This is a genomic window from Streptomyces sp. NPDC041205, from assembly GCF_055591765.1.
Genome location: NZ_JBVIZH010000002.1, coordinates 1,141,281 through 1,255,958, shown reverse-complemented (window position 1 = coordinate 1,255,958; position 114,678 = coordinate 1,141,281). Strand labels below are relative to the sequence as shown.

Genomic DNA, 114,678 nt, shown 5'->3' with positions numbered 1-114,678 from the left:
CCTCGGACGCCTCGGCGAGCGCCGCCCAGTCGGGGGTCTGCGAGCCCCCCGGGCCCCACTGGGGTCCCCCTTGCCCAAAGCTCATGGGCCGCATCTTAGACGGGGCCGTGGGGATGTTGAGCCGGGGTCGCGGGGCGATCTCGCCCTAGCCTGACCCGCATGGATTCGGGCAAATCGGATAGTGACCGCTTTTCTGGTCTTGCCGGGTGGCTGGCGCGGCCTGCGGGGTGGCAGGTGCGGGCCGTGCTCGGGGTCGTCCTCGGAGCGGCGGCGCTGCGGATCGCCTACCGGGTGCCGGACGGTGGGATGGACAACGCGATCGTCGTGCGGGCCGCCGGGGCCTGGCTGGACGGGCGGTCTCCGTACGCCGACCGGCACTTCCTCTATCTGCCGGGGGCGGTCCTCGCTGCGGTGCCGCAGGCGGTGTTCCCGGGGGTGGCGCGGGTGCTCGTTCCCGTGGGGGTGGTGGGGGCGCTGGCCTCCGGGTGGTTCTGCGCGCTGCGGATCCACGGCGTGGCTTGGGGGAGCCGGTTCGCGGTGCTCGGGCTGCTCGGGCTCGTCCTGGGCTTCGCGCCCTTCGTGCACCTCGTGGAGCTCGGCAACTGGACGGTGGCTTCGGCGGTGGCGCTGCCGGTGGCGTTGCTGTGCGTGTGCCGGGGGCGGTGGGTGATCGCCGGGGCGGTGATCGGGGCGGCCGTCGCCGTGAAGCCGCTGCTCGTGCCGGTGCTGCTGCTCTTCGTGTTCGCGCGGAAGTGGCGGGCCCTGGGGGTGGCGGTGCTCGTGCCGGTGGTCGTCTCGGTGCTCGCCGCGCTCGTCCTGCCGGATCCCGGGGCCTTCTTCACCCGGACCCTGCCGTTCCTGCTGCGGGGCGAGGATCGGTTCGTGCGGCTGTACGAGGCGTCGCCTGCGGCTGTGCTGCCTCGGGTGGGGGTGCCTGCGGTGGTGGCTTCGCTGCTTTCGGGTGTGGGCGCCTTGGTGGGGGTGTGGTGTGCGTGGCGGAGGTGGCTGGCCCCCGGGCCTTGGGTGGGGGCGGAGGCTCGCTTGGGCGCTGGGGGGGTCGAGGCGGGGCGGGTTGTCGAGACGGCGGTGGCGTTGATGCTGGCCGCGTTTCTCGTGTCCCGGCCCTCGTACGACCACTACCTGCTGGTCGTGCTGCCGCTGCTGCTCGCGGGGGCGTTGCGGGTGTCGTCCCTGGTGCGGGGGGCTTGGTTCTGGGTGGCTCTGGTGCCACAGGTGCCGGGGTTCGTGTGGGTGGGGGTGGAGGTGCTGCCGCGGCGGGCCTTCAAGGACGCGTTCACGTTGTGCGTGCTCGCGGGGGCGGTGTTCTGGTGGTGTGCCTCCGTCGGGCGCCGGCGTGGGGCTGTCGTGCCGCCGTCCGTGCCGGGGCCGTCGGTCGGGGGTGCCGGTGTTTCCGTGGGGGGTGGGCGGGCCCTGCCGGGGGCTCCCCAGTCCCGCCCCTTCCCGTAACCAGGGGGCTGCCGCCCCCTGGGCCCCCGCTGATCGCCGCTCCGCGGCTCGTCCTCAAGCGCCGGACGGGCTGAAAGGGGTGGGTGGGGTTTGTTCTCGGGCGTCGGGTCGGCTGGGGATTGCCGAGCCGGGGGGGGGGTTCGGCAGGTGGGGAGGGTTGGTGGGTGGGGGGGAGGTGCTGTGGAGCGGTGGGGTGGGGTGGCCGGGTGGTCCCGTGTGCGTGGGGGGCGGGTGAGGTGGGGGATGGGGCCCGCTCGGTGGGGGTGGCGGCATCGTTTTGACCCGTACGGGGCACGGCGGGTATTCTGCCTGTTCGTTATGTGTATTGGCTTTCTCATTCTCACGTGAGGGGCTCTTACACCGGCCCACCGGGCCGATGACCAGCGGCAGGACTCGGTTGCGTCACCGAGGTCCGCCAAGGCTGTCGTCCATCGTCCGAGGTGGCCTTGTCAGGACCCTTTTCCTAGGTCCGAGCTGGACCCTGGGAAACCCCACCTCTGAAGAAGCGAAGGCTACGAACCGTGCGTACGTACAGCCCCAAGCCCGGCGATGTGACCCGCCAGTGGCACGTCATCGACGCCCAGGACGTCGTCCTGGGACGCCTGGCGACCACTGCCGCCACCCTCCTGCGGGGCAAGCACAAGCCGATCTACGCGCCGCATGTCGACGCTGGTGACTTCGTCATCATCATCAACGCCGACAAGGTGCACCTGTCCGGCAACAAGCGGACCCAGAAGATGGCCTACCGCCACTCCGGCTACCCGGGCGGCCTCCGCTCGGTCCGCTACGACGAGCTGCTTGAGAAGAACCCCGAGAAGGCCGTCGAGAAGGCCGTCAAGGGCATGCTCCCCAAGAACACCCTGGGCCGTCAGATGCTCTCGAAGCTGAAGGTCTACGCGGGCGACCAGCACCCGCACGGCGCTCAGCAGCCGGTCCCGTTCGAGATCACCCAGGTCGCGCAGTAGTTCCGGCCACCCCCTAAGACGAAAAAGAATCTGAGGAGCATCGTGGCCGAGACCACCGCTGAGCAGCCGCTCGACGAGAACGCCGAGAACATCGACATCGAGTCGTACACCACCGAGTCGGACGCGCCCGTGGAGGGCGAGTACACCTCGGAGTCCAATGCCGCGCGCTTCGGCGACCCGCAGCCGGCCGCCGGCCTGGGCCGTCGCAAGAACGCCATCGCCCGCGTCCGGATCGTCCCGGGCTCCGGCAAGTGGAAGATCAACGGGCGCACGCTCGAGGACTACTTCCCGAACAAGGTCCACCAGCAGGAAGTCAACGAGCCCTTCAAGGTGCTCGAGCTGGACGACCGCTACGACGTCATCGCCCGCATCGCGGGTGGCGGCGTCTCCGGCCAGGCCGGCGCCCTGCGCCTCGGCGTGGCCCGCGCCCTCAACGAGGCCGACGTGGACAACAACCGCGGCGCCCTCAAGAAGGCCGGCTTCCTCAAGCGCGACGACCGTGCGGTCGAGCGCAAGAAGGCCGGTCTGAAGAAGGCCCGCAAGGCCCCGCAGTACAGCAAGCGCTAATCACCGCTGCCTGCTAGTACTTCTCGAACGCCCCGGCGGCACCCTGTGTGCTGTCGGGGCGTTCGTCTATCAGCACCCCATGATCTGGGGTAGAAGTTCGACAGGCTGAGCGTCCGGGACCGTGCGGTGGAGCCGCTGACGTCACCGCGTCCGCAGGACCAGCCGACACTCAATGTTCGGAGGACAGCAGTGGGACGACTCTTCGGCACGGACGGTGTGCGCGGTGTCGCCAACGCGGATCTGACGGCCGAGCTCGCGCTCGGGCTCTCGGTCGCCGCGGCGCATGTGCTCGCCGAAGCGGGCACCTTCGAGGGACATCGCCCGACGGCGGTGGTCGGGCGTGACCCGCGCGCTTCCGGGGAGTTCCTTGAGGCCGCGGTGGTCGCGGGCCTCGCAAGCGCCGGCGTGGACGTCCTGCGCGTCGGTGTGCTGCCCACCCCCGCGGTGGCGCATCTCACCGGTGCGCTGGGCGCCGACCTCGGCGTGATGCTCTCCGCGAGCCACAACGCGATGCCCGACAACGGCATCAAGTTCTTCGCCCGCGGCGGCCACAAGCTCGCCGACGACCTCGAGGACCGCATCGAGGCCGTGTACGACGAGCACCGCACCGGCGCCCCCTGGGAGCGCCCCACGGGCGCGGGCGTCGGCCGCGTGAAGACCTACGACGAGGGCTTCGACCAGTACGTGGCCCACCTCATCGCCGTCCTCCCGAACCGCCTCGACGGCCTCAAGGTCGTCCTGGACGAGGCGCACGGCGCGGCCGCTCGGGTCTCACCCGAGGCGTTCGCCCGGGCCGGCGCCGAGATCATCACGATCGGCGCCAAGCCGGACGGCCTCAACATCAACGACGGTTGCGGCTCCACCCACCTCGACCTGCTCAAGGCCGCCGTCGTCGAGCACGGCGCCGACCTCGGCATCGCCCACGACGGCGACGCCGACCGCTGCCTGGCCGTGGACCACACCGGCGCGGAGGTCGACGGCGACCAGATCCTCGCCGTCCTCGCCCTCGCCATGCGCGAGCACGGCGCGCTGCGCCAGGACACCGTCGTCGCGACCGTCATGTCGAACCTGGGCTTCAAGCTGGCCATGGAGCGCGAGGGCCTGTCCCTGGTGCAGACGGCCGTCGGCGACCGGTACGTCCTGGAGTCGATGAAGGAGCACGGCTACGCCCTCGGCGGCGAGCAGTCCGGCCACGTCATCGTCCTGGACCACGCCACCACCGGCGACGGCACCCTCACCGGCCTGCTCCTCGCGGCCCGCGTCGCCGAGACCGGCCGGGGCCTCGCCGAACTCGCCGCCGTCATGGAGCGCCTGCCGCAGGTCCTCATCAACGTCCCCGACGTCGACAAGTCCCGGGTGAAGACCTCCGCGGAGCTGTCCTCGGCCGTCGCCGACGCCGAGCGCGAGCTGGGCCAGACCGGCCGGGTGCTGCTTCGCCCCTCCGGCACCGAGCCGCTGGTGCGCGTGATGGTCGAGGCCGCCGACATCGAGCAGGCCCGCTCCGTCGCCGGGCGCCTCGCCGACGTGGTGAAGTCCGCGCTGGGCTAGGGCCGACGCGCCGGACAGGCCCTAGGCCAGTTCGTTCTTGCGCGCGGTGCGTTCGCGCTGCCACGCCCAGAGCAGCTTCTGGGCGAGCAGCGTGAGCGTACCGGCGACGACGATGCCGAGCAGGTTGAGCAGCAACTGTTCGGTGGAGCCCCAGGCCTGCTTGTACTCGTTGTAGCTGAAGGCGACCGCGGCGTTCGCCGCCGCGGGGACCGTCGTCACCGAGATCGCGACGCCCACCAGGGCGCCCGATTTCGCCGAGGTCAGCGAGAGCATGCCGGCGGCGCCCGCGAGGACGGCCACGACGAAGGAGAACCAGTCGGGCCGGTAGATGAAGTTGGTGTTGGGGCGCTCCGCCTCCAGCTGGGCCAGGTGGAAGAGGTCCACGCCGTCCATGAAGCGGCTGAAGCCGGCCGTCACCACCATCGCCACGGCGAAGCCCACGAGCAGCGCGATCATCGAGCGCAGGGCGAGCCGGGGCGTGCGCTGCACCAGCGCCGTGCAGAAGCCCGCGAGCGGCCCGAACTCCGGGCCGACCGCCATCGCGCCGACGATCAGGATGGCGTTGTCGAGGACCACGCCGCACGCGGCGATCATCGTGGCGAGCGTGATGAAGGCGACGTAGGTGACGGAGAGCGTGGACTCCTCGTGGGTGGCGTCCTCCAGGTGCTCCCACAGGACCGCGTCCGCGCCCTCGCCCGGCGCCTCGTCCTCCGCTTTGTCGGCGCGCAGCGACAGTGACAGGTCGATGTTCTCCAGGGCGATCGACCCGAGCTTGTCGATCTCCAGGTCGCGCAGGCTGTCGATCAGCTCGTCGCCCGCCTCCCGGGCGACGTCGCACATGACGATGTCGCCCGAGGGGTTGCGCGCGGCGCCCGCCACGACGGCCAGATGCGTGGTGCCCGGGGTCTTCTCGATCAGGCGCACCACGTCGTCGGTCTTGTCCGGCGGGGTGATCAGGCGCAGATGCAGCATGCCCGCACCTTAACGCGGCCCTGACACGCCCCTCAGAGCTTGCGCAGGCTCAGCCGCTGCACCTTGTGGTCGGGTCCCTTGCGGACGACGAGGGTGGCGCGGCCGCGGGTGGGGGCCACGTTCTCCAGGAGGTTGACCTTGTTGATGGTGCGCCAGGTGGTGCGGGCGTAGTCCAGGGCCTCCTCCTCGGAGACCTGGGTGTACTTGCGGAAGTACGAGGACGGGTTCTGGAAGGCCGTGGCGCGCAGCTTGCGGAAGCGGTTCAGGTACCAGCGCTCGATGTCCTCGGGGCGCGCGTCCACGTACACGCTGAAGTCGAAGTAGTCGGCGAGGCCCACGCGGGTGCGGCCGTCCTTGCCGGGCAGGGCGGGCTGCAGGACGTTCAGGCCCTCGACGATGAGGATGTCCGGGCGGCGGACCGTGAGGCGCTCCCCGGGCACGATGTCGTAGATCAGGTGCGAGTAGACGGGGGCCGTCACCTCGTCCTTGCCCGCCTTGATGTCGGCGACGAAGCGGGTCAGGGCCCGTCGGTCGTACGACTCGGGGAAGCCCTTGCGCGACATCAGGCCGCGGGCCTGCAGCTCCTTGGTGGGCAGCAGGAAGCCGTCGGTGGTGACCAGCTCCACGCGCGGGTGCTCCGGCCAGCGCGAGAGCAGGGCCTGCAGAAGGCGGGCGACCGTCGACTTGCCGACGGCCACCGAGCCCGCGACGCCTATGACGAAGGGCGTGCCCGACTGCGCCGCCTTCTCGCCCGTCTCGCCGAGGAACGTGTTCAGGGCGCCGCGCAGGCCGTCCGTCGCGCCCACGTACAGATTCAGCAGGCGCGACAGCGGCAGATAGATGTCACGGACCTCGTCGAGGTCGATGACGTCGCCGAGGCCGCGCAGCTTCTCGACTTCGTCGGCTGTGAGGGGGAGCGGCGTCTTGTTGCGCAGCGCGCTCCACTCGGATCGGGTGAGGTCGACATAAGGGGTCGCCTCCGGCTTGTGCCGGTGGGCGCCCCGTGGCGCCTTCGTGGGCGCTGAGACCGAAGAGATCACATTCCATTGTTACGGCTGTTTGAACAGCTGGGCGGGTGGGGTGCGTCACCTTGGTCGATACGCGTCGTACTCTTCCCGACATGTGCGGAATCGTCGGATACGTCGGCTCGCAGTCGGCGCTCGAAGTGGTGCTCGCCGGGCTGAGACGCCTGGAGTACCGGGGATACGACTCGGCCGGAGTGGCCGTACTCGCCGACGGCGGCATCGCCTCGGCCCGCAAGTCCGGCAAGCTCGTCAACCTGGAGAAGGCCCTGGTGGACCGGCCCCTCCCGACGGGCGCCACCGGCATCGGACACACCCGCTGGGCCACCCACGGCGGACCCACCGACGCCAACGCCCACCCCCACCTCGACAACGCCGGACGCGTCGCCGTCGTCCACAACGGCATCATCGAGAACTTCGCCGCCCTGCGGGCCGAGCTGGCCGGGCGCGGGCACCTCCTCGGCTCCGAGACCGACACCGAGGTCGTCGCCCACCTCCTCGCCGAGGAGTTCTCCGGCTGCGCCGACCTCGCCGAGGCCATGCGGCTGGTGTGCCGACGGCTCCAGGGCGCGTTCACACTGGTCGCCGTGCACGCCGACGCCCCGGACGTGGTGGTGGGCGCACGCCGGAACTCGCCCCTCGTGGTCGGCGTGGGCGAGGGCGAGGCCTTCCTCGCCTCCGACGTCGCCGCGTTCATCGCGCACACCCGGTCCGCCATCGAGCTGGGGCAGGACCAGGTCGTCGAGGTGCGGCGGGACGGCGGCGTCGGGGTCACCGTCACCGACTTCGACGGGAGCCCGGCCGAGGTGCGGCACTTCCGCGTCGACTGGGACGCGGCCGCCGCCGAGAAGGGCGGGTACGCCTCCTTCATGCACAAGGAGATCGCCGAGCAGCCGCGCGCCGTCGCCGACACCCTGCTCGGCCGCATCGGCGCGGACGGCGCGCTCACCCTCGACGAGCTGCGCATCCCCGCCGCCGAGCTGTGCGAGGTCGACAAGGTCGTGGTCGTCGCCTGCGGGACCGCCTTCCACGCCGGGCTCATCGCCAAGTACGCCATCGAGCACTGGGCGCGGCTGCCCTGCGAGGTGGAGCTGGCCAGCGAGTTCCGCTACCGCGATCCGATCCTCGACGCCCGCTCCCTCGTCATCGCCGTGTCCCAGTCCGGCGAGACCATGGACACCCTCATGGCGCTCCGGCACGCCCGCGAGCAGGGCTCCCGCGTCCTCGCCGTCTGCAACACCAACGGCTCCACGATCCCGCGCGAGTCCGACGCCGTGCTCTACACCCACGCCGGGCCCGAGGTCGCCGTCGCCTCCACCAAGGCGTTCCTCACCCAGCTCGTCGCCTGCTATCTGGTCGCCCTCTACCTCGGGCAGGTGCGCGGCACCAAATGGGGCGACGAGGTACTCGGCGTCGTCCGGGACCTGGCCGACATCGGCGACGCGGTCGAGCGGGTGCTGGCCGGGATGGAGCCCGTCCGCGCGCTCGCCCGGTCCCTCGCCGGCGCCGGGACCGTGCTCTTCCTCGGGCGGCACGTGGGGTATCCCGTCGCCCTCGAGGGCGCCCTCAAGCTCAAGGAACTCGCCTACATGCACGCCGAGGGCTTCGCCGCCGGGGAGCTGAAGCACGGGCCCATCGCCCTCGTGGAGGAAGGCCTGCCCGTCGTCGTGGTCGTGCCCTCGCCCCGGGGGCGCTGCGTCCTCCACGACAAGATCGTCTCCAACATCCAGGAGATCCGGGCCCGGGGCGCCCGCACCATCGTGATCGCCGAGGACGGCGACGACGCGGTGCTCCCGTACGCCGACCACGTCATCCGCGTGCCCGTTACGCCTACGCTGCTTCAGCCCCTCGTGACCACGGTGCCGTTGCAGGTCTTCGCCTGCGAGCTGGCCGTGGCCCGGGGCAATGAGGTGGATCAGCCTCGGAATCTGGCCAAGTCGGTGACTGTGGAGTGAGTTCGTGATCATTGGGGTCGGGATCGACGTGGCCGAGATCGAGCGGTTCGCCGCCTCGTTGGAGCGGACGCCCGGGATGCGTGAACGGCTCTTCGTCGAGCGGGAGTTGTACCTGCCCGGCGGGGAGCCTCGCGGTGTCGCCTCCCTCGCCGCCCGCTTCGCCGCGAAGGAGGCTCTCGCCAAGGCCCTTGGCGCGCCTGCCGGGCTGCGGTGGACCGATGCCGAGGTGTACGTCGAGGACAGTGGGCAGCCTCGGCTGCGCGTCTCGGGGACCGTTGCCGCTCGGGCCGAGGCCCTGGGGGTGCGGGGGTGGCATGTTTCTTTGAGCCATGACGCGGGGGTGGCTTCTGCTGTGGTGATTGCTGAGGGGTAGGGGAGAGGGGGGACGGGGGGTAGGGGGCGGGGGAGGCGGTTGGTGGTTGGGGGGGGGAGGGGGCTGGATCTCTCTTCGAGGCGTGGGGTTCGCCCGTGCGGGAGACTTGGGGGATGCGTACTGCGTACTGCGTGGAGAGCGTCCGAGCCGCCGAGCATGCGTTGATGGCCCGCGTGCCGGACGGCGCCCTGATGCAGCGGGCCGCCGCCGGGCTCGCCGTCGCCTGCGGGCAGTTGCTCGGCAAGGTGTACGGGGCGCGCGTCGTCCTTCTCGTCGGCAGCGGGGACAACGGGGGTGACGCCCTGTACGCCGGGGCTCGGCTTGCTCGGCGTGGGGCCGGGGTCACCGCGGTGCTGCTTGCTCCGGGGCGGGTTCATGGGGGTGGGCTTGCTGCGTTTCGGGGGGCTGGGGGGCGGGTTGTTGATGCTTTGGGGGGTGGTGGGGGCGGAGGTGCAGGGGGTGGCGGAGCTGCCGGTGGTGCCGGGGGCGACGGGGACTCTGTCCCCGGGGAAGTCGCGCTCGCCGCTGTCGGGCGGGCCCAGCTCGTCGTCGACGGGATCGTCGGCATCGGTGGCAAGGGCGGGCTGCGGCCCCTCGCCGCCCGGCTCGTGCGCGCCGCCGAGGACTCCGGCGCCCCGATCGTCGCCGTCGACCTGCCCAGCGGCGTCGACGCCGACACCGGGCAGGTGTCCGGGGACGCCGTGCGCGCCGACGCGACCGTGACCTTCGGGACGTACAAGCCTGGCCTGCTCGTCGACCCCGGGCGCGAGCGCGCCGGGGCCGTGCGGCTCGTCGACATCGGGCTCGACGGTGAACTCGCCCCGTACGAAGCCGCGCTCGAAGCCCTTCAGTACGCCGACGTCGACCGGCTGCTGCCCGTGCCCGGCCCCGCGAGCGACAAGTACCGGCGCGGGGTCGTCGGCATCGTCGCCGGGTCCGCCCGCTACCCGGGCGCCGCCGTCCTCTCCGTCGCCGGTGCCCTGCGCGGTGGGGCCGGAGCCGTTCGGTACGTCGGGCCCGCCGCCGACGCCGTCATCGCCCGCTTCCCCGAAGCCCTCGTGTCCGACGGGCCGCCCGGCAAGGCCGGGCGGGTGCAGGCCTGGGTGGCCGGGCCCGGGCTCGGGGACGACGCGGGGCGGCTGCGGGACGTCGTGGCCGCCGATGTGCCCGTCCTCATCGACGCCGACGGGCTGCGGCTCGTCGACCCCGACGCCGTGCGGGGGCGTGCCGCGCCCACCCTGCTCACGCCGCACGCAGGGGAGGCGGCCGCGTTGCTCGGGGTGTCGCGGGGGGAGGTCGAGGAGGCTCGGCTCGACGCGGTGCGGGAGCTGTCGGCCCGGTACGCGGCCGCGGTGCTGTTGAAGGGGTCGACCACGTTGGTCGCATCGCCGGGTGGGGGTGGGGCGGTGCGGGTCAATCCGACGGGGACGTCGTGGCTGGCCACGGCCGGGAGCGGGGATGTGCTCTCGGGGCTTGCCGGGTCGTTGCTGGCCGCTGGGCTGGAGGCTCGGGACGCGGGGGCCGTGGGGGCGTTCCTGCACGGGCTCGCTGCGCGGCTCGCGGCTGAGGGGGCGCCGGTGGGGGCCCAGGATGTCGCCGACGCGGTGCCGCTCGCTTGGCGGGACGTGCGGGGGTAGGTCGGGCGGCGGGTGCGTGTGGTTGCGGTCCTTCGCCCTTGCTCCGGTTGGGGGGCGGGGCCGTGCCGGTATGTCCGTGCTCGCGTGTGTCTCGTCGTCGACAGTTTCTGTGCGCCCGTCGTGGTGGGCCGAGCTGCGCGCGGACATACCGGCACGTCCCCTCCGGTTCGTTGGCGGGGATCGGTCCGGTGGGGGTTCCTCATTTGGCCAACGGTTCGGGGGGTTCCCGTTCGGCCAACGGTTCGGGGGGCGGCCGCTGTCCGTCCCGCTCTGTGGGCGGCTGGGCTGCGCAGAGGGTGATGGGGGTCCCCTCTGCTCGAGCGAAGCCGAGAGCTTGGGGGAGGGTGGGCGCAGCCCAGGCCGACGGTGCCCGGATGTGTGGGGAGGGGAGGGGGACGGCCCCAGGGCGAGGGAGGGTGTGAGGCCTACGGGGCGGGGGTGGGATGGGTGCGGGCCCCCGGCCAGGTTTGGCTCTGAGAGACTTGGGGGCGATGACTGAGACTGGACTGCCGCGCGTGCGCGCCGAGATCGACCTCGCCGCCCTGAGGGCCAACGTGCGTACGCTCCGTGCCCACGCCCCCACGGCCGCCTTCATGGCCGTGGTGAAGGCGGACGGCTACGGCCACGGAATGATCCCGTGTGCCCGCGCGGCCCTGGAGGCGGGCGCCACCTGGGTGGGCACCGCCACCCCGGAGGAGGCCCTGGCCCTGCGCGCGGCCGGCATCGGCGGCCGCGTGATGTGCTGGCTCTGGACCCCGGGCGCCCCCTGGCGCGAGGCCGTCGAGGCCGACGTGGACGTGTCGGTGAGCGGCATGTGGGCCCTGCGCGAGGTCACCGCGGCCGCCCGCGCGGCGCAGCGTACGGCCCGCGTCCAGCTGAAGGCGGACACCGGCCTCGGCCGCAACGGCTGCATGCCGGAGGACTGGCCCGAGCTGATCGCGGCGGCCCTGCGCGCCGAGGCGGACGGCCTGGTCAAGGTCACCGGACTGTGGTCCCACTTCGCCTGCGCCGACGAGCCAGGGCACCCGTCCATCAAGAGCCAGCTCGATGTCTTCCGGGAGATGGTCGCGTACGCGGAGGGGGAGGGGATACGGGCCGAGGTCCGGCATATCGCCAACTCCCCGGCCATGCTCTCCCTTCCCGAGACCCACTTCGATCTCGTCCGGCCCGGCATCGCCATGTACGGCGTCTCGCCGAGCCCCGAGATCGGCACCCCGCAGGACTTCGGGCTGCGGCCCGTCATGACGGTCGCCGCGGCCCTGGCCTCGGTCAAGCACGCCCCGGCCGACCACGGCGTGAGCTACGGCCATCACTACACCACCCCCGTCGCCACCACCCTCGGCCTGGTCCCGGCCGGGTACGGCGACGGCATCCCCCGGCACGCCTCCGGCTCCGGACCCGTCCTGGTGGCAGGCAAGTGGCGTACCGCCGCGGGCCGCATCGCCATGGACCAGTTCGTGGTCGACCTGGGTGGCGACGAGCCCGAGGTCGGAGCGGAGGCCGTGCTCTTCGGGGCCGGGGACCGGGGTGAGCCGACCGCCGAGGACTGGGCGCGCGCCGCGGGCACCATCGCGTACGAGATCGTGACTCGCATCGGTTCCCGCGTCCCGCGCGTCTATGTCGACGAGCGGCACAGCGGCAGCGACGACTGAAGAGGAGCGGCACGTGGGCGAGGGCAGCACGGGGGCGGCCGCAGCGGACTTGGCGGCCGAAGTGGCCGAGGCCGCCGGTTCGGCGGGCAGCAACTGGCGGCGGGCCGGTCTCGCGGGTGCCGCCATAGGAGTCATCGCCGCGGGCGCCGCGGCCGGCGTCGCCATCGAGCGCATGACGGTCGGGCGCGGCATGCGCAAGAAGGCCCGCCTCGCCCTCGACGCCTCCGGGCCCTACGGCTCGCTCCGCGGCATGCCCGGCAAGGCCTACGCCGACGACGGCACGGAGCTCGCGTACGAGGTCGACGAGGTGGGGGACGGAAGCGGTGAGGGGGGTGGCGACGCGGCGCAGGTGCCCCGGCGGCTGCGGCTCTTCGGACGCAAGGCACCCGATCCCGTCACCGTCGTCTTCAGCCACGGCTACTGCCTCAGCCAGGACTCCTGGCACTTCCAGCGCGCCGCGCTGCGCGGTGTGGTGCGCTGCGTCTACTGGGACCAGCGCAGCCACGGCCGCTCCGGCCGCGGCATGGCCCAGATCCACGACGGCAAGCCCGTCTCCATCGACCAGCTCGGCCGGGACCTGAAGGCCGTGATCGACGCGGCCGCGCCCGCCGGACCGCTGGTGCTCGTCGGCCACTCCATGGGCGGCATGACGACGATGGCCCTCGCCGACCAGTTCCCGGAGCTGATCCGTGACCGCGTCGTCGGCGTCGTCCTCATCGGCACCTCCTCCGGCAAGCTCGGCGAGGTCAGCTTCGGGCTGCCCGTCGCGGGCATGAACGCCATCCGGCGCGTCCTGCCCGGCGTCCTGAAGGCCCTCGGTTCGCAGGCCGACCTGGTGGAGAAGGGGCGCCGCGCCACCGCCGACCTGTTCGCGGGCATCATCAAGCGCTACTCCTTCGCCTCCAGGGACGTCGACCCCGCCATCGCCCGGTTCGCGGAGCGGCTCATCGAGTCCACACCGATCGACGTGGTCGCGGAGTTCTACCCGGCGTTCGCCGAGCACGACAAGGCCGAGGCCCTCACCCACTTCGCGGGGCTGCCCGTGCTCGTCCTCGCGGGTGACAAGGACCTGGTCACCCCGAGCGAGCACAGCGAGGCCATCGCGGACCTGCTGCCGGAAGCCGAACTCGTGCTCGTCCCCGACGCCGGGCACCTGGTGATGCTCGAACACCCCGATGCGGTCACCGACCGCATCGCCGATCTGCTGGTCAGGGCCAAGGAACAGGCGCGCAGCGCGGCCATGTGAGGCGCCGGGCGCGGTGTCGGCGGGACCGGAGCGGGCGCGCCGAGCGGCTAACGTTTCCGTCATGGAAGCACCGCACAGCCCGGCCCCCGCCACCGCTCTCGAGCTCACCGTGAACTCGCCCGGGCAGATGGGCGAGTTGGGCCGCCGCCTGGCCAAGATCCTGCGCCCCGGAGACCTCGTCATGCTCACCGGTGAGCTGGGCGCGGGCAAGACGACGCTGACCCGCGGGCTCGGGGAGGGCCTGGGCGTGCGCGGCGCCGTCACCTCCCCGACGTTCGTCATCGCCCGCGTCCACCCGTCCCTCGGCGAAGGGCCGCCGCTGGTCCACGTGGACGCGTACCGCCTGGGCGGCGGGCTCGACGAGATGGAGGACCTGGACCTCGACGTGTCCCTGCCGGACTCCGTGATCGTCGTCGAGTGGGGCGACGGCAAGGTCGAGGACCTCTCGGAGGACCGGCTGCACGTCCTCATCCACCGGGCCGTCGGGGACACCACCGACGAGGTGCGCGAGGTGACGCTGCGCGGGATCGGCGACCGGTGGGCCGGGGCCGATCTGACGGTTCTCTCGGCCTGAGGGCTGTTCGCCCACGGCTGTTTGCGGAGTCGCGGGCGCGTGGGCGTCCGCGGCTGCGGGTCTCGGGGGTGTCGGCGCGGTGACGCGTTCTCGTCGGTTCGCCCGAACTTTCCGACAAGCCGTCGGCAAGATGTTGCGCGCCGAGCGTCGTACGTGGTCACATGGATACCAGGTACGGGTTAGGTCTACCTAACCACGTCTGCCCCCGAAGCCCCAGGAGGCGTCCATGCCGGCTTCAGAACGTGATGCGCGGCCCCGGCCGCACGGGCCCTCGGCGCGGCCGGTGCCCTCCCACGCGTACTCGATGAGCGACCTGCTGGCGTCCTGCGCCGCCGCGAGCGCCGTCTCCACGCCGCCCGCGCCCCCGGAAGCCCCGGCGCGCCCGGCGCCCGTGCACACGGACGAGCGACGCCGCGACGCCGCGTGAGCGGGCGCCGCGGCGCGGGGAGTGCGGGGAGCGGGGGAAGCCGTCCGGTGGGTCGGCGCTAGCGGACCACGACGACCTTCGTCTCGTACAGGGCGAAGTCCCACATCACATTGCCGTCCTCGCGCGAGGAGCGGATGCCGCCGGTCTTCTTCGCCGGGTCCGGCTTCTGGGTCGAGCCGCTGAGCGCCGCGCTGAACCCGATCGCTATGCCGTCGACGCTCGTGAACCGCACCACGTGCTCGATCTGCACGCCGTCGGACCCTATGACCTGCCCCGTCCGCGAGCCGACGGTGTACGACCCCGGCGCGGGGTCCACGGTGCTCGGCGTGACCTTGTACGTGCGCTTCACCTTGCCGGACTCACCGACCAGCCACACCCGGTCCCCTTCGAGGGAGTACACGACGCGCCTGCCCGCGCCGGATCCGGCGGGCAGCTTCAGCGGGTCGGCCTTGTCCTTGGGGGAGCGCGAGGGGGCCGTGGGGGACTTGTCCGGGCGGGCGTTGAGGTCGTCCGGGGCGTTCGCGGAGGCCTGGTAGGCGAGGAAGCCGACCACGGCGAGCGCCGCCGCGGTGAGCCCGGCCACGAATCCCGAGCTGCTCCTTGACACCTGGCCCACCTCTCCTACGTACGGCTATGGGGTGACGGTAGCAGCAGGCGCGGCCCGTGCCGGGGCGGCCGTGCGCCGGGCGTCGGAGCCGTAGGCTGTTCGCGTGCTCTTGCTCGCTCTGGATACCGCCACCCCCGCCGTCACCGTCGCCCTGCACGACGGCACGGCCTCCTTCGGAACAGTCGCCGAATCGAGCCAGGTCGACGCCCGCCGCCACGGCGAGCTGCTGCTGCCCGCCGTGGACCGGGTCCTCGCCGAGGCGGGCCTGGGGCTCGACGCGGTCACGGACGTCGTCGTCGGCGTCGGCCCCGGCCCCTACACGGGCCTGCGCGTCGGCCTGATGACCGCCGACACCTTCGGCCTCGCGCTCGGCGTCCCGGTGCACGGGGTGTGCACCCTCGACGGGCTCGCGTACGCGGCGGGCGTCGAGGACGGGCCGTTCGTCGTCGCGACGGACGCCCGCCGGAAAGAGGTCTACTGGGCGCGCTACGAGGACGCCCGTACGAGGGTCGGCGGCCCCGCCGTGGACCGGCCCGCGGACATCGCGGAGCAGGTCGCCGGGCTCCCGGCGGTCGGCGCGGGCGCCGCCCTCTACCCGGACACGTTCGCGGACGTGCGCGCCCCCGAGCACGTGTCGGCCGCGGCGCTCGCCGCCCTCGCGGCGGAGCGGCTCGCCGCGGGCGAGGAACTCCTCGAACCCCGTCCGCTGTACCTGCGCCGCCCCGACGCGCAGGTCCCCAAGAACTACAAGGTGGTCACCCCCAAGTGACCACCGTGCCGCCGAAGACGCCGCCCCCCGCCGTCGTGCCGCGCGAGATGCGCTGGTGGGACATCGACGCCGTGCTCGCCCTCGAGAAGGAACTCTTCCCGGACGACGCCTGGTCGCGCGGCATGTTCTGGTCCGAGCTCGCGCACGCCCGCGGGCCCGGCTCGACCCGCCGCTACCTGGTGGCGTACGAGGGCGAACGCCTCGTCGGCTACGGCGGCCTCGCCGTCGCCGGCACCGACTCCGACGGCGGCGCCGCGGTGGCCGCCGACGTGCAGACCATCGCGGTCGCCCGCGACCACTGGGGCTCCGGCCTCGGGGCGCGGCTGCTCAGCGAACTGCTGCGGCACGCCACGGCCTTCGAGGCGACCGAGGTGATGCTGGAAGTGCGGGTGGACAACACCCGGGCGCAGAAGCTGTACCAGCGCTTCGGCTTCGAGCCGATCGGCTTCCGCCGCGGCTACTACCAGCCGGGCAACGTGGACGCGCTGGTGATGCGCCTGTCCGACCCGTCCGCCGTGCCGGACTGCTCCGCGCACGGCGCCCCCGACTCCGCGGCCGACGGCTCGACCGACGGCCCCACCGACGGCCAGGCCCCTGGCCCGCTGAACGGCGTACAAGGAACCGAGATCCATGGCTGACTCCCGTGACGAGCCCCTCGTCCTCGGCATCGAGACCTCCTGCGACGAGACGGGCGTCGGCGTCGTCCGCGGCACGACGCTGCTCGCGGACGCGGTCGCGTCCAGCGTCGACGAGCACGCCCGCTTCGGCGGTGTCGTGCCCGAGGTGGCGTCCCGCGCCCACCTGGAGGCGATGGTCCCCACCATCCAGCGCGCCCTGAAGGACGCGGGGGTGAGCGCGAAGGACCTGGACGGCATCGCCGTCACGGCGGGGCCCGGCCTCGCGGGCGCGCTGCTCGTCGGGGTCTCGGCGGCGAAGGCGTACGCGTACGCCCTCGGCAAGCCGCTGTACGGCGTGAACCACCTGGCGTCGCACATCTGCGTGGACCAACTGGAGCACGGGGCGCTGCCGGAGCCGACGATGGCGCTGCTCGTGTCCGGCGGCCACTCCTCGCTGCTCCTGTCGACCGACATCACCTCCGACGTGCGGCCGCTCGGCGCGACGATCGACGACGCGGCGGGCGAGGCCTTCGACAAGATCGCCCGCGTCCTGAACCTCGGCTTCCCCGGCGGTCCTGTCATCGACCGCTACGCCCGTGAGGGCGACCCGGACGCCATCGCGTTCCCGCGCGGTCTGACGGGGCCGCGCGACCCCGCGTACGACTTCTCCTTCTCCGGCCTGAAGACCTCGGTGGCGCGCTGGATCGAGGCCAAGCGGGCCGCGGGTGAGGAGGTTCCGGTACGGGACGTGGCGGCGTCGTTCCAGGAGGCCGTGGTCGACGTGCTGACCCGCAAGGCGGTGCGGGCCTGCAAGGACGAGGGCGTGGACCACCTCATGATCGGTGGCGGCGTGGCCGCGAACACCCGGCTGCGGGCGATGGCCCAGGAGCGGTGCGAGCGGGCGGGGATCCGGCTGCGGGTGCCGCGGCCGAAGCTGTGCACGGACAACGGCGCGATGGTCGCGGCCCTCGGCGCGGAGATGGTCGCCCGCAACCGTGCCGCCTCCGACCTCGGGCTCTCGGCGGACTCCTCGCTGCCGGTGACGGAGCCGCACGTGCCGGGCGCGCACGCGCACTCCCACGACCACGTGCACGAGGTCAGCAAGGACAACCTCTACTCATGAGCGTCGCGTTGATGTGGGAGGCGCGGGCGGGCGAGGGCCGGGGCCCGGAGCTCCTCGCGTGGGCGCGGGCCCAGACCCTGGCGCCCGCGCCGCTGCGCCGGGAGACCTTCCAGGCGCCGCAGGACCGCGTCCTCGTGATCACGTGGTGGGACGCGGCGTACGACGCGGACCTGCCCGAACTCGCCCAGCCCCCCGAGGAGCTGGTCTCCCGGCCGCCTCACAGGTGGCGGTTCGAGTCCCTCGGCCAGGGCTGACCTCCGTAGGCCCCCGAGCCGTCCTCCCGCGCCGCGAGCAGCGCGATCACCACCACGGCCTGGAGCGGCAGGGTCACGAACGGCGTCAGGATGGTGAGCGTGCCGACCGTCGAGTCCCAGTACAGGTCGAAGCCGTCGTCGAAGGGCGGGACCAGGGTGCGGACGTCGAAGTAGGTCGAGGCGAGCGCGAGGGCGAGCGCGGCGCCGCGGGCCGCCGGGCGCCCGGCGAGCAGCAGGGCGCCGATGAGCAGGGGCGCGACCACCAGGGCCAGGGTGTAGAAGGCCTGGGCGAGCGGGATGCCGCGGGACGCGTCGACCGCCGCCCGGAAGAAGTCGCCCGCGTCGGAGCCCGGTTCGCTGCCGATGAAGTAGACGTTGTCCCGGTTGAGCGCGTAGATCAGCCAGCTCGCCTCGATCGCGCCGCTCAGCAGTAGCGCGATGCCGGACGCCACGAAGGCCGGTCGGCGGAGGTTCGTGCCGGGCCGCGGGGAGTGGATGTCGCCGTAGGGGGCGTACGCGGGCGGGGGCGGGGCGTCCGCGTACGGGGGCTGCGGTGGGGCCGCCGGGTAGGCCGGGGGCGGCGGAGTGCCGTCCACCGAGCCGCGGGTGCGGGCGACGGCCGCCCAGATCGCGCACCCCAGGGCGATGCCCGTGAACCGGAAGGCGAGCAGGGCCTTGCCGTAGCCGATCTCGGTGATGAGGTCGCCGTACTCCTCCGAGGCCATGAGGCCGACCACTTCTCGCAGGCCCAGGCAGATCAGGAGCGCGGCGACCAGCGCGAGGCCCCCGCGCGCCACCCGGCGCCGCCCGAGCGCGAGCGCCCCGACGACGACGGCGGCCACGAGGAACGCCCAGTCGTAGTGGGTCTGCGCGATCGGCGTGAGGAACTGCCGCGGGTCGTAGAGGGCCTTGAAGGAGAAGCTGGCGTACGGGTGGTCGGCGGCCTCCTTGGCCTCGTGGCCGATCCAGATCGCCGCTGTGAGCGCGTATACGAGGACGGCCGCGCCGGTCCACTGGAGCGTCGGTGCGTCGCGCGGAGCGACACGGCCCCTTGCGCCCTGCCCGGGTATGCCCTGCCCGGGTATTCCTTGCCCTGGTATGCCCTGCCCTGCCCCACCTTGGCCCCATGCGGCCATGCGTGCCCCCCCCCGTGTGGCGTGCGTGCTGCGCAGAGCCCTGTGTAGCCGGTGGGTAACGCGGTTGTCTATGGCGTGTCCGCTCGCGGGTGCGACGGCGTCGGGCGGGTGGCCCGGCCGAGCAACCCGTCCACCACCGCGCCGAGTTGACGGGCGAAGTCGTAGGTCTCGCGCAGCTCCGCCCAGCGGGGGGCCAGGGGGGCGACGTGGGGCAGCTCGGCGGTGTCGGCGTCCGTGAGCGTGTCGGGGAAGTAGCGCTTGCGGTCGGGCTCCTCGGCGCGGCGCGCCATCGCGTTCCGGAAGGCGAGGTCGCCGTACACGCAGTGCCAGACGGTGCGATAGGCGTGCGCGGCCTCGACGGGGGAGAGCCCACAGGCCACGCCCGCGCCGATGATCTCGTCGACCATCCACATCGCGCCCTTGTCGCTGAGGTCGCCGAGGCTCAGGACCTCCACCACCCAGGGCAGCTTCAGCAGGACGCCGTGCATGTGCAGGGCGACGGCGAGCAGCCGGTCGCGGGGGTCGGCGGGCAGGTCGGGGCGGGGCAGGGTCGCGGCGGTCCCGGCCAGGGCGAGCATCAACAGCTCGTCCTTGTCGCGCACATGGTGGTACAGCGCCATGGGGGTGGCGCCGACCTCCTTGGCGACGCGCCGCATGCTGAGCGCCGCCACGCCCTCCTCCTGGAGGATGCGCCGCGCCACGTCGACGATCGCCTCCGGCTCGATCCGCCGGGGCCGCCCGACGCGCCGCTTCGGCCCGGCCGGGTTCTGTCCGGCGGTGTCGTTCTCGGCCGTGTCCTTCCGGGGCGTGTTCTTCCCGGCCGTGTTCTTCCCGTCCGGGCCGGGTTCCTCGCCATTCGCTCGCGCTGCCACGTGCTCATTGTCGCGTCCGGCCGTGCGGGGGCCGACCCCCGGGGGCCTCGGTCCGGCCAATTTCTGTACGCGTATAGCTAGTTTCTGTACGCGTATAATAATGTGCGGCGCATGACGACCTCTCCGACCGGACCGACCGGCCCGCCGCCCTCGCGCGGCCCGCTGCTGCTCCCCGTCCTCCTCGCCGTCCAGTTCCTCGTCTCCCTCGACATGTCCGTCGTGAACATCGCCCTGCCCGACATGGGCGACGACCTCGGCTTCGCGCCCGAGTCGCTGACCTGGGTCGTCAACGCGTACGCGCTCGCGTTCGGCGGGCTGCTCATGCTCGGCGGCAGACTGGCCGACCTCGTGGGGCGCAGGCGCACGCTGGTCGCCGGGTTCCTGGTGTTCGGGGCCGCGAGCCTCGTCGGCGGGCTCGCGCGGAGCCCGGGGCAGCTGATCGCGGCGCGGGCGGTGCAGGGGGCGGGCGCCGCCGCCCTCGCGCCGGTGGCGCTCGCGCTGATCACCGTCCACTTCACGGCGGGCCGGGAGCGGGCACGGGCCCTCGGGCTGTGGGGCGCGTCGGGCGCGCTCGGCGGCGCCGTCGGGATCATGGCGGGCGGACTGCTCACCGACTGGGTGGGCTGGCGATCGGTGATGCTCATCAACGTGCCGGTGGTGCTCGTGGCGCTCGCGGCGAGCCGCTCCGGCATCCCCGCCGACCGGCGCACGGGGACCGCGCCGCGCCTGGACGTGGCGGGCGCGCTCCTGGTCACGGCGGGTACGAGCCTGCTCGTCCTGGGCCTGGTCCGCACCGAGACGTACGGCTGGGGCTCGGCGGCGACCGTGGGCACGCTGGCCGCGGCGGCCGTCCTGCTGGTGGCGTTCTGCGTGGTCGAGCGCCGCGGCGAACGGCACGCGCGGGGCCCGCTGCTCCGCCTCGGCCTGCTCACGCACCGCCCCGTGCTGTCCGCGAACGTCTTCGCGCTCCTGATGTCCTCGGGCCAGTTCGCCGCGTTCTACTTCACCTCGCTCTACCTCCAGGAGGTCATGGCGTACGGCCCCACGCGCGCCGGGGCCGCCTTCCTGCCGTTCTGCGCGGGCGTCGTCGCGGGCACGGTGATCGCGACCCGCACGGTGGGCCGGGTCGGGGAGCGGGCGCTCCTCGTGGCGGGCGGGCTGCTCGGCGCGGCCGGGTTCGCGTGGTTCGCGCTCGCGGTCGGGGCGGGCGGCACGTTCATGGGGTCGATCCTCGGTCCCTCGCTCGTGGCCAGCGTCGGCATCGGCATGTGCTTCGTACCGCTCGGCGCGGCGGCGACGGCGGGCGTCGCGGCGGGGGAGACCGGCATGGCGTCCGGGCTGCTCAACACCTCGCGCCAGCTCGGCGGTTCGATCGGGCTCGCGGTGTTGGTGACGGTGGCGTCGAGTGCGACGGGGGCGGGGCCGGGGGCAGGTGCGGGTGCGGGGCCGGGGGCGCTCGCGGACGGGTACGCGGCGGCGTTCGGGGTGGCGGCGGGGCTGCTGGTGGCGGCGGCGCTGGCGACGGCGGTGCTGCACGGTCGGCGTGCGCGAGTGCCCTCGTCCGGGTCGCCGACACCCACGCGACCTGCGGAAACGTACACGCCCGAGAGAACTTCGAAGAATCTCGGCGAGGGTGTCGATCCGGGCGTCTCCCGTTCGACGCATCAGTGAGGGCGGGGAGATCTCCGAGCCCGACATCCCGGGGGTCGGCCCGCAGGCCTGACCGGCCCTCGTCCCGTCGTCCTGTCGCCCGGCTGCCGGGTGGTTCCTTCGCACGCTCCTTCGGGCGGTTCCTTTGCGGAGGTCTCGCGGGGGTGCTCTGACGTGTGGCCGTGGACCATGCGCCCGAGTGCCCCCGCCGCGCCGTCGAGGAAGACGTGGAGACCGTCTTCCGCACGGAGGCCCCGCGCGTCATCGCCGGTGTCGCGCGGATCGTACGAGACGTCGGCATCGCCGAGGTGCCGGCGCAGGACGCCCTCGTCGCCGCCCTGGGGCAGTGGCCGGAGTCCGGCGTGCCCGACAACCCGGGCGCCTGGCTCATGGCCGCCGCCAAGCACCGCGCCATCGACCTGGTACGCCGCCGGGAGCGCTACGCGCGCAAGCTCGCGGAGGTCGGCCGGGACCCGGAGGCCGCTCCGCCGCACCCCGACGAGATCCCGGAGCTCGTCAAGGACCCGGACGCCATCGACGACGACCTGCTGCGCCCCGTCTTCACCGCCTGCCACCCGGTGCTCTCCGCCGAGGCCCGTGTCGCCCTGACGCTCCGTCTGCTCGGCGGCCTCAGCACCGCCGAGATCGCCCGCGCGGTGCTCGCCCCCGAGGCGACCGTCGTCCAGCGCGTCGTCCGCGCGAAGCGCACCCTCGCCACCAGGAACGTGAACGTCCCCTTCGAAGTCCCCTACGGGCGCCCCCGCGAGGCCTACCCCGCCGGACGCCCCACCAGCATCGTGGGCGCGCCCCCGACCCGGGTGAGGAACACCGTGGCTGACCCAGGCCCCTGGGGCTTCACCTTGCGGCGGAGTTCCTCGGGCTCGACGGCCGACCCCCGCTTCTTGACGGTGAGGACGCCGACCCCCCGCTCCCGCAGCAATGCCTTCAACTTCTTGACGTTGAAGGGAAGTTGGTCGGTGATCTCGTAGGCGGTGGCGTAGGGCGTGGCGACGGCGGCGTCGGAGGTGACGTAGGCGATGGTCTCGTCGATGAGCCCACCGCCGACGCGGGAGGCGACCTCGGCGACGAGGTGGGCGCGGATGACGGCCCCGTCGGGTTCGTACAGGTAGCGCCCGACGGGCCGGACGTCCGGGTCGGGGAGCATCGTGGCGAGGGGGGAGGCGAGGGTGTCCCCGGCGGGCAGCAAGGTGGCCCGGTGCGAGCCGGGCACCCCGGCGCCGAACCACAGCACGGCCTCCTTCACGTCGCCCCCGTCCGAGATCCACTCGGCCTCGGCCTCGCCGGGCACGGCGTCGTGCGGGATGCCGGGGGCGATCTTGAGGGCGGCGCGGGGCGCCTTGCGGGCGGCCTCGACGGCCCAGGAGAGGGGCGGTGAGTAGGCCTCGGGGTCGAAGATCCGGCCACGCCCACCGCGCCGCGCGGGGTCGACGAACACGGCGTCGTAGGGGGAGGTGTCGATGTCGGTCACGTCCGCCTCGCGGACCTCGATGAGGTCGGCCAGGCCCAGTGCCTCCGCGTTGGCGCGGGCGACCGCACAGGTCAGCGGATCGCGGTCGACGGCGAGGACGGCGATCCCGGCGCGCGCGAGGGCGATGGCGTCGCCGCCGATGCCGCAGCAGAGGTCGGCGACGGAGCGTACGCCGAGATCCTGGAAGCGCCGCGCGCGGTACGCCGCCACGGACGTGCGCGTGGACTGCTCGACGCCGTTCGGCGTGTAGTACATGCGGGCGGCGTCCGCCGCGCCGAACTTCGCGACCGCCCGCTGCCGCAGCCGCGCCTGCGCGAGCGCGGCGGAGACCAGGTCGGCGGGGTGCTCGCGGCGCAGCCGGGTGGCCACCGCGAGCTCCTGGCTCGGTTCGACGTCGCGTACGGCGTCGAGGAGGGAGCGGCCCTCGTCGGTGCGGAGCGCGGCGAAGGAGGCAAGCGGATCGTTCACGTCGCCCATTGTGGGCCAGTCGGTGGAAGGTGCGCGTACGGCGGCGGTGTCGGCCCCGTGCAGGGCGCCTGAGCTGCGAGGATGCGGCGCCATGCGACTAGTACGACAAAACGAACAATTTGCTCAAGGGGGCAGTTGGGGCGGTGCGCGCGGTCGGCGCGGGCGCGCCCGCCTCGCCGCCCTGGCCGTCAGCGCCGCCGTCGTGACCACCGCGATCGCCTCCGGCTGTGCCGCCGACGGCGACGAGCGGGGCGGCTCCGGCGCGCACGGCCAGCAGCCGCGCCTCGGCCCGCCCGCCCAGGCGCTGCGGGACTACGCCGACGCGCTGCGCGCGAAGCAGGCCGCGCGGGCCGCGGCGGCGAAGCGCTGGGGGCTCGCGCAGGCCCCGCTGGCCGCGCCCCCCGCGCCCGCCGTCAAGCCCCGCATCACCACCCGCAAGGGCTTCGAGGTCGAGGGGCAGGCGCAGTTGCCGCCGGTGTTCACCACCGTCCCGACCAAGGACAAGGTCGTCTTCCTGACGATCGACGACGGCGCCGAGAAGGACCCGGCGTTCCTGCGGATGATGCGCGACCTGAAGATCCCGTACACCGCCTTCCTCAGCGACTACCTGGTCAAGGAGGACTACGGCTACTTCAAGCGGATGCAGCGGAACGGCGTCGTACTGAACAACCACACGCTCAACCACCGCTATCTGCCGGGTCTTTCCTACGAGGGGCAGCGGCGGGAGATCTGCGGGATGCAGGACACCATCCAGAAGCGGTACGGGAAGCGGCCCGAGTTGTTCCGGCCGCCGTACGGGAACTACAACCGCGACACCCTGCGCGCCGCCAAGTCCTGCGGCGTCAAGGCGGTGCCGCTGTGGGCCTCCGAGGGCTTCGCCCGGCACATGGAGTGGCGCGAGTGGGACAAGGATCTGCACCCGGGCGACATCATCCTCACGCACTTCCGCGGCCGTGAGGACTGGAAGGGCACGATGCCCGACATGGTCCGCACGGTGCTCAAGACGGTCACGGCCAAGGGGTACGCCGTGGCGCGGCTGGAGGACTACCTGTGAACCGGCCCGCGCGGGGCCGACCCGCGCGGGTCCGGGTGGCTCGGATCCGGGTGTCTCGGGTCCGGACGGCACGGGTCCGGATGGCGCGGGTCCGGATGGCGCGGGCCCGGATGGCTCGGGTCCGGGTGGCGGCGGTCGCGGCGGGGGTGCTCGCCCCCGTCCTGCTGCTGACCGGCTGCGCGCAGTCGGTCGACCCGATCGAGCGCCTCGGCCGGAAGGCGGCCGAGAAGATCCCGCGGAAGGTCCCGCGCAAGCTGCCGCAGGCGGAGCACCGGTGCGGGCCCGGGCCGCTCGGAACCCTGCGTCCGGGCGGGACGTTGTCCGAAGGCGTGAGCCCGGGTTTCGGCCCGGGCGCTCCGCCCCGACCACCCGTAACACCGCCTGCATTGGCACTCCGCTTGACCGAGTGCTAATCGTCGTCCTAGTCTCGGGCCTGGCACTCCCCACTGGAGAGTGCCAACAGCGACGGGCAGGTCCGGCACCCGCGACGACGGATCCACCTGGTCGCCACCTCAGATCAGTTAACCCCGCGAGATCTCCGAAGGGGGAGGTCGGATCGTGACGACCGCCAGCTCCAAGGTTGCCATCAAGCCGCTTGAGGACCGCATCGTGGTCCAGCCGCTCGACGCCGAGCAGACCACGGCCTCTGGCCTGGTCATCCCGGACACCGCGAAGGAGAAGCCCCAGGAGGGGGCTGTCCTCGCCGTGGGCCCGGGCCGCTTCGAGAACGGCGAGCGCCTGCCGCTCGACGTGAAGGTCGGCGACGTCGTGCTCTACAGCAAGTACGGCGGCACCGAGGTGAAGTACAACGGCGACGAGTACCTCGTCCTCTCGGCCCGCGACGTGCTCGCGATCATCGAGAAGTAGTCGAGAGCCAATCGTCTCTGCTGCACCTGCTTCACCTGCAGATTTGCTTGCGCTGCGCCCCTGGTCACCCCGCTGATTGCCGGGCGGCGAGGGGCGCGGCTCGTTCACCCGAGTTTTCGAGAGGGCTGAAACGCTCCCATGGCGAAGATCCTGAAGTTCGACGAGGACGCCCGTCGCGCCCTCGAGCGCGGCGTCAACAAGCTTGCCGACACGGTCAAGGTGACGATCGGCCCCAAGGGCCGCAACGTCGTCATCGACAAGAAGTTCGGCGCTCCCACCATCACCAACGACGGCGTCACCATCGCCCGTGAGGTCGAGGTCGAGGACCCGTACGAGAACCTCGGCGCCCAGCTCGTGAAGGAGGTGGCGACCAAGACCAACGACATCGCTGGTGACGGCACCACCACCGCCACCGTGCTGGCCCAGGCCCTGGTCAAGGAGGGCCTGCGCAACGTCGCCGCCGGTGCTTCCCCGGCCGCCCTGAAGAAGGGCATCGACGCCGCGGTCAAGGCCGTCTCCGACGACCTGCTCGCCACCGCCCGTCCGATCGACGACAAGTCCGACATCGCCGCCGTGGCCGGGCTCTCCGCCCAGGACACGCAGGTCGGCGAGCTCATCGCCGAGGCGATGGACAAGGTCGGCAAGGACGGTGTCATCACCGTCGAGGAGTCCAACACCTTCGGTCTGGAGCTGGACTTCACCGAGGGCATGGCCTTCGACAAGGGCTACCTGTCGCCGTACATGGTGTCCGACCAGGAGCGTATGGAGGCCGTCCTCGACGACCCGTACATCCTGATCCACCAGGGCAAGATCTCCTCCATCCAGGACCTGCTCCCGCTCCTGGAGAAGGTCATCCAGGCCGGTTCCTCCAAGCCGCTCCTGATCATCGCCGAGGACGTCGAGGGCGAGGCCCTTTCGACCCTGGTCGTGAACAAGATCCGCGGCACCTTCAACGCCGTCGCGGTGAAGGCCCCCGGCTTCGGCGACCGCCGCAAGGCGATGCTCGGCGACATGGCCACCCTCACGGGCGGCACCGTCATCGCCGAGGAGGTCGGCCTCAAGCTCGACCAGGTCGGTCTCGACGTGCTCGGCTCCGCCCGCCGCGTCACCATCACCAAGGACGACACGACCATCGTCGACGGCGGCGGCAACTCCGCTGACGTCGAGGGCCGCGTCGCCCAGATCAAGGCCGAGATCGAGGCCACGGACTCCGACTGGGACCGCGAGAAGCTCCAGGAGCGCCTCGCGAAGCTGGCCGGCGGCGTGTGCGTCATCAAGGTCGGCGCCGCCACCGAGGTGGAGCTGAAGGAGAAGAAGCACCGTCTGGAGGACGCCATCTCCGCGACCCGCGCCGCGGTCGAGGAGGGCATCGTCTCCGGTGGTGGCTCCGCGCTCGTCCACGCCGCCAAGGTCCTCGAGGGCAACCTCGACCTGACCGGCGACGAGGCCACCGGTGTCGCGGTCGTGCGCCGCGCCGTCGTCGAGCCGCTGCGCTGGATCGCCGAGAACGCCGGCCTCGAGGGCTACGTCATCACCACCAAGGTGGCGGAGCTGGACAAGGGCTTCGGCTTCAACGCCGCGACCGGCGAGTACGTCGACCTGGTCAAGGCCGGCGTCATCGACCCGGTCAAGGTGACGCGCTCCGCCCTGGAGAACGCCGCCTCCATCGCCTCCCTGCTGCTCACGACCGAGACCCTGGTCGTCGAGAAGCCGGCCGAGGAAGAGGCTGAGGCCGGTCACGGCCACGGTCACGGTCACTCGCACTGAGCGATGCGCTCTTCGCGGTAGCCGACTTTGGCGCCGTCCGAGGTCCGGCACCCCGTCGCGGGGTGCCGGACCTCGGTGTTTTCGGCTCCGCGTCTGCCGAGGTCGCTATTGGTTCCGCGTCCGCCGGGGGCGCTTTTTCGGCTTCGCGTCTGCCGGGTTTTGTGGTGTGCCGAGTGCGGGTCGTGGTCCGTCCTCGCGCAGTTCCCCGCGCCCCTTCGGGGGCTCTTCCTCGGGGTGTTGCTACTTCGGGCCGTACTTTCTGCCCGTCCTCGATGTCACTCCGCCAAGCAGTGCCCTCGGTGTCACCTTCACCACGCCCATCAGGGTCTTGTAGCGCGGGTCCGGGATGGACAGGGACTTGCCTCGGGCCAGGTCGGCGAGGGCCGCGGCCACCAGCTTGTCGGCGTCGAGCCACATCCACTTGGGGATGTTGTCCGTGCCCATGCCCGCCCGCTCGTGGAACTCCGTGCGGACGAACCCGGGGCACAGCGCCATCAGCCGCACCCCCGTGCCCGCCAGGTCCCGCGCCGCGCCCTGCGTGAACTGCACGACCCACGCCTTGGACGCGCCGTACGTCCCGCGCGGCACGAACGCCGCCACCGACGCGACGTTGACGACCCCGCCCCGGCCCCGCTCCCGCATCGCGCCCGTCGCCGCCGACGTCAGCCGGAGCACGGCCTCGCAGTGCACCTTCAGCATCGCCAGCTCGTCGGCGAGCGACACCTCCAAGTAGCGGCCCTTGTTGCCGAATCCGGCGTTGTTGACCAGCAGGTCGACTCCGTCTCGGCGACGGGCGAGCCGCTCCTCGACGGCCGTGATGCCGTCCTCCGTGGCGAGGTCGGCGGTCAGGACCTCCGCCTCGATGCCGTGCCGGTCGTGCAGCTCGGTCGCCTGCTCGCGCAGCCGCTTCGTGTCGCGCGCCACCAGGACCAGGTTGTGCCCGTCACCGGCGAGCCGCCGCGCGAAGGCGGCGCCGATACCGGCGGTCGATCCCGTAATCAGAGCCGTAGTCATGGACCAAGGCTAGTGAGCCTCAGTGCCCGCTGTGTCGTCCGGACGGCTTGCCCGCCTTCTGGCCCTTCTCGACCACCACGAACTGCCCCATCATTCCTCCGTCCTCGTGGCTCAGCAGATGGCAGTGGTACATGTACGGCGTCCTGGGGTCGGCCGGGCCCTCGAAGCGCAGGGCCAGCTTCATGGTCGTGCCGTTCGGGATGAACACCGTGTCCTTGGGGCCGCGCAGCTCGGGCGGCGGCGTGTCGCCGTTCACCTCCAGGACCCGGAACTGCACGTCGTGCACGTGGAAGTTGTGCGGCATGCCGTTGTTGTTGCGCACGGTCCAGGTCTCGGTCGCGCCGCGCGTGACCACCTCGTCGATCCGGTCCATCCGCATCGCCCGGCCGTTGATCCCGGACCTCTTCAGGTCGAAGAACCGCGCCCGGCTCGCCCCCGCGCCGTCCGGCACCTCCAACTCGCCCAGCTCCGAGGGCAGCGCGGGCGAGGGACGCAGCCGCTTCGCCGCCCGCAGCTGGAGCACGTCGAAGGAGTCGTCGCCCCCGCTGAACCGCTGCTGCCAGGCACCCCCGTAGTTGTCCTGCGGGAAGCTCCGCAGCACGGTCCTCTCGCCGGGCCGCATCCGCACCACGATCTCGGCGCGCTCACCCGGCGACAGCTGTATCCGCTCCATCCGCGCCGGCCGCTCCAGGGCGCCGCCGTCCGTGCCGACCAGGGAGAAGGCGCGGTCGTCCGGGAAGCCGAAGTCGTACGTACGCGCCGTCGAGGCGTTCAGGAGCCGCAGGCGTATGAGTTCGTCGCCCACCTCCTGGTACGGCTGGAGGGTGCCGTTGACCATGGTCCGGTCGCCGAGGAAGCCGACATCGCGCATCATCCTGTGGCCGTGGTCGAGCTTCGCGCCGTCGAACTTCACGTCCTGGACGATCACCGGCAGGTCGTCGACGCCGTACTTCTTCGGCAGCGCGAGGCGTTCACCGCGCTTGTCGTCGAGGAGGAACAGGCCCGCGAGGCCGCGCTGCACGTGCTTCTCCGTCGCGCCGTGCGGATGCGGGTGGTACCAGAGCGTGGCCGCGGGCTGGTCCACCTTCCAGTGCGGGCTCCAGCTGCCGCCGGGCCGGATCATCTGGTGCGGGCCGCCGTCCATCTTCGCGGGCAGGTGCATGCCGTGCCAGTGGACGGTCGATGCTTCGTCAAGGCCGTTGCGTATCCGCACGCGGACCTTCTCGCCGCGCTTCGCACGCAGGGTCGGGCCCAGATAGTCGCCGTTGAAGCCCCAGGTCGGCGTGGTGCGCCCGGCCTTGAACTCCTTCTCACCCCGCTGCATCCGCAGGTCGAAGACGCGGGTGCCGTCCTTGTCCAGGCGGGACTCGGCCAGCGGCGGTATCACCAGGGCGTTGTCGAAGGATTCCTTGCCGACGGTGCTGATCTCGGCGTCCTGCCACAGCCACAGCAGGCCGCCGCCGAGCGCCAGCGCGACGACGGTGACGACGCTGCCGAGGATGATGAGGACACGCTTGAGGCGTGGCCTGCTCGTGAGTCGGGACATGATTCGAGATTCGCGCCTCGGCCCGCCCTGGAGTATCGGGGACGGCCCCCACCCGACCCTGAATCAACTCCCGTGCACCCCTAGGGACTTCCCTCATATCGCCGGTGCTCGACGGCGCCCCGGCGCTCCGTCCGTGCCCCGGCGGTCCCGCTCCCGCCCCTGCGGTCCGCCCGCACTGCCCGTGCCGCTCGCCCCGCCCGTGCCGCCCGCGCCGCTCGCCCCACCCGTGCCGCCCGCGCCGCTCAGGCTCCTTGCGCGCCGAGCTTCTCCACGTACTTGCGTGCCTTCTTCGCCGTCTCCGGGTGCAGCGCGTCACCGGCCGCGAGCAGCGACGGCAGCAGTGCGCGCTCCGTGGTCATGGCCCGGAACTGCACGGCGACGGTGACCTCGTGGTCCGGGCGGTGCACGATCTCCACCGCGTCGCCCGCCCGGATCTCGCCCGGCTCGATGACCCGCAGATAGGCGCCCGGCAGCACGGTCTGCGTGAACCGCCGCACCCAGCCCGTCTCACCCACGTGGCCCTGGAACGTGCGGCACGGGATGCGCGACGAGGTCACCTCCAGAAGCAGGTCCGGGCCGACGCGCCAACGCTCGCCGATCAGCGCGCCGTTCACGTCCACGCCGGACGTCGTGAGGTTCTCGCCGAAGCCGCCGTTGGGCAGCGTCCGGCCGAGCAGCCGCTCCCACGCGTCCAGGTCCTCGCGGGCGAAGGCGTAGACCGCCTGGTCGTTGCCGCCGTGGTGGCGCAGGTCGCAGACGGTGTCTCCGGTGAGGCCGCTGCCGCCGGTGCCCTTGGGGCCCGGTGCGGTCACCCGGACGGCCCCGTCGACTGGCTGCTTGTCGATCCCGGTGCGGCCGCCGGGAGCGTCGGTGTAGTCGACGGACTTGGGCCGGCCCACATTCACGGAGAGAAGCTTCATACGGCCAGGCTAGGCGAGCGCTCCTCAAAGCGGCCACGCAATATTGGGTGACGGACCCAAGAGTCACTTATGCTCGGATCATGATCGAGGCCCGTCATCTCCGTGTCCTGCGCGCCGTGGCCGCCACCGGCTCCTTCTCGGCGGCGGCCCGCGAGCTCGGCTGTACCCAGCCCGCCGTCAGCCAGCAGATGAAGGCGCTGGAGGCGTCGGTGGGCACGCCGCTGCTGATCCGCACCGGCCGCGAGATGCGCCTCACGCAGGCCGGGGAGGCCCTGGTCCGGCACGCCGCGGGCATCCTCGCCGGGCTGACCGCGGCCGAGGAGGAGGTCGCCGCCATCGCCGGACTGCGTGCGGGCCGCGTCCGCCTCGTCTCCTTCCCGAGTGGTTCCTCCACCCTCGTGCCGGGCGCGCTCGCCGCGCTGCGCGCCGCGCACCCCGGCACCCGCGTCTCCCTGGAGGAGGCCGAGCCCCCGCGCTCGGTGGAGATGCTGCGCGAGGGCGACTGCGACGTGGCGCTCGCCTTCCGGTACGCGGGGGCCGCCGCCGCGGACGAGTGGGACGACCTCGTCGTACGGCCGCTGCTCGACGACCGGCTCGTCGGCCTCGTACCGGAGGAGCACCGCCTGGCGAAGGCCGAGAGCGTCACCATCGGCGAACTCGCCGACGAGTCGTGGATCGCGGGCTGCCCGCGCTGCCGCCGCCAGTTGGTGGAGGTCTGCGAGAGCGCGGGCTTCGCACCCCGCATCGACTTCGCCACGGACGACTATCCGGCGGTGATCGGCCTGGTCGGGGCGGGTCTTGGGGTCGCGGTGCTGCCCGAGCTCGCGATCGAGTCGGTACGCCCCAAGGGCGCCCGCGCGGTGACGGTGGAGCCCGCCGTGCGCCGGGAGATCGTGGCGCTCACGCTGCCCGACCTGGCGCAGGTGCCGGCCGTCGCCGCCACGCTGGACCACCTTGCGCGAGCCGCCGCGCGCTGAGGCGCATGCGCAGAAACGTTCCTTCAGGGGGTCGCGCCGCTCCCTGCCGCCGTGACCAGGCGGTTGCGGGCCCGGCCCATCAGTTCCTCGCGCTCGTCCTCGGTCAGCCCGCCCCACACGCCGTACGGCTCGCGGACCGCGAGCGCGTGCGCCGCGCACTCCGCGCGCACCGGGCAGCGCATGCAGACCTCCTTGGCCGAGTTCTCACGTGCGCTCCGTGCCGCGCCGCGCTCGCCCTCCGGGTGGAAGAAGAGCGAGCTGTCCACCCCGCGGCAGGCCGCGAGGAGCTGCCAGTCCCACAGATCTGCGTTCGGTCCGGGAAGGCGGGAGAAATCTGCCATTGCGTGTCTCCTGGTAGCCGTTCTGACGCCGATACGGTGCCCATGACCGTACATCTACTGTCTAAGGAGATGAAAATATGACTCATTGCGAATCTAGCCACAGACACCAGGAAAAGGGAAGAAAAGCCGCTAAATGGGGCATAGCTCTTGATGGCGCTCGTCGGAGCCCGTTGGGAGGGCGCATCCGCCCGCGCCGCCTGTGCCGTGTCCGCGCCCTCACGTAGAGTGCCGAAGACGGCTGACTGCCCCGTAACTCTTTCGAGTGACCGTCGTTGAGAGTGCGGAGGCGGTTGAAAGAACAAGTGCTCGGGCAGGTGTCCGAGTGCGTCAACCGCACAGGTGACGACTTGTACCAGCCTGGAGGCTCAAGGTGACGCGCATCAGCTGCGGAGGACGGCCATGACATCCGTCCTCGTCTGCGACGACTCCCCGCTCGCCCGAGAGGCGCTGCGCCGCGCGGTCGCGACCGTGCCCGGCGTCGAGCGCGTGACGACAGCGGCCAACGGCGAGGAAGTCCTCCGCCGCTGGGGCGCCGACCGCTCGGATCTGATTCTGATGGACGTACGCATGCCCGGACTGGGCGGCGTGGAGACCGTGCGGCGGCTGCTCTCGGCCGACCCGGGAGCGCGCATCATCATGCTCACGGTCGCCGAGGACCTGGACGGGGTCGCGCTCGCGGTCGCCGCCGGGGCCCGCGGCTATCTGCACAAGGACGCCTCGCGCGCCGAACTGCGCGCGACCGTCACGCAGGCGCTCGCCGACCCGACCTGGCGGCTGGCCCCGCGCCGTCTTCGCTCGGCCGAGATGGGCGCGGCGCCCACGCTCACCGCGCGTGAGATCCAGGTTCTCGAAGGGATGAGCCACGGCCGGTCGAACGCCGAGATCGGCCGCGAGCTCTTCCTCTCCGAGGACACGGTGAAGACGCACGCCAGGCGGCTGTTCAAGAAGCTCGGCGCCTCGGACCGCGCGCACGCGGTGGCGCTCGGCTTCCGCTGGGGCCTGGTTCGCTGAGTGTGCTGTGGCGGGGGCATGGTGATTCCCGTCCGCCGTGCGGCGGACGGGGCCATGGAGGCCCGCAAGCACCCGCCTCGGGAGCGGCTTGTGGCGCTTCGCCGCCGATGCCGCATCCTTGAGGTGTGGAGTTCCTTGGGGACGAGTCGGCCGAGCGGGAGGGGAGGGTGCGGGAGATGAGTTCCGGCGCACCCGCTCATAACGCTTCGATGCACAACTATGGACGCGGTGCCACAGATCAGTCAGCACCAAGGCACCATGGACCGATGCGCGATGACAAGACGACGGTGATCGGTGCCCTCGTCCTACGCGCCGTCGAGGGGGACGAGCAGGCCACGCACGACCTGTTGGCCCACGTCCACCCGCTCGCGCTGCGGTACTGCCGCACCCGGCTCTCCCGACTTCCCGGTGACGCGCGGCACTTCGTCGAGGACCTCGCGCAGGAGGTCTGCGTCGCGGTGCTGCTCGCGCTGCCGCGCTACCGGGACACCGGACGGCCCTTCGAGGCCTTCGTCTTCGCCATCGCCGCGCACAAGGTCGCCGACCTGCAGCGGGCCGCGATGCGCCACCCCGGTTCCACCGCTGTGCCCTCGGACGAGATGCCCGAGCGGCCCGACGACTCCCTCGGGCCCGAGGAGCGGGCGCTGCTCAGCAGTGACGCCGAGTGGGCCAAGAAGCTGCTCGCCAACCTGCCGGACAACCAGCGCGAGCTGTTGCTCCTGCGCGTCGCCGTCGGCCTAACGGCCGAGGAGACCGGGCAGATGCTGGGGATGTCGCCGGGGGCGGTCCGGGTGGCCCAGCACCGCGCGCTGAGCCGCCTGCGGGCGCTGGCCGAGCAGTAGGTCCTCCCCCCCCCATCCGCCCGCCCTCTCTGTCTCTGTCGCGCTTGCGCGTTCGTCCTCAAGCGCCGGACGGGCCGAATGGCCGAGGCCGGGCTTCCCTCGGGTGGAGACTTTCGCCACCCCCAGGGGGCGGGAGCCCGCCCTCCCGGCGGCGCCGAACTCGCCTCGTCCCAGGAAGGGCCTCGTCCATCCGGCCCACAGTGCGGCTGTAGGAATCTACGAACCCCCGCCCCCGCCGGCACTGTGGAATGAGAGAGCCACGCTTCCCGTTAGCATGGACATCCGCACCGATCAAGGCCATTGGGGAAGGTGTCATGACTGCAAACGTCGACGGAGTGCCCGAGAAGTTCGCGACACTCGGGCTGACCTACGACGACGTGCTGCTGCTGCCGGGCGCGTCCGACATGGCACCCGGCGACATCGACACCGCCTCGTCCATCTCGAAGAACGTCCGGGTGAACGTCCCGCTGCTGTCCGCGGCGATGGACAAGGTCACCGAGTCCCGGATGGCCATCGCCATGGCCCGCCAGGGCGGCGTCGGCGTGCTGCACCGCAACCTCTCCATCGCCGACCAGGCCAACCAGGTCGACCTGGTCAAGCGGTCCGAGTCCGGCATGGTCACCGACCCGATCACGGTGCACCCGGACGCGACCCTCGCCGAGGCCGACGCGATCTGCGCCAAGTTCCGCATCAGCGGCGTCCCCGTGACCGACGGCGGCGGCAAGCTGCTCGGCATCGTCACCAACCGCGACATGGCCTTCGAGGCCGACCGCACGCGCCAGGTGCGCGAGGTCATGACCCCGATGCCGCTCGTCACCGGCAAGGTCGGCATCTCCGGCGTGGACGCCATGGAGCTGCTGCGCCGCCACAAGATCGAGAAGCTGCCGCTGGTCGACGACGCCGGTGTGCTCAAGGGCCTCATCACGGTCAAGGACTTCGTGAAGGCCGAGAAGTACCCGAACGCCGCCAAGGACTCCGAGGGCCGCCTCCTCGTCGGTGCCGCCGTCGGCGTCGCCGGGGACGCCTTCGACCGCGCCCAGGCGCTGATCGAGGCGGGCGTCGACTTCATCGTCGTCGACACCGCTCACGGTCACTCCCGGCTCGTCGGCGACATGGTCGCCAAGATCAAGTCGAACGCGGGCGGCGTGGACGTCATCGGCGGCAACATCGCCACCCGCGACGGCGCCAAGGCGCTCATCGACGCCGGTGTCGACGGCATCAAGGTCGGCGTGGGCCCCGGCTCCATCTGCACGACCCGCGTCGTCGCCGGCATCGGCGTACCGCAGGTAACGGCCATCTACGAAGCGTCGCTCGCCGCCAAGGAAGCCGGTGTCCCGGTGATCGGCGACGGCGGCCTGCAGTACTCCGGAGACATCGCCAAGGCGCTCGTGGCCGGTGCGGACACGGTCATGCTGGGCTCGCTGCTCGCGGGCTGCGAGGAGTCCCCGGGCGAACTGCTCTTCATCAACGGCAAGCAGTTCAAGTCCTACCGGGGCATGGGTTCGCTGGGCGCCATGCAGTCGCGCGGTGAGCAGCGGTCGTTCTCCAAGGACCGGTACTTCCAGGAGGGCGTCGCCTCCGACGAGAAGCTGGTCCCCGAGGGCATCGAGGGCCAGGTGCCCTACCGGGGCCCGCTGTCGGCGGTCGTGCACCAGCTGGTGGGCGGTCTGCGCCAGTCGATGTTCTACGTGGGCGGGCGCACGGTGCCCCAGCTCCAGGCCAACGGCCGGTTCGTACGGATCACGTCCGCGGGCCTCAAGGAGAGCCACCCGCACGACATCCAGATGACGGTCGAGGCGCCGAACTACAGCCGTAACAAGTAGCCGATTCACCGGCGCGACGTTGAGTCGCCGTAACCGGTGGCCACGCGCGTGTCGGGGATACTGGAACGGAATACGGAGCGCCATAGGAAAGCTGAAGGGCCACACACGTGACTGAGATCGAGATCGGCCGCGGCAAGCGCGGCCGCCGGGCGTACGCCTTCGACGACATCGCCGTCGTGCCGAGCCGGCGCACCCGGGACCCCAAGGAGGTCTCGATCGCCTGGCAGATCGACGCCTACCGCTTCGAGCTGCCCTTCCTCGCGGCCCCCATGGACTCCGTCGTCTCGCCGCAGACCGCCATCCGCATCGGTGAGCTCGGCGGCCTCGGCGTGCTGAACCTCGAAGGCCTGTGGACGCGGTACGAGGACCCGCAGCCGCTGCTCGACGAGATCGCGGAGCTGCCCGCGGAGGCGGCCACCCGCCGCCTCCAGGAGATCTACGCCGCTCCCATCAAGGAGGAGCTGATCGGGCAGCGCATCAAGGAGGTGCGCGACTCCGGAGTCGTCACCGCCGCCGCCCTGTCGCCGCAGCGCACCGCGCAGTTCTCCAAGGCCGTCGTGGACGCGGGCGTGGACATCTTCGTGATCCGTGGCACGACGGTGTCGGCCGAGCACGTCTCCGGTGCCGCCGAGCCGCTGAACCTGAAGCAGTTCATCTACGAACTCGACGTCCCGGTGATCGTCGGCGGCTGCGCCACGTACACCGCCGCCCTGCACCTGATGCGCACCGGCGCGGCCGGTGTCCTCGTCGGCTTCGGCGGCGGCGCCGCGCACACCACGCGCAACGTCCTCGGCATCCAGGTGCCGATGGCCACGGCCGTGGCAGACGTCGCGGCGGCCCGCCGTGACTACATGGACGAGTCCGGCGGCCGGTACGTCCACGTCATCGCCGACGGCGGCGTCGGCTGGTCCGGCGACCTGCCCAAGGCCGTCGCCTGCGGCGCGGACGCCGTGATGATGGGCTCCCCGCTGGCGCGCGCCACGGACGCGCCGGGCAAGGGCCACCACTGGGGCATGGAGGCCGTCCACGAGGACGTGCCGCGCGGCAAGAAGGTCGACCTCGGCACCGTCGGCACCACCGAGGAGATCCTCGCCGGTCCCTCGCACATCCCGGACGGCTCGATGAACTTCTTCGGGGCGCTGCGCCGGGCCATGGCCACGACGGGCTACAGCGAGCTGAAGGAGTTCCAGCGCGTCGAGGTCACGGTGGCGGACTCGCAGCACCGCCGCTGACGTCCGTACGGAGCTTCGACGGCCTGGGGCCGGCCACCCGAAGGTGGCCGGCCCCAGGCCGTCGCGCGTGCCGCGTGCCGCTACTGGGCGGCGCGCTTGGCGCTGCCGAAGGCCGCGACGGCGGCTATCGCGAAGAACACGTACGTCATCGCGTCGGCGTCGTGCTTCCACGCCTCCTGCACGAAGTCGAAGTGGTCGAAGAACACTTCGGTGAAGTCGAGGTTCAGCTTGTCGGCGATGACGATGGAGGCGCCGACCAGCTGGCCCAGGTACACCGCGCCGAGCGAGAAGACCGCGGCGAGGGCGCCCAGCGCCGGGTTGGGGCCGCCCACCTTGCCCGCGGCCAGACCCACGACGAAGCCGACACCGACCGCCGCCCAGCCGATCTCGTGCTCGGTGGCGCCGATGATGCCGCCGTAGACGCCCGCGGCGACCAGGGCGGCGACGAGGGCGACCACCACGCCGAGGCCGACGTTGCCCCGCGCGGCCGGGGGCGGCGGCGGGAAGCCACCGGGCTGCGGCTGCTGCGGGAAGGGGTTGTACGGCTGCTGCGGCTGCTGGCCGTAGGGCTGTTGCGGCTGCTGCGGGTAGCCGTAGCCGGGCTGCTGGCCGTGCGGCTGCTGGCCGTAGGGCTGCTGCGGCTGGCCGTACGGCTGTCCGCCCTGACCTGGAGGTGGCGGCTGCGTCATCTGGTTTCCCCCTGGGATACGAGTGCACTGGTGTGCGGTAAGTGACTGGATCCGCACGGTAGCAGCAGCGCGCGAAGGGCCCCAGGGGGTTGTGTGTGGGATCAGAGGCGGTGGGCGGCGCCCGCCGGGGTCGCGCCCCTGGTGTCGAGCAGGAGCTGGGCCTTCACGGCGAGGCCTTGGAGGTCGTAGGTGCGGTGGTGCTGGAGCAGGATGGTCAGGTCGGCGTCGGCGGCCGCTTCGTAGAGGGTGTCCGCGCGGGGCACGGGATGGCCGAGAACGTTCCAGTGCCCCACGTAGGGGTCGTGGTAGCTCACGGCGGCGCCGAGCTCCATCAGGCGGACCGCGATCTCCTGGGCGGGGGAGCCCTGCTGGTCGGCGACGTCCGGCTTGTAGGTGACGCCGAGGAGCAGCACGCGGGCGCCGCGCGCGGACTTGCCGTGCTCGTTGAGCAGGGTCGCGGCGCGCTGGATCACATAGCCCGGCATCCGGTCGTTGACCTGCTGGGCCAGCTCGACCAGGCGCAGCGGGCGCAGGCCGCGCGCGGGCCCGGGGACGTCCAGGGGGACGCCGTGGCCGCCGACGCCGGGGCCGGGACGGAAGGCCTGGAAGCCGAAGGGCTTGGTCTCGGCGCAGCGGATGACGTCCCACAGGTCGATGCCCAGGTCGTGGCAGAGCACCGCCATCTCGTTGACCAGCGCCATGTTCACGTGCCGGTAGTTGGTCTCCAGGAGGTGCACGGTTTCGGCCTCCCGGGGGCCGCGCGCGCGGACGACCTTGTCGGTGAGGCGGCCGTAGAAGGCGGCGGCGGACTCGGTGCAGGCGGGGGTGAGGCCGCCGATGACCTTGGGGGTGCCCGCGTAGCCGTGGGTGCGGTTGCCGGGGTCGAGGCGGGCGGGGGAGTAGGCGAGGTGGAAGTCCCGTCCGGCGCGCAGGCCCGAGCCCTGTTCGAGCAGGGGGCGCAGGAACTCCTCGGTGGTTCCCGGGTACGCGGGTGACTCCAGGATGACCGTCGTGTGCGGGCGAAGGCGGGCGGCGAGGGCGCGGGCGGCCTCGGCCACCTGGCCGAGGTCGAGCGAGCCGTCCGCGGCGGGGGGCGTGGGGGCGCAGATGACGGCCGTGCGGACGCGGCCGAGCTCGGCGGGGTCGGTGGTCGGCCTGAAGCCCCCCGAGAGCATCCGGCGGACGTCGGCGGCGGTGAGGGTCCCTTCGGTGCCGTCACCCGGAAGGCGGCCCCCGGCCAGGTCGGGTGCGCGGCCGGGGTCGTAGCCGATGGTGGCGATGCCGCCTGCGGCGGCGGCCTGGGCGAGGGGCAGGCCGAGGTGGCCGAGACCGATGACGGCGAGGTCAGCTGGCATGGCGGTGAGCCGTCCTTCCCAATAGCCGGGGCGGATATAGCCAAAGCGGGACGATCGCGCAAGCCCTGTGGACAAGATGGGCGAGCGCAATGTCAGACTAGGAGTAAATATGACCGATTTGCGGGATTGGGCTCCTTCCGGCATCGGAGTGTTGGCGGCGGTTTCCATGCCCGCGGAAGTTCTCGGTGGCCCCTCTGATCTCGACAGTCGCAGCTGTCACGGTGGCCGCAGCGGTATCAACGTTTTCCACAGGCCGTGGCCGAACCCGGCGGGCGCGACCAGAATCTGGGCATGATGTGAGCGCGACCACACCCGAACAGCACGGGAGGCAGCGGTGAGGACAGCGACTCTTGGCCCGGCGGAGCGCGCCGAGGCACTCGCGGGCATGGCCGAGCGCGAGCTGGACATTCTCGTCGTGGGCGCCGGCGTGGTCGGTGCGGGCACGGCGCTCGACGCCGTCACCCGCGGCCTGAGCACCGGCCTGGTCGAGGCCAGGGACTGGGCGTCGGGCACGTCGAGCCGGTCGAGCAAGCTGATCCACGGTGGCCTGCGCTATCTGGAGATGCTGGACTTCGCGCTGGTGCGCGAGGCGCTGAAGGAGCGCGGCCTGCTCCTCGAACGGCTCGCGCCGCACCTCGTGAAGCCCGTTCCGTTCCTGTATCCCCTCCAGCACCAGGGCTGGGAGCGGCTGTACGCGGGCTCGGGCGTCGCGCTGTACGACGCCATGTCGATGGCGCGCGGCCACGGCCGCGGCCTGCCCACCCACCGCCACCTGACCCGCCGTCACGCCCACCGCGTCGCCCCGTGCCTGAAGAAGGACGCCATGGTCGGCGCCCTGCAGTACTACGACGCGCAGATGGACGACGCCCGCTATGTGGCCACCCTCGTGCGCACCGCCGCGGCGTACGGCGCGAAGGCCGCCAACCGCGCCCGGGTCACGGGCTTCCTGCGCGAGGGCGAGCGCGTCGTCGGCGCCCGGGTCCAGGACGTCGAGGCCGGCGGGGAGTACGAGATCCGGGCCAAGCAGGTCGTGAACGCCACGGGCGTGTGGACCGACGACACCCAGGCCATGGTCGGCGAGCGCGGCCAGTTCCACGTCCGGGCGTCCAAGGGCATCCACCTGGTCGTGCCGAAGGACCGGATCAACTCCTCGACCGGGCTCATCCTGCGCACGGAGAAGAGCGTGCTCTTCGTGATCCCCTGGGGCCGGCACTGGATCATCGGGACCACGGACACCGACTGGGACCTGGACAAGGCCCACCCGGCCGCCTCCAGCGCGGACATCGACTATCTCCTGGAGCATGTGAACTCGGTGCTCGCGGTGCCCCTCTCGCGCGACGACGTGCAGGGGGTGTACGCGGGCCTGCGGCCGCTCCTCGCCGGGGAGTCGGACGCCACCAGCAAGCTGTCCCGCGAGCACACGGTCGCCCATCCCGCGCCGGGTCTGGTCGTCGTCGCGGGCGGCAAGTACACGACGTACCGCGTCATGGCCAAGGACGCCGTCGACGAGGCGGTGCACGGTCTGGACCAGCGGGTCGCGGACTGCGTCACGGAGGACATCCCGCTGGTCGGCGCCGAGGGCTATCGCGCGCTGTGGAACGCCCGCGCGGGCATCGCGGCCCGCACCGGCCTCCATGTGGTGCGCGTGGAGCACCTGTTGAACAGGTACGGCTCACTGGCGGAGGAAGTGCTCGAACTGGTCACCGCCGACCCGTCCCTGGGCGAACCGCTGGCGGCGGCCGAGGACTATCTGCGCGCCGAAGTCGTCTACGCCGCGTCGCACGAGGGCGCCCGCCACCTGGACGACGTGCTCACGCGACGCACCCGCATCTCCATCGAGACCTTCGACCGCGGCACCCGCAGCGCCCGCGAGTGCGCGGAGCTGATGGCGCCGGTGCTCGGCTGGGACAAGGACCAGATCGAGCGCGAGGTCCAGCACTACGAGAAGCGGGTGGAGGCCGAGCGCGAGTCGCAGCGGCAGCCGGACGACCTGACAGCTGACGCGGCACGCCTCGGGGCGCCCGACATCGTGCCGCTGTAGCAGGGCGCGGTGCCGTCGGAGTTCGGCCTCCCCCTCGGGAGACAGCGGGGAGGCTGACCTTCCGCTTGTCAGCAAGTAGTCAAGGAGTGGTCAGGGGTTCTGGGTGGTTTGACCCGAGGAGGGTGGCCAAGGGGGGTATGGACAGCGAGGTTTGGGGTAGTGCGCCGGGGTTCACTCGGTGGGAATGTCCATGATGTGGGACGACGGACCCGCGGCGTCGGCCGGTCCCCGGGTGAGGGACAATGAAGGCTCTGTCGGGGCTGGTTGTGCGGGTAGTTGAGGGGACGCATGTCGGAGGCTGAGCGGACGGGCGAGGCTCGTCAGGATCAGAGCGCACGTCTCCTCGCGGGCCGGTACCGGCTCGGTGACGTGCTCGGCCGCGGCGGCATGGGCACCGTCTGGCGGGCCAAGGACGAGACGCTGGGCCGCACGGTCGCGGTCAAGGAACTGCGCTTCCCGTCGAGCATCGACGAGGACGAGAAGCGGCGGCTCATCACGCGCACGCTGCGCGAGGCCAAGGCGATCGCCCGGATCCGCAACACCAGTGCCGTGACCGTCTTCGACGTGGTCGACGAGGACGACCGGCCCTGGATCGTGATGGAGCTGGTCGAGGGCAAGTCCCTGGCCGAGGCCGTCCGTGAGGACGGGCTGCTCACGCCGAGGCGCGCCGCGGAGGTCGGGCTCGCCGTGCTCGACGTGCTGCGCTCGGCTCACCGCGAGGGCATCCTGCACCGCGACGTGAAGCCGTCCAACGTGCTGATCGCCGAGGACGGCCGCGTCGTCCTCACCGACTTCGGCATCGCCCAGGTCGAGGGCGACCCGTCCATCACGTCGACGGGCATGCTCGTCGGCGCCCCTTCGTACATCTCGCCGGAGCGGGCGCGCGGCCACAAGCCGGGCCCCGCGGCCGACCTGTGGTCGCTCGGCGGGCTCATCTACGCGGCCGTGGAGGGCGTACCCCCGTACGACAAGGGCTCGGCCATCGCGACCCTCACCGCCGTGATGACCGAGGCCGTCGAACCGCCGCAGAACGCCGGTCCGTTGCTGGAGAAGGTCATCTACGGCCTGCTCGCCAAGGACCCCGAGCAGAGGCTCGACGACGCGAGCGCGCGGGCGATGCTCCGCGAGGTCGTCAACGCCCCGGACATCCCCGAGGACAAGGCCCCTGTCGAGCCGGTGGACGCGACGAAGGTCGTGCCGCTGCCCCCGGTCCCGCCGCAGGCGCCGCCGTCCGGCTCCTCCGGCGGCCGCAAGGGCGAGGAGGCCGCCGAGCGGCTGAAGGGCGCGTTCCGCTCGGTGCGCAAGAAGGCGGCGGCCGCGGCCACGTCGGCCCGCGGCGCGGGTGCGGCGGGCGGTGCCGCGGCTGGTGGGGCCGGTGGTGCCGCGTCGGCCGGCGGTCCGGCCGCCGGTGGCGGCGCGGGCAACGCCGGTTCGGCGTCGGGTGCTTCGGCCGGGTCCGGCGTGACCGGGCACGGCGGTGGTGGCGCCGCGGGTGCCGCCTCCGGGACGGCGAGCGGGACTGCCGCTTCGGGGACGGCTGCTTCCGGTGCGGTCGGTGCGGTCGGTGCGGGGGAACGTATCGGCGGTACGGCTGGGAGCGGTGGCGCCGAGCGTGGTGCTGGTGCTGGTGCTGGTGCTGGTGTCGCGGGGCGGGGCGGAGGCGCCGGTTCGGGTGGCGCGGGCCCGGCCTCGGGTGCGGGCTCGGCCTCCGGGAGCGTGGGTGCCGGGGCGGGCGTGGGGCTGAACTCCGCCGGTGCGGGCGCCGGTTCGCAGGGCGCGGCGCGGATCCCGGCGCAGCCCAGCGGGCCGCCGAAGCCGCCCGCCCGGGCGCCGCTCACGGACGTGGTGCCGCGGCGCACGCTGGTGATCATCGCGGTGGTCGTCGCGCTCGCCGTGCTCGGCACGGTGCTCGCGTTCGCGCTCAACGGCGACGGCGACGGCAAGGACGACAGGAGCGGCGGCGACAAGTCCTCGTCCAGCGGGGCGACCGCGGGCGGCGAGGGCAAGGAGAAGGACTCCGGGAAGGACTCGGGGAAGAACGACGACTCCGGTTCCGGCAAGGGCAAGGACGGCCAGGGCGACCAGGGCAAGGAGAAGGACGACAGCTCCGGCTCGGGCAAGGACGACGACGCGGGGCAGGGCTCGTCCATCGGCGGCGGCAAGGGCAAGGGGCACGGCGCCGAGGAGACGTACAAGCACCCGCAGGGTTTCTCGGTAGGCCTGCCGAAGGGCTGGAAGTTCCGCTCGACCGACCGCGCGGGCGCACGCTTCACCGGGCCGAACGGGCAGAAGCTGCTCATCGGCTGGACCCCGACGCCCAAGGACAACCCGGTGGCCGACTGGAAGAACCAGGAACTGGGCATGCGCCGGGCCCAGTACGACCGGATCCGTATAGAGAAGGTCGACTTCCGCGGCTGGAACACGGCGGACTGGGAATTCACCTACGTGGACGGCGGTACGAAGTACCGCTCCGTGGACCGAGGCTTCGTCGTCAACGGCGGCCTGGGCTACGGGCTGATGTACACCGCGAAAGCGGACGACTGGGGCAGCGATCAGCGACGCGACGCCTGGCAGACGTTCACACGGACCTTCGAGCCGAAGAAGTGACGGTGGGGCGGGACCGGTGAGATGGCCGGGCGATGACCGGTGAGATCTCGCATCCCCTCAATACGGTTCGGTTGTGGCACGTATCGTGAGTGCTTGCGGAGGGTAAGCAGCCGCAACGAGCCGTAAGTCGAACGGAATTGACCACCGGGCGGATGGGGGAGGCATCGTGGACGACTATGCGGGACGGGTACTCGCCGACCGTTACCGCCTGCCGCTGCCTCCGGCCGACGAGTACGAACTCGCGGAGACCCGCGCCTTCGACACCTACAGCGGCCAGGAAGTCCTGGTCCGGCAGGTGCCGCTGCCCGAGATCGTCGAGGCGGAGGTGCTCGGCGACGAGGCGTACGGCGACGGCGACCTGAGCGACGTCCTGCCCGGCGGGCTGCCCGAGGGGTTCCGGAGCGCGCGCGGGAGCGCGGCCCGGGGCGGCGCCCGGCGCGCGGGCTCGCGCGCCACGCGCAGGCCGAGCGACCCCGCGGTCCTGCGGGCCATCGAGGCCGCGCAGGCCGCCGCGCGCATCCCCGACCACCCGCGGCTCGACCAGGTCTTCGACGTGTTCGCGGAAGACGGCTCGCTGTGGATAGTGAGCGAACTGGTGGCGGCCCGGCCGCTCGCGGCGTTACTGGCCGACCGGCCGCTGAACCCCTTCCGCGCGGCGGAGGTCGCGGCGGACGTCGTCACGGCCCTGCGCGTCCTGCACGCGCACGGCTGGGTGCACCGGAACATCACCGCGCGCACGGTGCTCGTCTGCGACGACGGCCGCGTGATGCTGACGGGGCTCGCCGCGGGCGCCGCGGAGGAGGCCCTGTGCGGGTACGACCCGCGGCCCGAGGAGGACGACTTCGCGGGCTTCACCGAGCCCGAGGGCGAGGTGCCCGACCCGCCGGGCGGCGCGGGGTACGCGGCGCTGGAGGCTGCGGGGGCGGACGGGGACGCCGAGTACGGCGAGTACGGCGAGGAGACCGCGTACGCAGAGGAGTCCGCGTACGACGGGGGCGAGGAGTACGACAGGGGCGCCGAGTACGGCGGGGAGCCCGCGTACGGCGAGAGCCCCGGGTACGGCGAGGGCTCTGCGTATGGCGAGGGGGCGGCCTACGGCGAGGGCTCCGCGTACGGCGACAGCGGCACGTACGGCGACAACGGCTCCTACCGCGAGCACGGCGGCAACGGATCGCGTGGGCACGCCGCGATCGAGGCCGTGCGGCACGCGGACGACGGCGGCACCGAGCCGGCGTACGGCACGGCCGAGCGGGACCTCAGGGCGGCGCGAGCCGGGGCCATCGCCGCGTACCGGGCGGGGGCGGCGCGTGCCGCAGCCCGGGTGAGCGAGCGCGGCGCGGCGGGTCCGGTCGAGGCGGGCGGCGGCGCCGAGCGCGGGGACGGCAGGTACGAGACGTACGGCACCGAGGGCGCGGACGGCGACGGCGGTTCCGTCGGCGCGGCCGGCTCCGTCGGGCACATCTCGGATCCGTACGGGGTCCGGGAGCGGCAGAAGAAGCCGTGGCACGGGGCTGTGCCGCGAGCCGGGGCCGTGCCCGCGCAGGGCGGCGCGCCGGGTTCCCCCAGCGCACAGGGTTCCCCCAGCACGCCGGGCTCCCACGGCGCAACGGACCCCCACCACGCACCGGGCCCGCACAGCGCACCGGACCCGCACGGCGCCCCCAGCGGGCACCGCACGCCCGGCGCCCCAGGACCGCAGAGCGCCCCTGGCGCACAGGGCGGCGCACAGAGCCCCCCGCCCCACCCCTTCACCAAGCAACTCCCGTCCCCCCGGACGCAGCCCGCCCCGGACCGGCCGACCTCCGCGCGCCCGGCTCCGTACCCCTCGGCACCGCACCCGTCGGCACCGCGCGAGTCGACCCCGTACGCCTCCGCGCCCCACGAGTCCGCCCCGTACGCCCCGACCCCGTACCAGCCGAAGCCGAACCGCCCGGCCCCCGGAGCCCACCCCACGCACGACCTCGCCAAGTCGCCCGCCCCCAGGGGCACAGCCGGTGCCTCCGAGGGCAACGCCCGTCCCCGTGAGGGTGAGTGGGACGACCCCGCGGGCGAGCTGCGCGCGCGCCGCGGCCCCACCACCGCGCTCGCCGCCGAGCGGGCCCGGCACGCCCGGATGACCGTCGTCGGCGCCGTCACGGAGCGGTGGGCGCCGGAGCAGGCCGGGCCGGTGCACGACAACTGGCAGTTGGCCGCGCCCATCGGGCCCGCCACCGACCTGTGGGCGCTCGGCGCGCTGCTGTTCCGCGCCGTCCAGGGCCACGCCCCGTATCCGGAGGACAGCACCGCGGAGCTGGTGCAGCTGGTGTGCGCGGAGCCGCCCGCGTTCGCGGAGGAGTGCGGCCCGCTGCGGCCCGTCGTCGAGTCGCTGCTGCGTCAGGACCCGACCGAGCGCATCGACTTCGAGGAGCTGAGCGGCTGGCTGCGCTCCCTGGTGCGGTCGGCGCCGGAGCCGGAAGCGGGCGCGCACGTGGTGCCCGCGCCGCCGTACGACGGCGGCAAGCTGCCCGTCGTACGCCGTCGCGGCGAGGTCGTCCGCAAGCGCCGCTCGCCCGCGCCGGTCCCGGCCGGGGAAGACGGCGGCCAGGGGCACGGGCGCCACAAGCGCGGCCGGGAGCGCGTCAAGGAGCGGGGCAGGGACACCAGGCCGGTGCGGGCGCCGCGCCCCGAGCGGGAACCGAGCGCCCGGGGGCCGCGGTCGCTGGGCCGCGTGCTGCTCATCGTGATCCTCGCCGGTCTGGTGGCGGCCGTCGCGTACGCGATGCTGTTCATGCCCGAGTCCGGCGAGGGGGAGGGCGCCGGCCGCACCGGCAACGCGGGCGAGGTCAGCCCGGCGCCGGACGGCGACGGCGACCGCCCGGGCGGGGGCGACGCGCCGGACGGCGATGGGAAGGGCACGGACGGCGGCAAGGACGGGAAGGCGTCGGCCCCGGAGAAGACCCCCGGTTCGCAGGAGCCGCAGACCACCGACCCGGATGTCGCGTCGGGCTTCACGCTGCGCAAGGACGCGGAGGGCTTCCGGGTGGCCGTGGCCGACGGCTGGGACCGGCAGCCCAAGAACGGGCGTGGCCAGGTCCTCTACACCCACGGCCGCTTCGAGCTCCTCGTCGTCCCCGGCCGCGACAGCACCGGCGACTTCGGCACGGACCCGATGAAGTACCAGAAGGAGGACGAGCGCGAACTCCAGCCGTTCCGCGACTCGTCGTGGGCCACGTCCAGCGGTCTCCGGCTCGTCGACGTGGGCGGAAAGTCCCGGGCCGAGGGCCAGTTCACCTGGCAGGACACCGACGGCACCGAGGTCTTCGTACGCAATCTCGCGATGGCCGTGGACGGGAAGTACCACGTGCTCCAGGTGCGGGGGCCCGAGGCCGAGCGGGACGAGGTGACGCGTCTGTTCGAGCAGGCGTCGACGTCCTACCGGCCCTCCGGCTGACCTCCGACCTGCCGGTACGGGCACGTCAACTGGCCCTCGCCGGGCATGTGTCCGCCCCTGCCCGCGTCACAGTGCGGTCTCTGATGACCCCCTCCCGTTCCCTGCACGCGCCCCCCTCCTTAACCTGGCTCTGGCAAACCTCAAGAACCTGGCCCTGTCAAGACCAACTGCGGGGGAACGTGAATCAGATGCAGGGCCTGCTCCTCGCCGGCCGCTACCGGCTCGGCGAGTCCATCGGCAGCGGTGGCATGGGCCGCGTGTGGCGCGCGCGGGACGAGGTGCTGCACCGCGTCGTCGCCGTCAAGGAACTGACGGCGGCCCAGTGGGTGCAGGAGGCCGACCGCGAGGTGCTGCTCACCCGGACGCAGACGGAGGCGCGCGCCCAGGCCCAGATCAACCACTCCGCGGTCGTCACGGTCCACGACGTCGTCGAGTACGACGACCGGCCCTGGATCGTGATGGAGCTGGTCGAGGGCCACTCGCTCGCCGACGCCGTCCGGGACCGGGGCCGCATCGAGCCCCGCGAGGCCGCCCGCGTCGGCCTGTGGGTGCTGCGGGCCCTGCGGGCCGCGCACGGCGCCGGGGTGCTGCACCGCGACATCAAGCCGGGCAACGTGTTGCTCTCCGAGGACGGCCGGGTGCTGCTCACCGACTTCGGGATCGCCTCGATCGAGGGCGACTCGACGATCACGCGCACCGGTGAAGTCGTCGGCTCCGTCGACTATCTGGCGCCCGAGCGGGTCAGCGGCGCCAACCCCGGCCCCGCCGCCGACCTGTGGGCGCTCGGCGCCACCCTGTACACGGCGGTCGAGGGCAACTCGCCGTTCCGGCGCACGTCGCCGCTCGGCACGATGCAGGCCGTGGTGACGGAAGAGCCCGATCCGGCGCGGTACGCGGGGCCGCTCGGGCCCGTCATCTCGGCGCTCCTGGCCAAGGACCCGGACGCGCGGCCGGACGCGGCCGAGGCGGAGCAGATGCTGGCGGAGGCGGCGGAGGGACGGCGTCCGGGGGCGGCACAGGCGTACGTACCGACGACGGTGAACGAGGCGCCGACGGCCCACACGCCCCCGCACCACCCGTCCACCACGCCCCCCGCACCACCCGCCACGGCGCACACCCCGCCCTCGGCCACGCCGGTCCCGCACGCCCACGGCCACCACACTCCGCCCTCGGCCACCCCGGTCCCGGGAGCGGCGCATTCCGGCCACGTGGACCCCGGAGGGCGGACGCCGGGGCAGGCCGCCGATCCGTCCGGCCACGCCACACCGCCCCCGTACGGCACTTCCCAGACGCACGCCGCGCCGACCTCGTACAGCACTCACGGCCCGTACGACACGGGCGCCACCGCTCCCACGCCCTCGGGGCCCGGACGGCGGCGCTGGCTCCGAGCCGTCGCGCCGATCGTGGCGGCCGCGGCGATCGGCGGGGGCGCGGTGTTCGGCTATCTGTACCTCGGTGGTGGCGACGACGGCGGCAGTGAGGGCAAGGGCGGGAAAGGCAAGGGGGACAAGGCCGGTGAAGTCGTCGGCGCGATCCCCGAGAGCTGGGTGCGCGTGCACGACGCGGAGGGCTTCAGCCTCATGCTGCCCAAGGGCTGGCAGCGGCAGGTGGACGGCACCCAGATCGACTACACCCCGGACAACGGCCGCCACTTCGTGCGCATCAGCGTCGACACCAGCCCCGACTTCGACAGCCCGTACGCCCACCAGCTCGACCTGGAGAAGCAGTTGAAGAGGCTGCCCGAGTACCGGCGTCTGCACCTGAACTCCAACACCTTCCGCGACCGGCCAGGCGCCCTCTGGGAGTTCAGCTGGACGGCGGGCGCCAGCGACACCACGAAGGGCCCGCGGCAGGCCATCTCGCAGAGCTACATCAGCCGCGCCGGCACCGAGTACGTGATCTACATGTCGGCGCCGAAGGGAAGCTGGAACAAGACGCGGCAGCAGTTCGACGCGGTGCTGCGCGGCTGGCGCGACTGACCCCGGCGCGCCCGGCGACGGTTGCGGCCCGCTTGCCGACGGCTTCGGCCTGCTCCCCGACGGGCACGGCCCGAACTCCGCGGGATACGGCCTGAACTGGCCCTTGTCCGGGCTGAGAGGGTCCGTGACCACACCTCTGGGGCATGATGGCCGCATGGGGAGCCTGGGTGACAGCACCCGTGTGATCGCCGGCCGTTACCGCCTCGAGGTGCGGGTGGGCCAGGGCGGCATGGGCGTCGTGTGGCGTGCGACCGACCAGCTCCTCGGCCGTCGCGTCGCCGTCAAGGAGATCACGCTCGACGAGACGCTCTCCGCCGAAGAGGCCGCGCGGCAGCGCGAGCGCACCCTGCGCGAGGCGCGTGCCGTCGCGCAGTTGCGGCATCCGCACATCATCGTCGTGCACGACGTCGTCGTCCACGACGAACGCCCTTACCTGGTCATGGAGTTGATCGAGGGCCCCACGCTGGCCCTGCGCATCGGCAGGTCGGGGCCGCTCGGCCCGCAGGCCGCCGCCCGCATCGGCCTCGACCTGCTCGGCGCCCTCGGCGTCGCGCACGCCGCGGGTGTCCTGCACCGCGACCTGAAGCCCGCCAACGTGCTCCTGGAGGAGGCCACCGGCAGGGTGGTGCTCACGGACTTCGGCATCGCGCAGGTCAGCGGGGCGACGACGCTCACGGAGAGCGGGTCGTTCGTGGGCTCGCCGGAGTACACCGCGCCGGAGCGCATGTCGGGCGAACGCACCGGCCCCGCGTCCGACCTGTGGTCGCTGGGCGCGCTGCTCGTGGCCGTGGTCAGCGGGGAGTCGCCGTTCCGGCGCGACTCGATCGGCGGGGTGCTGCACGCCGTCGTCTTCGACGAGATACGCCCGCCGCCCGCCGCTGAGCCGCTCGCTCCCCTCGTCCTCGGCCTCCTCGAACGCGACCCGGAGCGGCGCCTGGACGCGGCCGGGGCGGAGCGGCTGCTCCGCGCGTACGTCGAGACCGGCGTCATGCCGGGGCTGCCGGGCGGGGGGACGGGGGCTCGGGGTCCCGCGCTCGCATCCACTCGGGGGCGGTTGTCGGGGCGTGCGCGTGGCCGCGTGCCGGGGCGTGCGCCCGGGCGGCCGTGGGGTCGCTCGGAGGGGCGCACGGACGGTCGCTCGGAGGGCCGTGCAGCAGGCCGTTCCGGCCGTTCGGGCCGGACGTGGGGCTCTGGCCGTTCCTGGCGCTCAGGGCGCGCGGGGCCCTCGTCGGGGCATCGCCCCCTCCTCTCGCTGCTTCCCGGCCGCCATCCCCCCGGGAGCCCGCGCACACAGCGGACGCCCGCACGCCCCAGGCACCTGGACGAACCCGCCGAGCTCCTGTCCGCCCCCGCGCGCCGACGCCAGAACCGCATCATGCTGATCGCCGCCGCCCTGGTCGCGGCCGTGGCGGGCGGCGCCGTCTCGGCCGCGACGCTGCTGCTCGGGCAGGACGGCGACGGGGACGGCGGCCGGACATCGCCGCCCAGTTCGGCGTCGCCCGACACCCCGACGGACTCCGGCGGCCCGCGCCCCACGGCGACCTCGACGGTCACCAAGACCCCGGACACCGTGTCGCCCTCCACCCCCGACGCCCCCGTGGGCTACCGCCTCGCCAAGGACCCGCGCGGCTTCGCCCTCGCCGTCCCCCAGGGCTTCGCCCGCCGCACGGACGGCCCGCGCACCTTCTACGTCTCGCCGGGCGGCGCCGTCCGCATCGGCATCGAGGCGGCCGACCCCGTCCCGGGCGGCCCGCTCGCGGCGCAGCGCCGCGCCGACGCCGACGGACCCCGCGACCACCCCGGCTACCGCGACGCCGACGTCACCGCGACCACCCGCAACGGCCGCCCCGCCGCACTGTGGCAGTACACCCGGGACGGCTCCGGCGGCGAGGCGGGGGCCCGGCGCACCTACGACCTGTGCTGGCAGGAGGGCGGCCGGAGGTACGACGTGTGGGTGTCGGCACCGACGGGGCAGGCGCGGGAGGGGCGGCGGCACTTCGACACGGCGGTGGACACGTTCGTGCGGCGGTGACGTCGGCGGCGTGCGGCCGTGACGGCGAGCGGCTGTAACGGCGAGGGTGCGCGGGAGGCGGTGACGTCCAGGGGCGTGCGGAGGGTGGGAGTTCGACTCGGACGCGCCGTTACGTGCGCCTTTCCGCTCGTACGTCGCCGAAGTTCCCGGTTCCTGCATCACCCCGGTCACAACTGGGGACCCTGGCTGGAACCCGAGGTCCCCCGCACGGTACTCATGGGGGCATGAGTAACGACGGGGGAGCCTCCCACGGCCCGAACGAGACCACCAGCTACGGCCTGCAGCCACCGCAGCCCCCGCAGCAGGGTGGCGGCGGGCCGTACCCCAATCCGTACGCCCAGCCCACGCAGGTCGTACCGAATCAGCCGCGCCCCGAGACGCCCGCGCAGACCGCACCGGGCGCAGGGCCCTCGCAGCCCGCGACGCCCGCACAGCCCGGCCAGTCCGCACAGCCCGGCCGGCCCGCCCCGGACTCCCGGGCCACGGACGCGACGCGGGCCGAGCCCGGTTCCGGCCGTCTGATCGGCGGGCGCTACCGGCTGCTCTCCAAGCTCGGCCACGGCGGCATGGGCACGGTGTGGCGGGCCAAGGACGAGACGGTGGACCGCGAGGTCGCGGTCAAGGAGCCGCGGGTTCCGGACCACCTGCCGGAGCGGGAGCGCGCCAACGCCTTCGAGCGGATGCGGCGCGAGGCCCGTGCGGCGGCCCGCCTCGACCACCCGGCCGTGGTCAACGTCCACGACGTCGTCGTCGAGGACGGTCAGCCGTGGATCGTGATGGAGTTCGTGCAGGGCCGCTCGCTCGGCGCGGCGCTGCGCGAGGAGGGCACGCTCGGCGCCCGCGACGCGGCCCGGGTCGGCCTCGAAGTGCTCGGAGCCCTGGAGGCCGCGCACGCGGCGGGGGTCCTGCACCGCGACGTGAAGCCGGACAACGTGATGATCGGCAGGCACGACCGCGTCGTCCTCACCGACTTCGGCATCGCCCAGATCGAGGGCGAGACGAACCTGACGGACACCGGCGGCTTCGTCGGCTCGCCGGAGTTCATCGCCCCGGAGCGGGTCCTCGGGCAGCGCCCGGGACCGGCGTCCGACCTGTGGTCGCTGGGTGTCGTGCTCTACGCGGCGACCGAGGGCGTCTCGCCGTTCCGCCGCAACAACACGCCCGCCACGCTCCAGTCCGTCCTCAACGCCACGCCCGCCGCGCCCGCGTCCGCGCAGGGCCCGCTCGCGGACGCCATCAACGGCCTGCTGCACAAGGAACCGGCCCACCGTCCGAGCGCCGCCCAGGTCAGGGCCCTGCTCGAGGAAGCCGTCAAGCCGCCGCAGCCCCCGCAGTTGCCCGCGACGAGATTCGTGACGGCGGGCCACATGGACGGCGGGGCTCCGGCGCCGGACCGCGGCAAGGGCGTGTTCCTCGGCCGCAAGGCGCTCGTGGCCGTCGGCGGCGTCGTCGTCCTCGCGGTGGCCGCCGCGGTGGTCCTCGCGGTGAAGCCGTTCGGGGGCGACGCGGACGCGGGGAACTGGACGCAGCACGAGGAGAAGGCGCTGGGCGCGACGCTGTCCGTGCCCGAGGGCTACCGCAGGAGCAGCGACGGGGGCGCGACGCCCAAGGAGCACTGGGTCACGTTCACGGACAAGAGCGGCAGCCTCTTCGTGTCGCTGCAGCTCAGCAAGAAGTCCGAGGACGACCTCAAGTACATCGCGGGCACCTCGATGGCCGAGGCGTACGAGGACATGAAGGACCTGGACAGCGGCAGTACGGTGCTCGGCTCGCTGAGCCCGGACGAGGTGGGGTCCGGCAAGAAGACGACGCAGGGCGAGTACAAGGGCAAGCAGTCGGCCGAGAACCTGATCCCGTACACCAACAAGGAGTCCTCGATCACCTACCCGCGCGAGGCCAAGGTCTTCTACTACCGGACCACGGCGGGCGACATGTACAAGCTGTGGATCGACTACCCGGCCAAGAGCGACTTCACCGAGCGGGGGCGCGAGGTCGCGAAGAAGGCGATCGAGGGCCTGGAGATCGCGAAGCCTTGAGCCTTCGGCGGTCTTGAGCCGTCAGGAGTCCCGAGCCGTCAGGAGCCCCGAGCCGTCGGCGGCCCTCCGTGAAGGGCTGACGTCCGCTTCGGAGTTGCCGGTTGGCGCCCGAGGAACGCCCTGATCAGCGCCTTTGTCGCCAGCAGGCACTGGCAGCGAACGAAGCGGTCCGCGGGCACGTGTGCGTGCTCGGTGAAACCTCGTTACCCATGGGTACCCAAAGCGTCCGCTCAGGCATACGCTCACCGTCATGACGGACTCGCAGGCCCCCGCCACGCCCCTCGGTACGAACCCGGTCGCCCCGGCCCCCAGCGGCGCACGCACCGCCGCCGACGTGGTCACGCCGGAGCTGGTCGCCCAGCTCACCCGTGATGTGATCGGCTCGGCCCGGACCGCCAACCACACGCCGTTCACCGGCGAGAAGCTGGCCGACCTGCCCGAGTCCACCCCCGAGGACGTGGCCACCGCCTTCGAGCGGGCGCGCGCCGCGCAGATCGCCTGGTCCCGCACCCCCGTGCGCCGACGTGCCGCCGTCCTGCTGCGCTTCCACGACCTGGTGCTCCAGCGCCAGGCGGAGGCCCTCGACCTCATCCAGCTGGAGACCGGCAAGGCGCGCCTGCACGCGCACGAGGAGATCCAGGCCGTCGCCGTCGCAGCCCGGCACTACGGCCGCCGCGCCGGCGCGTACCTCAACCCCAAGCGCCACACCGGCGTCATGCCGACCCTCACCAAGGTCACCGAACTGCGCCAGCCGCGCGGCGTCGTCGGCCAGATCGCCCCCTGGAACTACCCCCTCGAACTGTCCATCGGCGACGCCCTGCCCGCCCTGGTCGCGGGCAACGCGCTGGTGATGAAGCCCGACACGGAGACCGCCCTGACGGCGCTCTGGGCCCGGGACCTGATCATCGAGGCGGGGCTTCCGGCCGAGGTCTTCCAAGTCGTGCTCGGCGAGGGCCCGGTCATCGGCCCCGAGATCGTCAAGCACGCCGACTACGTCTCCTTCACCGGCTCGACCCGCACCGGCCGCGAGGTCGCCACCGGCGCCGCCGCCCGCCTCGTCGGCGTCTCCCTCGAACTCGGCGGCAAGAACGCCATGCTGGTCCTGCACGACGCCGACGTGGAGAAGGCCGCCGCGGGCGCGGTCCGCGCCTGCTTCTCGTCCGCCGGTCAACTGTGCATCTCCATCGAGCGGTTGTACGTCCATGAGGCCATCGCCGACGCCTTCGTCGAGCGGTTCGCGGCGAAGACCAAGGCGATGCGGCTCGGCCGGTCGCTCGCGTACGGCGCCGAGATGGGCTCCCTCGTCGGCGAGCGGCAGCTCGAGGCCACCCGGCGGCACGTGGACGAGGCCGTCGCCAAGGGCGCCACGCTCGTCGCGGGCGGCGTGGCCCGGCCCGACATCGGCCCCTACTTCTACGAGCCGACCATCCTGGACGGCGTCGAGTCGCCGATGGCGGTGTGCACGGAGGAGACCTTCGGCCCGGTCGTCTCGCTCTACCGCTTCACCGACGAGAACGAGGCCGTCGAACTCGCCAACTCCACCTCCTACGGTCTGAACTCCTCGGTCTGGACGAAGGACGGCAGGCGCGGCCGCGCCCTCGCCGCCCGCCTGCGCACCGGCACCGTCAACGTCAACGAGGGCTTCGCGCCCGCCTACGGCAGCGTGCAGTCCCCGATGGGCGGCATGAAGGACTCGGGTCTCGGCCGCCGCCACGGCGCCGAGGGCATCCTCAAGTACACCGAGGCGCAGACCGTGGCCCACCAGCGGCTCATCCCGCTCGCCCCGTCCTTCGGCATGACCGACGAGAGGCACGCGGCCTTCATGACGACGAGCCTGAAGCTGATGAAGGCGCTGCGCCTGCGCTGAGCGGGTGTGGTGTCCCGCGCCCCCGCGGGGGCGCGGGGAACTGACCGCGCGACCAGCCACGGACCGCCCCGCGGATTCAAGGAGAGCCAATGCCACAGGAGAACTCTGCCCAGCGCCAGGACTCTGCCCGGCGCGAGGACAGCGACGGCTACGACTACGACGTCATCGTCATAGGCTCCGGCTTCGGCGGATCCGTGTCCGCGCTGCGGCTCACCGAGAAGGGCTATCGCGTCGCCGTCCTCGAAGCGGGCCGCCGCTTCACACGCGAGACGCTGCCGAAGAACTCCTGGGACATCAAGAACTACCTCTGGGCCCCGGCGCTCGGCCTCTACGGCATCCAACGCATCCATCTGCTCGGCAATGTGATGGTCCTGGCGGGCGCGGGCGTGGGCGGCGGATCGCTGAACTACGCGAACACGCTCTACGTACCGCCTGCGGCGTTCTTCGACGATCCGCAGTGGAAGGACATCACGGACTGGCAGGACGAGCTGCGTCCGTACTACGAGCAGGCCAAGCGGATGCTCGGCGTGCGGCTCAACCCCACGACCACCCCCTCCGACGTCCATCTCAAGGCCGCCGCGCAGGCCATGGGAGTGGGCGACAGCTTCCACATGGCGCCGGTCGGCGTCTTCTTCGGTGACGGACGGGACGCCACCGGTGAGTCAACGGCCAAGCCCGGCGGGGAAGTTCCCGACCCCTATTTCGGCGGCGCCGGACCGGCGCGGCGCGCCTGCACCGAGTGCGGCGAGTGCATGACGGGCTGCCGCCACGGCGCGAAGAACACCCTCAACGAGAACTACCTCTACCTCGCCGAGAAGGCCGGAGCCGTCATCCACCCGATGACGTCCGTCGTGGCGCTCACCGAGGACTCGCGCGGCGGCTACGCGGTGGGCACGCTGCCCACCGACAACAAACGCAAGGGCAGGGGCCGCACCTTCCGCGCCCGCCGCGTCGTCCTCGCCGCCGGCACGTACGGCACCCAGACGCTCCTGCACCGCATGAAGGACAGCCATCTGCTGCCCCGAATATCCGGCCGTCTCGGCGATCTGACCCGCACCAACTCCGAGGCCCTGGTGGGTGCCCAGACGACGGACCGCCGCTACCGCAAGCGCCACGGCGGCCTCGCGGGCGCGGGTGGCAGGGTCGACTTCACCAAGGGCGTGGCCATCACCTCGTCCATCCACCCGAACGACACGACCCACATCGAGCCCGTCCGCTACGGCAGGAAGTCCAACGCGATGGGCGGCATGACGCTGCTCCAGGTCCCGTACACCGTGAAGGGCGGCAAGGCGCGCGTCGCCGGGTGGCTCGCCAACACCGTGCGCCACCCGCTCCTGACCGTGCGCTCCCTGTCCAACCACCGCTGGTCGGAGCGCACCATCATCGGCCTGGTCATGCAGACCCTCGACAACTCCCTGACCACGTACCGCAAGGAGAAGGGCATCGGCAAGGGTCTGCTGACCGCGCGGCAGGGCCACGGCGCGCCCAATCCGGAGCAGATACCCGAGGCCACCCGCGCCGCTTCCCTCATCGCCGAGGAGATCAACGGCTTCCCCGGCTCCAACGTCGGCGAGCTGATGGGCACCCCGCTGACCGCGCACTTCCTCGGCGGCTGCCCGATCGGCGACGGCGCCGACACCGGCGTCATCGACCCCTACCACCGGCTGTACGGCCACCCCGGCATCTCCGTGGTCGACGGCGCCGCCGTCTCCGCGAACCTCGGCGTGAACCCCTCGCTCACGATCACCGCGCAGGCCGAGCGCGCCATGTCGTTCTGGCCCAACAAGGGCGACACGGACCCGCGTCCGGCCCAGGGCGCCGCGTACGCGCGGCTCGCGCCGGTCGAGCCGAAGTCCCCGACGGTCCCGGCCCACGCCTTCGGCGCGCTGCGGCTGCCGTTCCTGGGGGTGCCCGAGGTGCCGAAGAAGAAGTAGGCGGCGTACGTACGCGAAAGGACCTGCACCCCCCTCCGAGTGCAGGTCCTTCGCGTCTCGCGGTACGTCGCCTAGGCGGCGGCGTCCGAGTTCGAGCGGCGGCGTACGACGTACACCGCGCCGGCGCCCGCGACGACGGCGATGCCGCCGACGAGGCCGATGGTGGGCAGCGCGGAGCTGGAGCCGGTCTGGGCGAGGCTGCCGGTGGGCGGGATCTCCGCGACCGTCTGCTTCACCTCGTCGGCGCGGCCGCCCTGCGGCTTCTTGGCGACCGGCGGCTCGGTGACGTCCGGCCTGGGGATGGCCTCACCGGGGTGCTCGTTGTCGCTGCCGGGCTTCAGGACGGTGAAGTCGAAGAACGCGAACGCGTTGTGCTCGCAGTTCAGCTCGGAGTCCACATAGCCGCCGAGTCCGAACGCGTAGCCGTCGCCCGCCGGGGCCTTCTTGTTGATGTTCAGGCGCAGCCTGATCTCGACCTGTTCCTTGGCGGCGAGCGTCGTCGTGCCGAAGGTGACACCGCTCTCGACCTCGTCGACGATCGACTTCCAGCCCTTGGCCTCGGGGTCGTAGAACTGGATCCGGGTGTAGCTGCTCAGCCAGTCCTTCTCGTCCTCGCTCTCCGAGAAGTTGTCCGCGGCGGCCAGCCACCGGACCTTGCCGAGGTCCTCGTCGCTGGGGTTGGCCGCGATCAGCTTGAACTCGTGCCAGCCGCTGCCCGCGACGATCTTGCCGGGCAGGCCCTTGAGCTTGAGCTCCAGCTCGTTCTCGGCGTCCTCGCCGGTCTCCTCGTCGACGGCGCACTCGGTCGGCTCGTCGGTCGGCGTGGCCTCGTCGCCGGGCTCGGTGGTGTCCTCGCCGGGATCGGCGTCGTCCCCGGGCTCGGTGTCGCCGTCTCCGGGCTTCGTGTCGTCACCGGGCTTCGCGTCGCCGTCGCCCGGCTTGGTGTCGTCACCCGGCTTGGCGTCGCCGTCGCCGGGCTTCGTGTCGTCGCCGGGCTCGGCCGGGTCCTCGGGCTTCGTCGGGTCCTCGGGCTTGGTGTCGCCGTCGCCGGGCTCGGCCGGGTCCTCCGGGGCGGGGGACTCGGCCGGGGGCGTCTCGCTCGCGTTCGCGGACGGCGTGGTGTTCGCGTCCCCAGTTGCGAACGCGGCCGGTGCCGAGAGCAGTGCGACCGGGGCGATCACGGCCGTCGCCGCCGCGGCGGCCAGAGCACGGCGAAGCTTCATGAAGACCTCAGAGAGTCCGGCGCACCGCGCCCGCGCGGTACGGAGGTGGAGGCCTCCGCGGCGGGGCGCGGAAGTGGCCGTTGTTACGCATGGATGACCTGCGCGGGCCGGGAATGGTTGTCCTGGGACTCACAGAAATCTTATGTGGCGTGGGTCACAAGTTCGGGGCCCGATATGGGCTCCGGCTTGTGCGGCCGCAGTGCGGTGTCGTAGAACTTCCCCCGTTTGCAAGCGAGATGAAGCACGCTCTGGAATGGATTCTTGGGGGGCACAGTGTCCGTGCAGTCGCCGCGTGAGCCTGACGACGAGTCGTCCATACCCGACGAGGTGTGGCGCCGGTTCGAGCAGGACAGCGAGCGGGAGATCCGGGCGTCCGCGCCGAAGGAGCCGTCCGCGCGGGCGCGCATGGTCGCCGAGCGGCTGCGTCGCCTGGACGAGGAGGCGGCCAGGCGGCAGGCCGAGGGCGTCGTCGGCCGCAAGCGGCGCAAGCGCAGGGAGGAGTCCGCGCAGCCGTGGCGCCCCGACGAGTGGCGCGCCGCGCCCACGGGCGGTGTCGGGCGCCGCTCGGAGCGGTCCGAGCGGTGGCGGCAGGTGCGGAGTGTGGTGATCGTCGGGGGCTGCATGATTCTGGCGATCGCGGTCCTGAGCCCGTTCCGGTTCTGGCCGTGGCAGTGAGGGGGCGGTTCCGGGGGCGGCGGTGACTCGCTGGTTCCGGCATCGGGGGGCTTGTGCGGGCCGGGGGGCGTGCGGGCCGGGGGGCGTGCGGGCCGGCCCAGGTGTGACGTACGTCGTGTACGTGTCACGCAGCTGACCGGGTGTACCAGGGAACCACGCACGTCGATCTTCAGTCGTAGAAGAGGTGCGGGTGACTCCGCATAGACGTGCGAGGCGTGCGCGCGGCGTGATGCGCGCGGGGTGCGCCAGGGAATTGGGGGAACGGAACGTGAAGTCAGCTGTGTCGCGTGTCGTGGTGGCCGTCTCGGTCGCGGCCGCTCTGGGTCTGACCGCCGCGTGCGGTGGCGGCGACGGGGACGGGGGCGGCGACCGCGACGGCGGCAAGTCGTCGACGTCGCAGGCGAAGCCGAAGGGCCCGGGCGGCGGGTCGGGCGGGTCCGGTGCCGAGGACCCCGCGGACCGGTCCCCCGAGGCCAGGAAGCTGAAGGCGAAGGTACTCGCCGCGGGCGACCTGAAGCGGGCGGAGCTGAAGCGGTACGAGGTGACGCCCCGCGAGCGGTCGAAGCTGGAGGCCGCGTCGGACGGCGCCGCGGCGACCCCGGCCGCCTGCCGCCCGCTCTCGGACATGGCGGCCGCCGCCACCCCGCCGAAGGCCAAGGCTCACGCGGGTCGCACGGTGGCGCCGAAGAGCGTGCGCGACGACCTGGCGACGACGGACGTCGAACTGTTCGCGTACGACAGCCCGGACGGCGCGCGGAAGGCGCTGCGGGACGTGCGGTCGGCGGCGAAGTCGAAGGAGTGCGGCGCGTTCCGCGCGGGCGGTGTGCGCTACAGCGGCGTCGCGCCCAAGGCCGCGCCGGACAAGGGCGACGAGTCGGTCGCGTACAAGATCGGCAGTCGTGAGGAGCAGTTCGTCAAGCGGCACGCGGTCGTCGTGGTGCGGGACGGTTCGACGCTGGTGTCCTTCGTCGCGCGGAACTACTACGACCCGGAGGCCGTGGCGGGCGAGGAGGAGTCCCGGCAGGGTGGCGGCGGCTCGGACCTGCCCGGCTCGGACAGGGCGGACGAGGAACCCGAGGTGCCGTCGGCGGTGGTGGACGCGCAGCTGGACAAGGTGGGGTAGGCGCCGGACGAGGTGCGGTGGCCCTTCGGCTGCCGGGGCGCCGGGCTGCCGGTGGGATGAAGAGCGGTTCGATGAAAGAGCGAAGGGCCCCGCGGGACGGATCCGCGGGGCCCTTGGCTGTCAGCACCGACGTCAGGGCAGCGTCGGTGCCTCGGTGCGGCGCCGGGGGAGTGCGCCGCTGGTCGAGAGAGCCGGTGGCCGACCCGGCGCACAAGGGGCGCGCGGCTGGTGTAGACCAATGGCAATGGAGTTGTGGAAAGCGGGCTTCTGAGCCCCTCTCCCTCTACGCATCGTGGAGGATGGCCGGTTCTCCGCGCAACTGTTTCGACGACATCTTGGGGCGCAAGGCCGGAATGGACCCGGGCGGTGAGGCTGGCCGAAAAGCGCCCTTGGGTGGGCGCCAGGGAAGCGGAGGGGGCGGGGCCGCGGAAACGGCTCGGAAAGACGGAGCGGAAGCGGAACGGGAACGGAACAGGAGCAGAGCGAGAACGGGGCGGGAGTGGTGCGGGGAGAGGCGGGAACGAGGCGGGAACGGAGTGGGAAACGAGACGGGAGCGGTGCCGGAACGGGATGGCGGCCGACCGGCTCCGGGCGTCCCCGGAGCCGACCGTTCCCTGGGTGACCGGGCTGCTGTCCCCTGCCGTCCGGTCACTTCTCTGGAGCGAGGTCCCACGGCGTACACGAGTCGCGTACGCCTCATCGCTCCAGCGGAGCCACGCGTGGTTCTTGCGGCCCGCCCCTGGCTGGCACGGACATCGGGACCAACGAAGCCCGTCGGGAACCGGTCACGCGCCGTACGGGTGAGAAGGGATCCGAACTCAGTTCCGTGGCGCAGTGGTTCCGCTTTTCGCCGGGGGCGGTGAGACCGCCGACGGGGCTCGGTCGGGGGTCAGGTGGGGCCCAGGCGGGGCTCAGACGCGGCCCCGGCACAGCTCAAGGAGCGTCATGGCGAGCTGGGTGCCGGGCTTGCCGAGGGCGTCCCTGTAGTGGCTGAGGATCTCCATCTCGCGGGAGAGGTTCACGCGCCGCCCGCCGGAGCTGACGCGGGCCTCCTGGATGACGGCGGAGACGGCCATCCGTTCCTGGACGAGCCCGATGATCCGGTCGTCGAGGGCGTCGATGCGCTCGCGGGCACCGCCGATGAGCTCGGCGGCCTCGGGGGTACGGGCGCCGGTCTGCTCGGCGGGGGTGGTGGCTGCGTTCATGGTGGTGGGGCTCCTCGGTCGGGTGGCGGAGCCCCGGGGCGGCAGTGCCCGGAAACAACAGAACGCCCCGGGCCTTGTCGGCCCGGGGCGCCTGGGAAGTCGCTTGGCGTTACGTCAAGCAGCTCGACCATGGCAGCCGGCGAGCCGGATGCCATAGGTAAAGACGAAGGTCGAGTGCGAGAACATGCGCCCCAGTGTACGCACGCCCTCCCCGACGTCCACCCCACCCATCCCCAACTCCCACCAAGCCCACCGGCACCGGGTTTCCTCCTCCGTCTTGCCAAGCCCGTCGGCACCGGGATTTTCCCCCCGTCTCGCCAAGCCCCTCGGCACCGGGACCCCCCGCCTTGCCAAGCCCGGCGGGCGTGGGCATGCCCGCGCCCGCCGGGCGTACCCCTCACCCACCCCACCCCACCCCTCCACCCTCACCCCCACTCAGCCCGTCCGGCGCTTGAGGACGAGCGCGAAGCGCGACAGTCGGGCCGCCGACCGCCGGGGCCTGGAGGCCTGGGGGCCTGGGGCGCAGCCCCAGGGACGGGATGGGAAGGGGCGGAGGGGGCGAACAACCACACCAGACGCCCACCCCCCGTCCCCCCGTTAGAATCGATGAACACACCCTTTGCTCACCGCCGGAAGGCAAACCGTGCCAGTAGCGCCCCCCGCCGCCCCCGACACCGTCCTGGTCGTCGACTTCGGAGCGCAGTACGCCCAGCTCATCGCCCGCCGCGTCCGCGAGGCCCGGGTCTACAGCGAGATCGTGCCGAGCACCATGCCGGTTGCCGAGATGCTCGCCAAGAACCCCGCGGCGATCATCCTCTCCGGCGGCCCGTCCTCGGTGTACGCCGAGCAGGCCCCGTCGGTGGACCGCGCCCTCTTCGAGGCCGGCGTCCCCGTCTTCGGCATGTGCTACGGCTTCCAGCTGATGGCGACGACCCTCGGCGGCACGGTCGACAACACCGGCGCCCGGGAGTACGGCCGCACCCCCCTGCACGTCTCCAAGTCCGGCTCGACCCTCTTCGAGGGCACCCCGGACGAGCAGTCCGTGTGGATGTCGCACGGCGACGCGTGCAGCGCCGCCCCCGAGGGCTTCGCCGTCACCGCGTCCACGGACGTCGTCCCGGTCGCGGCCTTCGAGAACGACGAGAAGAAGCTGTACGGCGTCCAGTACCACCCCGAGGTCATGCACTCCACGCACGGCCAGCAGGTCCTGGAGCACTTCCTGTACCGGGGCGCGGGCCTGACCCCGTCCTGGACCACGGGCAACGTCATCGACGAGCAGGTCGCCGCGATCCAGGCCCAGGTCGGCACCAAGCGCGCCATCTGCGGCCTGTCCGGCGGCGTCGACTCCGCGGTCGCCGCGGCCCTCGTCCAGAAGGCCATCGGCTCCCAGCTGACCTGTGTGTACGTCGACCACGGCCTGATGCGCCAGGGCGAGACCGAGCAGGTCGAGAAGGACTTCGTGGCGGCCACCGGCGTCCAGCTGAAGGTCGTCGACGCGCAGGAGCGGTTCCTCTCCGCGCTCGCCGGGGTGTCCGACCCCGAGGAGAAGCGGAAGATCATCGGCCGCGAGTTCATCCGCGTCTTCGAGCAGGCCCAGGCCGAGATCGTCGCGGAGGCCCCCGGGGACCAGCCCGTCGAGTTCCTCGTCCAGGGCACGCTCTACCCCGACGTGGTCGAGTCCGGTGGCGGCACCGGCACCGCCAACATCAAGTCCCACCACAACGTGGGCGGCCTCCCCGAGGACCTCGAGTTCCAGCTCATCGAGCCGCTGCGCAAGCTCTTCAAGGACGAGGTGCGCATGGTCGGCCAGGAGCTCGGCCTGCCGGACGAGATCGTCCAGCGCCAGCCCTTCCCGGGCCCCGGCCTCGGCATCCGCATCGTCGGCGAGGTCACCCGCGAGCGCCTCGACCTGCTGCGCGAGGCCGACGCCATCGCCCGCGAGGAGCTGACCGCGGCCGGTCTGGACCGCGACATCTGGCAGTGCCCGGTCGTGCTGCTCGCCGACGTCCGCTCCGTCGGCGTCCAGGGCGACGGCCGCACCTACGGCCACCCGATCGTGCTGCGCCCGGTCTCCTCCGAGGACGCCATGACGGCCGACTGGTCCCGCCTGCCGTACGACGTGCTCGCGAAGATCTCGACCCGCATCACGAACGAGGTCGCCGACGTCAACCGCGTCGTCCTCGACGTCACGAGCAAGCCGCCGGGCACCATCGAGTGGGAGTAGTCCCCACGGTCCCGCCGGCCTCCTCGGCCTGAACGCCGGTGCCGCCGCCCACGATCCGGGCGGCGGCACCGGCGTTCTCACGTCCGCCTGGTCTTCCTCAGCGGCTGCCCCGGCTTCCAGAGCTGCACCGCCATGTACTTCTCCTCCTCGATGTACGTGCGTACGACCTCCGTCAGCTCCGTACGGAACAAGTGGAACGTCGTCGGGTCCGGCGGCTCCACCTCGTCCACGTACAGCGCGACCGTCTCCGGGTCCCGCACCTCGACCGCCCGCCCCGCGATCCGTACATCGCCGCCCGCCATCTCCGTGCCCGCCCCCGGATTCGCCTGCAGCGCGAACCTCGGATCGCGCCGCAGATCCAGTGCCTTCAACGAGTTCGGCATCATCCCGAGCCACAACTCCCCGTTCAGGAAACGCACTTCGAGCCCGGTCGTGCGTGGCGACCCGTCCTTGCGCAGCGTCGCGAGTACGTGGTGCGTGAACTGTCCGAAGCGGTCCTCGACGGTCGTCGCCAACTCGGGCTCCGCGGCCGCGAAAGCCGCCCAGTTGAAAGTCATGCGCCGAGTCTCGCGCCTCAACCCGACACGTACTGTCCTCATTCGCGCACCGTTCCCGATTCCCGCGCCGTCCCCCGCCCTCCTCTCGCGTGGCCCTCCCGGCCCCGCTCCAGACTCCCTTCACAAGAGACCCCTGTTTTCCTGCGCTGACCGGCGGTAACTTCCGCTCCGTACGGCCAGGGACGGAGGACACATGCAGGCGCCCACACCCATACCCGTCGAGCGGTTGCAGTTCGCGATGCCGCCGGCGCACGAGACGCCCGAGGGCGAGCGGCGCCACCGCAAGGAGCGTCTCGCCGCCGCTCTCAGGATCTTCGGCCGCCTCGGCTACGAGGACGGGGTGTCGGGGCACATCACCGCGCGCGACCCCGAGTACGACGACTGCTTCTGGGTGAATCCCTTCGGCATGCCCTTCGGGCACATCACCGTCGGCGACCTCGTCCTCGCCAACGCCGAGGGCCAGGTCGTCGAGGGCCGCCACCACGTCAACCAGGCCGCCTTCACCGTGCACGCGCAGGTCCACCGCGCCCGCCCCGACGCCGTCGCCGTCGCGCACTGCCACTCCACGCACGGCCGCGCCCTGGCCGCGCTCGGCGAACTCCTCGACCCCCTCACCCAGGAGTCCTGCGCCTTCTACGAGAGCCACGCCCTGTACGACGGCTACACCGGCGTCACCGTCGATGCCGAGGAAGGGCGCCTCATCGCCGCCGCGCTCGGCGACCACAAGGCCCTCGTCCTGCGCAACCACGGGCTGCTCACCGTCGGCGGCTCCGTCGACGCCGCCGCCTGGTGGTTCATCTCCATGGAGCGCTCCTGCCAGATCCAGCTCGCCGCCCGCGCCGCAGGACGCCCGGTGCTCATCGGCCACAAGCAGGCCGTCGAGACCCGTGAACAGCTCGGCGGCGACCTCGTGGCCTGGATCAACTACCAGCCGCTGTGGCAGGACATCACCCGTGCGGAGCCCGACCTGCTCACCTGACCCCACCCCGCCGCCCGCACACACGTGCCCGCCCGCGCGCGGCGTCAACCAACGCGCCGCCGGACCACCCGTGCTGACCTGACCCGCGGAACACGCACAGGCGTCCGTGCGGCACAATTCCCAAACACCGCAAGGAAGTTCACGGACGCGCGACCGAACGAAGATCCGGACGCGCGTCCCGCGGTGGCTTCGGTCAAGGGTGGGGAAGGCGGCGTACGCGGTGGCGGTGCAGGAAGCCAGGCAGGGGGCGCACGGGGGTGGCTGCGCGTGCGGCGACTCCCCGCACGGGGCGCGCGAGGGGCACCGGCGCGCCGTGGCCGCGTTCCTCGCCAAGCGCGACGAGCTCGCGGCCGGGCACGGCGTGCCCGCGGCCGTCGTCCACTCCGCGGGCGCCTCCCGCCAGTGGGTGTCGGACGAGCTGACCCAGTCCGCGCGGACCGTCGCCGAACGCGGCCGCGCCGAGGGCCAGGCCTGGCTCACCCGGCTGTGGCCGCGGACGCTCGCCGTCGTCTGGGTGGGCGTGCTGATCCTGCTGCTCGTCCAGGCCCTCACCGCCGTCGGCACGGGCTGGACCACGGCCCGCACGGCCGGGCTGCTCGCCGCGCTCGTCGTCGCCGCGGCCCTGAGCGGCGCCGCGTATCTGCACCGGGCCCGCGGCGGCGTCATCGCCCCCGTCATCGGTGAGGACAACCGGCTCTCCACCTCGCGCGCGGTGGCCGCCTGCTGGGTGCTGTTCGTCGTCTTCGCGGTGCTCGTCCTCGCGGGCGAACTCGCCGCGGCCTCCGGCCACGACGCGCGCGAGGATCTCGTCGACGGCCTCAAGCTCGCCCGCGCCGCGGGACTGGTGACCGTCCTCGCCGTCGTCTGCGGCGTCGCCGTGCTCGTACGCCGTGTCGTCGGCCTGCGCGTCCTCGCCCAGCGGCTCCAGAAGGTGCGCGCCGACCGGCCGCGCGCCGCCGACCTCCTCACCGACGACGCGGGCCGCGGCCACTTCGCCGACGTCCAGTACGTCCTCGTCACCGCCGTCGCCGTGGTCTTCGTCGCCGTCCGGCTCGCCCGCCGCCCCGAGCAACTGCCCGACCTGCCATGGGGCCTGGCCCTGTTGGTCCTCGTGTCCGCCGCGACGTACCTGGCCGGCAAGTACGCCGAAGGCGGCAGGCCCGTCATCCTCTCCGTCGTCCGCTCCCGCGAGGCGGGCGACCTGGACGCCCCGATCCGCACCGGCGACGACATCGAGATCCGCGGCGCCGGCTTCGTCCCGCCCGGCGCGGGCAGCGCCGACCGCCTTGCCCGGATGGCCGTCCGCATCGGCACCGTCCACGTCCATGTGCCCCTCGTCCCCGTCCCCGGCGGCTTCACCAACCCCACGGACGCCGTCCTGACCGTCCCCGTGCCCGTCGACGTCGAGCCCGGCCGCGTCGACGTCCAGGTGGTCACCGCCGCGGGCGTCGAGACCAACCGCTGCACCATCGACGTCACCGACTGACCGGCCCGCACCACCACCCCCGCCACCCGCCGCACCTCTCCCCGCACACCTCGCCCGGCCACCCGGACCGCTCCGAATGGACGCATGCGCATCCCCCTCCCGAGTCCCCCGGAACCCCGCCCCCTCCGCGGTCTCCCGGAAGCCGTCGAGGAATCCGCCGCACGCCACTGAGCAGCGGCTCCCTCTCGTACGTATGGTCAGTTGACGGGGCAACGGGCGAGGCGCGGGAGAGGCGGCGGACAACCATGGCTCACGGCATGCGCACGGACAGCCACACCAGCTACGCCAGGCGGAACGACTGGCGCGACAACGCCACCCGATACGCCCTGCTCCCCCTGCGGGTCTTCCTCGGCGTCACCTTCATCTACGCGGGCCTCGACAAGATCACCGACAGCGCCTTCATGAAGGCGAAGGGCGTCGGGTCCATCGGCGAGACCATGCGCGGCGTCCGCGACCTCGCCGCCTTCCCCGAGCTCGTCGACCTGGCCCTGAAGAGCCCCGTCGGCTTCGGCTACGCCATCGCCTTCGGTGAACTCGCCGTCGGCATCGGCATCCTGATCGGCTTCTTCGCCCGGATCGCCGCGCTCGGCGGCGCCCTGATCTCCCTCAGCCTCTGGCTGACCATGAGCTGGCACGAAGAGCCCTACTACTACGGCAACGACCTTCCGTACCTGATGGCCTGGCTGCCCCTGATCCTCGCCGGCGCGTCCTACCTCTCCGTCGACGCCTGGCTCGCCGAGCGCCGCAGCTCCAGAGGACTGGGGCTGGGCTAGGGCTGCCTGAGGCCGAGACCGAGACCGAGATCGAAGCCGAGGCCGAGACCGAAGCCGGGCTGGGCCTGTCCGAGGCTCGCCTAGGGCCTGTCCGAGGGCGCGCCGGAGCCGCTGGACGGTGCCTTTTCCTCGGCGCTCGCCGGGGTGCCGGTGGCCGCCGGGGCCTCCGGGCTGTCCGGAGCGGGCCCGGCCGCCGGACGGCTCGGGTCCTTCGCCCGGGGTCGCCGGGCCTTGCGTATGCCATGGGCCACGGCCGCCGTCGCCGCCGCGAGGAACAGACCTCCCACCACGATCGGGATCATCACGAACCACGGGGTGTCCCACAGCCCGCCCGCGTCGCCCGCGAACACCAGGCCGGCCGCCGCCAGGAAGAAGCCCGCCACCAGCCTGCCGGGCTGGAACTCATGACGCAGCACGTGCCACCTCCACCTGTCCGACGCCGACTTCGAGCCGCAGCTCGATCGTGCCGCCGTCCTTCGCGCCCCGCGGCGGGGCCAGGGTCGCCGACTTCTCCTTGCCCGGCTCCACGTCCACGTCCTTGCTCTTGTCGTCCGGCAACTGGATGTCGCCGACACCCACCTCGGCCCGCAGCCGCACCTCGGCGTCGCTCGGCACGATCACCTTCAGGCGGCCCGCGCCGACTTCCGCGCTCGTGCTCACCGTCTGGTCCTTGCCGAGGTCGATCCGGCTCAGGTCCAGCGTGCCCACGCCCGTGCCCATCTCGTACGTCGGACGGACGTCCGCCGTGGCGGCCGGACGCCAGTCCGTGCGTATCCAGTCCGTGGTGATGTTCTTCGGCAGGGCGGCGGCGCCGGCGACCAGGCCCGCTGTGATCACCGCGAGGACGATCGACCCCGCGCCCGTGCGCCCGAGGAAGGAGCTGACCGCGATGCCGAGCCCGAGCACGGCGAGCGCGCAGGCCAAGCCGGTCTGCAGGCTGGTGCCGAGCGGCTCGTCCTCCCAGGTCAGAGACGAGCCGAGACAGCCCGCGAGCACGGCGGCGAGGAACACCCAGCCGCCGAGCCAGCGCGGCCCACGCGGGCCGGTCGGCTCGGGGGCGGGGCTGCGCCGGCCCGCGGGGGAGTGCGGAGCGTCCGGCCGATACTCCACCGCGACCGGGTCCGGGCCCCAGAAGTACTTCGGCATCCCCTCCGGGCCCGTGCCCTTCGTGAGGGGGTCGCGCCACCACGACGGGCCGCTCGCCACCGGCGGCGCCAGGGTCTCGGGGGGCGCGTCCGCCACGGCCTGGACCGCCACCGGGTCGGGGTCGGGAGCGCCGCGGTGCTGCGACCAGTACCCCGCGCCCGCGAGCAGCAGGGCGAGGACGGCGGCGAAGGTCAGCGCGTCGCTGTTGTTCAGCAGGGTCAGGAACACACCGCAGCCCACCAGGGCGAACAGCACGGCCGTCAGCGCGTGGCCGTCGACGCGGCCGGTCAGGAGGCGGCGCACCTCGTTCTCGTCCTCGTCGTCGTACGGCACGAACAGCCACGCGAAGCCGTAGAAGACCAGACCGAGACCGCTGGTGATCGCGAGCACCGCGAGGCCGATGCGGAAGATCACCGGGTCCATCTGGCAGTGCCGCCCGAGGCCCGCGCACACGCCGCCCAGCTTGCGGTGCCGGCGGTCGCGGCGGAGCTTGGGCTCGCGCACGGCCTCCGGACCGCCCGGCTCCGCGGCCGTGGCGGTGGCGGTCTCGTGCGGCGGGGCCGACGGGCCCGACGCGGGCTGCTGATCTGTCATGAGTCCATGGTGACGGCCAGGCGCCCGCCGCGGCAGCCGGGACAACCCTGGCCCAACCCTGAAATCGTCCCTGACCGCCCCGGAGCCCACAGCCCTGACCCCGGCCCCGGGCCGGCCCGGGAAGCCCGTGCGGGAGCCCCGGCGGACCGGCCGGGAGATCAGCGGCGGGTCGGTCGGAAACGCGGCGGCGCACCGGCCGGGGGACCGGCGCAGGACCGACAGGGGACCGGCGCCGGACCGGCCGAGAGATCAGGGGAGTGCCGAGAGATCAGGGGAGTCTCGGGGCTCGACCCTGATGCCCCCGCACGCGCCCGCGTGTGAACATCGGACACATGCCGGAAGCCGCAGCTGTACCCATCGAAGACGAGCGGCCGCTGCGGAAGCTCTATCGCAGCGGTGAGGGCCGCCTGCTCGGCGGGGTCGCGCGCGGCCTCGCGGGCCATCTCGGGCTGCCCGTGATCTGGGTGCGGATCATCTTCATCGGCCTGTTCCTCGACAACGGCCTGGGCGCGCTGCTTTACGCGGCGTTCTGGTTCTTCGTGCCCCTGGGCGTCGGCGGTGTCGGCGGCGCCCAGCGACCGGCCGTGGTGTCCACCGAGACGTCCCCGGACGGCCGCCGCAAGCTGGTCGCCCGCAAGCCGGACAAGGGCCAGATCGTCGCGCTGGCCGCGATGGTCATCATCGTCATGGTCTTCGTCGGCAGCGTCGACCTGGAAGGCCCGACGCAGGCCTATCTCTGGCCGACCCTGCTCGTCGCCGCCGGTGTCGCACTGGTCTGGCGCCAGGCGGACAACGCCCGCAGGGCCCGCTGGATGGAGGTCGGCCGCAGACGGCGCACGCTGACGATCGCCCGGACCGCAGCCGGAGTGGTCCTCGTCGGCGTGGGCGTGTCCGGCATCTTCGTCCTGCGGGGCTCCGCGTCCGACCTCGGCGCCGCGCTCCAGGCGGCGCTCGCCGTGCTCGTCGGGATCGCGCTGCTCGCGGGCCCCTATCTCGTGCGGATGTCGCAGGACCTCTCCGAGGAGCGGCTGATGCGCATCCGCGCCCAGGAGCGCGCGGAGGTCGCCGCGCACGTGCACGACTCGGTGCTGCACACCCTGACCCTGATCCAGCGCAACGCGGACAGTCCGGGCGAGGTCCGCCGCCTCGCCCGCGCCCAGGAGCGCGACCTGCGCGCCTGGCTGTACAAGCCGGAGGGCACCGGCAAGGACGAGGCGGAGGAGCCCGACACCCTCGCCGAGGCCGTGCGCCGCAGCGCCGCGGAGGTCGAGGACAAGCACGGCGTCCCGATCGAGGTGGTCGTCGTCGGGGACTGCCCGCTCGACGAGGGGCTGACGGCGCAGATGCAGGCCGCGCGGGAAGCGATGGTGAACGCCGCCAAGTACGGTGGCGAGGGCGGTGCGGTGCAGGTCTTCGCCGAAGTCGAGGGGGAGACGGTCTTCGTGTCCGTGCGGGACCGCGGCCCGGGCTTCGATCTGGACGCGGTGCCGGACGACCGCATGGGCGTACGAGAATCGATCATCGGCCGCATGCAGCGGAACGGCGGTACGGCGCGGTTGCGCGCGGTGCCGGGCGGGGGCACGGAAGTCGAGCTGGAGATGGAGAGGACGGCGGCGACATGAGCGACGCGACCGAAGAGGGCGGACCGACGGAGGCCGACGTCCAGCGGGGCGGCGAGGCGGGCGGGGCCGGGCGGCGCGTGCGGGTCGTCCTGGTCGACGACCACCGGATGTTCCGCACCGGCGTGCAGGCGGAGATCGGTCAGACGGAGCGCACGGGCGTCGAGGTGGTCGGCGAGGCCGCCGACGTCGACCAGGCGGTCACGGTCATCACGGCGACGCGCCCCGAGGTGGTGCTCCTCGACGTGCACCTGCCGGGCGGCGGCGGGGTCGAAGTTCTGCGCCGGTGCGCGCCGTTGATGGCGGATGCGGAGAACCCGGTGCGGTTCCTCGCGCTGTCGGTGTCGGACGCCGCGGAGGACGTCATCGGGGTCATCCGCGGCGGCGCCCGCGGCTATGTCACCAAGACGATCACCGGCACGGACCTGGTCGACTCGATCTTCCGGGTCCAGGAGGGCGACGCGGTGTTCTCGCCGCGGCTCGCCGGTTTCGTCCTGGACGCGTTCGCGTCGACGGACGCGGCGCCGGTCGACGAGGACCTGGACCGTCTCACGCAGCGCGAGCGCGAGGTGCTGCGGCTCATCGCCCGCGGGTACGCGTACAAGGAGATCGCCAAGCAGCTCTACATCTCCGTGAAGACGGTCGAGTCCCATGTCTCGGCGGTGCTGCGCAAGCTCCAGCTCTCCAACCGGCACGAGCTGACGCGGTGGGCGACGGCGCGGCGCCTGGTCTGACGGCGGTCGGCTCGCACCACGGCAAGGTCGGGCTCGCACCACGGCGGGGCGGGCTCACCCCACCCGCGTCGCCCCGGCGAACGGCATCTGGTCGATGGGTGCGAGGCGGACCGGCGCGCTCGGGTTCGGGGCGTGGATCATCTTGCCGTCGCCGACGTAGAGGCCGACGTGGCTGATGCCCGAGTAGAAGAACACCAGGTCGCCCGGCTGGAGTTCGGCGCGGGAGACGCGCCGTCCCGCGTCGATCTGGGCGTATGTCGTGCGCGGCAGGGAGACGCCCGCGGCGCGGTACGCGGCCTGGGTGAGGCCGGAGCAGTCGAAGGCGCTCGGGCCGGTGGCGCCCCAGACGTAGGGGCTGCCGAGGGCCTTGTAGGCGTACGAGACGGCCGCCGCGGCGCGGGAGCCGACGGCCTTCGAGGCGCCCGGCGCGGGACCGCGGGAGGCGACGCGCGAGGCCCGGTCGGAGTCCCCGCCCGCTCCGTCCGCGGCGAGGCGGGCGCGCTCCTCGCGGGTCAGCCGCGCGAGCAGCCGCTTGGCCTCGGCGAGCTTGCCCGTCACGGTCTTCTTGTGCTTCCGCAGGTCCGCCTGGCGGGACTTGAGGTCGTCGAGCGTGCCGTCCGCCTCGGTGTGCAGCTGGTCGAGCTCACGGATCTGGTGGCGTACGTCGGTGACGGTGGCGGCCTGGCGGTGGCCCGCGCGGTCGGCGCGAGAGGCCCGGTCGAGGAACTGGTCCGGGTCGGAGGAGAGCGCCAACTGCACCGACGGGTCGATGGCTCCGGTGCGGTACTGCGCGGTGGCCAGTGAACCAAGGCCCTGGCGGGCCGTGTTGAGCTTCTCGGTCCTGCGGGCCGCCTCGTCGCGCAGGTCGGTCAGGGACCGCTCGGCCTTGTCGGCCTTCTCCTTGGCACCGTTGTACTTCTCGGTGGCGACCTCGGCCTCGCGGTAGAGCTCGTCGACCTTGTCCTTCACCTCGCTGGGAGTGAGCCGGGGCTCCGCGTGTCCGATGCCCTCGAAGGCGGTCGCGGTGGCGGCCGACGCGAGGGCGAGGGTGGCGGCCGTACGGGCCGTATGGCCGCTGAGCGAGCGCTGCTTGGGCTTGCGGTGCGCTGCCACGGAGGCTCCACGTCCTTCCTTGTGGCCGGGGCCCCCACCGGTGCCGCCGAGCCTGACGCCGCTGCGGTGCCGGTCCGACGGCGCTCGCACAGGGGAGCGGGACGCCGTCGGACTTTCTCGGCGGAGGTGGCCGACTGCCGCCCCTGACGGGGTGGTGGTGGGGAGTCGGTCACCTGGCAGAGGACGCTAAACCTGACTGTCACCGCTTCGTGACCCGATGTGCGCTAACGACGGATGAGTGCCGAGGAGTGAACGGATTCGAGCGGCGCGGCCGGGGTGCGGTGGCGGGTTTCGCGGCGCGCGTGACCGATGTGGCGTTTGTGGCCCGCCTTCTCGGTGGTGGGTGATACGGCGCCGCTCGGTGACGGACGCCGCGGCCCCGGCGACCGGGACGACTGCCCGGCCCCGCCCGCCCCGCCTGGCCCCGCCCGCCCCGCCTGGCCCCGCCCGCCCCGCCTGGCCCCGCCGGGACCGACTGGACCCGCCCGGCTCGCGCCGAGCGCCGGGAATTAGGCTCCGCCCCATGGACGTACTCATCCATCTCTTCGTCGGCCTGCACATCATCGGCATCGCCTCGCTCCTGGGCGGCTTCCTGACCCAGATGAAGGCGATGGGCGAGGGCACGGCCCGGTTCAGCCCCGCGATGCTGCACGGCGCGTTGACCATGTTGATCACCGGAGTCGCCCTCGTCGGGTTGAACCAGGCGGACGACAACACGGTCAACAACCTCAAGATCGGCATCAAGCTCGCGCTGCTGATCGTGATTCTCGGGCTCGTGTACGTGAAGCGGGACGAGGAGAAGGTCGACAAGGGGATGTTCGGGGCGGTCGGTGGCCTCACGACGGCGAACATCTTCATCGCGGTGCTCTGGACGTGACCGCCGCCCTCCGACAGGTCTGACAGGTCTGGACAGGTCCGACAGGTCCGACACGAATTGCCCCGCACGCGCGCGTGCGGGGCAATTTCGTAGCTCTACGTAGACAGCGATTACGTGCGCAGAGGGTTAACGGTTCACGCGGGCCGGACCACGCTGTGGATCGGCATGTAGTAGATCGACTCGACGCGGACGTTCGCGCCCGGCTTCGGGGCGTGGATCATCTTGCCGTCGCCGATGTAGATCCCGACGTGACTGATGTCGTCGTAGAAGAAGACCAGGTCACCGGGCTTGGCCTGGGAGGTCGGCACGGTCGTGCCGACCTTCACCTGGTCCCAGGTGGTGCGCGGCAGCGAGATCCCGGCGGTCTTCCAGGCCGCCTGCGTGAGCCCGGAGCAGTCGTAGGAGCCGGGCCCCGTGGCGCCCCACACGTAGGGCTTGCCCATCTGCTTCTCGGCGAAGGCGATCACCTTCGCGGCCTTGGCCGCGTATCCGCTGCCCGCACCCGAGCCGGAACCCGTGTCCGAGCCCGAGCCCGCCCCGGAGCCGCTGTCCGCCCCGGAGTCCGAGCCGGACCCCGAGCCCTGCTCCTGCCCCTGCTCACGCTCCCGCTCGCGGCGCTCGGCGGCCTCCTTGGCCTTCCGCTCGCGCTCCTCCGCGGCCTGCTTGCGCGCCAGCTCGGCCGCCTTGCGCTTGGCGGCCTCCTCCTTGCGCTTCTCGATCGCCGCGAGCCGCGCCTTCTCCTCGGCGGTCAGCTTCGACAGGAGCGAGCGGGCCTCGGTCAGCTTGGTCTGGACGGTCCGCTTGCTCGACCGGAGGTCGTCGCGCGAGTCCTGCAGCGACTTCAGGCTCTTCGTGGCCTTCGTGCGCTGCTTGGTCGCCGCGACCTGCTGGGTCTGGTAGTCGTCGACGGCCTTCTTCTGGCGGCTGGTGAGCCGGTCCGCGAGGTGGTTCTGGTCGAAGAAGCCCTTGGGGTCGTCGGCGAGCATCATCGCGGCGGTCTCGGAGACGGCGCCGGTGCGGTACTGCGCGGCGGCGAAGGAGCCGAGCTCCTGCCGTGCCTCGTTCAGCCGGTCCGTGCGTTTGGCCACGTCGTCCAGGAGCCGGTCGGCCTTCTTGCGCTGCTTGTCGGTGCGCTCCTTGGCCGAGTTGTACTTCTGCGTGGCCACTCCGGCCTGCTGGTAGAGGTCGTCGACCTTCTTCTGGACCTCTTCGAGGCTCGGCTTGCCAGGCTCGGCGGGGGCGGCCGGCGCGGCGTTCGCGCTCTGCGACAGCAGGGCCACCGACGTCAGGGCGGCCGTCGTGATGCCGAGGGCCGGGGTCGTGCGTATGAGGGCTGAGCGGCTGCGCGGCTTGCGGTGCGACGCCAAAGCTGGCGACTCCTTCCGTGGACCGCCTACCGGGTTAGCTGTCGGGTTCGGGCGGGTGCTCCGGAAGGCTGCCCTACCGCTGCGTACGTCGTACGGAGCGGATTCACCCCAAAGAACATGGTGGGTCCCCGGCTCCGAACACGTCGGACTCGGCGGAGGCCGCGCGTGACCGGCGGGGATCGCCGGTGGGGGGACGTGCGGCCCGCGCAGCACGCTAGCCAACTCCCGTGGCACGAGGGAAGGATGATGTTCGATATGCCCGATACATTTTCGTGACTTCACGAGGCCCTCGGCGCCGTGCTGACGCGGACGGCCGAGGTCGTGGCGCAGCGTTACTCCCCGGGCGCGCAGCGCGGGCGTGGCCGGAACCGGGCGGGCTCGGGGCGGCCTCAGGGCGGCCTCGTGGAACCCGGGGCGGGTTGTCAGTGGGGCCGCCTAGACTCGGGAGGCGATGAGCAGCCTCTTTGACGACAGCTTCCTGGCGGACCTCAAGCCCTCGCAGGGCCACGACGAGGAACCCCCGCCGCCGCCCGAGGACAGCGCTCCGGAGCCCGTTCCGGACGACTTGTTCCAAGGGAGGTTCGACGCGCCCGCACCCCGGGACGCGTACTACCGGGACGGTGCCCCCCGCCCCGCGATCGACCCGGCGGCGCTGCTCGACGGCCTGAACGAGAACCAGCGCGCGGCCGTCGTGCACGCGGGCTCCCCGCTGCTCATCGTCGCCGGCGCGGGATCCGGCAAGACGCGGGTGCTCACCCACCGCATCGCGTACCTCCTCGCGGAGCGCGGCGCGCACCCCGGCCAGATCCTCGCGATCACGTTCACGAACAAGGCCGCGGGCGAGATGAAGGAGCGCGTCGAGCAGCTCGTCGGCCCGCGCGCGGGCGCGATGTGGGTGTCGACGTTCCACAGCGCGTGCGTGCGCATCCTGCGCCGGGAGTACAAGAAGCTGGGCTTCACGTCCTCCTTCTCGATCTACGACGCCGCGGACTCCAAGCGCCTGATGGCCCTGGTCTGCCGGGACCTGGACCTGGACCCGAAGAAGTTCCCGCCGAAGTCCTTCAGCGCCAAGATCTCGAACCTGAAGAACGAGCTGATCGACGAGGAGGACTTCGCCGCCCAGGCCGCCGACGGCTTCGAGAAGACCCTCGCCCAGGCGTACGCGATGTACCAGTCGCGCCTCCGCGAGGCCAACGCCCTGGACTTCGACGACCTGATCATGACGACGGTGAACCTGCTGCGCGCCTTCCCGGACGTCGCCGAGCACTACCGCCGCCGCTTCCGCCACGTGATGGTCGACGAGTACCAGGACACCAACCACGCGCAGTACGCCCTCGTGCGCGAGCTGGTGGGCCCCTCCGGAGAGGATCAGGAACCGGGCGAGCTGTGCGTCGTGGGTGACGCCGACCAGTCCATCTACGCCTTCCGCGGCGCCACGATCCGCAACATCCTCCAGTTCGAGGAGGACTACCCGGACGCGACCACGATCCTCCTGGAGCAGAACTACCGCTCCACGCAGACGATCCTGACCGCCGCCAACGCCGTCATCGAGCGCAACGAGAGCCGCCGCCCCAAGAACCTGTGGACCAACGCGGGCGCGGGCGCCCGCATCACCGGGTACGTGGCGGACACCGAGCACGACGAGGCCCAGTTCGTCGCCGATGAGATCGACCGCCTCACCGACGCGGGCGACGCCAAGGCGGGTGACGTGGCGATCTTCTACCGCACGAACGCCCAGTCCCGTGTCTTCGAAGAGATCTTCATCCGCGTCGGCCTGCCCTACAAGGTCGTCGGCGGCGTGCGGTTCTACGAGCGCAAGGAAGTCCGCGACGTCCTCGCGTACTTGCGGGTCCTCGCCAACCCCGAGGACGCCGTCCCGCTGCGCCGCATCCTGAACGTGCCGAAGCGCGGCATCGGCGACCGCGCCGAAGCGATGATCGACGCCCTCGCACAGCGCGAGAAGATCTCCTTCCCGCAGGCGCTGCGCCGCGTCGACGAGGCGTACGGCATGGCGGCCCGCTCCACGAACGCCGTGCGGCGCTTCAACACCCTCATGGAGGAGCTGCGCACCGTCGTCGAGTCCGGCGCGGGCCCCGCCGTCGTCCTGGAAGCGGTCCTCGAGCGGACCGGCTACCTGGCCGAGCTGCAGTCCTCCACCGACCCGCAGGACGAGACGCGCATCGAGAACCTCCAGGAACTGGCCGCCGTGGCCCTGGAGTTCGAGCAGGACAACAACACCGCCGAGGGGGCGGGCACTGCGGCCGAGGGCGCGGAGGCCGCCGCCGACGCCCCGGAGGGCGCCGCTCCCGCCGGGTCGCTCTCGGACTTCCTGGAGCGTGTCGCCCTGGTCGCCGACTCCGACCAGATCCCCGACGAGGAGGACGACGGCTCCGGAGTCATCACGCTCATGACGCTGCACACCGCCAAGGGCCTCGAATTCCCCGTCGTGTTCCTGACCGGCATGGAGGACGGCGTGTTCCCGCACATGCGCGCCCTCGGCCAGGTCAAGGAGCTGGAGGAGGAGCGGCGTCTCGCGTACGTCGGCATCACGCGCGCGCGGGAGCGGCTGTATCTGACCCGGTCCTCCCTGCGCAGCGCCTGGGGCCAGCCGTCGTACAACCCGCCGTCGCGCTTCCTGGAGGAGATCCCGGAGGCCCATCTGGACTGGAAGCGGACGGGCTCCGTCGGCGCGCCCGCGTCGTCCGGGCCCGCGGCCGGGGTCGCCGCCTCGCTGTCGTCTTCGCGCTCCCGCGCGGGTGGCGCCCAGGGCTTCGCCACCCGTCGCGCGTCGGAGAAGCCGGTGGTCTCGCTGGCCATCGGCGACCGTGTCACGCACGACCAGTTCGGACTCGGCACGGTGGTCGGCGTGAAGGGCACCGGGGCGAACGCCGAGGCGACGGTCGACTTCGGCGCGGAGAAGCCGAAGCGGCTGCTGCTGAGGTACGCGCCGGTGGAAAAGCTGTAGCCCTCACTCGAAGGAAGAGGGACACTCTCAAGGTGCAACTCCAGCGACGGGGGCTGGAGTTGCACCCTTCGGGGGTCGCTTCGACCTTCGGGGGATTTACGGCGCCCTTCGGAGGGCTGCGTCGGCCCTCGGGGGTTACGTCGGGTCGAGCCCGTGGCTGCGCAGCCACGGCAGCGGGTCGATCGCCGAGCCGCCGCCCGGGCGGACCTCGAAGTGCAGATGAGGGCCGGTGGAGTTGCCGGAGTTCCCGGAGAAGGCGATGGTCTCTCCCGCCTTCACGGGACCGCTCGCGATCTTGTGCGTGGAGAGGTGGCAGTACCACGTCTCCGTGCCGTCCTTGGCGGTCACGATCGCCATGTTGCCGTAGGCGCTGTTGTACTTCGTGGAGACCGTGCCGTCGGTGGCGGCCTTGACCTCCGTGCCGTACGACACCGGGAAGTCGATCCCGGAGTGCGCGGACATCCAGTTCACGCCCGCCTGGCCGTAGTAGGCGCTCAGGCCGTGCTGCGCGACCGGCAGGGAGAACTTCGGCCGCAGCCGCTCCTTGCGCGCGGCCTCCGCGACGGCCTGCTTGTGCGCGGCCACCTTCTGGGCCTTCAGGTCGATGCGTTCCTGCGTGCGGCTCGCGCGGTCCGCGAAGTCGCCCGCGTCCGCGGAGAGGTTCGCCAGCTGCGTGTCGAGCTTGTTGTTGGCGGTGGACGGCTTCACGGTCGCCGGGTCCGGGGCGGAGGCCTGCGTGTCCTTGCCGTCGTCGCCCCCGCCGAGCCCACCGACGGAGGCCGCGGCCACACCGGCGACGCCCATCACACAGGCCGACGGCACGGCGACGGTGAACAGCGCGGAACGCTTGGCGGGGGAGCGGCGCGAGCGGGACCGGCCGCGGGGCGCGGCCGATCGGGCGGAACGGGAGCGCTCGGGGCGGTCCACCGGCGCGTGGTCGTGCGGGTCGGCGCGTTCGCCGTCGGCCTGATCGCCGTGCTCGGCGTGGTCGGTGACCGGTTCGACGCCGCCGAGCCGGTCGTCGGGCGCCTCGTCGGGCAGGAACGCGTGCGTGGCGTCGTCGGTGTCGTACGCCGGGTCGCCGGAGCCGTACGCCTCGGGGCTCGGGGCCGCCGGAGCCTCGTACGGATCCTGGGCGGCGTAACCATCCTGCGCGTCGTAGGCCGTGTCGCGCGCCTCGTAGGCGTCGTGCTGGGGGGCGCCGTACGCGTCGTGCTGGTGCGCGGGCTCGTAGGCGTCGTGCTGCGGGGTGTCGTACGCGTCGTGGCCGCCGGAGTTCCAGGCGGTGGCGTCGTACGCGCCGGTGTCGAAGACCTGTGTGGCCCACTGGCCCGTCGTCGGTGCCTCGTTCCAGGCGGAGGCGTCCCAGGTGGCGCCGGATTCGGGGCCCGGCTGCGAGGGGATGTCCGACAGCGGCTGGAGCCCGGAGCCCCAGGCGGCCGTGGTGTCGTGGGTGCCGGTGTCGTATCCCGGCTGGGCGGCGTACGCGTCGTACGTCAGGGTCTGCTGCGTGCCGGTCGTGGACCACTGGCCGGTGTCGTGGCCGCCGGGCAGATCGCCGAAGAGCGGGTCGGTCGCGAAGCCCGCGCCGGGCACGGCGAAACCGGAACCGGAAGTGTCGAAGCCGCCCGTTGCGTCATAGCCGCCAGGGGCGTTGAAACCGGTGGCGGAGAAGGTGCCGGTGGAATAGCCGTCGTACCCGGTGTAGCCGACGTGCTGCGCGCCCTGCTGGTCGTAGGACCCATAGGGGGCGTAGTCGGCGTCGGGTGCCGGGGCCGGAGCGGGGGTCTCCGACGGGTGACGGTCGTTCACCAACTTCTCTTTCGCCTCGGCAGCATGGGCTGGCAGAGCAGTGCCGCGACTGTACCCGGCGGTACGCGGGCGCGACAATCTTCCCCAGGTTTCCCGCTCGCCGGAAACGGGCATTCGGCCGCCTTTCGGCGGTCCCCGGGCACAGCTTTGGCTCTGTGTTCGAGGTTCGTTCGAGTGTGAGGGGTGGGTTCGGGTCCGGATCGGGCTCCGCGGAACCGGAATCCGGAGCCGGTCGTCCGGCTACGGCGAACCGGAATCCGGCCGACGCGCGGTCGGGGTCAGGCCACCGTCAGGCCGCCGGCCGACGCGGCGGGCGTCGTGCCCGGCGCCGCCAGGTCGAGGGCCTGGCGGATGGCGGTCGCCACGGCGGGGTGCACCGGCAGGGCGAGATGGCCGATCCCGGAGACGCGGACGTTCTGCGCGATCAGATCCGGATGGTCGACGCATGCCGTCTCGACGGGGTCCATGATCTGGTCCAACTCGCTCCAGAAGCTCAAGAACTGCGTACGACAGCCCGGCGCGGGCTCCCGCAGCTCCGCCACCACGTCCGAGCCCGGCCGCATCTGGCGCACGATCGGATGCGCGTCCGCGAGCGGCGCCACCCGGGTGCCCGAGTGCGGGGTGCCCAGGGTGACGAGGGTGCGGACGCGGGCGTCGCCGCCCAGGCGCTGCGCGTAGTAGCGGGCGATGAGTCCGCCGAGGCTGTGGCCGACGACGTCCACGCGGTCATGGCCCGTGCGCTCGCATATCTCCTCTATGTGGCGGCCGAGCAGCTCGGCGGCGGTGCGGATGTCGCAGGTCAACGGCGAGTAGTTGAGGGACTCCAGGTGCTGCCTGCCGTGCTGGGCGAGATTGCGGCGCAGCAGCACGAACACGGATCGGTTGTCGATGAAGCCGTGCAGGAGCAGCACCGGCGGCTTGTCGTTCGCGGGCAGCCGGGGGGCGTCCGGCGGGGGCGGCGGTGGCGCCGCCCGGCGTTCCTGGGTGATGCCCGATGGATACAGCAGGAGGTGTCCGGCGAGGATCACGAACTCGAGCGCGGTCGCCTTCAGGAGCGCGAGGGGCAATCCCGCCAGGCTGGCGGGCAGCAGGGCGCTGCAGTGGCGAAAGGGCTGGACTCTCGTGATCGTCATGGCGACCTCCCGGTCGGCACACGGGAGGCGGCTCTGTCCCCCGTGTACTCATCGTGGGAAGCCGGGAGTGGTCGTGCCGTCCCCGTCGCGGCGCACTCCTTGGCGACGCGCCGACACCACCGCGCCGTGCGGCTGACGGCGCGGGGGTGCGGCGGCCTCGCAGCGGCTCCCCTCGCGCGGCCCCCGACGCGGCCCGGGCGCCGGGTGGGATGCGACCCGGATGCCGGGGCGGATCCGGCCCATGTGCCGGGTGCATACGGGAGCGGCGCGCAGCGAACGTGTCCCACCGTGTGATTTCCCCCTCGCTCTCCACCACGAAACTGCGGGCTGCGCGATGCTGGAGATAACGTTCGTTCACCTACCCGGCCGGTGCGGCGCGGGGTGTCCGTGCCGGGACGGCTGGATTTCCGTGCGGGCGGGATTCCGCAGACGGCTTTCTGTACATGGAGGCAGTGATGGGTGTGGCAGCCGGTCCGATCCGCGTGGTGGTCGCCAAGCCGGGGCTCGACGGCCACGATCGCGGGGCCAAGGTGATCGCGCGGGCGCTGCGCGACGCCGGCATGGAGGTCATCTACACCGGCCTGCACCAGACGCCCGAGCAGGTCGTCGACACGGCGATCCAGGAGGACGCCGATGCGATCGGCCTCTCCATCCTGTCCGGCGCGCACAACACCCTCTTCGCCCGGGTCATCGAGCTCCTCAAGGAGCGCGACGCGGAGGACATCAAGGTCTTCGGCGGCGGGATCATCCCCGAGGAGGACATTCCGCCGCTGAAGGAGAAGGGCGTCGCGGAGATCTTCACGCCCGGGGCCACGACCACGGCCATCGTGGAGTGGGTGCGGGAGAACGTGCGGCAGCCGACCGGGGCGTAGGCCCTCGCGGTTCTCGTGGTTCGGGGCGGGCGTCGGTGCTGTGGGCACCGGGGCCCGCCGCTGTTTGTCCCGGGGACGGGACTTCGGGCGCCGCAGAGGCGTTGACGCTGGTGCGGCTGGTGCGGCTGGTGCGGCTGGTGCGGCTGGTGCGGCTGGTGCGGCTGGTGCGGCTGGTGCGGTCGTGGGGCCGGGGAGGCTGTCCCGTGCGCTCCCCCGCGACACGCGGCCCTCGCCCGGCCCCACGCCTCAACCGTCCAGTTCCTCGCGCATCGCCGCGCGCAGGCGCAACGTGCTGACGAGGCGTTGGAACGCCTCCGACCAGTAGCCGCCCGCCCCGGGCGACGCGTCCTCGGGCTCGTCCGGTGTCGCCGTCAGCGCCTCCAGGCGCACGGCCTCCGCCGGGTCCAGGCAGCGCTCCGCGAGGCCCATCACCCCGCTGAAGCTCCAGGGGTAGCTGCCCGCGTCCCGGGCGATGTTCAGCGCGTCCACGACCGCGCGGCCGAGGGCAGGCGCCCACGGCACCGCGCACACGCCGAGCAGTTGGAACGCCTCCGACAAGCCGTGCGCGTCGATGAACCCGGCGACCCACTCGGCCCGTTCGGCCGCGGGCAGGGTGGTCAGGAGCTTGGCGCGCTCCGCGAGGGACACCGCGCCGGGCCCGGCCGCGTCGGGCGACGACGGGGCGCCGAGCAGCGCCCGCGACCAGCCGGTGTCCCGCTGGCGCACGGCGGCCCGGCACCAGGCGGCGTGCAGCTCGCCCCGCCAGCCGTCGGCGACGGGGAGCGCCACGATGTCGGCCGGGGCGCGGTCGCCGAGACGGCGCTGCCAGGTCGCCAGGGGCGCGGCCTCCACCAACTGGCCGAGCCACCAGGAGCGTTCACCCCGTCCCGCGGGCGGCTTCGGCGCGACGCCGTCCCGCTCCATGCCCGCGTCGCACTCGTGCGGCGCCTCGACGGTCAGCTCCGGCCGACCCGCCGTACGGTCCAGGGCCACGCAGGAGGCGGCGCGGTCGGCCATGCGGGCGGCGAGCGCCGAGCCCGGCAGCGCGGACAGCAACTCGGCCGCCGTGGAGCGGACATTGCGGCTCCGGTCTCCGAGCGCCTGCTCCAGGAACGGCTCGTCGGCCGCGCGCAGTCCCGTGCGCAGGGAGTCCAGGAACATCAGCCGGTCCTCGGCGCGCTCGGTCGCCCATGTGCCGGACAGCAACTCGCGGGCGTCGTCCGGGGCGTGCGCGCGCAGGGCGGCGAGGAGGGCGACGCGCTCCGCGAACAGGCCCTCCTGCCAGCGCCGCTGGATGTCCGGCCGCGCCTGCGGGCCGGTCTCCGGTGCGCTGCCCGGGGCCGCGCGCAGCGCGAACTTCCAGTCCGGGTTGAACCGGGCGAGCCACTGGGCGCGCGGGCCCGCGAAGGCCAGGGTTTGGGGGCGCAGGTCGGTGCGGCCGCGGGCCGCGTTCAGGAGGGCGGGCAGCAGCTCCGGGGGTGCCGTGAAGCCCCGCTCCCCGGCGAGGGCCAGCCACTGGGGCAGCAGCTCCATCAGGTCGGGCGCGGTGCCGCGCCGCCCGCCGCTCGCGCTCGGGTGGTCGGCGAGCAGCGTCGCGAGCCTGCGCCGGGCCGCCGCGGGGACGACCGGGCGGGGGTCCGCGGGCGCGGGGGCGGGGCGCTCGGCCGCGGGGGCGGGGCGCAGGCCCGCACGGCGCCGCACGGTCTGTACGGCGGCCGCGTCCAGGAGGGCCGCCGGGGCGTCCTTGCCGGGGGTGAGGAGCGGTGGGGTGCGGCGGTCCGTGCCCAGGAGCGCCGCTGTGACCAGCTCCTCCCAGGGTGTGCGGGCGTGCCGCCCGGCTGCTTCCGCGGGTGCGGTCGGTGTGGGCGCGGTCATCTCCCCCTCCTTCTCGTCTCTTGCCTCGGTTCTTGCTTCGGTTCTTGCTTCGGTCCTCTGGTCGCGCGTCACAGCCGTACGGTCTCCGCCGTCGTGTGCGGCCACGCCGCCAGCGGGGTGAAGCCCCGGTGGCCGCATTCGCCGAAGACCGTGAGCGGGGTGCCTCCGGAGAGGGCGACCAGGCGCCACAGCCCGGCCCGGGACGCGGCGGAGGGCGCGATCGGCAGGGCCGTCTCGCTGTCGGCGTCGGCCAGTTGCCAGTCCGGGCCGTTCGGGACCGGCACGACCCGGCCGAGGGTGACCGGCCAGGTGTCGAGCCAGGGGTCGTCGCGCAGCGCGTCGCCGTACCGGGCGGTCGCCTCGGCGGGCGATATGCCGGGCGGGTGGCCCGTGGTGGGGGCCGGTGCCGTGAACTGCTCGCCCAGGTCGGCGCGGAGCTGCCGGGACGCCGGGTCCGCGGCGTGCGGGACCAGCTCGGCGTCCAGGGCCAGGCCGACCGGCAGGGACAGGGAGGGCGCGCGGCCCGCCGCCCCGTACGACAGGAGCAGGGCGGTGTGCCCGGACCGCTCTCCGTGCAGCCATATGCGGCGCGCGGTCAGCTTGCTGTCCGCGGTGTCGTACTGCGCGAGGACCTGCCAGCTGTCCCGCAGCGGCTCGCCCTGCGCGGGGGCGGGCAGGCCCGTGCGGGAGCGGACCGTGGCCGCCAGTGTGTCGGGCAGCGCGTCGCGGCGCAGCCAGCCTGAGGTGAGCAGGTGCAGCAGCGCACACTCCTCCAGGAGGCGGGCGGGCCAGCCCGGCCCCGAGGCCGGTACGGCACCCAACTCCCGCACCCGCGCGGCCAGGCCGGGCGCCTGGGCGTCGACCATGCGGGCCGCGGTCTCCTCCCACAGGCCGTACCCCGCCTGCTCGGCCGCGGCCATGCCGCCGCGCAGCAGGTCGGACAGGCGGCGCTCCAGCTCCGTGGCCCCCGCCGTGACCCGCTCCGCCCTGCGCTCCGCGCGTTTGCGCGCGGCCTCCGGATCAGCGGGGGCCGAGGCCCCGGCGCCGGCCGCGGGCGCGCTCCGCTTCGCCACCGCTTTCTCGCGGCGCGTGTCCAGCCACTCCCGCGCCCAGTCCGGCGGCTGCTCCCCGTCCGGCACGGCCCGCCCGCGGCCCTGGTCCCCGGCCCAGAGCAGCAGCAGGCCGAGCGCGTGCTTGCACGGGAACTTGCGGCTCGGACAACTGCACTTGTACGCGGGTCCCGCCACGTCCGCCGTGTCTATCACCGTCTGATACGGCTTGCTGCCGCTGCCCTTGCACAGCCCCCACACGGCCCCCTCGCCGGAACTTCCCGCCCGCGACCACGGCCCGGCGATGCCGAGCCTGCTTCCCGCCTTCTGTGACGACGCGTCAGGTGCCAGTGCCAGCACCTGGTCCGCCGTCCAGCGCACCCCCTGCTGAGTCATGAGTCGAAGGTAGGTCCCCGCACTGACATTCGACCTTGGCCTCACCATCCTTGCAGGTCAGAGCTGTTGCGGCGGTGATTGTCAGTGGCGTGGTGCACGGTGGAACACATCGCGGCCAAGCCGTCGGCGCAGCACCGCCGTTGCTGGTTGCCGCTGCCCGGACGCACGCGCCGCGTCACTGACGCACGCAGGATCTGGAGGGGGATCACATGACTGTTTCCGTGGAGTCGGCCGGGGCGGCCACCACGTCCGCCGGGGTCGCGGGGGAGGGGCCGGGGGACGGGTCGCACGAGACGGCTGGGCAGGCGCTGCGGCCGCACGCCGAGGACGCCTTCGCCGCCGAACTCGCCGCGCTGGCCGAGCAGGACGACCGGCCGCGCCCGGCCCGCTGGCTGCTCTCGCCCTGGGCCGTGGCGACGTATCTGCTGGGCGGCACGCTGCCCGACGGCACTGTGATCACACCGAAGTACGTGGGACCGCGCCGCATCGTCGAGGTCGCCGTCACCACGCTCGCGACCGACCGCGCCCTGCTGCTCCTCGGCGTCCCCGGCACCGCCAAGACATGGGTGTCCGAGCATCTGGCCGCGGCGGTCAGCGGCGACTCGACGCTCCTGGTGCAGGGCACGGCGGGCACCCCCGAGGAGGCCATCCGGTACGGATGGAACTACGCGCGGCTGCTCGCGCACGGCCCGAGCCGCGAGGCGCTGGTGCCGAGCCCCGTGATGCGGGCCATGTCCGAGGGCATGACGGCCCGCGTCGAGGAGCTGACCCGCATCCCGGCGGACGTGCAGGACACCCTGATCACGATCCTGTCGGAGAAGACCCTGCCGATCCCGGAACTGGGCCAGGAGGTCCAGGCCGTACGCGGCTTCAACCTGATCGCCACCGCCAACGACCGCGACCGCGGCGTCAACGACCTCTCCAGCGCGCTGCGCCGCCGCTTCAACACCGTGGTCCTGCCGCTGCCCGAGAGCGCCGACGCCGAGGTCGACATCGTCTCCCGCCGCGTGGACCAGATCGGCCGTTCCCTCGACCTGCCGGCCGGGCCGGACGGCATCGACGAGATCCGCCGCGTCGTGACGGTCTTCCGCGAGCTGCGCGACGGCGTCACCACGGACGGGCGCACGAAGCTGAAGTCTCCCAGCGGGACGCTGTCCACGGCCGAGGCGATCTCCGTGGTCACCAACGGCCTGGCCCTCGCGGCGCACTTCGGGGACGGCGTGCTGCGCCCCGGCGACGTCGCCGCGGGCATCCTCGGCGCCGTCGTGCGGGACCCCGCGGCGGACCGCGTGATCTGGCAGGAGTACCTGGAAGCGGTCGTGCGCGAGCGCGACGGGTGGAAGGACTTCTACCGCGCCTGCCGCGAGGTGAGCGCATGACGGCCGCCCAGGGGCGTGCGGCGGCCGGGGGCGAGGGCGCCGCGCGGGCGGCGGGTGCGGGTCCGCTGCTGCTCGGCGTGCGGCACCACGGGCCGGGTTCCGCGCGGGCCGTGCGGAGCGCGCTCGACGCGGCCGCGCCCCAGGTGCTGCTGATCGAGGGGCCGCCGGAGGCCGACGGCCTCGTGGCGTTGGCCGCCGAGGACGGCATGCGCCCGCCGGTCGCGCTGCTCGCGCACGTCGTGGACGAGCCGGGCCGCTCGGCGTTCTGGCCGCTCGCCGAGTTCTCGCCGGAGTGGGTGGCCATCCAGTGGGCGGTACGGCGCGGGGTGCCGGTGCGCTTCATGGACCTGCCGGCCGCGCATGCGCTGGCGCGCGGCGAGGGCGAGGGGGACGACGCCGAGGGCGGGGACGGCCCGGGGCATGCGGAGGAGGGCGCGGCCGGTCGCCCCGATGACGCGGCTGGCGCGGCCGACGCGACCGGCGAGGCGGTGCGGGTCGACCCGCTGGCGGTGCTGGCCGAGACCGCCGGGTACGACGATCCGGAGCGCTGGTGGGAGGACGTCGTCGAGCACCGCGCGGACGGTGGTGACGCGTTCGCGCCGTTCGAGGCGCTCGGCGAGGCCATGGGCGCGCTGCGCGAGACGTACGGCAGCGGCGGGCACGACCGGGACCTGCTGCGCGAGGCGTACATGCGGCTCCAGGTCCGGGCGGCGCAGCGGGAGTTCGGGGCCGAGCACGTCGCCGTGGTCTGCGGGGCCTGGCACGTGCCCGCGCTCCGCAGGAAGACCTCCGTGGCCGCCGACCGGGCGCTGCTCAAGGGGCTTCCCAAGGTCAAGGTCGACATGACGTGGGTGCCGTGGACGCACCGGCGGCTGTCCCGGCACAGCGGGTACGGGGCGGGCATCGACTCGCCCGGCTGGTACGGGCATCTGTTCAGCGCGCCCGACCGGCCCGTCGAGCGGTGGCTGACCAAGGTCGCGGGGCTGCTCAGGGACGAGGACCGGCTCGTGTCGTCCGCGCACGTCATCGAGGCGGTGCGGCTCGCCGACACGCTCGCCGTGATGCGGGGGCGGCCGCTGCCCGGGCTCACGGAGACGATGGACGCCGTGCGGGCCGTGATGTGCGAGGGCTCGGACGTGCCGCTCGCGCTGGTGCGCGACCGGCTGGTCGTCGGGGACGTCCTCGGCGAGGTGCCGGACGCGGCGCCCGCCGTGCCGCTCCAGCGTGACCTCACCCGGCTCCAGCGCAGGCTCAGGCTCAAGCCGGAGGCGCTGGAGCGGGAGTTGGAGCTCGACCTCCGCAAGGACACCGACGCGGCGCGCAGCCGCCTGCTGCACCGGCTGCGGCTGCTCGGTGTCGGCTGGGGCGAGCCGGTCGAGTCGCGCGGGAGCACGGGCACGTTCCGGGAGAGCTGGCGGCTGCGGTGGGAGCCCGAGCTGTCGGTGCGGGTCGCCGAGGCCGGGGTGTGGGGCACCACCGTGGTGGGCGCCGCCACCGCCAAGGCGGAGGCGGACGCGGTGGGCGCGGGGGCGCTGGCCGAGGTGACCGCGCTGGCCGAGCGGTGTCTGCTGGCCGAGCTTCCGGAGGCGTTGCCCGTGGTGATGCGGGTGCTCGCCGACCGGGCCGCGCTCGACGCGGACGTCGGGCATCTGGCGCAGGCGCTGCCCGCGCTGGTGCGGTCGCTGCGGTACGGAGATGTGCGGGGCACGGACACCGGGGCGCTGGGGGAGGTGGCACTCGGGCTCGCCGAGCGGGTGTTCGTGGGGTTGCCGCCGGCGTGCGTGGGCCTCGACGCGGAGGCGGCGGAGGCCATGCGGGGGCATGTGGACGGGGTGCACCTGGCGGTGGGGCTGTTGGGGGAGTTCTCTGCCGGGGGCGGCTCGGGCGGCTCGGGCGGCTCGGGCGGCTCGGGTGGGCCGGGTCGGCCGGAGACGCCCGTGCGGGCGGGGGGCCCGGGTGGGCCGGAGCCGGCGTTGGACGAGGTGGGGCCCGCCGCCGTGGGCACAGCGGATACGGCTGGGACAGCGGGTGCGGCCGCGACGGCGGGGACAGTGGGCGCAGCCGGGACAGCGGGCCTTGCGGGCACCACTGGTGCGGAGGACGCAGCGGCAGTTGCTGGTGCGGAGGACGCAGCGGGAGCGACTGGTTCGGTCGGGGGAGCAGGGGCTGGAGGTACAGACGGGGCCGCTGGGGTTCGGGGGCGGTGGCAGGGGGTTTTGCGGGGGCTTGTTGGGGGCGAGCGGGTTGTCGGGGGTGTTCGGGGGCGGTGTGCTCGGCTCCTGATGGATGACGGGGTGCTGGCCGAGGAGGAGGCCGCGCGGTTCGTGGGGCTTGCCCTGTCGCCCGGGACCGAGCCCGGGGAGGCCGCCGCGTGGATCGAGGGGTTCCTCGGGGGCGGCGCCGGGGGCGGGCTGCTGCTCGTGCACGACGAGCGGTTGCTCGGGCTCGTCGACCAGTGGCTCGCCGGGGTCTCGGGGGACGCCTTCGTCGACGTACTGCCGTTGCTGCGGCGCACGTTCGGGGCGTACGAGTCGGGTGTGCGCCGCACGTTGGGCGAGCTGGTGCGGCGGGGGCCCGGGCACTCCGGTGCGGCGGTACCGCTCGCCGAGGGGGCCTCCGGATTCGCCGTGGAGTTGGACCCGGGGCGCGCGGATGCGGTGCTTCCGGTGGTGGGGCTGCTGTTGGGGCTGGGGGAGGCGCCGGGGAACGACGGACCGGGGAGTAGCGGGTCGGGAAGGGGCGGTGCTCTGGGGCGTGGTGGTGCTGTAGGGGGCAGGAGTGCTCTAGGGAGCGGTGGTGCCGTGGGGGACGGCAGCGCTGTCGAGCGGGGTGCCGGGGTGCGTGGGAACTCGTTGATGGGGGTGGCGTGATGGGGGACGTGGGCGTGGACACGGGGGCGGGGAGTGTGGAGGGTCCTGCTGGGGACGAGCGGTTGCGGCGGTGGCGGCTCGTGCTGGGTGGTGATGCGGCTGAGGGGATCGGCTGTCAGCTGGCCGGGCGGGATGCCGCCATGGACGGGGCGTTGGCCGCGCTCTACGGGGGCGGGGGAAAGAAGGAGCGCGGGGAGGGGCGTTCGGCGGGGCTCGGGGCGTCGGCGCCGTCGGTCGCGCGGTGGCTCGGGGACATCAGGACGTACTTCCCCTCGTCCGTCGTGCAGGTCATGCAGCGCGACGCCATCGACCGGCTCGGTCTGTCCGCGCTGCTCCTGGAGCCCGAGATGCTGGAGGCCGTCGAGGCGGACGTGCACCTCGTGGGCACGCTGCTCTCCCTGAACAAGGCGATGCCCGAGACCACGAAGGAGACCGCGCGCGCCGTCGTGCGGAAGGTGGTCGACGACCTGGAGAAGAAGCTCGCCACCCGCACCCGGGCCACCCTCACCGGCGCCCTCGACCGCAGCGCCCGCGTCAGCAGGCCGCGCCACCACGACATCGACTGGAACCGCACCATCGCGGCCAACCTCAAGAACTATCTGCCCGAGTACAGGACGGTGGTCCCCGAGCGGCTCATCGGGTACGGGCGGGCCGCGCAGTCGGTGAAGAAGGACGTCATCCTCTGCATCGACCAGTCCGGTTCGATGGCGGCGTCCGTCGTCTACGCGTCCGTGTTCGGCGCGGTGCTCGCCTCGATGCGGTCCATCAGTACGCGGCTCGTCGTGTTCGACACGAACATCGTGGACCTGACGGACCAGCTGGACGACCCAGTGGACGTGTTGTTCGGTACGCAGCTCGGCGGCGGCACCGACATCAACAGGGCGCTCGCGTACTGCCAGGCGCAGATCACCCGGCCCGCCGAGACCGTGGTCGTCCTCATATCCGACCTCTACGAAGGCGGCATCCGCAACGAGATGCTGAAGCGGGTCGCGGCGATGAAGGCGTCCGGGGTGCAGTTCGTGACGCTGCTCGCGCTGTCCGACGAAGGGGCACCGGCGTACGACCGCGAGCACGCGGCGGCGCTCGCCGCGCTGGACGCGCCCGCGTTCGCCTGTACGCCCGACCTCTTCCCCGACGTGATGGCGGCGGCGATCGAGAAGAGGCCGCTGCCCATACCGGACACGCACACGCATCGGTGACAGAGGGCCTGCGCGCCGGGCGGACCCGCGCGACTGATCACCCATGCCCGGCGGCCGCCGCCCCGGCACCACCGGCACCGCCCCCCCCGGAGCGGGTGATCACAACCGCAAACGCCGCCCCCCAGGGCTGGCGCCCCCTTCACGGCCCGAGCCGCGCGACCGCCCCGCAGGCCCCGGCACGCCCGGAAACGACGCGTGCCGGGGGTGGCCGACACGCCCGGCGGACGCGATCTGTGACCGTCATCACCGCGCAAATGTGATCTGCGATTTAGGGACGCACGTCCCACGGCGATAACCTGCGAGACGGACATGCCGCGTACCGGACTTTCGGCTACGCCTCCCTTGTGACAGCGCAGTCACGTTGCCCTTCGCGGCACGCCCACGCAGAGCACGCAGAGACTGAAGCCGCTGCACGGCGGCGCGAGATCACTGAAAAGGGACGGACGCGCGTGGACCTGTTCGAGTACCAGGCGAGGGACCTCTTCGCCAAGCACGGTGTACCGGTGCTGGCCGGTGAAGTCATCGACACGCCTGAGGCGGCGCGCGAGGCCACCGAGCGGCTTGGCGGCAAGTCGGTCGTGAAGGCGCAGGTGAAGGTCGGTGGCCGCGGCAAGGCCGGTGGCGTGAAGCTGGCCGCCACCCCGGACGAGGCCGTCGCTCGCGCGACGGACATCCTCGGGATGGACATCAAGGGCCACACGGTCAACAAGGTGATGATCGCGGAGACCGCTCCGGAGATCACGGAGGAGTACTACGTCTCCTTCCTCCTCGACCGCACCAACCGCACCTTCCTCTCCATCGCCTCCGTCGAGGGCGGCGTGGAGATCGAGGAGGTGGCGGCCACCCGCCCGGAGGCCGTCGCCAAGACCCCGATCGACGCCAACGAGGGTGTGACCCCCGAGACGGCCCGCGCGATCGTCGAGGCCGCGAAGTTCCCGGCCGAGGTCGCCGACCAGGTCGAGAACATCCTCGTGACCCTGTGGGAGACCTTCGTCAAGGAGGACGCCCTCCTCGTCGAGGTCAACCCCCTCGCCAAGGTCGCCGACGGCCGGGTCATCGCCCTGGACGGCAAGGTCTCGCTCGACGAGAACGCCGACTTCCGCCAGCCCGAGCACGAGGCGCTCGAGGACAAGGCCGCAGCCAACCCGCTCGAGGCTGCCGCCAAGGCCAAGAACCTCAACTACGTGAAGCTCGACGGCGAGGTCGGCATCATCGGCAACGGCGCGGGTCTCGTCATGAGCACCCTGGACGTCGTCGCGTACGCCGGTGAGAACCACGGCGACGTGAAGCCGGCCAACTTCCTCGACATCGGTGGCGGCGCCTCCGCCGAGGTCATGGCCAACGGCCTGGAGATCATCCTCGGCGACCCGGACGTCAAGTCCGTCTTCGTCAACGTCTTCGGCGGCATCACCGCCTGCGACGAGGTCGCCAACGGCATCGTGCAGGCGCTCGAGCTCCTCAAGTCCAAGGGCGAGGACGTCACCAAGCCGCTGGTCGTGCGCCTCGACGGCAACAACGCGGAGCTGGGTCGCAAGATCCTGAGCGACGCCAACCACCCGCTGGTCCAGCGCGTGGACACCATGGACGGCGCGGCCGACAAGGCCGCCGAGCTCGCTGCGGCTGCGAAGTAAGGGACGAGGGACTCAGACCACCATGGCTATCTTCCTCAACAAGGACAGCAAGGTCATCGTCCAGGGCATGACCGGTGCCACGGGCATGAAGCACACCAAGCTCATGCTCGGTGACGGCACGAACATCGTCGGCGGCGTGAACCCGCGCAAGGCGGGCCAGTCGGTCGACATCGACGGCACCGAGATCCCGGTCTTCGGCACCGTCGCCGAGGCGATGGAGAAGACGGGCGCCAACGTGTCCGTCCTCTTCGTGCCGCCGGCCTTCTCCAAGGCCGCCGTCGTCGAGGCCATCGACGCGGAGATCCCGCTCGCGGTCGTCATCACCGAGGGCATCGCCGTGCACGACTCCGCCGCGTTCTACGCGTACGCGAAGTCGAAGGGCGACAAGACCCGGATCATCGGCCCGAACTGCCCGGGGCTCATCACGCCTGGTCAGTCCAACGCCGGCATCATCCCGGGCGACATCACCAAGCCGGGGCGCATCGGCCTGGTCTCGAAGTCCGGCACGCTGACGTACCAGATGATGTACGAGCTGCGTGACATCGGCTTCTCCTCGGCCGTCGGCATCGGTGGTGACCCCGTCATCGGTACGACGCACATCGACGCGCTCGCCGCGTTCGAGGCCGACCCCGAGACCGACCTGATCGTCATGATCGGTGAGATCGGTGGTGACGCGGAGGAGCGTGCGGCCGACTTCATCAAGGCCAACGTGACGAAGCCGGTCGTCGGGTACGTCGCCGGGTTCACCGCGCCCGAGGGCAAGACGATGGGGCACGCCGGTGCCATCGTCTCCGGGTCCTCCGGTACGGCTGCCGCCAAGAAGGAGGCCCTTGAGGCCGCCGGGGTGAAGGTCGGCAAGACGCCTACCGAGACGGCGAAGCTGGCGCGGGCCATCCTGGCCGGCTGACGCTTCTGCTCGTTGAAAGCGGGCCCGCACCCCATACGTGGGGTGCGGGCCCGCTTCCGTTGCCCGGCGCCGGGGTGCTGCGCCCACCCTTCCCCAAGCTCTCGGCTTCGCTTGAGCAGGGGAGACCCCTATCGCCCTGCGGCACGATTGCCCGCAGCGGCGAGCGGCCAGGGGGCCAGCGGTCGCGGGGGTTATTCCGCCCTCGGTACCAAGCGGGACGGGCCCCGGGTGGGTTCCTTGCGGAGCTTTTCGCGGAGGATCTCGTCCTCGTAGGACAAGGGGCCCGGGCCCATTCTCGGGGGGACGCCGCTGATGGCCCGGCCGGGGGACTGCGGGGGCTCGTAGCGGGTGGGGGCCGTGCGGACCGTGAGGGCCGTGGCGCCGATGATCAGGGCCGTGAAGGCGATGGCCGCGCGGGTCCAGAGGCGGGCCCGGCGCTCGCTGCCGATCCGGACGCGGTCCGGGCGCGGCACCACCAGGCGCTCGGTGCTGCCGAGCGCCCCGAGGTGTTCGTGCAGTGCCTCGGACGGCTCGTCGGCGGCACGCAGGTGCTCGGCGACGGCCTCGCGGGCGTGCAGCAGACGGCTCGCGGCGGCCGGGGTGCTCGCCTCCGTCTCGGCAGCGGTCTCGGGCAGGCCGAGTCCCACGCCGTCGTAGAGCAGGAGCGTGCGGCGCTGCGTGGGCGGCAGGTCCAGGAGCGCGGCGAGCAGGGCGCGGTGCGTCTCCTCGGCGGGTGGTACGTCCGGACTCCGGTGCGCCCGGCGGAACCGGTGCCACGGGGACAGCGCGTACTCGTGCGCCGCCGCCCGCACCCAGCCCGCCGGATCCCGGTCCACGGCCACCTCGGGCCAGCGTTGCCAGGCCAGTTGGAAGGCGCGCTCCACGGACTCCTGGGCGAGGGCCCGGCGGCCGGTGAGGGCGTAGGTCTGCCGTACGAGGGCGGGGGCGGTGCGGGCGCAGAGGGCGTCGAAGGCGGCTTCGGGGGTCGGGCGCTCGTCGGGCGGGGCCGTCGCCGACACCGCTGCCCGCTCCGCTGCCTCAGCCTCGGCCTGGGCTTCGGCCAGCTCCCGGGCCTTGGCCCGCTCCTCCGCCCGCGCCTCGGCTTCCGCCTGCACCTGCGCGAGGGTCGGCGTCCCGGGCCGCGCCTGCGCTTCGGGCCGGGCGTGCGCCTTGGACCGGGCCCGGCCATTGGGCCGCGCCTGCGCTTCAGGCCGGGGCTCAGTCTCGGACCGTTCGTGCACCTCAGGCCGGGGCTCAGTCTCGGACCGTTCGTGCACCTCAGGCCGGGCCTGGACCTCAGGCCGCTCCCGCACCCCAGACCGCCCCTCCCCTCGAGCCCCCACCCCGCCCCCCGCCGAGGCCCCAGCCAAGGCCCCCTCCACCAACCCCTCCAAGAAGCGGGCATAAGCCACCCGCCGCTCTCCCCGTGGATGCGTGCGTCCTGATTCCCACGCGCGGACGGTCTCCCGGCTGACGCCGATGCGCGCGGCGACCTCGGCCTGGGTCAGTGACCTCGCCTCGCGGAGTCTGCGGCGTTCCTTGGGGGCCGGCAGTGGGACGGCAGGGCTCTGGGACATGGCTAGCCGATCCGTCGCACGGAAAAGTACATAAACGTATCTTGAGCGACACATCCGGCATTCGCCTGTTACGTGATGAAAGCGCGTGTCGTTGGGAGCATGGCCGCGTGACCGACATGACCGACTCTGGTTCTCTCACGCTCTACCGGAAGCAGGCGGCGCCCGGCCTCGGCACCTGCGTCATCGGCGGGGCGATCGCCGCGGGGCTCGGGCTCGGCGCGTTCGCGGTCCTGGTGATGGGCCTGTGGATCAGCTCGCCGTACCCGGACAGCGGGCCGGGGGGTGCGCTGCACGTGGCGGCCGCGCTGTGGCTCCTCGCGCACGGCACGGAACTGGTCCGCACCGAGACGCTGTCAGGGGTGCCCGCGCCGGTGGGCGTCACCCCGCTGTTGCTGCTCGCCCTGCCCGCATGGCTGGTGCACCGCGCGGCGCGCGACGCGGCGGACCCGGAGGAGCGGGCGCTGGGCGTGCGCACCGCGTGGGCGGGCGTGGTCGGCGGCTATCTGTTGGTGGCGACGGCGGCGTCGGTGTACGCGGCGGGCGGTGAGCTGCGCCCCTCCTGGCCGAGCGCGGCGGCGCACGTGCCGCTGCTGGCCGTGGCGGCGGCCGGGTTCGGCGTGTGGACGGCGCACGGACGGCCGCCGGGGCCGCTGCCGGACGCGGCGCGGCGCGCGGCGGACGCGTTGCCCGTACCCGGCGCGGTACGTCGTCTCCTCGTACGCGAACGAGTGCTCGGCGCGGGCCGTGCGGCCGTCGCGGGGACGGCGGTCCTGGTGGGCGGGGGAGCGCTGCTCGTCGGAGTCTCGGTGGTGCTGCACGGCGGCCCGGTGCGGGAGTCGTTCCTCGCGGTGACCACGGTGTGGTCGGGACGGTTCGCGGTGCTTCTGCTGGCGTTGGCGCTGGTGCCGAACGCCGCGGTGTGGGGGGCGGCGTACGGGCTCGGGCCCGGGTTCGTCCTGGGGACGGGCACGGTCGTGGCGCCGCTCGACGGGGCGGCCGCCCCGATGCTCCCGCCGTTCCCGCTGCTCGCGGCCGTACCGGAGGCCGGTCCCGGCTCGCCCCCGACCTGGGCGGTGGGGGCGGTGCCGGTGGCGGCCGGATGCGTGCTCGGCTGGTTCACCGCGCGGGCGGCGACGGCCGGGGATTCCGCCTGGTCGGCGGGTCGGACGGCGGCGGGCGCCGGGACGGCGGCGGTGCTCTGCGGCGGCGTGTGCGCGGCGCTCGCGGGTCTGGCCGGAGGGCCGCTGGGGGTCGGTGTCCTGGCGGAGTTCGGCCCGGTGTGGTGGCTCACGGGCCTGGCGGCGGCGGCGTGGACGGGGCTCGTGGGGGTGCCGGTGGCACTGGGAGTTCGGTGGTGGCGGCTGCGGGCTCGGTCGCGGGCTGAGGCGCCGGGCAAGGCGGAGAGGGCGCGGGTGGGGGAGAAGGCGGAGAGGGCGCGGGCGGAGGGCAAGGCGGAGAGGGTGCGGGCGGAGGGCAAGGCGGAGAGGGTGCGGGCGGAGGAGAAGGCGAAGGGCAAGCGGGATCGGGGGATCGGGCGTTGGGTGACGGGGTTGTGGCGCGGGCGTCGGCGCGGGCGGAAGGCGGCTGCGGGGGAGGCGACGGCGTGGGTGGCGCCCGGCGGTACGGCCGGGGTGGTGGCTGCCCGTACGGAGCCGGATCCGGAGCCGCTGCCGGTGGCGGGAGCCGACGTGGACCCCACCACCGACGGGGTGCCCACGACCGACGCGGTGCCCACGACCGGCACAGTGCCCCACACCGACGTACCCCCCACGGACGTCGTACCCCCCACCGAACCCGCCCCCGACACCGACTCCCCGACCCTCCACGCCCCAGCCCCACCGACCACCCCCAGCCCTCTCCCCTCACCACCCCCGCCCCCCACCGCGCCTCCCACCCCACCCCCACCCCCCACCTTCGAGCCCTACGACTTCCTCCCCGACCCGGGCCGCGACACGTAGCCGCGCCACACGGCCGCGCCACACGACCGCGCCACATCGCGGCGAACCCTCGGGCCGACGTTGATCAGCACTCCGGAATTCGTGTACGATCTTGGTGTAACTTCGGTGCACAGCACGGGAGTCGCGCGTCTGTGGTCCAAGGAAAGACGCCCATCATCCGATGGGAAATGTAGGTGCAAGGCCTGCCGGGCGCTCCACTGACGAAGGGCCCCTCACTCCACGAGTGAGGGGCCCTTCGCCGTTGCCGCACGCCTGCCGCGCTGACCCGCGCCGCCACCATGCCGTCCCGCCACACCCTTCCGCGCCGCCGCCGTGCCCCAGCACAACGGTCCTCCCACGAAACCGTGGGAGGACCGTTCACAACCCGGGCGCGCGCACCGCCGTCCAGCACCCCGCCGGACGGCGCCCGCCTCAGTCCCGGTCCGTCAGCAGCGGACGCAGTTCCTTGGGCAGCATGTCCTCGCAGTCCTGCCGGGACTGGTTCGTCAGGGCGTCGTCACGGCACGTGTAGTAGTCCCGGTAGATCAGCTGCGCGGCGAACGTGGCGAGCACCATGGCCAGCGCCAGCGAAGCCGTCACCAGACCGCTGATCGCCGCCGTGGTCTGCGGTCGGCCACCGGCCCTCGCGGGCCGCGAACCCCCGGCCGCGCCGTTCGCCCCGGCTCCGCCCTGCGCCCCCGCCGCGCCGACCGGCGCCGGAGCCGTCGGGTCCGGCAGCTTCGGCTTGGCCCGCAGGGCGCTGATGGCCCAGTGGAGACCGAGGGCGCCGAGCAGCAGCGCCACGTACCGCCAGCCGAACAGCGCGAAGAAGAAGGCCCACATGCCGGACAGGAGGGCGTAGCGGGCGCGGCGCTGGGCCGGGTCGGTCGGGTCCCAGCGCATGCCGCCGCCCTGCCCGTTCGAGCCCGAGCCGGAACCCTCGGGGTCCTGGCTGCCGGGACGCTCGCCGAAGCCGCCGCCGGAAGATCGCCCGGGCTGCCGGTCGCTCCACTGGCTGCCCCACGGCGATTCACCGCCGCCGGAGCCGCCGGAGCCGTCGCCGCCCGACCCGCCCGCGGGCCGCCGCGGCTGCCACGGCTGCTCGGGCGCGCCCTCGGGCGGCGGCGCGAACGGATTGTCCTCGGAGGAGCCGCCACCGGAGCCGCCGGAGCCACCGGACGCACCGGAGCTGCCGGACGCACCAGACCCCGTCGCCCCGCCCGACCCCGCCCCCTCGGACCCCCGGGGCGGCGACGAAGGCTGCCCGCCCCCGTCCCGCAGCAGTGTCGACCCGTCCCGCCCCCCGCGTGTCGAGCCGGACGCGCCCTCCGCGAAGGACGGGCCGTCCGCGAGGGGCGGGCCGTACGCGAAGGACGGTGGGAGGCGGAGGCTGCGGTCCGGCATCAGGTGTGCGTCTTCCCCTTGGTAGAGCTCGGCCCCTGGGCAGAGACTCGTCTTGTGGAACCCGGCGGCCCGGCGGAGCCGGGCAACTCGGCGATGGAGCTTGGCTACTGACTGTTCGGGCGGCTGCCCCCACAGACGCTACCTTCCGGCCGCGCCCCCGTCCCGTGAGGGGCCGCCCGGTGTGCCGGTATCGTTGCTGACGGTCGGCCGCTTCGTAGGGTTCCCCGTATCGGGGAGTGCGAAGCCTTCGTACGACCGTACAAAGAGCACTCCCGAGAAAGGGCCCCGCCGTGGCCAAGGCCAAGCGCCTCGTCGTGCTGGTCTCCGGATCAGGTACGAATCTGCAGGCACTGCTCGACGCCGTCGCGGAGCTCGGCGCGGACGCCTATGGCGCCGAGGTCGTGGCCGTCGGCGCCGACCGGACCGGCATCGCGGGCCTGGACCGCGCCGAGCGCGCGGGCCTGCCGACGTTCGTGTGCCGTGTGAAGGACTACGCGAGCCGGGACGAGTGGGACCGCGCGCTGGCCGAGGCCACCGCGGCGTACGAGCCGGACCTGGTCGTGTCCGCAGGCTTCATGAAGATCGTCGGGAAGGAATTCCTGGCCCGGTTCGGCGGGCGCACGGTGAACACGCACCCTGCCCTGCTGCCCAGTTTTCCGGGGGCCCACGGCGTCCGCGACGCGCTCGCGTACGGCGCGAAGGTCACCGGCTGCACCGTCCACTTCGTCGACGACGGCGTCGACACCGGCCCGATCATCGCGCAGGGCGTGGTGGACATCAGGGCCGAGGACGACGAGAGCGCGCTGCACGAGCGCATCAAGGAAGTCGAGCGAGGACTGCTCGTCGACGTCGTGGGGCGCCTGGCCCGCGACGGCTTCTCGATTGAGGGACGAAAGGTAGTTATCCCGTGACCGCCGAAGGTACGGCCACCGCCGAAGGAACGCAGCGCCCGATCAGGCGCGCACTCATCAGCGTCTACGACAAGACCGGCCTGGAAGACCTCGCGCGCGGGCTCCACGAGGCGGGCGTCGAGCTCGTCTCGACCGGCTCCACCGCCTCGCGGATCGCCGCCGCGGGCGTGCCGGTCACCAAGGTCGAGGAGCTGACCGGCTTCCCCGAGTGCCTGGACGGCCGGGTCAAGACGCTGCACCCGCGCGTGCACGCCGGCATCCTCGCCGACCTGCGCCTCGAGGACCACCGGCGGCAGCTCGCCGAGCTGGGCGTGGAGCCGTTCCAGCTCGTCGTCGTGAACCTCTACCCGTTCAAGGAGACCGTCGCCTCCGGCGCGACGCCCGACGAGTGCGTCGAGCAGATCGACATCGGCGGCCCCTCGATGGTCCGCGCCGCCGCCAAGAACCACCCCTCCGTCGCGGTCGTCACCAGCCCCGCGCGGTACGACGCCGTGCTCGCCGCGGTCCGTGCCGGCGGCTTCGACCTGGCGACGCGCAAGCGGCTCGCGGGTGAAGCGTTCCAGCACACGGCCGCGTACGACGTGGCGGTGGCCTCCTGGTTCGCCGACGGCTACGCGGCCGCCGACGAGAGCGGCTTCCCCGAGTTCATCGGCTCGACGCACGCGCGCAAGAACGTGCTGCGCTACGGCGAGAACCCCCACCAGGGTGCCGCTCTCTACACGGAGGGCCGCGGCGGCCTCGCCGAGGCCGTGCAGCTGCACGGCAAGGAGATGTCGTACAACAACTACACGGACACGGACGCCGCGCGCCGTGCCGCGTACGACCACGACGACCCGTGCGTCGCGATCATCAAGCACGCCAACCCGTGCGGCATCGCCATCGGCGGGAACGTCGCCGAGGCGCACCGCAAGGCGCACGCCTGCGACCCGCTGTCCGCGTTCGGCGGCGTCATCGCCGTGAACCGGCCGGTGACGCGGGAGATGGCCGAGCAGGTCGCCGACATCTTCACCGAGGTCATCGTCGCGCCCGACTACGAGGACGGCGCGCTCGAAGCCCTCAGCAAGAAGAAGAACATCCGCGTCCTGCGCGCCCCGCAGGCGCCGTCCGCGCCCGTCGAGGTCAAGCCGATCGACGGCGGCGCGCTGCTCCAGGTCACCGACCGGCTCCAGGCCGACGGCGACAACCCCGCCAACTGGACCCTCGCCACCGGCGACGCCCTCTCCCCGGGCGAGCTGGCCGAACTCGCCTTCGCCTGGCGGGCCTGCCGCGCCGTGAAGTCCAACGCGATCCTCCTCGCCAAGGACGGCGCCTCCGTCGGCGTCGGCATGGGCCAGGTCAACCGCGTCGACTCCGCGAAGCTCGCCGTCGAGCGCGCGGGCGAGGAGCGCGCCCGCGGCTCCTTCGCGGCGTCCGACGCGTTCTTCCCCTTCCCGGACGGCCTGGAGGTCCTCACCGACGCGGGCGTCAAGGCGGTCGTCCAGCCCGGCGGCTCGGTGCGGGACGAACTGGTCGTGGAGGCGGCGAAGAAGGCGGGCGTGACGATGTACTTCACGGGGACGCGGCACTTCTTCCACTGAGCGGGCGGCCGCACCCCGGCGTGCAGCGCCCCACAGATAAGGCGCGGCCGCAACTCCCTTGTGGAATGAGGGAGTTGCGGCCCGGCGGGTTGGTGGGGCGTGGGTCAGCCCTTGATGACGACGGTGCCGCAGACCTTGTCGGCGAACGTCTGCTTCTTGTCGTCCCACAGCGGCCACAGCCAGCCGATGTAGATCGGCAGGGAGTCCAGGAAGTGGGCGAGCCTGCGGACGAACGCCATGCCGACGCCGACCGGCCGCCCGTCCAGCTCGCGCAGCAGCCGGATGCCGACGGCCTTCTTGCCGATGGTCTGGCCGGTCCTGCCCTCCTGGATCAGCTGATAGATCGCGAAGGCGATGATGGCGAGGACGCCGAGGATGATGAGGATGGCTCCGGCGCCGCCCCTGCCCACCGCGACACCGATGCCGATGATGAGGTACACGAGGCCGAAGACCAGGCCGTCGATGAGGAGCGCGCCGGCGCGCAGACCCCAGTGCGCCAGCTCCGGGCGGGGCGCGTACCCGCTCGGGTCGTAGCCGTAGCCCGGCTGCTGCTGCGGGTAGGCGCCGTAGGGGGACTGGCCGGGGGCGGGCTGCGGGTAGGGCGCGTAGCCCTGGCCCGGATAGCCGCCCTGCGGGGGCACGCCCTGCGGGGGCTGTTGCGGGTAGCCGTAGCCGGGCCCCTGGCCGGGCTGGGGCTGCTGGGGCGGCGGCCCGTAGGGGTTGCTCATGGTGGGGATTCCTCCGTCGGGGACTGCGTGCGGGGACGGCGCGGCACGCGCGGAGGAAACGTTCACAGGAGCGTCGGTCCCCCCGACACCGGCCGCGGCACTGTGGCGCACATGCTTCTGCAGCGCCGTCGTGTTTGTCCAGCCAGCTCACCGAACGTTGTGCGAGTGCAATCGTGAGGGAAGAGGGGGCGGCGGCGGTGGCCCCCGGATTGGTATGCGGGCGGGCTCATCCGCGAGGATGGGGGCATGACCGCCCAGATTCTCGATGGCAAGGCCACCGCAGCAGCGATCAAGTCCGAACTGACCGCCCGCGTGGCGGCCCTGAAGGAAAAGGGCGTGACGCCCGGCCTCGGCACTGTCCTGGTCGGTGACGACCCCGGCAGCCAGAAGTACGTGGCGGGCAAGCACCGCGACTGCGCGCAGGTCGGCATCGCCTCCATCCAGCGCGAACTGCCCGCGACCGCCTCGCAGGAGGAGATCGAGGCCGTCGTGCGCGAGCTGAACGACGACCCGGCGTGCACCGGCTACATCGTGCAACTGCCGCTGCCCAAGGGCATCGACGAGAACCGCATCCTGGAGCTGATGGACCCGGCCAAGGACGCCGACGGCCTGCACCCCACCAACCTGGGCCGCCTCGTCCTCAACGAGCCCGCGCCGCTGCCCTGCACCCCGTACGGGATCATCCGGCTGCTGCGGCAGCACAACGTGGAGATCAAGGGCGCCGAGGTCGTGGTCGTCGGCCGCGGCGTCACCATCGGCCGTCCGATGCCGCTGCTGCTCACGCGGAAGTCGGAGAACGCGACGGTGACGCAGTGCCACACCGGCACCCGTGACCTCTCCGCGCACCTGCGGCGCGCCGACATCATCGTGGCGGCGGCCGGGGTGCCGCACCTCATCAAGGCCGAGGACGTGAAGCCCGGCGCCGCCGTGCTCGACGTCGGCGTCTCGCGCGACGGCAACGGCAAGATCGTCGGCGATGTCGAGCCGGCCGTCGCCGAGGTCGCCGGATGGATCTCGCCCAACCCGGGCGGTGTCGGCCCGATGACCCGTGCCCAGCTCCTCGTCAACGTCGTCGAGGCCGCGGAACGTGCCGCCGCCGAGGACTGAGCGGGGGAAGGGTGACCCCATGAACGTAGAGGCGAAGGACGGCTCCACGGATCCGTCCCAGGGTGCGCCCGCGGCCACGGACCCGGGCACGTCCGGCGGGGCGGCGGGGGGCGAGGCGTCCGCCGCGTCCGGCGATCCGGCCGCGTCCGGCGATCCGGCCGCGTCCGACTCATCGGCCGCGTCCGTCGAGCCCGAGGCGTCCGGCGACCCCGGCGAGCCCACCGCCAAGGGTGCCGTCAGCGCTCCAGGGCCCGACGGGGAGCCCCGCAAGGTGTCCCGGCGGTTCCCGCTGTTCACGCGGGACACCGCCAGGCCCGAGGGCGGGGGACGCGCGGCGTCGGGGGACGCGCCCGCCCCCGCGCGGCAGTGGCCGCTGCTCAGCGTGGTGTCGCTGGTCGGGCTCGGGCTGCTCCTGACCGCCTTCGACGTGTTCCGCGTCGGCACGATACTGATCGGGATCGCGCTGCTCCTGGGCGCCGTGATGCGCTGGTGGCTGCCGGGCGTCGGCATGCTCGCGGTGCGGTCGCGGTTCACGGACATGGTGACGTACGGCAGTCTCGGCCTGGCGATCGTGCTGCTCGCGATGATGGCGCAGCCGGATCCGTGGCTGGTGATCCCGTTCCTCGACGACACGCTGCACTTCACGATCAGCAGTTAGCCGCCAGGAGTGAGCCGCGCGCGGCAGCCGACGGGCAGCACTTGTCGGCACACACCAACGGCCCGTACTCGCCAGGAGAGTACGGGCCGTTGGCCGTGGGGGCAGGGGGTGTTGCGATCGGTTGCGGGCCCGTTCCTCCGTGCGCCCCTGCACGAAGCCGCATACCTCAGTGGTCTGTAGTTGTCTGTTCGGGGCGCAGGCCCGGTCCCCCGTGCAAACCCCCGTTTGCAGGCCCGCGCCCCCTTCCCCCGGCGCGCCGTTTCAAGGCGGCGCGGGCGGTGGTGCTGACCAAAAACCTACGCGGCGGCGGGAGCGTCCGTCGTCCCGTGCCGGGTTGACGTTGCCGTACGACCCCGGTCGTAGGCGATCGCCGTCTACAACTTCCGCGGTACGGCGAACGATGGACGTATACCGCCGGGTATGCGGGCTACGCTGCGGCGATGCGCCTCCGCCCGTTCACCGTCGACGTGCTGCTCGCCCTCGGGCAAGTGGCTCTGCTGGCGTTGATCGGCCCCGAGGCGGCGGCGGTCGGCTGGAGCGACCTGGACCTGCGGGGCTACGCCCTCGCGCTGCTCGTGATCGCGCCGACCGCGTTCCGCTCGAAGGCCCCGCTCGTCGTCTGCCTCGTGACGTACGCGATCTGGACCGGGTACGTCCTCGCCGGCTACTGGCCCGTGGTGACGTCGTTCGGGCCGATGCTGTGCCTCTACACGGTCGCCCTGCAACGACAGACCCGCACGACCGGCGTGTGCGCGGCGCTCCTCTCGGCGATCTGGGTGCTCGGCAGCCTGGTGAGCCACGACCACGCCTCCGTGCCGTCGGTGGCGGCGCAGGCCCTCGGCATCAACGCGCTGGTGTGGCGGATGGGATACCTGGCCCGCCGCTCCGCCGAACTCGCCCGCAAGACCCGCGCCGAGCAGCAGGAGCGGGCCCGGCACGCGGTCGTGGAGGAGCGCGGGCGGATCGCGCGGGAACTGCACGACGTCGTCGCCCACCACATGTCGGTGATCTCCGTGCAGGCGGGGCTCGCCAAGTTCGTCTTCGACTCCGATGCCAAGACCGCGCGCACCGCGCTCGGAACCATCTCCGGCACCAGCACCGAGGCCCTGGAGGAGATGCGCCGCATGCTGCGGGTGCTGCGCGCCCAGGACGACGACGGGGAGGCGCCGGACGCGCCGATGCCGGGCCTCGCCCGCATCGAGGACATGACGGACCGGGTCAGGGCGGGCGGGGTGCCCGTCGAGTTCCGGGTCACGGGGACGCCGCGGCCGATCGCGCCCGGCGTCGAACTGTGCGCGTACCGCGTGGTGCAGGAGGCCCTGACCAACGTCCTGAAGCACGCGCGGCAGGCCAGCGCGACCGTGGAACTGCACTACCACCGTGACCACATCGAGGTGTCCGTCACCGACAATGGGGAGGGGGTGATTCCGGACAGAGTGAGGAGCCCTGGTGGACATGGGTTGATCGGTATGCGCGAACGGGCCAAGCTCTACGGCGGAACGATCAGCATCGGACCGCGCAGCGTGGGAGGGTTCGCCGTAAGACTGACCCTGCCGACGTCGGCACGGGCCGCACCGCCAGGAGACGACACCACCGAATGAACCCAGCACACATAAAGGTGCTCGTCGTGGACGACCAGTTCCTCATCCGCGCCGGGCTCGTCGGTGTGCTCCGGGCCGCGCCCGGGATCGAGGTCGTCGGTGAGGCGGGCGACGGCACCGAGGCCGTGGAACTCGCGGCGGCCACCCGTCCCGACGTGATCCTCATGGACATCCGCATGCCCGGCATGAACGGCATCACGGCCACCGAGCGCATCCTCGCCGAGGCCGCCGAGCCGCCGCCCCGGGTCCTGGTCCTCACCACCTTCGACCTCGACGAGTACGTGTACGGGGCGCTGCGCGCGGGCGCCGCCGGGTTCCTGCTCAAGGACTCGGGCCCGGAGCGGCTGCTCGCGGCGGTGGCCGCGGTCGGCAGCGGGGACGCGCTGTTCGCACCGAGCGTCACCCGCCGCCTCGTGGAGGCCTTCGCGGTACGTTCCGGGGCCGCCCCCGCCGGGGAGCCGCCGCCGGACCTCGCCGCGCTCACCGGCCGCGAGCTGGAGGTCCTGAAGCTGATAGCCCGGGGCCTGTCCAACGCGGAGATAGCCGACCGCCTCTACATCAGCGAGGCGACCGTCAAGACGCATCTGAACCGCACCATGAACAAACTCGACCTGGACACCAGGGCCCAGGCGGTGGTGATCGCCTATGAGACGGGCCTGGTGACCCCGGGCGGCTCCGGCATCTGACGGCCCCGGGTCCGCCGCGTCGCCGCACGGGGGACGGCGGCCCGTCCTCCCCCCGTGGGAGGACGGACCGCCGTCGCGCGTGGTGCTCCGGTCAGCAGGTCACGGTCTTGTCGTACGCGCCGACGCCCCAGGTGTAGCGCACCCCGCTCCGGTGCGTCAGGGTGAAGCAGCGAGAGTCGGGGCCCCACTTGACGACGACCTTCACGCGCATGGTGCGGCCGCAGTAGTTGGTCAGGGTGGCGGAGCGCCCGCTGACGGTCCGCGAGACGCACGCGGGCGCGGTGCCCTGCGGCGAGACGTCGGCGGTGCGGGCCGTCGAGGCCGAGGCGGCGGGCGCGGCCGACGCCGAGGGGGCAAGGGCGAGGCCGCCGCCCAGGATCGCGGCGGCCGCGATGCCGACGGCGGCGGTCCTCGTGAGGCCGCCCGTGCGGTTCGGGGCCCGCCAGCCGGTGTCCTGTTCGGCCTCCGAAGGGATGGGCGCGGTGCTGTTGGTCATGTGAACTCCCCGTGGTCTTGGTCCGGCGGCCGGTCCGGGATGGCCCGCGCCGGCCGTCGTGCGGTACCGACTCTGCCGATCCGAACCGGTCAACATCCAGGGCGGTGGGACGAGTTGGACCGTCCCCCGGGCCTACCTGCGGGGACGCCTCGACCGGTGACACCGCCGTGGGACGTCCCGCGCGCCAGGAGTGGCGTTTTCGGACGCCTGGGACGAACGCCGGGGAACCGGAATTGGTGCATCCGCCATCTAATCGGGCATAGGGGGCGATTCGCCTCGGGGGACCTTGTCACGCGTATGGAGTGAACATGCCGCGTTGGAAAGAGCTGCCCGCGTCGCTGGGGGAGCAGGAGCGCCGACTGGCGGTCCAGTTACGGCGGATGAAGGACCGCAGCGGGCTCAGCCTGACCGCACTGGCCACCAGGACCTCGTACAGCCGCTCCTCATGGGAGCGCTATCTCAACGGCAAGAAGCCGGTGCCGCGCGCCGCCGTCGAGCAGTTGTCCCGGGTGTGCGGCACGGAACCGACGCGGCTCCTCGTGCTGCACGAGGTGGCGCGGGAGGCGCGGGTCTCGGCGGGCGCCGGGGCCCGGCGCCCGGCCGGGGCGGTGGCGGCCGCGCCGGACCCGGCACCCGAGCCCGCGCCGGAACCCGCCCCGGCACCGGAGCCCGCGCCGCCCACGACGCCCGCACCCGGACCCCGCGCCGTGCGCCTGCGCACCGCGCTCGCCGCGTTGGTGCTCGCCGTGGCCGCCGCCTTCGTGGGCGGCCTGCTCGCGGGCCGGGCCTGGGAGGGCCCGGACGGCGAGGCGCGCGGCGCGTACGCGTACGGGAAGGGCCGCGCCCACGGCTGCGCGGACGTTCGTGAGGGCGGGGTGCGGTACGCGGGCCACAGCGGGACCCGGGACGCGGTCCTCGACCGTGGCGACGGCGGCCGCGAGGTGGTCGAGGTCCAGTGCCTGCTGCGGCGGCACGGCTTCGGCGCGGGGGCGGCGGACGGCGCGTTCGACGAGCGCACGGAGACGGCGGTGCGGCGCTTCCAGTGGGCGCGGGGTCTGGTGGACGACGGGGTGGTCAGGCCGGAGACGTGGGGGGAGTTGCGGAAGTGAGCGGGGCCGGAGCGGCCGGAATCCGGCGGAATCCGGCCATCCGCTGACGGCGCCCGGAGGGCTTCGGCCGACGGTGGCCGCGGTGGGTCCGGCTCTCACCCGCGGTGGCGGCAAGGCGCGCTTGTTCTCCGGGTGCGTGCGAACGCGCAGGTGGCGAACGTGAGACGGCGCCCGTCCTCTCCCCCGTGGGAGGACGGGCGCCGCCGTTCCGCGGTGCGAGCCGTGGGCTCGCTGTGCGCCTTAAGCGTCATGGACGCGCCATCCCGGCAGCAAGGGAAGCCTTACCCCTGTGGCACGGAAGTGACCATTCCGCAACGCTGTTCCGGACCCGCTACGGATGCGCGACGGCCCCGGCCGGACCGGGCGAAACGGACAGCCGGGGCGGCCGGGAGGGAACCGAACCGGGCGCCGCCGCCGTCAGTCGGTCAAACCGGGTCGCGCTGGGGGGCAACCATGGGGACGCGCGCGGGCGCCTGGCAGCCGCTTCCGGACGAACTGCCGCCGGAGGTACGCCATCTCGTCGAGCAGTTGCGAAGGCTCAAGGACCGGACGGGGCTCAGCCTCGTCGCGCTCGGCTCCAGAACCGCCTACAGCAAGTCCTCCTGGCAGCGCTACCTCAACGCCCAGCAGCCCCCGCCCCGGGAGGCCGTGCTCGCGCTGTGCCGGGTCGCGGGGGTGGACGGCGCACGACCGGCGGCGGGGTGGGAGCTGGCGGTGAAGGTGTGGCCGCGGGCGGCGGAGGCGGCCGGGGCGGGTTCGGCGGAGGCGCCGGTGCCCGGGTCGGGTGCGGCGGCGGCCGAGCCGTCCCCGACCGGCAGCCCGACCGACGCCCCGCCACCGGTCCCGGACCCGGTCCCGGACCCGGCCGCCCGGCGTCCCGCCCCCTCCTGGCGGCTGGTCGCCTGCTCCGCGCTCGCGGTGATCGCGCTGCTGCTCGTGAGCCTGCTGTGGATCGTCACGCAGGTGACCGGGGTGCGCGGCGGCGCGGACCAGGTGCCGTCGCTGAGGCCCGGCGCGAGCGTCTCCGAGCCGCTGGGCACGCGCGGGGCCCCGGGGGCCGCCACCGAGTGACGGCCCCCGGGGCGGACGTCGGTGTCAGCCGAGGCGGTCGTACGCGGCCTTCTTCCACTGCCCGTCGATCTTCACGTAGTACGTCCCGGAGATCCGCTTGAAGGCGATCTGGCGCACGTGGCCCGTGTAGTCGACCCTGCCGTTCGCGTGCGGGCCGCTGAGGAAGTTGTCCGCCGCGCCGAAGGTCTCCTTGCCCGCGACGCCGTCGATGTCCTCCAGGTCCTCGCGGGCCTGCCACCACTTGGTCGCGGACGCGGTCTTCCAGCCGTAGTGGCCGTCGATGTCCGACCTGGTGAAGGTGTGCCGCACGCCGTTGCCGTCGCGCCACTTGGCGCCGTCCGCGTACAGGACGCTCTGCCACAGCCAGGTGGCGTTGGAGTGCGCGTGGCTGTGGCGGGAGAGGGTGCCCTCGTCGCCCCAGTCGTTGTACGCGTCGCCGCTGCCGTCGACGACGTGCGGCCCGGCGGCCTGGGCGAGCGGGGCGGTGGCGGCGAGCGCGAGACCGGCGCTCGCGGTCACGGCGACGGCGGCGGCGATGAGCCGGTGCGGGCGCCGGGTGCGGGTGCGGTCGGTGGTGCGGTGGTGCATGGTGGTTCCCCCCTGGTGGAACTGGTGGTTCAGGTGGTTCGATCGCGGCGTCCGGCTGCTGCGGCGCAGCGGTGCCGTGTTCGATGCTTCGGCACCGGAGCACGCCGGAAAAGGGCCAACCAGTGCATTCGGGATGGTTCCGGGACGTCCCGGTCCGGGAGCTGGGGTTCCGCATCGTGGAGTGGGACGACGATGGGACACTGGGCCGTGGACCGGGGGCGTGCGACGGGGCACACTCTGTCCCAAATGCTCCCGCGCGCTCCCATTCCGGGAACTGACATCCCGGCTCCGCGCATCCCTCTGGGTAGTTCAGGACCGGGGCGAGCGGACCGCGTGCGGTACGCCGGAGGTCCGGGGCAGCGGCACGACGCGCGGGGGCAGTTCAGGCACGTACGGGGGGAATAGGGGGAGCAATGCCTCGTTGGAAGGCGCTACCGGATGAGCTCGACCCGCAGGTCAGGGAGTTCGCGAACCAGCTGCGCAGGCTGGTCGACCGCAGCGGTCTCAGCATCGCCGCGGTCTCCGACCGGACCGGCTACAGCAAGACGTCGTGGGAGCGCTATCTGAACGGGCGGCTGCTCGCCCCCAAGGGCGCGATCGTCGCGCTCGCCGAAGTCACCGGCACGCCGCCGGTGCACCTCATCACCATGTGGGAGCTCGCGGAGCGCGCCTGGAGCCGCTCCGAGATGCGGCACGACATGACGATGCAGGCCATTCGGATCTCGCAGGCGCGGGCCGCGCTCGGCGAGCTGGCGACGAATCCGTCCGTCAGCTCGAAGGACGCCAAGGCCGGCAAGTCGCCCCGGGCACCGAAGGAGAGCGGCGGCTCGGGCAGGGCCCGCGGGGTCGGGGCCGTGACCGGGGTCGCGGGGCCCGCCGGGGTGTCGCCGACGGTGCCGCCCGTGCCGCGGGAGCCGGAGGGGGTCCGGTACGGGGCGCAGGCGCCGGCCGCGCCCGCGAACGGGGCCGCCGGTGCGGGCCCGGGGGTCGCGTCGGCTCCCCCTTCTTCCCCTTCGTCCGCGTCTTCGGCGCAGGCGCAGACGCCGGCCACGCCTTCGTCGCGGTCGTACGAGGCGTCGGCGCCGCCCGCGTCCATGGCGGCCACGTCCTCGGTCGCGCCCGGGTACGCGGGCGGCGGGCGGGGGTCCGTGGCCGGGCCGGGGGCCGACGGGAAGTCGCCCGACGGGCAGCGGCGCAAGCGGAAGCTGACGATGTTCCTCGCGGGGATCGTGGGGGCGCTCGTCGTCATCGCGGCGGCGGTGTTCCTCACGGACATCGGCAAGGGCGACGACGGCGGTGACGGGAAGGCGGGGCCGAGCACGTCGCCGACCACGTCCACGGCGGATCTGCCCGCCGGGGTCGAGTGCAGCGGGGCCGACTGCACCGGCAAGGACCCCGAGAACATGGGGTGCGGGGGCGAGTTCGCCCGGACCACGTCGCGGGTGACCGTCGGGACGAAGACGCTCGTCGAGGTGCGGTACAGCAAGACGTGCGGGGCCGCGTGGGCGCGGATCACCCAGGCGGCGCCCGGCGACAAGGTCACGATCACCGGCTCCGGCTCGGCGGCCCGCCAGAGCGGGACGGTGAACGGGGACTTCGACGCGTACACGCCCATGGTGGCGGTGAAGAACGCGACGGCGGCGAAGGCCTGCGGCACGCTGAAGGCGGGCCAGACGGCCTGCACGAAGTAGCCCCGGGGCGAAGACGGAAGGCGACGGGCTGCGGACGCCGGACAACCGTCAGTGGTACAGGCGGCCTGAAGTCGGCGGCCCAGTGGAAACGGAATGGGGATCCCCCTGCTCTTCAAGAGCTTGGGGGAGGGCGGGAGATGTCCGCCGCGGCGGGGCGGTGTCGAAAGAACCGGCGCGAACCAGGAATGCCCCGCCCCTCGGAGGGCAGACGCACCGTACCCCCACGGGAGTGGTCACACCCCCAGGCGGCCGCCACATCTCCTCTTCCGAGGTGGCGGCCGCCCTCCCGGGCCCTGTGGGCCGGGCCACACCCACCCGGCGTACCGGGACGGCAAGGGCGCGATAACCTGACGCCGGATCTCTCTTGATGCCAAGAGATCGATCATCGAGAGGCGATCGACGAGGGCGTCGGCAGGGGATCCAGCACAAGGGGCAGGGACCCCCACCGCCAGCTGTCTTACGGAGATCGCCATGACCCGCACTCCCGTGAATGTCACCGTCACCGGCGCGGCCGGCCAGATCGGCTACGCGCTGCTGTTCCGCATCGCCTCCGGCCACCTGCTCGGCCCGGACGTGCCGGTCAACCTGCGCCTCCTGGAGATCACGCCGGCCCTCAAGGCCGCCGAGGGCACCGCCATGGAGCTCGACGACTGCGCCTTCCCGCTGCTGAACGGCATCGAGATCAGCGACGACCCGAACGTCGCCTTCGCCGGTGCGAACGTCGCCCTCCTCGTCGGCGCCCGCCCGCGCACGAAGGGCATGGAGCGCGGTGACCTCCTGGAGGCCAACGGCGGCATCTTCAAGCCGCAGGGCAAGGCCATCAACGACCACGCCGCGGACGACATCAAGGTCCTCGTCGTCGGCAACCCGGCCAACACCAACGCCCTCATCGCCCAGGCCGCCGCCCCGGACGTACCGGCGGAGCGCTTCACCGCGATGACGCGCCTGGACCACAACCGCGCGCTCTCGCAGCTCGCGAAGAAGACCGGCACCTCGGTCTCCGACATCAAGCGCCTCACCATCTGGGGCAACCACTCGGCGACCCAGTACCCGGACGTCTTCCACGCGGAGATCGCGGGCAAGAACGCCGCCGAGGTCGTGAACGACGAGGCCTGGCTCGCCGACACCTTCATCCCGACCGTCGCCAAGCGCGGCGCCGCGATCATCGAGGCCCGCGGCGCGTCCTCGGCCGCCTCGGCCGCCAACGCCGCCATCGACCACGTGCACACGTGGGTCAACGGCACGGCCGCCGGTGACTGGACGTCCATGGGCATCCCGTCGGACGGTTCGTACGGCGTTCCGGAGGGGCTCATCTCCTCCTTCCCCGTCACCACCAAGGACGGCAAGTACGAGATCGTCCAGGACCTGGACATCAACGAGTTCTCCCGCGCCCGCATCGACGCCTCCGTCAAGGAGCTCGAGGAGGAGCGCGAGGCGGTCCGCGGCCTCGGCCTGATCTGACCCCGACGGGCGTCGACCACGCCTGACCGAAAGCCCCCGGCAGCCGCATACCGCGGCCACCGGGGGCTTTTTGGCCATCGTGTCTTCTTTCGGGGGACATCTGTCCATTCGCCGGACGTCCACCGCCCGCTCCGTTAACTTTTCGCGGCATGCGAGCCGATCCACCCCGACAGGGGCCCGAGCAAGCTCCCGAGCCGGGGCCCCGGCAGAATCCCCGGCACCGCCCGCCGCGCCACTCCCGCCAGCGGCCCCGCCGCTCCTACGCGCACACCGAGGCCACCCGGCTGCTCTGCGCGGGCGCCCACGTCAACGCCGCGTTCCGCAGACGCGTCGTCGAGGAACTGGTCGGGCACGCCGAGCGCCCCGTCGCGCCGCCGCTCGGCGCCGACGTGCTGCCGGTCCTCGCGCACGCCCTGCGGGCCCGGCGCGACGAGCTGCGCACCGCGCTGCTGCTGCTCGCGGTCTGGGTCGCGTTCCTGGTCACGGACGCCGTGATGCTCTGGGACGCGACGGCGGACCGCCTGGGCGGCGACTCCGGGCTCTCCGCGGGCGACATCGCCTGGCTGCCGTTCGGCACGGACGCGGCGGGCGCCGCCGAGTCGGAGCCGGGCGGCGCGGCCCTCGGCGCCATGGTGCCGGGCGGCTGGGCCCTGGCGTACGCCTTCGTCGTCCTGCTGCTGTGGTGCGCGCGCGTCGTCGCGGGCCGGGACACGGGCGTGGGGGAGCCGCTGCGGCCGGTGCCCCTGCCCGCGCCGCTGGTCTGGCTGCGCCGCCGCTTCGGGTGGCTGCTCACGTACACGGCCTGGTCGTGCGCGCTGGCGTACGGCATCGCCGCGTGCGTCCAGATCACCGAGTCGCCGTACCCCGTGATCTTCCCGCTCCTCATCGCGGCCGTGGTCTGGCGCCACCAGTTCCTGCGCACCCGGACGCTGCGCGGACAGCTCGCCCGGCAGACCTTCGCCGAGACGCCGCAGCCGCGCCTGCCCGCCTGGTACCGCCGCATCGAGCGCTGCGTCCGCCGCGAGCAGGACGCCTCCGTCACCCTCTACGACGTCAACCGCCCCTTCGTCGGCGCCGGTACGCCCCGCAAGCCCTGGTCCGTCGTCCTTGAGCTCCAGCCCGCCGGCACCGCGGCGGCCGCCCCCGGGGCCGGGCCGAACGGCGCCGTGCCCCGGCAGGGCGCCCCCGGCGCGCTCACCGCGCAGGACATCATCGCGATGATCGGGCCCCGGCTGCGGGCCCTGCGCAGGTCGGCCGCCGCCACCAGCCGGGACCGGCTGCGGCAGCTGGAGATCGAGGAGTTCGTGTACCTGCCCGCGGGGCCGGGGCGGGACGAGGAGCTGTACACGGGCGACGGTACGAAGACGGCCGTCGTGTACGACGACGACCAGGCCGCGCGCCACATCGCCGAGGCGGCGGGCGAGGGCGGCGAGGCCCGGCGGCACTTCCTGCGCATCCGCGTCGGCGCCTGGAACGAACAGGTCGTCGTCTCGCTCCTGGTCCGGGTGCACACCCAGGGCGGCATGCTCGTCCTGGAGGTCGTGCCGCACGTCCTCGGGCCCGTCGCGCCCGAGTTCCGCCGGGTCGACGCGCTGGTGGCGAGCGAACCGGACGGCCCCGTGCGCGACGCCCTCCGCGCCTGCGTCGCCGCGCCCGCCCTGTCCTTCGCCCTCGGCGTCACGGCCCTGCGCTGGCTCCCGTCGCTCGGCACGGCGGTGCGGCTGTGGCTGACGATGCCGGTGAGCGACGAGGCGTACGGGACGGGGGAGAAGGGGGAGCGCGGGGAGCGCGGGGAGTACGGGGAACAGAGGAAGCAGGCGGCCCGCGGCGTGCGGGGGCACAAGGCCGCCGCCCACCTCCCGTTGCGCCTCGCCCGGCTCCTCCGCACCGCCGCAGCCCGGCTCCTGCCGCCGGACACCGCACGCGCCCCCGACGCCCCGGCGGTCTCCCTGCGCCAACTCGCCGCCACCGACAGCCTCTCGCTGTTCCAGGAGATGGACGTCGCCCGTTACACCCGCACCCTCCAGGACCGCATCGGCGAGGGCGTGCGCGACGCGCTGCGCCTCGGCGGCTACCGCACGGATCGCCTGGAGCAGCACATCACGCAGATCAACAACAACGGGGTCTACATCAAGGAGATGTCCGGCGGCGCCCTGGCCACCGGCACGCACGGCCAGGCGACGCACACGGAGAAGACGACCACGTGAGCGCCCGCGCCCCCGCGAAGCCCCCGAACGAACCCCCGGCCAACGCCCCCGTACACACCCTTGACCACACCCCGAACCACCCATGGAAGGACCACCCATGAGCGACGGCCAGCCTCAGAGCGGCGGCGGAGCGCACGTCACCATCCACGCCATCAACGGCGGCTCCCAGGCCTTCGGCGACCACGGCAAGGCCGAATCCACCAACCACACGACGGTGGTCGCCGACCAGGCCCACAGCCGCGTCCTGACCACGGTCCGCGCCCTGCGCCGCGAGTTGGGCGAGGGCGGGCACGCGCCCGAGGACGAGGAGGTCGTGGCCGCGCTGGACGAGGTCGAGGGCGAGATCGCCCGGAACGGGAGCAGCGGCAGCGAGCCCCTGACGCGGCTGCGCGACCGGCTCGCCGAGTATGCGCCCGCCACCGCGACGGCCGCCGCCGTGACGGCCGTCCTCCAGGCCCTCGCCCAGGTCCTGGGCTGAACGCGGACGAGCGGGGAAGGAGCGGCGGCCGGTGGTGCGGATCTACGACAGGGACCGGCAGGAGTGGGTCGGCCGGGAGCGGGAGCGGGAGATCGCGGCGCTCCACGCGCGGGACGTGGCACGGCAGCGCAGCGCCCGGCGCGGGGTCGTCGCGGTGCTCGCGGCGTGCGGGCTCGCCTTCGGCGCGTGGGCGCTGGGCTGGAAGGACGAGCCGGGGCCGACGGTGTACCTGACGGACCGGCAGCCCGCGCAGGGCCCCGGCACCTCGGACGCGGGGGACACCGCGCCACCGCCCCCGACGGGCGGCCCGCCGCCCGCCTACGAGAAGGTCGTCGACCCGCAGGACGGCTACCGCCTCGCCGTCCCGCGCGGCTGGATCCGCTCCCGCAACGAGGGCCTGAACGGCGTCACGATCCTCAACTACCGCAGCCCCGACAGCACACGGCGGCTCCAGCTGTACGAGGTGAGCGAGCCGACGCCGTACGAGTCGCTGCGCAGCTTCCTCGACGACACGAAGGTCCCGAAGTCCGCCGGTTTCCAACAGCTCTCCCTGACCCGCCCCACGGGCGGCCCCGGTCCCGCCGCCCGCCTCAGCTACCTCACCGACCGGATCACCGACGAGCCGGACGTCGGCACCTGGCACGTCGTCGACCACCGCTTCGAGGCACGAGACGGCAAGCTGTACGCCCTCACGGCCTACGGCGCCGAAGCAGACGGCAGACAGGACGAACGAGAACTCCTGACAACGGCCTTGAAGTGGTTCTGCCCACCGCTCTCCTACTGCCCGGACTCCGACGCGGACTGAGCCGCGTCGCCGCGCGGGGCAGAGCGGGGCGGCGTGCGGGCCGAGCCGC

General features: G+C 73.0%; 90 protein-coding genes, 2 pseudogenes and 1 riboswitch (1 of these 93 cut by a window edge). Of the genes and pseudogenes, 63 read left to right on the top strand and 29 right to left on the bottom strand.

Features of this window, described 5'->3' with window-relative positions; genetic code table 11:
* Positions 1–85 carry the 5' end (the start) of a hypothetical protein gene (locus ACZ6BG_RS12515; protein ID WP_468999849.1) on the bottom strand. It extends 764 nt beyond the left edge of the window, so 85 of the gene's 849 nt are visible here — the first part of the coding sequence; the start codon lies at positions 83–85; the stop codon falls past the left edge of the window.
* 74 nt (positions 86–159) lie between these two features.
* Between ACZ6BG_RS12515 and ACZ6BG_RS12510 the strand changes: the two genes are divergently transcribed.
* The 4 genes from ACZ6BG_RS12510 (at position 160) to glmM (ending at position 4,547) form a co-directional block, all read left to right on the top strand.
* A complete protein-coding gene (locus ACZ6BG_RS12510) occupies positions 160–1,467 on the top strand; it encodes a glycosyltransferase 87 family protein (RefSeq protein ID WP_468999848.1) in 1,308 nt (435 codons plus the stop codon).
* A 521-nt stretch (positions 1,468–1,988) separates the two neighbouring features.
* Entirely contained in the window at positions 1,989–2,432 is a 444-nt protein-coding gene (gene rplM / locus ACZ6BG_RS12505) for a 50S ribosomal protein L13 (RefSeq protein WP_030361395.1), read from the top strand.
* Positions 2,433–2,474: 42 nt separating this feature from the next.
* A complete protein-coding gene (rpsI, locus tag ACZ6BG_RS12500) occupies positions 2,475–2,999 on the top strand; it encodes a 30S ribosomal protein S9 (RefSeq protein WP_468450723.1) in 525 nt (174 codons plus the stop codon).
* Between the two features lie 189 nt (positions 3,000–3,188).
* The gene (gene glmM, locus ACZ6BG_RS12495; protein WP_468999847.1) at positions 3,189–4,547 is read left to right on the top strand and encodes a phosphoglucosamine mutase; all 1,359 of its coding nucleotides are present in this window, start codon (positions 3,189–3,191) and stop codon (positions 4,545–4,547) included.
* A 21-nt stretch (positions 4,548–4,568) separates the two neighbouring features.
* Here the strand turns inward: glmM and ACZ6BG_RS12490 are convergent, their stop codons facing one another.
* On the bottom strand, positions 4,569–5,519 hold the full coding sequence (locus ACZ6BG_RS12490; protein WP_468999846.1) for a DUF389 domain-containing protein: 951 nt from the start codon (positions 5,517–5,519) through the stop codon (positions 4,569–4,571).
* Between the two features lie 32 nt (positions 5,520–5,551).
* Complete coding sequence (gene coaA, locus ACZ6BG_RS12485) at positions 5,552–6,559, bottom strand: type I pantothenate kinase (protein ID WP_468450729.1); 1,008 nt, start codon at positions 6,557–6,559, stop codon at positions 5,552–5,554.
* Positions 6,560–6,639: 80 nt separating this feature from the next.
* On the opposite strand from coaA, the gene glmS reads away from it, so the two are divergent.
* The 7 genes from glmS to ACZ6BG_RS12450 all read left to right on the top strand — a co-directional run bounded on the left by glmS (position 6,640) and on the right by ACZ6BG_RS12450 (position 14,405).
* A complete protein-coding gene (gene glmS, locus ACZ6BG_RS12480) occupies positions 6,640–8,496 on the top strand; it encodes a glutamine--fructose-6-phosphate transaminase (isomerizing) (RefSeq protein ID WP_468999845.1) in 1,857 nt (618 codons plus the stop codon).
* Positions 8,497–8,500: 4 nt separating this feature from the next.
* Complete coding sequence (locus ACZ6BG_RS12475) at positions 8,501–8,869, top strand: holo-ACP synthase (RefSeq protein ID WP_468999844.1); 369 nt, start codon at positions 8,501–8,503, stop codon at positions 8,867–8,869.
* A gap of 113 nt (positions 8,870–8,982) precedes the next feature.
* On the top strand, positions 8,983–10,506 hold the full coding sequence (locus ACZ6BG_RS12470; RefSeq protein ID WP_468999843.1) for an NAD(P)H-hydrate dehydratase: 1,524 nt from the start codon (positions 8,983–8,985) through the stop codon (positions 10,504–10,506).
* Between the two features lie 491 nt (positions 10,507–10,997).
* Positions 10,998–12,158, top strand: a complete 1,161-nt coding sequence (gene alr, locus ACZ6BG_RS12465) for an alanine racemase (RefSeq protein WP_468999842.1) — start codon at positions 10,998–11,000, stop codon at positions 12,156–12,158.
* Between the two features lie 13 nt (positions 12,159–12,171).
* Positions 12,172–13,404, top strand: coding sequence for an alpha/beta fold hydrolase (locus ACZ6BG_RS12460; RefSeq protein WP_468999841.1), 1,233 nt, complete (start codon positions 12,172–12,174; stop codon positions 13,402–13,404).
* Positions 13,405–13,465: 61 nt separating this feature from the next.
* Positions 13,466–13,978 carry a tRNA (adenosine(37)-N6)-threonylcarbamoyltransferase complex ATPase subunit type 1 TsaE gene (gene tsaE / locus ACZ6BG_RS12455; RefSeq protein ID WP_468999840.1) on the top strand — a complete coding sequence of 171 codons (513 nt, stop codon included), beginning with the start codon at positions 13,466–13,468 and terminating at the stop codon, positions 13,976–13,978.
* Between the two features lie 226 nt (positions 13,979–14,204).
* Positions 14,205–14,405, top strand: a complete 201-nt coding sequence (locus ACZ6BG_RS12450; RefSeq protein WP_468999839.1) for a hypothetical protein — start codon at positions 14,205–14,207, stop codon at positions 14,403–14,405.
* 58 nt (positions 14,406–14,463) lie between these two features.
* On the opposite strand, the gene ACZ6BG_RS12445 is transcribed toward ACZ6BG_RS12450, so the two are convergent.
* Positions 14,464–15,012 (bottom strand): hypothetical protein, encoded by a 549-nt coding sequence (locus tag ACZ6BG_RS12445; RefSeq protein WP_468999838.1) that lies wholly within the window; start codon positions 15,010–15,012, stop codon positions 14,464–14,466.
* Positions 15,013–15,115: 103 nt separating this feature from the next.
* Here ACZ6BG_RS12445 and tsaB point away from each other — a divergent pair, with 103 nt between their 5' ends.
* Genes tsaB through ACZ6BG_RS12425 form a run of 4 tightly spaced genes read left to right on the top strand, consistent with a single transcriptional unit; the run spans position 15,116 to position 17,775 of the window.
* Positions 15,116–15,781 carry a tRNA (adenosine(37)-N6)-threonylcarbamoyltransferase complex dimerization subunit type 1 TsaB gene (tsaB, locus tag ACZ6BG_RS12440; protein ID WP_468999837.1) on the top strand — a complete coding sequence of 222 codons (666 nt, stop codon included), beginning with the start codon at positions 15,116–15,118 and terminating at the stop codon, positions 15,779–15,781.
* A gap of 47 nt (positions 15,782–15,828) precedes the next feature.
* Positions 15,829–16,419: a ribosomal protein S18-alanine N-acetyltransferase gene (gene rimI, locus ACZ6BG_RS12435; RefSeq protein WP_469000262.1), complete on the top strand. Its 591-nt coding sequence runs from the start codon at positions 15,829–15,831 to the stop codon at positions 16,417–16,419.
* Entirely contained in the window at positions 16,412–17,521 is a 1,110-nt protein-coding gene (tsaD, locus tag ACZ6BG_RS12430; RefSeq protein ID WP_468999836.1) for a tRNA (adenosine(37)-N6)-threonylcarbamoyltransferase complex transferase subunit TsaD, read from the top strand. Before rimI ends, tsaD begins: the two co-directional genes overlap by 8 nt.
* Positions 17,518–17,775 carry a hypothetical protein gene (locus ACZ6BG_RS12425; RefSeq protein WP_468450750.1) on the top strand — a complete coding sequence of 86 codons (258 nt, stop codon included), beginning with the start codon at positions 17,518–17,520 and terminating at the stop codon, positions 17,773–17,775. The genes tsaD and ACZ6BG_RS12425 overlap by 4 nt, the downstream gene beginning before the upstream one ends.
* Here the strand turns inward: ACZ6BG_RS12425 and ACZ6BG_RS12420 are convergent.
* Both ACZ6BG_RS12420 and ACZ6BG_RS12415 read right to left on the bottom strand, forming a co-directional pair.
* Complete coding sequence (locus tag ACZ6BG_RS12420) at positions 17,739–18,911, bottom strand: hypothetical protein (protein WP_468999835.1); 1,173 nt, start codon at positions 18,909–18,911, stop codon at positions 17,739–17,741. The two genes, ACZ6BG_RS12425 and ACZ6BG_RS12420, sit on opposite strands and share 37 nt — an antisense overlap.
* Positions 18,912–18,979: 68 nt before the next feature.
* The gene (locus ACZ6BG_RS12415) at positions 18,980–19,783 is read right to left on the bottom strand and encodes a TetR/AcrR family transcriptional regulator (protein WP_468999834.1); all 804 of its coding nucleotides are present in this window, start codon (positions 19,781–19,783) and stop codon (positions 18,980–18,982) included.
* 111 nt (positions 19,784–19,894) lie between these two features.
* On the opposite strand from ACZ6BG_RS12415, the gene ACZ6BG_RS12410 reads away from it, so the two are divergent.
* Together ACZ6BG_RS12410 and ACZ6BG_RS12405 are read left to right on the top strand one after the other, a co-directional pair.
* Positions 19,895–21,454: an MFS transporter gene (locus ACZ6BG_RS12410; RefSeq protein WP_468999833.1), complete on the top strand. Its 1,560-nt coding sequence runs from the start codon at positions 19,895–19,897 to the stop codon at positions 21,452–21,454.
* 155 nt (positions 21,455–21,609) lie between these two features.
* Positions 21,610–22,203 (top strand): annotated as a pseudogene (locus ACZ6BG_RS12405) (sigma factor-like helix-turn-helix DNA-binding protein); the annotation flags it as partial.
* On the opposite strand, the gene ACZ6BG_RS12400 reads toward ACZ6BG_RS12405, so the two are convergent.
* Positions 22,203–23,399: a class I SAM-dependent methyltransferase gene (locus ACZ6BG_RS12400; protein ID WP_469000260.1), complete on the bottom strand. Its 1,197-nt coding sequence runs from the start codon at positions 23,397–23,399 to the stop codon at positions 22,203–22,205. The pseudogene ACZ6BG_RS12405 and the gene ACZ6BG_RS12400 sit on opposite strands and share 1 nt — an antisense overlap.
* An 82-nt stretch (positions 23,400–23,481) precedes the next feature.
* On the opposite strand from ACZ6BG_RS12400, the gene ACZ6BG_RS12395 reads away from it, so the two are divergent.
* From ACZ6BG_RS12395 to groL, 3 genes are all read left to right on the top strand, one after another.
* Positions 23,482–24,444, top strand: a complete 963-nt coding sequence (locus ACZ6BG_RS12395; RefSeq protein ID WP_468999832.1) for a polysaccharide deacetylase family protein — start codon at positions 23,482–23,484, stop codon at positions 24,442–24,444.
* Positions 24,445–25,002: 558 nt separating this feature from the next.
* Entirely contained in the window at positions 25,003–25,311 is a 309-nt protein-coding gene (gene groES / locus ACZ6BG_RS12390; RefSeq protein ID WP_004955293.1) for a co-chaperone GroES, read from the top strand.
* Between the two features lie 138 nt (positions 25,312–25,449).
* The gene (groL, locus tag ACZ6BG_RS12385; RefSeq protein WP_468999831.1) at positions 25,450–27,078 is read left to right on the top strand and encodes a chaperonin GroEL; all 1,629 of its coding nucleotides are present in this window, start codon (positions 25,450–25,452) and stop codon (positions 27,076–27,078) included.
* A gap of 240 nt (positions 27,079–27,318) precedes the next feature.
* Here groL and ACZ6BG_RS12380 read toward each other — a convergent pair whose 3' ends face one another.
* From ACZ6BG_RS12380 to ACZ6BG_RS12370, 3 genes are all read right to left on the bottom strand, one after another.
* The gene (locus ACZ6BG_RS12380; RefSeq protein WP_468999830.1) at positions 27,319–28,092 is read right to left on the bottom strand and encodes an SDR family NAD(P)-dependent oxidoreductase; all 774 of its coding nucleotides are present in this window, start codon (positions 28,090–28,092) and stop codon (positions 27,319–27,321) included.
* 19 nt (positions 28,093–28,111) lie between these two features.
* Positions 28,112–29,638, bottom strand: a complete 1,527-nt coding sequence (locus tag ACZ6BG_RS12375; RefSeq protein ID WP_468999829.1) for a multicopper oxidase family protein — start codon at positions 29,636–29,638, stop codon at positions 28,112–28,114.
* Between the two features lie 242 nt (positions 29,639–29,880).
* The gene (locus ACZ6BG_RS12370; RefSeq protein ID WP_468999828.1) at positions 29,881–30,558 is read right to left on the bottom strand and encodes an MOSC domain-containing protein; all 678 of its coding nucleotides are present in this window, start codon (positions 30,556–30,558) and stop codon (positions 29,881–29,883) included.
* 80 nt (positions 30,559–30,638) lie between these two features.
* On the opposite strand from ACZ6BG_RS12370, the gene ACZ6BG_RS12365 reads away from it, so the two are divergent.
* Positions 30,639–31,535: a LysR family transcriptional regulator gene (locus ACZ6BG_RS12365; protein ID WP_468999827.1), complete on the top strand. Its 897-nt coding sequence runs from the start codon at positions 30,639–30,641 to the stop codon at positions 31,533–31,535.
* 23 nt (positions 31,536–31,558) lie between these two features.
* Here ACZ6BG_RS12365 and ACZ6BG_RS12360 read toward each other — a convergent pair whose 3' ends face one another.
* Positions 31,559–31,876 (bottom strand): WhiB family transcriptional regulator, encoded by a 318-nt coding sequence (locus ACZ6BG_RS12360; protein WP_030361422.1) that lies wholly within the window; start codon positions 31,874–31,876, stop codon positions 31,559–31,561.
* 399 nt (positions 31,877–32,275) lie between these two features.
* Between ACZ6BG_RS12360 and ACZ6BG_RS12355 the strand changes: the two genes are divergently transcribed.
* The 4 genes from ACZ6BG_RS12355 to ACZ6BG_RS12340 all read left to right on the top strand — a co-directional run bounded on the left by ACZ6BG_RS12355 (position 32,276) and on the right by ACZ6BG_RS12340 (position 36,784).
* The gene (locus tag ACZ6BG_RS12355; RefSeq protein ID WP_003948568.1) at positions 32,276–32,887 is read left to right on the top strand and encodes a response regulator transcription factor; all 612 of its coding nucleotides are present in this window, start codon (positions 32,276–32,278) and stop codon (positions 32,885–32,887) included.
* A 266-nt stretch (positions 32,888–33,153) separates the two neighbouring features.
* Positions 33,154–33,729: a sigma-70 family RNA polymerase sigma factor gene (locus ACZ6BG_RS12350; RefSeq protein ID WP_030361423.1), complete on the top strand. Its 576-nt coding sequence runs from the start codon at positions 33,154–33,156 to the stop codon at positions 33,727–33,729.
* A 314-nt stretch (positions 33,730–34,043) separates the two neighbouring features.
* Positions 34,044–35,552 carry an IMP dehydrogenase gene (gene guaB / locus ACZ6BG_RS12345; protein ID WP_468999826.1) on the top strand — a complete coding sequence of 503 codons (1,509 nt, stop codon included), beginning with the start codon at positions 34,044–34,046 and terminating at the stop codon, positions 35,550–35,552.
* A 107-nt stretch (positions 35,553–35,659) separates the two neighbouring features.
* A complete protein-coding gene (locus tag ACZ6BG_RS12340; RefSeq protein ID WP_468450772.1) occupies positions 35,660–36,784 on the top strand; it encodes a GuaB3 family IMP dehydrogenase-related protein in 1,125 nt (374 codons plus the stop codon).
* Between the two features lie 80 nt (positions 36,785–36,864).
* On the opposite strand, the gene ACZ6BG_RS12335 is transcribed toward ACZ6BG_RS12340, so the two are convergent.
* On the bottom strand, positions 36,865–37,473 hold the full coding sequence (locus tag ACZ6BG_RS12335; RefSeq protein WP_468999824.1) for a hypothetical protein: 609 nt from the start codon (positions 37,471–37,473) through the stop codon (positions 36,865–36,867).
* Between the two features lie 101 nt (positions 37,474–37,574).
* Positions 37,575–38,828 carry a nucleotide sugar dehydrogenase gene (locus ACZ6BG_RS12330; protein WP_468999823.1) on the bottom strand — a complete coding sequence of 418 codons (1,254 nt, stop codon included), beginning with the start codon at positions 38,826–38,828 and terminating at the stop codon, positions 37,575–37,577.
* Between the two features lie 334 nt (positions 38,829–39,162).
* Between ACZ6BG_RS12330 and ACZ6BG_RS12325 the strand changes: the two genes are divergently transcribed.
* From ACZ6BG_RS12325 to ACZ6BG_RS12290, 8 genes are all read left to right on the top strand, one after another.
* The gene (locus tag ACZ6BG_RS12325; protein WP_468999822.1) at positions 39,163–40,869 is read left to right on the top strand and encodes a glycerol-3-phosphate dehydrogenase/oxidase; all 1,707 of its coding nucleotides are present in this window, start codon (positions 39,163–39,165) and stop codon (positions 40,867–40,869) included.
* A gap of 288 nt (positions 40,870–41,157) precedes the next feature.
* On the top strand, positions 41,158–43,476 hold the full coding sequence (locus ACZ6BG_RS12320) for a serine/threonine-protein kinase (protein ID WP_468999821.1): 2,319 nt from the start codon (positions 41,158–41,160) through the stop codon (positions 43,474–43,476).
* A gap of 166 nt (positions 43,477–43,642) precedes the next feature.
* Positions 43,643–46,906 carry a protein kinase gene (locus tag ACZ6BG_RS12315; RefSeq protein WP_468999820.1) on the top strand — a complete coding sequence of 1,088 codons (3,264 nt, stop codon included), beginning with the start codon at positions 43,643–43,645 and terminating at the stop codon, positions 46,904–46,906.
* Between the two features lie 188 nt (positions 46,907–47,094).
* A complete protein-coding gene (locus tag ACZ6BG_RS12310) occupies positions 47,095–48,885 on the top strand; it encodes a serine/threonine-protein kinase (protein ID WP_469000257.1) in 1,791 nt (596 codons plus the stop codon).
* Between the two features lie 154 nt (positions 48,886–49,039).
* Positions 49,040–50,917, top strand: coding sequence for a serine/threonine-protein kinase (locus tag ACZ6BG_RS12305; protein WP_468999818.1), 1,878 nt, complete (start codon positions 49,040–49,042; stop codon positions 50,915–50,917).
* Between the two features lie 224 nt (positions 50,918–51,141).
* The gene (locus tag ACZ6BG_RS12300) at positions 51,142–52,953 is read left to right on the top strand and encodes a serine/threonine-protein kinase (RefSeq protein ID WP_468999817.1); all 1,812 of its coding nucleotides are present in this window, start codon (positions 51,142–51,144) and stop codon (positions 52,951–52,953) included.
* 250 nt (positions 52,954–53,203) lie between these two features.
* Complete coding sequence (locus ACZ6BG_RS12295; protein WP_468999816.1) at positions 53,204–54,820, top strand: succinic semialdehyde dehydrogenase; 1,617 nt, start codon at positions 53,204–53,206, stop codon at positions 54,818–54,820.
* Positions 54,821–54,909: 89 nt separating this feature from the next.
* Positions 54,910–56,754: a GMC family oxidoreductase N-terminal domain-containing protein gene (locus tag ACZ6BG_RS12290; protein ID WP_468999815.1), complete on the top strand. Its 1,845-nt coding sequence runs from the start codon at positions 54,910–54,912 to the stop codon at positions 56,752–56,754.
* Positions 56,755–56,825: 71 nt separating this feature from the next.
* Here the strand turns inward: ACZ6BG_RS12290 and ACZ6BG_RS12285 are convergent, their stop codons facing one another.
* The gene (locus ACZ6BG_RS12285) at positions 56,826–57,977 is read right to left on the bottom strand and encodes an LPXTG cell wall anchor domain-containing protein (protein ID WP_468999814.1); all 1,152 of its coding nucleotides are present in this window, start codon (positions 57,975–57,977) and stop codon (positions 56,826–56,828) included.
* Positions 57,978–58,256: 279 nt separating this feature from the next.
* On the opposite strand from ACZ6BG_RS12285, the gene ACZ6BG_RS12280 reads away from it, so the two are divergent.
* Both ACZ6BG_RS12280 and ACZ6BG_RS12275 read left to right on the top strand, forming a co-directional pair.
* A complete protein-coding gene (locus ACZ6BG_RS12280) occupies positions 58,257–58,652 on the top strand; it encodes a hypothetical protein (RefSeq protein WP_468999813.1) in 396 nt (131 codons plus the stop codon).
* Positions 58,653–58,920: 268 nt separating this feature from the next.
* On the top strand, positions 58,921–59,775 hold the full coding sequence (locus tag ACZ6BG_RS12275) for a hypothetical protein (RefSeq protein WP_468999812.1): 855 nt from the start codon (positions 58,921–58,923) through the stop codon (positions 59,773–59,775).
* A gap of 911 nt (positions 59,776–60,686) precedes the next feature.
* On the opposite strand, the gene ACZ6BG_RS12270 is transcribed toward ACZ6BG_RS12275, so the two are convergent.
* Positions 60,687–61,025 (bottom strand): chorismate mutase, encoded by a 339-nt coding sequence (locus ACZ6BG_RS12270; protein WP_469000253.1) that lies wholly within the window; start codon positions 61,023–61,025, stop codon positions 60,687–60,689.
* Positions 61,026–61,623: 598 nt separating this feature from the next.
* On the opposite strand from ACZ6BG_RS12270, the gene guaA reads away from it, so the two are divergent.
* Positions 61,624–63,204, top strand: a complete 1,581-nt coding sequence (guaA, locus tag ACZ6BG_RS12265) for a glutamine-hydrolyzing GMP synthase (RefSeq protein WP_468999811.1) — start codon at positions 61,624–61,626, stop codon at positions 63,202–63,204.
* 77 nt (positions 63,205–63,281) lie between these two features.
* Here guaA and ACZ6BG_RS12260 read toward each other — a convergent pair whose 3' ends face one another.
* Positions 63,282–63,761 carry a pyridoxamine 5'-phosphate oxidase family protein gene (locus ACZ6BG_RS12260; protein ID WP_468999810.1) on the bottom strand — a complete coding sequence of 160 codons (480 nt, stop codon included), beginning with the start codon at positions 63,759–63,761 and terminating at the stop codon, positions 63,282–63,284.
* Positions 63,762–63,954: 193 nt separating this feature from the next.
* Here ACZ6BG_RS12260 and ACZ6BG_RS12255 point away from each other — a divergent pair, with 193 nt between their 5' ends.
* From ACZ6BG_RS12255 to ACZ6BG_RS12245, 3 genes are all read left to right on the top strand, one after another.
* The gene (locus ACZ6BG_RS12255) at positions 63,955–64,740 is read left to right on the top strand and encodes a class II aldolase/adducin family protein (RefSeq protein WP_468999808.1); all 786 of its coding nucleotides are present in this window, start codon (positions 63,955–63,957) and stop codon (positions 64,738–64,740) included.
* Positions 64,741–64,960: 220 nt separating this feature from the next.
* The gene (locus tag ACZ6BG_RS12250) at positions 64,961–66,226 is read left to right on the top strand and encodes a hypothetical protein (RefSeq protein WP_468999807.1); all 1,266 of its coding nucleotides are present in this window, start codon (positions 64,961–64,963) and stop codon (positions 66,224–66,226) included.
* Positions 66,227–66,471: 245 nt separating this feature from the next.
* Positions 66,472–66,999, top strand: a complete 528-nt coding sequence (locus tag ACZ6BG_RS12245) for a DoxX family protein (RefSeq protein ID WP_468999806.1) — start codon at positions 66,472–66,474, stop codon at positions 66,997–66,999.
* Between the two features lie 80 nt (positions 67,000–67,079).
* Here the strand turns inward: ACZ6BG_RS12245 and ACZ6BG_RS12240 are convergent, their stop codons facing one another.
* On the bottom strand, positions 67,080–67,415 hold the full coding sequence (locus ACZ6BG_RS12240; protein WP_468999805.1) for a hypothetical protein: 336 nt from the start codon (positions 67,413–67,415) through the stop codon (positions 67,080–67,082).
* A complete protein-coding gene (locus ACZ6BG_RS12235) occupies positions 67,402–68,739 on the bottom strand; it encodes a PspC domain-containing protein (protein WP_468999804.1) in 1,338 nt (445 codons plus the stop codon). Before ACZ6BG_RS12235 ends, ACZ6BG_RS12240 begins: the two co-directional genes overlap by 14 nt.
* A gap of 332 nt (positions 68,740–69,071) precedes the next feature.
* Here ACZ6BG_RS12235 and ACZ6BG_RS12230 point away from each other — a divergent pair, with 332 nt between their 5' ends.
* Together ACZ6BG_RS12230 and ACZ6BG_RS12225 are read left to right on the top strand one after the other, a co-directional pair.
* Positions 69,072–70,361, top strand: coding sequence for a PspC domain-containing protein (locus ACZ6BG_RS12230; RefSeq protein WP_468450810.1), 1,290 nt, complete (start codon positions 69,072–69,074; stop codon positions 70,359–70,361).
* Positions 70,358–71,092, top strand: coding sequence for a LuxR C-terminal-related transcriptional regulator (locus tag ACZ6BG_RS12225; protein ID WP_468999802.1), 735 nt, complete (start codon positions 70,358–70,360; stop codon positions 71,090–71,092). Before ACZ6BG_RS12230 ends, ACZ6BG_RS12225 begins: the two co-directional genes overlap by 4 nt.
* Before the next feature lie 54 nt (positions 71,093–71,146).
* On the opposite strand, the gene ACZ6BG_RS12220 is transcribed toward ACZ6BG_RS12225, so the two are convergent.
* A complete protein-coding gene (locus ACZ6BG_RS12220) occupies positions 71,147–72,205 on the bottom strand; it encodes a C40 family peptidase (RefSeq protein ID WP_468999801.1) in 1,059 nt (352 codons plus the stop codon).
* A 523-nt stretch (positions 72,206–72,728) separates the two neighbouring features.
* Here ACZ6BG_RS12220 and ACZ6BG_RS12215 point away from each other — a divergent pair.
* Positions 72,729–73,082 carry a hypothetical protein gene (locus ACZ6BG_RS12215; RefSeq protein WP_385711926.1) on the top strand — a complete coding sequence of 118 codons (354 nt, stop codon included), beginning with the start codon at positions 72,729–72,731 and terminating at the stop codon, positions 73,080–73,082.
* Between the two features lie 134 nt (positions 73,083–73,216).
* On the opposite strand, the gene ACZ6BG_RS12210 is transcribed toward ACZ6BG_RS12215, so the two are convergent.
* On the bottom strand, positions 73,217–74,449 hold the full coding sequence (locus ACZ6BG_RS12210; protein ID WP_468450816.1) for a C40 family peptidase: 1,233 nt from the start codon (positions 74,447–74,449) through the stop codon (positions 73,217–73,219).
* Positions 74,450–74,457: 8 nt separating this feature from the next.
* Positions 74,458–74,614, bottom strand: a riboswitch (cyclic di-AMP (ydaO/yuaA leader).
* Between the two features lie 286 nt (positions 74,615–74,900).
* On the opposite strand from ACZ6BG_RS12210, the gene pcrA reads away from it, so the two are divergent.
* Entirely contained in the window at positions 74,901–77,414 is a 2,514-nt protein-coding gene (pcrA, locus tag ACZ6BG_RS12205; RefSeq protein ID WP_468999800.1) for a DNA helicase PcrA, read from the top strand.
* A 135-nt stretch (positions 77,415–77,549) separates the two neighbouring features.
* Here the strand turns inward: pcrA and ACZ6BG_RS12200 are convergent, their stop codons facing one another.
* The gene (locus ACZ6BG_RS12200) at positions 77,550–79,226 is read right to left on the bottom strand and encodes a M23 family metallopeptidase (RefSeq protein WP_468999798.1); all 1,677 of its coding nucleotides are present in this window, start codon (positions 79,224–79,226) and stop codon (positions 77,550–77,552) included.
* Positions 79,227–79,504: 278 nt separating this feature from the next.
* Entirely contained in the window at positions 79,505–80,359 is an 855-nt protein-coding gene (locus ACZ6BG_RS12195; protein WP_468999797.1) for an esterase/lipase family protein, read from the bottom strand.
* A 455-nt stretch (positions 80,360–80,814) separates the two neighbouring features.
* Between ACZ6BG_RS12195 and ACZ6BG_RS12190 the strand changes: the two genes are divergently transcribed.
* Positions 80,815–81,231 carry a cobalamin B12-binding domain-containing protein gene (locus ACZ6BG_RS12190; RefSeq protein ID WP_289946803.1) on the top strand — a complete coding sequence of 139 codons (417 nt, stop codon included), beginning with the start codon at positions 80,815–80,817 and terminating at the stop codon, positions 81,229–81,231.
* A gap of 246 nt (positions 81,232–81,477) precedes the next feature.
* On the opposite strand, the gene ACZ6BG_RS12185 is transcribed toward ACZ6BG_RS12190, so the two are convergent.
* Together ACZ6BG_RS12185 and ACZ6BG_RS12180 are read right to left on the bottom strand one after the other, a co-directional pair.
* On the bottom strand, positions 81,478–83,106 hold the full coding sequence (locus tag ACZ6BG_RS12185) for a DUF5691 domain-containing protein (RefSeq protein ID WP_468999796.1): 1,629 nt from the start codon (positions 83,104–83,106) through the stop codon (positions 81,478–81,480).
* 68 nt (positions 83,107–83,174) lie between these two features.
* Complete coding sequence (locus ACZ6BG_RS12180) at positions 83,175–84,551, bottom strand: SWIM zinc finger family protein (protein WP_468999795.1); 1,377 nt, start codon at positions 84,549–84,551, stop codon at positions 83,175–83,177.
* 209 nt (positions 84,552–84,760) lie between these two features.
* Here ACZ6BG_RS12180 and ACZ6BG_RS12175 point away from each other — a divergent pair, with 209 nt between their 5' ends.
* From ACZ6BG_RS12175 to sucD, 5 genes are all read left to right on the top strand, one after another.
* Positions 84,761–85,930: an ATP-binding protein gene (locus ACZ6BG_RS12175; protein WP_468999794.1), complete on the top strand. Its 1,170-nt coding sequence runs from the start codon at positions 84,761–84,763 to the stop codon at positions 85,928–85,930.
* Positions 85,927–88,800 (top strand): DUF5682 family protein, encoded by a 2,874-nt coding sequence (locus tag ACZ6BG_RS12170; protein ID WP_468999793.1) that lies wholly within the window; start codon positions 85,927–85,929, stop codon positions 88,798–88,800. Before ACZ6BG_RS12175 ends, ACZ6BG_RS12170 begins: the two co-directional genes overlap by 4 nt.
* Positions 88,800–89,999, top strand: coding sequence for a VWA domain-containing protein (locus ACZ6BG_RS12165; protein WP_468999792.1), 1,200 nt, complete (start codon positions 88,800–88,802; stop codon positions 89,997–89,999). The genes ACZ6BG_RS12170 and ACZ6BG_RS12165 overlap by 1 nt, the downstream gene beginning before the upstream one ends.
* A gap of 449 nt (positions 90,000–90,448) precedes the next feature.
* A complete protein-coding gene (sucC, locus tag ACZ6BG_RS12160; RefSeq protein WP_468999791.1) occupies positions 90,449–91,630 on the top strand; it encodes an ADP-forming succinate--CoA ligase subunit beta in 1,182 nt (393 codons plus the stop codon).
* Between the two features lie 22 nt (positions 91,631–91,652).
* Entirely contained in the window at positions 91,653–92,537 is an 885-nt protein-coding gene (sucD, locus tag ACZ6BG_RS12155) for a succinate--CoA ligase subunit alpha (RefSeq protein WP_468999790.1), read from the top strand.
* 191 nt (positions 92,538–92,728) lie between these two features.
* Here sucD and ACZ6BG_RS12150 read toward each other — a convergent pair whose 3' ends face one another.
* Positions 92,729–94,114 (bottom strand): helix-turn-helix domain-containing protein, encoded by a 1,386-nt coding sequence (locus ACZ6BG_RS12150; protein ID WP_468999789.1) that lies wholly within the window; start codon positions 94,112–94,114, stop codon positions 92,729–92,731.
* A gap of 116 nt (positions 94,115–94,230) precedes the next feature.
* On the opposite strand from ACZ6BG_RS12150, the gene ACZ6BG_RS12145 reads away from it, so the two are divergent.
* Positions 94,231–96,072 (top strand): cell division protein PerM, encoded by a 1,842-nt coding sequence (locus ACZ6BG_RS12145; RefSeq protein ID WP_469000251.1) that lies wholly within the window; start codon positions 94,231–94,233, stop codon positions 96,070–96,072.
* A gap of 411 nt (positions 96,073–96,483) precedes the next feature.
* On the opposite strand, the gene ACZ6BG_RS12140 is transcribed toward ACZ6BG_RS12145, so the two are convergent.
* Positions 96,484–97,455, bottom strand: coding sequence for a hypothetical protein (locus ACZ6BG_RS12140; RefSeq protein ID WP_468999788.1), 972 nt, complete (start codon positions 97,453–97,455; stop codon positions 96,484–96,486).
* Positions 97,456–97,745: 290 nt separating this feature from the next.
* Here ACZ6BG_RS12140 and purN point away from each other — a divergent pair, with 290 nt between their 5' ends.
* Both purN and purH read left to right on the top strand, forming a co-directional pair.
* Positions 97,746–98,366, top strand: coding sequence for a phosphoribosylglycinamide formyltransferase (purN, locus tag ACZ6BG_RS12135; protein WP_468999787.1), 621 nt, complete (start codon positions 97,746–97,748; stop codon positions 98,364–98,366).
* The gene (gene purH, locus ACZ6BG_RS12130; protein ID WP_468999786.1) at positions 98,363–99,943 is read left to right on the top strand and encodes a bifunctional phosphoribosylaminoimidazolecarboxamide formyltransferase/IMP cyclohydrolase; all 1,581 of its coding nucleotides are present in this window, start codon (positions 98,363–98,365) and stop codon (positions 99,941–99,943) included. Before purN ends, purH begins: the two co-directional genes overlap by 4 nt.
* Before the next feature lie 104 nt (positions 99,944–100,047).
* On the opposite strand, the gene ACZ6BG_RS12125 is transcribed toward purH, so the two are convergent.
* Positions 100,048–100,671: an RDD family protein gene (locus tag ACZ6BG_RS12125; RefSeq protein WP_468450846.1), complete on the bottom strand. Its 624-nt coding sequence runs from the start codon at positions 100,669–100,671 to the stop codon at positions 100,048–100,050.
* A 246-nt stretch (positions 100,672–100,917) separates the two neighbouring features.
* On the opposite strand from ACZ6BG_RS12125, the gene ACZ6BG_RS12120 reads away from it, so the two are divergent.
* The 4 genes from ACZ6BG_RS12120 to ACZ6BG_RS12105 all read left to right on the top strand — a co-directional run bounded on the left by ACZ6BG_RS12120 (position 100,918) and on the right by ACZ6BG_RS12105 (position 104,723).
* Complete coding sequence (locus ACZ6BG_RS12120; RefSeq protein ID WP_030360718.1) at positions 100,918–101,778, top strand: bifunctional methylenetetrahydrofolate dehydrogenase/methenyltetrahydrofolate cyclohydrolase; 861 nt, start codon at positions 100,918–100,920, stop codon at positions 101,776–101,778.
* A 19-nt stretch (positions 101,779–101,797) separates the two neighbouring features.
* Positions 101,798–102,436, top strand: a complete 639-nt coding sequence (locus tag ACZ6BG_RS12115; RefSeq protein ID WP_468999785.1) for a DUF3017 domain-containing protein — start codon at positions 101,798–101,800, stop codon at positions 102,434–102,436.
* Between the two features lie 440 nt (positions 102,437–102,876).
* On the top strand, positions 102,877–104,037 hold the full coding sequence (locus tag ACZ6BG_RS12110) for a sensor histidine kinase (protein WP_468999784.1): 1,161 nt from the start codon (positions 102,877–102,879) through the stop codon (positions 104,035–104,037).
* Entirely contained in the window at positions 104,034–104,723 is a 690-nt protein-coding gene (locus ACZ6BG_RS12105) for a response regulator (protein ID WP_468999783.1), read from the top strand. The genes ACZ6BG_RS12110 and ACZ6BG_RS12105 overlap by 4 nt, the downstream gene beginning before the upstream one ends.
* Before the next feature lie 91 nt (positions 104,724–104,814).
* On the opposite strand, the gene ACZ6BG_RS12100 is transcribed toward ACZ6BG_RS12105, so the two are convergent.
* Positions 104,815–105,219, bottom strand: a complete 405-nt coding sequence (locus ACZ6BG_RS12100) for a hypothetical protein (protein ID WP_468999782.1) — start codon at positions 105,217–105,219, stop codon at positions 104,815–104,817.
* Positions 105,220–105,527: 308 nt separating this feature from the next.
* On the opposite strand from ACZ6BG_RS12100, the gene ACZ6BG_RS12095 reads away from it, so the two are divergent.
* Both ACZ6BG_RS12095 and ACZ6BG_RS12090 read left to right on the top strand, forming a co-directional pair.
* Positions 105,528–106,328: a helix-turn-helix domain-containing protein gene (locus ACZ6BG_RS12095; RefSeq protein WP_468999781.1), complete on the top strand. Its 801-nt coding sequence runs from the start codon at positions 105,528–105,530 to the stop codon at positions 106,326–106,328.
* Between the two features lie 453 nt (positions 106,329–106,781).
* A pseudogene (locus tag ACZ6BG_RS12090) lies at positions 106,782–107,276 on the top strand (helix-turn-helix domain-containing protein); the annotation flags it as partial.
* A 147-nt stretch (positions 107,277–107,423) separates the two neighbouring features.
* On the opposite strand, the gene ACZ6BG_RS12085 reads toward ACZ6BG_RS12090, so the two are convergent.
* Positions 107,424–107,987 carry a peptidoglycan-binding protein gene (locus ACZ6BG_RS12085; protein WP_468999780.1) on the bottom strand — a complete coding sequence of 188 codons (564 nt, stop codon included), beginning with the start codon at positions 107,985–107,987 and terminating at the stop codon, positions 107,424–107,426.
* 413 nt (positions 107,988–108,400) lie between these two features.
* On the opposite strand from ACZ6BG_RS12085, the gene ACZ6BG_RS12080 reads away from it, so the two are divergent.
* From ACZ6BG_RS12080 to ACZ6BG_RS12060, 5 genes are all read left to right on the top strand, one after another.
* The gene (locus tag ACZ6BG_RS12080; protein ID WP_468999779.1) at positions 108,401–109,678 is read left to right on the top strand and encodes a helix-turn-helix domain-containing protein; all 1,278 of its coding nucleotides are present in this window, start codon (positions 108,401–108,403) and stop codon (positions 109,676–109,678) included.
* Between the two features lie 471 nt (positions 109,679–110,149).
* Complete coding sequence (locus ACZ6BG_RS12075) at positions 110,150–111,139, top strand: malate dehydrogenase (protein WP_468999778.1); 990 nt, start codon at positions 110,150–110,152, stop codon at positions 111,137–111,139.
* A 149-nt stretch (positions 111,140–111,288) separates the two neighbouring features.
* A complete protein-coding gene (locus ACZ6BG_RS12070) occupies positions 111,289–113,346 on the top strand; it encodes a hypothetical protein (RefSeq protein ID WP_468999777.1) in 2,058 nt (685 codons plus the stop codon).
* 97 nt (positions 113,347–113,443) lie between these two features.
* Positions 113,444–113,824, top strand: a complete 381-nt coding sequence (locus tag ACZ6BG_RS12065; protein ID WP_468999776.1) for a hypothetical protein — start codon at positions 113,444–113,446, stop codon at positions 113,822–113,824.
* Positions 113,825–113,855: 31 nt separating this feature from the next.
* Entirely contained in the window at positions 113,856–114,629 is a 774-nt protein-coding gene (locus ACZ6BG_RS12060; RefSeq protein WP_468999775.1) for a hypothetical protein, read from the top strand.
* The last annotated feature ends 49 nt before the right edge of the window (positions 114,630–114,678 follow it).

Coding starts and splice junctions, on each gene's coding strand:
- ACZ6BG_RS12375 (WP_468999829.1), bottom strand. CDS start 29,638: ATGTCCCGACTCACGAGCAGGCCACGCCTCAAGCGTGTCCTCATCATC.
- ACZ6BG_RS12115 (WP_468999785.1), top strand. CDS start 101,798: ATGAACGTAGAGGCGAAGGACGGCTCCACGGATCCGTCCCAGGGTGCG.
- ACZ6BG_RS12165 (WP_468999792.1), top strand. CDS start 88,800: ATGGGGGACGTGGGCGTGGACACGGGGGCGGGGAGTGTGGAGGGTCCT.
- ACZ6BG_RS12170 (WP_468999793.1), top strand. CDS start 85,927: ATGACGGCCGCCCAGGGGCGTGCGGCGGCCGGGGGCGAGGGCGCCGCG.
- ACZ6BG_RS12105 (WP_468999783.1), top strand. CDS start 104,034: ATGAACCCAGCACACATAAAGGTGCTCGTCGTGGACGACCAGTTCCTC.
- ACZ6BG_RS12075 (WP_468999778.1), top strand. CDS start 110,150: ATGACCCGCACTCCCGTGAATGTCACCGTCACCGGCGCGGCCGGCCAG.
- ACZ6BG_RS12070 (WP_468999777.1), top strand. CDS start 111,289: ATGCGAGCCGATCCACCCCGACAGGGGCCCGAGCAAGCTCCCGAGCCG.
- ACZ6BG_RS12420 (WP_468999835.1), bottom strand. CDS start 18,911: ATGGCCGCATGGGGCCAAGGTGGGGCAGGGCAGGGCATACCAGGGCAA.
- guaB (WP_468999826.1), top strand. CDS start 34,044: ATGACTGCAAACGTCGACGGAGTGCCCGAGAAGTTCGCGACACTCGGG.
- ACZ6BG_RS12145 (WP_469000251.1), top strand. CDS start 94,231: ATGACCGACTCTGGTTCTCTCACGCTCTACCGGAAGCAGGCGGCGCCC.
- ACZ6BG_RS12295 (WP_468999816.1), top strand. CDS start 53,204: ATGACGGACTCGCAGGCCCCCGCCACGCCCCTCGGTACGAACCCGGTC.
- ACZ6BG_RS12395 (WP_468999832.1), top strand. CDS start 23,482: ATGCGACTAGTACGACAAAACGAACAATTTGCTCAAGGGGGCAGTTGG.
- ACZ6BG_RS12300 (WP_468999817.1), top strand. CDS start 51,142: ATGAGTAACGACGGGGGAGCCTCCCACGGCCCGAACGAGACCACCAGC.
- ACZ6BG_RS12400 (WP_469000260.1), bottom strand. CDS start 23,399: ATGGGCGACGTGAACGATCCGCTTGCCTCCTTCGCCGCGCTCCGCACC.
- glmS (WP_468999845.1), top strand. CDS start 6,640: ATGTGCGGAATCGTCGGATACGTCGGCTCGCAGTCGGCGCTCGAAGTG.
- ACZ6BG_RS12080 (WP_468999779.1), top strand. CDS start 108,401: ATGCCTCGTTGGAAGGCGCTACCGGATGAGCTCGACCCGCAGGTCAGG.
- ACZ6BG_RS12310 (WP_469000257.1), top strand. CDS start 47,095: ATGCAGGGCCTGCTCCTCGCCGGCCGCTACCGGCTCGGCGAGTCCATC.
- ACZ6BG_RS12185 (WP_468999796.1), bottom strand. CDS start 83,106: ATGACCGCGCCCACACCGACCGCACCCGCGGAAGCAGCCGGGCGGCAC.
- rimI (WP_469000262.1), top strand. CDS start 15,829: ATGCGCTGGTGGGACATCGACGCCGTGCTCGCCCTCGAGAAGGAACTC.
- sucD (WP_468999790.1), top strand. CDS start 91,653: ATGGCTATCTTCCTCAACAAGGACAGCAAGGTCATCGTCCAGGGCATG.
- pcrA (WP_468999800.1), top strand. CDS start 74,901: ATGAGCAGCCTCTTTGACGACAGCTTCCTGGCGGACCTCAAGCCCTCG.
- ACZ6BG_RS12285 (WP_468999814.1), bottom strand. CDS start 57,977: ATGAAGCTTCGCCGTGCTCTGGCCGCCGCGGCGGCGACGGCCGTGATC.
- ACZ6BG_RS12110 (WP_468999784.1), top strand. CDS start 102,877: ATGCGCCTCCGCCCGTTCACCGTCGACGTGCTGCTCGCCCTCGGGCAA.
- ACZ6BG_RS12230 (WP_468450810.1), top strand. CDS start 69,072: ATGCCGGAAGCCGCAGCTGTACCCATCGAAGACGAGCGGCCGCTGCGG.
- ACZ6BG_RS12215 (WP_385711926.1), top strand. CDS start 72,729: ATGGACGTACTCATCCATCTCTTCGTCGGCCTGCACATCATCGGCATC.
- ACZ6BG_RS12335 (WP_468999824.1), bottom strand. CDS start 37,473: ATGACGCAGCCGCCACCTCCAGGTCAGGGCGGACAGCCGTACGGCCAG.
- ACZ6BG_RS12255 (WP_468999808.1), top strand. CDS start 63,955: ATGCAGGCGCCCACACCCATACCCGTCGAGCGGTTGCAGTTCGCGATG.
- tsaE (WP_468999840.1), top strand. CDS start 13,466: ATGGAAGCACCGCACAGCCCGGCCCCCGCCACCGCTCTCGAGCTCACC.
- ACZ6BG_RS12470 (WP_468999843.1), top strand. CDS start 8,983: ATGCGTACTGCGTACTGCGTGGAGAGCGTCCGAGCCGCCGAGCATGCG.
- ACZ6BG_RS12140 (WP_468999788.1), bottom strand. CDS start 97,455: ATGCCGGACCGCAGCCTCCGCCTCCCACCGTCCTTCGCGTACGGCCCG.
- ACZ6BG_RS12245 (WP_468999806.1), top strand. CDS start 66,472: ATGGCTCACGGCATGCGCACGGACAGCCACACCAGCTACGCCAGGCGG.
- ACZ6BG_RS12190 (WP_289946803.1), top strand. CDS start 80,815: ATGGGTGTGGCAGCCGGTCCGATCCGCGTGGTGGTCGCCAAGCCGGGG.
- ACZ6BG_RS12425 (WP_468450750.1), top strand. CDS start 17,518: ATGAGCGTCGCGTTGATGTGGGAGGCGCGGGCGGGCGAGGGCCGGGGC.
- ACZ6BG_RS12380 (WP_468999830.1), bottom strand. CDS start 28,092: ATGACTACGGCTCTGATTACGGGATCGACCGCCGGTATCGGCGCCGCC.
- ACZ6BG_RS12355 (WP_003948568.1), top strand. CDS start 32,276: ATGACATCCGTCCTCGTCTGCGACGACTCCCCGCTCGCCCGAGAGGCG.
- ACZ6BG_RS12150 (WP_468999789.1), bottom strand. CDS start 94,114: ATGTCCCAGAGCCCTGCCGTCCCACTGCCGGCCCCCAAGGAACGCCGC.
- ACZ6BG_RS12330 (WP_468999823.1), bottom strand. CDS start 38,828: ATGCCAGCTGACCTCGCCGTCATCGGTCTCGGCCACCTCGGCCTGCCC.
- ACZ6BG_RS12260 (WP_468999810.1), bottom strand. CDS start 63,761: ATGACTTTCAACTGGGCGGCTTTCGCGGCCGCGGAGCCCGAGTTGGCG.
- ACZ6BG_RS12065 (WP_468999776.1), top strand. CDS start 113,444: ATGAGCGACGGCCAGCCTCAGAGCGGCGGCGGAGCGCACGTCACCATC.
- ACZ6BG_RS12175 (WP_468999794.1), top strand. CDS start 84,761: ATGACTGTTTCCGTGGAGTCGGCCGGGGCGGCCACCACGTCCGCCGGG.
- ACZ6BG_RS12350 (WP_030361423.1), top strand. CDS start 33,154: ATGCGCGATGACAAGACGACGGTGATCGGTGCCCTCGTCCTACGCGCC.
- ACZ6BG_RS12225 (WP_468999802.1), top strand. CDS start 70,358: ATGAGCGACGCGACCGAAGAGGGCGGACCGACGGAGGCCGACGTCCAG.
- ACZ6BG_RS12085 (WP_468999780.1), bottom strand. CDS start 107,987: ATGCACCACCGCACCACCGACCGCACCCGCACCCGGCGCCCGCACCGG.
- ACZ6BG_RS12235 (WP_468999804.1), bottom strand. CDS start 68,739: ATGACAGATCAGCAGCCCGCGTCGGGCCCGTCGGCCCCGCCGCACGAG.
- ACZ6BG_RS12370 (WP_468999828.1), bottom strand. CDS start 30,558: ATGAAGCTTCTCTCCGTGAATGTGGGCCGGCCCAAGTCCGTCGACTAC.
- ACZ6BG_RS12320 (WP_468999821.1), top strand. CDS start 41,158: ATGTCGGAGGCTGAGCGGACGGGCGAGGCTCGTCAGGATCAGAGCGCA.
- groL (WP_468999831.1), top strand. CDS start 25,450: ATGGCGAAGATCCTGAAGTTCGACGAGGACGCCCGTCGCGCCCTCGAG.
- ACZ6BG_RS12100 (WP_468999782.1), bottom strand. CDS start 105,219: ATGACCAACAGCACCGCGCCCATCCCTTCGGAGGCCGAACAGGACACC.
- alr (WP_468999842.1), top strand. CDS start 10,998: ATGACTGAGACTGGACTGCCGCGCGTGCGCGCCGAGATCGACCTCGCC.
- ACZ6BG_RS12180 (WP_468999795.1), bottom strand. CDS start 84,551: ATGACTCAGCAGGGGGTGCGCTGGACGGCGGACCAGGTGCTGGCACTG.
- ACZ6BG_RS12365 (WP_468999827.1), top strand. CDS start 30,639: ATGATCGAGGCCCGTCATCTCCGTGTCCTGCGCGCCGTGGCCGCCACC.
- tsaD (WP_468999836.1), top strand. CDS start 16,412: ATGGCTGACTCCCGTGACGAGCCCCTCGTCCTCGGCATCGAGACCTCC.
- ACZ6BG_RS12410 (WP_468999833.1), top strand. CDS start 19,895: ATGACGACCTCTCCGACCGGACCGACCGGCCCGCCGCCCTCGCGCGGC.
- ACZ6BG_RS12195 (WP_468999797.1), bottom strand. CDS start 80,359: ATGACGATCACGAGAGTCCAGCCCTTTCGCCACTGCAGCGCCCTGCTG.
- ACZ6BG_RS12125 (WP_468450846.1), bottom strand. CDS start 100,671: ATGAGCAACCCCTACGGGCCGCCGCCCCAGCAGCCCCAGCCCGGCCAG.
- ACZ6BG_RS12510 (WP_468999848.1), top strand. CDS start 160: ATGGATTCGGGCAAATCGGATAGTGACCGCTTTTCTGGTCTTGCCGGG.
- ACZ6BG_RS12490 (WP_468999846.1), bottom strand. CDS start 5,519: ATGCTGCATCTGCGCCTGATCACCCCGCCGGACAAGACCGACGACGTG.
- ACZ6BG_RS12305 (WP_468999818.1), top strand. CDS start 49,040: ATGGGGAGCCTGGGTGACAGCACCCGTGTGATCGCCGGCCGTTACCGC.
- ACZ6BG_RS12120 (WP_030360718.1), top strand. CDS start 100,918: ATGACCGCCCAGATTCTCGATGGCAAGGCCACCGCAGCAGCGATCAAG.
- ACZ6BG_RS12290 (WP_468999815.1), top strand. CDS start 54,910: ATGCCACAGGAGAACTCTGCCCAGCGCCAGGACTCTGCCCGGCGCGAG.
- ACZ6BG_RS12450 (WP_468999839.1), top strand. CDS start 14,205: ATGCCGGCTTCAGAACGTGATGCGCGGCCCCGGCCGCACGGGCCCTCG.
- ACZ6BG_RS12095 (WP_468999781.1), top strand. CDS start 105,528: ATGCCGCGTTGGAAAGAGCTGCCCGCGTCGCTGGGGGAGCAGGAGCGC.
- ACZ6BG_RS12360 (WP_030361422.1), bottom strand. CDS start 31,876: ATGGCAGATTTCTCCCGCCTTCCCGGACCGAACGCAGATCTGTGGGAC.